Raw genomic sequence first — 115,343 nt, 5'->3', positions numbered from 1 at the left:
ACCTGTAAAGCATTTTTAACCTGAAGATAGTTTGAGGTATCGGTGTTGTAATCAACCTGGGCTGTTAATACATCTAATTTTGAACCTCTGCCCAGCTGAAGTTTCGTTTTAGCAATGTTAGTGCGCAATACTGAAACATCCATTGCACTATCGGCAGCAATTAACAGCTGCTGTTGCCTTACAATATCGTAGTAGGCGGTAACCACATCGGCAACCGTTGTTAATATGGCTAACCGTGAAGTAGCCTCACCCTGCTTTTGTAACTCCTTCAAGCGGTCGTAATTCGCAAACATGCTAAAGCCATCAAATACAGTCCAGTTTAAATCGGCCCCCAGATCGTTATTGGTACTCCTCGCCCCGGTAATGACCCTTTCTGCACCAGTTGCCGGCGACTGTCGCGTATTTTGAATACTTCCTCCGTTTGAATATGTTCCGGTCAAGGTTGGCAACATCCCGGCATTGCCGATATTAGCATTATTCTTAGCTATCAAAACTTCATTTTTGCTTATTTTGATATCGTAGTTATTTTGCAGCGCGATACTAATTGCGTCATGCAGGCTAAGTTTCTCTTGAGCAAAACCCGAAAGGGATAAGCTTAAAATGAAAAGAAACATGCTTAATCTTTTACCCATCTTATTCTTCATTGTGTAAAGCCTCCTGTTCAAAGCGGTGCGCATCTTTCAACTGTTTGTTAGGTTTGTAAGGTTTTGCCCAGTAAGAGTAAATGGCAGGAATGACAAATAAAGTTAGTACGAGGGAAAACATGGTTCCACCCACAATCACAGTTCCCATACTCATTCTGCTTTTTGCGGCTGCGCCTAGCGCAAGTGCGATGGGTAGCGCGCCAATGGCAATCGCCAAACTGGTCATCAATATCGGCCGCAAACGTGAAACAGCTGCTTCCCTAATGGCTTCAGGGATGGGAATTCCTTTCTCCTTAAGCTGGTTGGCAAATTCAACAATTAAAATCCCGTTTTTAGTTACCAGACCAATTAACATAATGGTACCAATCTGGCTGAAGATATTCCAGCTTTGACCACATAACCATAAAGATAAAAAGGCACCGGCTACAGCCATCGGCACAGTTAAAATGATGATGATCGGATCTTTAAAGCTTTCAAATTGCGCTGATAAAATCAGGTAAACCAATAGTAGTGCCAAGCCAAATGCAAACACTGTATTCGAAGAGCTTTCTTTAAAATCCCTTGATTCCCCGCTTAGATCGGTTGAGAAAGTTTCATCCAATACTTTTTTAGAAATGGCATCCATGGCATCAATCCCCTCACCGATACTTTTTCCTGGTGCCAGGCCTGCCGAAACCGTTGCAGCAATGAAACGGTTGTTCCGGTATAACTGAGGAGGACTGCTTTCTTCTTTTGCAGTAACCAGATTGTCGAGCTGAATCAGCTCCCCTTTATCATTACGCACATAAACAGAACTTAAATCAAGCGGATCTTTTCTATCGGTTCGGTCGAACTGACCAATTACCTGATATTGTTTTCCGTTCATGAAAAAATACGAAAACCGCTGTCCGCTCAGGCCAAGATTTAAAGTCTGCGCAATATCAGCTATCGATACACCCAGATTTTTTGCTTTATCCCGGTTGATGGTCAGGTTAATTTCAGGTTTGTTAAATTTCAGGTTTACATCCGATACGGTGAAGGTAGGATCTTTCGCTACCTCGTCCATAAACAGAGGAACCTTCTCCCTTAGTTTTTCGAAGTTCTGCGCCTGAATGATATAACTTATCGGCAAACCACCGCGCCTGCCTACTGAGATTGTAGGTTGCTGATTTACGATTACTTTTCCTTCGGTATATTTTTTTGTGGCTTTGGTAAGCATATCAGCAATATCCTTCTGCGTGCGTTCCCTGTCTTCCGGATTAATTAATCCCATTCTTACGAAACCGGAGTTGGTAGAGCCTGCGCCACCAAAACCAGGGGAGGTAATCGTGATATTCACATTTTTCTCAGGAACGGAATCGATCACCAGCTGGTTCAGTTTCATGATAAACTGATCCGTTGATGTGAAAGAAGCACCCTCTGGCAATGTCGCATTAATGTTAATGGCACTCCTGTCATCATAAGGAGCGGTTTCCTTTGGTAATATTTTCCAGAACAGGAATATCAGTCCTACACAAATCACAATGATGGGAATGGAAAGCCATCTTTTGTCTAAAAACTTATTGAGGTTGGATTCGTAAGCATCGTTCAGTTTTACGAAATAAGGTTCAGTCCAGTTGTAAAACCTGGAAGGCTTATGTCCGCCTGGTTTCATTAAATAGGCATTGAGCATAGGGGTTAAGGTGAGCGACACAAACGCAGAAATTAATACCGCTGCACCGATTACAATCCCAAATTCCCTGAATAAACGGCCAACAAATCCCTGAAGGAAAATTACGGGAAGGAATACTGCGGCCAGGGTAATGGATATGGAAATTACCGCGAAGAAAATCTCATTTGAACCTTTAATTGCGGCCTCAAAGGGCGACATACCTTCTTCAACTTTCTTAAATATATTTTCAGTAACCACGATACCATCATCTACTACCAGTCCGGTAGCCAGTACGATGGCCAGCAGGCTGAGTACGTTAATGGAAAAACCAAAAGCATACATGATAAAAAATGTAAATACCAATGACACCGGGATATCAATTAAAGGCCGGAATGCAATGGCCCAATCCCTGAAAAACAGGTAAATGATCAGAATTACCAGTACCAGTGATAAACCAATGGTTTCGGCTACCTCTGTAACCGATCGTTTAATAAATAAGGTATTATCTAAAGAAACATTTAGTTTAATGTCTTTAGGCATATCAGCCTTCAGCTTGTCAAAACGTTTGTAAAACTCTTTGCTGATGTCGAGGTAATTAGCTCCAGGTTGAGGAATAATGGCTACAGCAACCATGGGGCGGCCCGACTCCCTCAAAATTGTTTCTTCGTTCTCAGATCCCAGAACTGCATAGCCAACATCTTTCAGCTGTACCACCTGGTTGCTGTCGGATTTTAGAATCAGGTTATTAAATTCATCCTCATTGGTTAGTTTTCCCAGGGTTTTAACCGTTAGCTCAGTAGTTTGGCCAGTGATTTTACCAGATGGAAGTTCAACGTTTTCATTATCCAGTGCGGTAACAATATCCTGTGAAGTTAAACCGTAAGCACTTAGCTTATTGGGGTCCATCCAGATCCGCATCGAATATTTTCGCTGGCCCTGAATCTGTACACTACTCACCCCGGGGATAGTCTGGATCCGGTCGGCGATCACATTTTCAGCAAAATCACTCAGCTCAAGCGTATTTCTTTTATCGCTTTGGATGGTCATGGAAACGATAGGGTCGGAGTTTGCATCCGCTTTACTTACTGTCGGCAAGCCATCAATGTCTTTTGGAAGTGTTCTGGCGGCCTGCGAAACTTTATCTCTTACGTCGTTCGCAGCCTCCTCAATATTTTTATCCAGATTAAATTCGATTGTAATGTTGCTGGTACCCTGGTTACTGGATGAGGATATATTCCGGATTCCATCAATAGAATTGATTGATTTTTCCAGTGGTTCGGTAATCTGCGATTCGATAATGTCGGCATTTGCACCCGGATAGGATGTTCTTACGGAAACTACTGTCGGATCGATAGACGGATATTCGCGAACACCAAGAAAGGTATAACCGATAATCCCGAAAAGGACAATCAGCAGGTTCATTACAATCGCTAGAACCGGTCTTTTAATACTGGTGGTGGAAATACTCATCTTTAATTTTTAACTAAATTAACTTTTACCGGAGCATCCTTTTTTAAAGCCATAGAACCCGTGGTTAAAACGGTGTCGCCAACTTTTAATCCCGATGTGATTACGATATTTTCGTCAGTACGTGTTCCGGCTTCCACCTTTGCCTCCTGAGCTTTTCCATTCTTTTGAATATACACAATCTTGCCTTTTAACACAGGAATAATGGCCTGATTAGGAATTAAAATGGCATTCGGTAAAGTATTCAGCGCTAGTTTTATTTTGGCAAATGCACCAGGAAGAAGCTTATTGTCGGCATTGGGCGCCAGTGCTCTGATTTGTAAAGTTCTCGTTGCTGCATTAATTCCCGGTTCGATAGCATAAACCTTTCCGGTATTCTGTGCAGAGACACCATCGGTAGTAAAATTAATTGATGAACCCATTTTAATCTGACCAGCATATTTTTCCGGAACAGAGAAAGTAATCTTGATGGGGTTTGTACTTACCAGATTGGCAATTACTGTTGCAGGGGTTAAATATGTACCTGCAGAAATACTCCTTAAGCCAATTCTTCCTGAAAAGGGTGCCCTGATGGTTGTTTTCGCCAGCTGTGCCCTGATGAGCTGGGATTGCGCCTGAAGCGACTTGAGGTCGGCAAGTGAGGTATCATATTCTTCCTGACTTATCGCTCCTTTTTCCAAAAGTTGTTTTGCCCTGTTTTCATTTGTGCCTGATAGCTTCTGTTTAGTCAATGCTTCCTGAAGTTGCGCCTGGATGTCTCGATCGTTCACTTTTACCAGAACACTGCCTTTGGATACATTTGTTCCCTCAGTGAAAAAGATTCCGGTAACCAAACCTGAAACTTCGCTTTTTAATACCACAGATTCGTTGGCTTCGATCACGCCGGTTACTTCCAGGTCGGTGTCGAAAGAAGTAGTTTTTACCACCATTCCATCTACCACCATGGGTGCAGGACCACTTCCTTTTCCTTTATCGGCACCCTTACCTTGTCCGGATGAAGCAGCGCCCTTGCCTTCTAATTTTTTGTTCGCGTTAATTCTGTAGTATACTAAATAGGCGAGGCCTAAAGCCAAAACAGTATAAATGATATACCTTTTCTTCATGTTTATATTTGAGTTCTGCTTATCTGTGCATTAAAACTAAATTAACGCTACAGAATAGAGTGTAAAAATATCCAAATAGTTTAGTCCAAAATTTGTTGTATTTAAGATGTTACCATACGGGATGGTACATGAAGCTGCGTTGGGCCCTGAGCGAAACAACTATTTTACACCATAAGTATTAATTTTATGCTAAATCATCTTCAATAAATCTAAATTTGTGGCAAAGCACATTCAATATGTTTAATAAAAAATCAGTTTTAAGTTTAGTTTTACTACTAACGTGTATTATGGGAGCACAAGCACAGGTGAAAATTGGCTTCGAGGTTTCATTTAAGGAGCCGCAAGCGCATTACGCAGAAGTTCAGATGAATATTTCGGGCCTGGCCAAAGATTACGTTGATGTTAAGATGCCGGTTTGGACTCCCGGATCGTATTTAGTGCGTGAATTTGAGAAAAGTGTTGAAGAATTCAAGGCTACTGCCGGCGGAAAAATTGCCAGAGTAGAAAAAGTAAGGAAAAATACCTGGAGGATTTTCTCAGCAAAGGCATCAAATATTCAGATCAATTACCGGGTTTATGCATTCGAAATTTCAGTGCGTACCGCTTTTATTGATGAATCGCATGCCTTCTTATCGCCAACAGGTATTTTTATGCATCCTGACGGGATGATCAAATCACCCAGTACGGTTAAGATTATACCATTTAGTACCTGGAGTAAGGTTTCTACAGGTTTAGAGCCTGTTTCAGGTCAGGCTTTCACCTATAAAGCATCAGACTTTGATATTTTATACGATAGCCCTATAGAAGTTGGCAATCAGGATGTATTTGAGTTTACTGCTGCGGGTGTCCGTCATGAAGTGGCCATGTATGGTGGTGGAAATTACGATAAGGAAAAGCTAAAAGTAGATATGGCTAAAATTGTCGAAAAGCCCACTGCAGTATATGGTGAAAACCCAAATAAGCATTACGTTTTTATCGTGCATAACTTTCAACGTGGCGGGGGCGGTTTGGAGCATTTAAACTCTACAACCCTTGGCGCTTCCAGAAATGCCTATTCAACTGAAGCAGGTTACAAAGGCTTTTTGGCATTGGTAGCTCACGAATATCATCACCTGTGGAATGTAAAGCGCCTGCGTCCGGTAGCTTTGGGCCCTTTTGATTATGATAATGAGAATTACACAACCAATCTTTGGGTAGCGGAGGGTTTCACTTCTTACTATGAGAATAAATATATGCATAGGGCTGGTTTTAATGATGAAGCGACATTTGTAACTGATTTGGCGGGTGCAATAGGCACCGTGTTAAATACACCGGGTGCAAAATACCAGTCGGCTGCATCTTCCAGTTATGATGCGTGGATTATCGGCTATCGTCCGAATGAGAATTCAAAAAACAATTCTATCTCTTATTACAATAAAGGGGAGGTGATCGGGATTTTAATGGACCTGGAAATTATCAACGCTACCAAGGGTGCAAAAAGTCTGGATGATGTGATGAAGGCGATGTACTGGCAATGTAAAACCCTTAAACGTGGCTACACCGATGCTGAATTTAAAGCAATGGTTGAAAAGGTTTCAGGCATCAGTTTTACCAGTTTCTGGGCCAAGTATGTAAACGGTGTTGACGATGCTGAATATGTAAAATACTTTGGTTACGCCGGAGTAGATGTGACTACGGAAAATGCCACTCCAGGCAAACCCGTTACCGGAGCTGCGGGTCAGTTGAACAACAATGGCGCAATCACTGTAACGTCAATTACCCGGAATTCTGCGGCATGGGTTGCAGGCTTAAATGTGAACGATGAAATTGTGTCGGTAGATGACATAACGATAAGCGATGCACTTTCGACTGTAAAACTGAAAAGTCCGATGCTCTCTTTAGAAACCTTACCATTGGTTGGAAAGAAAAACATCGGCGACGTACTAAAGCTTAAAATTAAACGCGATGGTTTAGATAAAGAGATTTCGTTAAACCTGAAAGAAAATCCAAGTGTACGATTGAAAGCCACTATTAATCCCAATGCGACGCCAGCACAGAAAGCTGTTTTTGCAAAGTGGCTGGGGAAATAGGTATTCCATAAACAATAAATTCAAAACCGTCAGTTTACCTGGCGGTTTTTTTGTTTAACCTTCTGAATTGATCCAATTGAAGGAAACTGGATAAGATCAGAGGTGGGTTAGCACTATCGTGTGTTATCCGGCTAATTATTTAGTTTTACACCAGACAACTCCGGGACAACATTTAGGCAAGTTCGCCTAAACTTCGGGTAGGGTTCGTCTTTTGCTTTGGTCTCACCCGATGGCTGGCAGAACATTTCCCGAACTTGTCCAGAACTTTTCTGCATGTTGTCTGGGAGAATTCCCGAGGGCTTCCCGACCACTTCCCGACCGCTTCCCGAACACTTCCCGAAGCTCAGTCGAGCGTTTCCCGAACAAACAAGGGGTTTTCCCGAACACTTCCCGAAGAGCTCCCGAACAACGGCTCAACGAAACAAATTTCATATGGATTTGTTAGTTTCAGCCAATATCGGCTTTTATAATGCTTGCAAGGGCATTCCTAACCCTCAGAACAAAAAAAAACCGCTGCCTGGAAGGCAACGGTTCTAAAATATATTACTATTTCCTAAAAAGTATATCTGAAACCTAAGCCAAATCTTCCAGCATTAAAATCGCTGTCATTATCGCCAATATAAAGTCTTGGTCTCCAGTCAAGGGCTAACGCCAAAGGCGCTCCTGAAAATTTATAATCTAGACCTACCATTGGTACAAGATAGAAACTTGATCCTCCATCATATAGTTGAATTGATGGACCACCACCTAAATACCAGTCTAATCCTTTTGCTCCCGGAATAGCCGAATTGTATTGTAAGAACCCTTGAATAATGGTTGAGTTTCCACCGAACAATACATCACCCTGAATGGCTGCTTTCGGACTGAAGTGGTGTCTGATTGAAGGACCTACCAATGTAGCGCCATCGCCAAAGTCAATTCCTAATCCTAGCCCAGTTTTGTAATTCTGCGCTTTAACTGTTGTAGCTGTTAATGCAAATAACGCGATGCATCCAAAAATTGTAAATAACTTTTTCATAATTTAAATGTTTTTGTAAATATCATCAGCCTAACAACTTTAATGCCGTTTCTGTTTTTTGGGTAAAAAGTTAATGAGATGAAAAAACAATGCTTGCATAGTAATTTTGTTATTGGTAAGTTTATTGCTGTAACTAAAAGACCTGCAAAAATTTTGGGGTTGGTTACCCTTACATCATTTTTAAATTAAAAAACATCAGGATCAGTACATCTTAATGTTGGATTTTTTAACTTAACCAAATATTATATCATCATATGGCGGCAGAAATTACAAGGGTTTTCGATTTATTGAAACACAACCTGGAAAAACCGAAGCAAGCGTTTATTAACGGAAAAATTAATGGCAAATGGGTTAACTACAGTACAGCTGATTTTTGTGCGAGTGTAGATAATTTAAGTCGCGGATTAATAAATGCCGGAATAGGCAAGGGCGGCCGTGTGGCAGTGATGTCGCATAACCGGCCGGAGTGGAATATTGCAGATTTCGCTGCCAATCAGATTGGTGCCTATCAGATCCCGCTATATCCTACACTCGCTGAACATGATATCCAGTTTATACTCAAAGATGCTGAAATCGCCATCATCTTTGTCGCTGATGAGGATTTATATAAAAAGATTAAACCTTGTGTAGATGAAGTAAACCCGGCTATCAAAATTTACAGTTTTAATACCATAGAAAATGTAGATTGCTGGACGATACTTACCGAGAACGGAAAGCAAAGTAAAGATATCAATCTTGACGATCACCGGGCGAAGGTTACGCCGGAGGACATTTTAACAATCATTTATACCTCAGGCACTACAGGTACACCGAAAGGCGTAATGCTTACCCATCATAACCTGGTGGCTAACTTTATAAATTCTGCCGTGGTTATGCCCGAGGGTGTGAATAAAGGTTTAAGCTTCCTGCCGCTGTCGCATATTTTTGAACGCATGATTATTTATCTATACCTGTTTAACAGGATGGAGATTTACTATGCCGAAAGCATGGAAACTATCGTAGCCGATATACAACATGTGAAACCAAATGCATTTTCGACGGTCCCCCGGCTGCTGGAAAAAGTCTATGATAAGATAATGGAGAAAGGTAAGGCGCTTACCGGGATTAAAAAGGGTATCTTCTTCTGGTCGCTGGCCCTTGCAGAGAAATTTACGACTGATGCCGGTGCCTGGTATAACCTGAAGCTTGGAATTGCCAGGAAACTGGTCTTCAAGAAATGGCAGGAGGCCCTCGGTGGAGAAATTGTGGTGATTGTTTCTGGTGGTGCCGCTTTAAACCCGCGCCTGGCCAGAATTTTCTGGGCGGCCGGTATGCCCGTTTTTGAAGGTTACGGTTTGACTGAAACCTCGCCGGTGATTACGGTAAATCATTTTGGCGGAACCATGTTTGGTACCGTAGGTGAGGTGATTAAAGGAGTAGAGGTGAAGATTGCAACTGATGGTGAGGTATTGACACGAGGTCATCAGGTGATGAAAGGTTACTATAACCGGCCTGACCTCACTAAAGAAGCCGTAGATGCGGATGGCTGGTTTCATACAGGTGATATTGGTGAGTTGATTGACGGCCGCTTCCTGAAGATAACCGACCGCAAGAAAGAGATGTTTAAAACGGCGGGAGGTAAGTATGTGGCGCCGCAAATGCTGGAGAACAAATATAAGGAATCTATATTCATTGAGCAGATCATGGTTTTGGGTGAAAACCGGAAATTTCCATCAGCGCTGATTGTGCCGAATTTTGAAACACTGAAAACCTGGGCCGGGCGAAAGGGAATTAGTTTTACCAGCAATGAAGAGATAATTAAAGATGCGCAGGTGCAGGCGAAATATAATGAGGTAATAGAGGCGGCGAATGTAGATTTCGGTAAATGGGAACAGGTAAAAAGATTTGCCTTATTGCCTAAAGAGTGGAGTATTGACGACGGGGAGTTAACGCCTAAACTAAGTTTGAAACGAAAAATTATAACGGAGAAAAATAACGATATCATAGAAAAAATATATAAAGATGCAGAAAACTATAAAGCCCCTAACTGATTTTAAAATTACCTCGATACTGATTGCGATAACTATTGTTTTTGCTGCTTGTGCCGGCGGACAGCTTGGTAAGAATAATAGCGGAGAATATAAAAACGGAATGGTCGTTTCGGCCCATCCGGAAGCATCGGAAGTTGGGGTGGAAATTTTAAAAAAAGGAGGGAATGCGGTTGACGCAGCGGTAGCTGTTCAGTTTGCATTGGCTGTAGTGTATCCCAATGCCGGAAATATAGGAGGCGGCGGATTTATGGTTTTCCGCTCGGCATCTGGCGAAATTAATGCCCTGGATTTTAGGGAAAAAGCTGCTGCGGGCGCCAGCAGGGATATGTATCTGGATGCGTCTGGCAACCCGATTGTGGCGAAGAGTTTATATGGACATTTAGCCGCGGGGGTACCCGGATCGGTTGATGGCATGGTTGAGGCCCATCAGAAATATGGTAAACTGACATGGGCACAGGTATTGCAACCTGCAATTGAGCTTGCTCAAAACGGATTTAAAATCACTAAACGTCAGGCTACTGAATTAAACGGACTACATCGAAAGTTCATGGATTTTAACCCCAACGGTACGGCCTTTGTTAACCTGGAAAGTACCTGGAAAGAAAATGACTTACTGATTCAAAAAGAACTGGCCAATACCTTAAAGCTCATTCAGGAAAAAGGCAGGGCAGGATTTTATGAAGGTGCAGTAGCCGATTCGCTGGTTGCAGAAATGCAGCGCGGAAAAGGTTTGATTACCAGAGAAGATTTGAAGAATTATCACTCCGCCTGGAAAAAGCCCATTACAGGAAACTACAGAGGTTATAAAATCATTACCATGCCACCAACATCAAGTGGTGGTATTGCGCTGGTTCAGCTCCTTCAATCGGTAGAGCCCTATCCTTTGAAAAGATGGGGACATAATGCCGATTCTACGGTTCAGGTGATTGTGGAAGCTGAGCGGAGGGTATATGCCGACCGGGCAACGCATTTAGGGGATCCTGATTTTTATACGGTTCCACAATCAGGTTTGCTGGATGCTGCTTACAATAAAGGCCGGATGGCAAATTTTAACTGGAATGCAGCTACACCAAGCAGCATGATTTTGGCGGGAGAGGTTAAAGGCAAGGAACACGAAGAAACTACTCACTTTTCTATCGTTGATCATGATGGCAATGCCGTTTCAATTACTACCACACTGAACGGTTCTTATGGATCGCTTGTAGCGGTTAAGGGTGCCGGATTTTTACTGAACAATGAAATGGACGACTTTTCAGTGAAACCGGGTGCACCAAATATGTATGGTTTGGTTGGAGGAGAAGCCAATGCCATTGCGCCAAATAAAAGAATGTTAAGTTCAATGACGCCTACGATTATAGAGAAAGATGGAAAGCTTTTCATGGTTGTGGGTACGCCAGGTGGATCTACCATCATTACTTCCGTTTTCCAAACCATTATCAACGTAATTGATTTTGATATGGGGATGCAACCTGCTGTGGCAGCCAAAAAATTTCATCATCAATGGCTCCCGGATGAGGTGTATGTTGAAAAAGATGCAATCGACAGCGTCGCCGTTGAGAAGTTGAAGGCAAAAGGCTACAAAATCGTTCCTCGTGGAGCTATTGGAAGGGTAGATGCCATTCTAAAAACCAAGTGGGGTTATTATCAGGGTGGTGCTGATCCAAGGGGAGACGATAAAGCAGTTGGTTATTAGTTTTCGTTGGACAAATAAAAGCTTTCCACCGCTGTGGAAAAACTATTGATGGCCGAAAATATTTTTGGTATAACAATTGTATATTGTCGGTGACGCTTATTCAACGTTATACAAAAATTATGAAAGTAAGTTTATTCAAAGCACTGCCAGTTGCACTAGCTGGTTTGTTTATGGGATCGGCCGCTTTAGCGCAGGAAACACCTTCTGCCACTACGGCTGCAAAATTCAGAACCTGGTCTATCGGTGTTAATGCCGGAGTTCTAACACCTGTTTCACCGCTGGGTGGCAGAAACGATTTTAGCAATAACAAATACAATTTTGGTTATGGCTTGTATATCAAAAAACAATTTACTCCATACTTCTCACTTCGTTTAGATGGAGTAAGAGGTAAATTAAGTGGTGATAATACGGAAGCTTTCGGAAGCGGCGCAGCGAATAACTCAGCAGTGAGATCTTTTGAAACGCAATTAGAGTATTCAGCAACTTTGAACGCTGTAGTTAACATGTTTAATATCGACATGTTTAAGAAAGAGAATGCATTACAACTTTATGCATTGGCAGGTGCCGGTTTTGCGGGTTATCAGCCAACTATCACTACCGCTGGCGGAACAACTGCATTTGGTGGTGGCAAAACAATTAACGAATTGATTATTCCGGTAGGTTTAGGTGCAAAGTTCAAGCTAACAGATGCTGTGAATTTTGATTTGGGTTGGACATTCAACTATGTTGATGGTGATAATTTGGATGGTGTTTACAGAAACGGTAACGACAAATACAGCTATGCACATGCTGGTTTAGAGTTTGCTTTAGGCTCTGGAAAACAACTGGCTTTCCATAATCCGGTTGCTGCAACTTATGATGAAGCAGTAGCTGCAAAAAATACAGCGAATGCCTTGAAATCTGACCTGGATGCACAAAAAGCGGAAAATGCAAAATTGCGTTCAGAGATGGCTGATATCTTAAAAGATACAGATGGTGACGGTGTTGCTGATAAATTAGATAAATGCCCTGGAACGCCGGCTGGTACCGTTGTAGATGGTTCAGGTTGTCCTTTAAAAACTCCGGAAAAAGTGGTTGAAAGAATCATCACTGAAGAAGACCGTAAAGTAGTTAAAGATGCGATTTCTAATTTAGAGTTTGATTTAGGTAAAGCGACAATCCGTTCTAAATCATTCGCAACTTTAAACCGCGTTGCTGGTTTATTGATTCAGAAAAACTTTAGCCTGAAATTAGCTGGTCATACTGACATTACAGGTTCAAGAGAATTGAATTTACGTTTATCAAAAGAAAGAGCTGAATCAGTAAAGGCTTATCTGGTAACACAAGGTGCGAATGCATCACGTATCGAAGCTACTGGTTACGGACCTGATCAACCGATTGCAACCAATAAAACTGCAGCTGGTCGTCAACAAAACCGTCGTGTAGAGTTTACGCTTTACTAAGCATATCGAATTTAAATATAATACGAAAGCGCCCCGGTTATTAGCCGGGGCGCTTTTGCTTTTTAGTGAAATCTGAATAGTTTTGTTCAGGGTACTTTTACATTTTTATTGGTTCGAGGCAATAGACTTGATTACCTGTTTAATTTTGTTCAGGTCGTTCATCTCCACATCAGGTTTTCCAGGTGATAACATCTGATAGATGATCTGGTTATCTTTACTGTCATATATGCTGATTATTTTATCATTAGTGCGCCTGGTATAAATCAGGTATTTTAGATTGGATTGAGGTGCCAGTATCAAGCTGTCGAGCTGTTGACTGGTTACAAATTTTAGCTTGTAGTTATACTGTTCCAGTTTTTCATCTGAGGGGGAACTTGCCGGCTGCTGCGCAGAAAAAAGCTGACGGATGTATTCAGGAACATACAATGTTTCTTTGGTAAGCTCCGGAACACGGATTTTATTGTAAAACTGGAAATCAAGCGAGCGGCTTTGTCCATACAATAAGCCATCATTGATTTGTTTTAAATAGCCCGACAAGAATCCGGGCGACCAATTAAAGAATATAGACGAATTATAGAAATCTCCAACCAGATTTCTTTTCACCGATCTTGAAATTTCTTCCTTACCACCACTATGCTGTTGTGCATTGATGCCGGTATATAAATCTGGCGAAAGGGTCACATAGGCCAGGGTATAAATATTATTTTTTTTGGGCACATCAGACGGCGTAACCAAAGCCAGGGAGTAAATGATATTGCTGGTTAGAATCTCATCCGTTTTAGTGTTGAAAGTATCAAATGAAAAGAAGGAATACTGCTCAGCCGTTTGATATTTTGATAGCTCTTCGGGCTTAATAATTTTGTAAGGGGTTATGGTCCATACTTTTTTGATGGCCTCATCGAATTGCTGCAGATCCTGGTAGTTTTTATATTGGAGGGTAAAAAGCGTTGTAGTTTGCTGAAGCACCTGGAGTTTCTGACTGTTAAACAATTCTTTTCCGTAGTAGGTTACCTGGGCTTCGGCAACCTTACCAAATGCAAACACCAGGGCCAGGAGGAGCCATAGTTTTCTCATAATCATTGTGATTTGTGTGTGGCTCAATAATAATAATCTTTTAACAATTATTTTCTTTTTTTCTATTGCAATAACAAAATACATTCATTAGCTTTGTTATGCAAGCATAATAAATTAACAAAATGAAACAACAGCAAACATTAGATTATCACGTGAAGTTTGCATGGCAGAACATGTTTAATAAGTATAACCAGATGGCGGCCAGTTTTGGGATTACACAGGCTATCGGGTACATGTTGATTAACATTAATGATGAGGAAGGGACTGCTGTTTCTAACCTGGCGGGACTACTGGGGGTGAAAGCAACAAGTTTGTCGCGTATGCTGAATAACATGGAAGAGGCTGGACTGATTTACCGTGAGACGTCTGTTGGCGATAAACGCTCGGTAAAAGTGTTTCTTACTGATTTTGGTAAGGAGAAAAAACATTTGGCCAAAGGTGTTGTTCGAAAATTTAATGAGTATCTCGACGAGCATTTCTCTAAAAAAGAAAAGGAGACGTTCATTAATCTATTGATAAAACTAAATGATATAACTGTAGCATATACTGTTGATTAACATGAAAAGAAGCATAAACAAAGTTGCCGTTCTGGGCTCGGGGATTATGGGTTCGCGTATTGCATGCCATTTTGCCAATATTGGTGTAGAGGTTTTGCTTTTAGATATTGCACCAAAAGAGCTGACACCTGAAGAGCAGGCAAAAGGATTGACACTGGATAAACCAGTAGTAAAAAACAGGATTGTAGATACCGCGTTGCAAACTGCTGTAAAAACTAATCCTTCTCCGGTTTATTCTAAAAAAGTATTGAACAAGATTAAAACCGGAAACTTTGACGATGACATGTCGAAAATTGCCGGTTATGACTGGGTGATTGAAGTGGTGGTGGAAAATCTTGATATCAAAAAGAAGGTTTTTGAACAGGTAGAACAGTTCCGTAAACCCGGAACCCTGATTACTTCTAATACTTCTGGTATCCCTATTCATTTGATGGCGGAAGGCAGGAGTGACGACTTTAAGGCAAATTTCTGCGGAACGCACTTTTTTAACCCGCCACGTTACCTGAAGTTGCTGGAGATCATTCCAACACCACACACCAAGCCGGAAATTGTTGATTTCCTGATGCACTATGGTGATAAATTTCTAGGCAAAACAACGGTTTTGTGTAAAGATACGCCGGCATTTATTGCCAACCGGGTTGGGGTGTATTCAATTATGGCACTATTGCATCTGGTAGAAAAGCTTGACCTGACTGTAGAGGAGGTAGATAAGTTTACGGGACCGGCGTTGGGAAGGCCAAAATCGGCTACTTTTCGTACTTCGGATGTAGTTGGGCTGGATACCATGATTAAGGTAGCAAAAGGACTTTACGATAATTGCCCTGAGGATAAAGCACATGAGTTATTTAAACTTCCTGCCTACGTGCAAAAAATGGAAGAAAATAAATGGCTTGGTGATAAAACCAAACAGGGTTTCTATAAGAAAACAAAAACAGCCGAAGGGAAAACAGAGATCCTGGCGCTGGACCTGAAAACCCTTGAATATAAGCCACAGCAGAAGGTAAAATCTTCTACCCTGGAAATGACTAAGCCTGTTGAGAATCTGCGTGAGCGCATGAAGATTTTTGCCAAAGGAAAAGATAAAGCAGGTGAATTGTTCCGTCATTCCTCTTTCGGGTTGTTTGAATATGTTTCAGACCGGATTCCGGAGATTTCAGATGAGTTGTATCGCATTGATGATGCGATGCGGGCAGGTTTTGGCTGGGAGTTAGGACCATTTGAGCTTTGGGATGCGGTTGGTGTTAAAGAGGGAATTGAAGGAATGGAGCAGTACGGAAACAAGGCAGCTTCATGGATTCATGAAATGCTTCAGGCAGGCCATACCACATTTTACAAAGTGGAATCTGGCATTAAAAAATATTATGATATCCCAAGCAAATCCTATAAAGCGCTGCCGGGTACAGACGAGTTTATAATTTTAGATAACATCCGTGAAAACAAAACGCTGTGGAAAAACTCTGGCGTTTCGATTATCGATCTGGGTGATGGCATCTTGAATGTAGAATTCCATACTAAAATGAATACCATCGGTGGAGATGTGATCTCGGGTATCAATAAGGCAATTGATATGGCCGAGAAAGACTACCGCGGTTTGGTTATTGGTAACGATGGCGCAAATTTTTCTGCCGGTGCAAATGTAGGGATGATTTTCATGATGGCTGTAGAGCAGGAGTGGGACGAATTAAATATGGCCATCCGCATGTTTCAGAATACTTCTATGCGCATTCGTTATTCATCCATTCCGGTTGTGGTTGCGCCGCATAATTTAACACTTGGTGGTGGCTGCGAGTTCAGCTTACACGCTGACCATGTGCAGCTTTCTGCGGAAACTTACATGGGGCTAGTAGAATTTGGTGTGGGTGTTATTCCTGGTGGCGGCGGAACAAAAGAGTTTGCTTTACGGGCCTCTGATGAATACAAAGACGATCAGATTGTCCAAAATGCCCTGAAAGAACGCTTCCTGACAATCGGTATGGCAAAGGTGTCGACTTCGGGTTATGAAGCTTACGAACTGGGTTATCTGCAGAAAGATAAGTTCTCGATTTCGATGAACAGAAACAGGTTACTGGCGGATGCGAAAGCGAAAGCCATTGAGCTGGCAGAGGCAGGCTATACTAAACCTGTTCAGCGCACAGATATTAAAGTGCTGGGTAAACAGGGGCTGGGGATTGTGTACGCAGGGGCAAATAGCATGTATGCCGGACACTTCATTTCTGAACACGATAAGAAAATCTCAGAAAAACTGGGTTATGTAATGTGTGGCGGTGATTTATCCTACCCAACTGAAGTGAGTGAACAATATTTACTGGATCTGGAAAGGGAGGCATTTTTGTCACTGGCCGGAGAAAGAAAATCATTGGAAAGGATCCAGTCGATTATTACTAAAGGAAAACCGTTGAGGAATTAGAAGTTAGTACAAGGATACGACTATTAAGGTATGAGTATTGGGATTACTAACAGATTTAAACTAAAAAATGGCGATTTCAAGCTGAGCTTTGTCTTGATAATTGATACTCGCTACTAGATACAAAAACAATGGAAGCATATATTATAGCCGGATATCGTACAGCAGTGGGCAAAGCTCCACGTGGCGTATTTCGTTTTACAAGAGCTGATGATTTGGCTGCAGAAGTAATCAGAGCATTGGTTGCCTCTGTTCCAAATCTGGATAAGGAACAGATTGATGATGTAATTGTGGGTAATGCTACACCAGAAGCAGAGCAAGGTTTGAATATTGCCAGGATGATTTCGCTGATGGGCCTGGATACGGATAAAGTGCCTGGCGTTACGGTAAACCGTTATTGTGCCTCTGGTTTGGATACCATTGCTACCGCGGTTGCGAAAATTAAAGCGGGTATGGCCGATTGCATTATTGCCGGTGGAGTGGAAGTAATGAGTGGAATGCCCTTTGGTGGCTGGAAACTGGTACCCAATGCTGAGGTTGCCAAAAATAATCCCGACTGGTATTGGGGCATGGGATTAACGGCCGAGGCAGTTGCAAAAGAGTACAATGTAAGCCGTGAAGACCAGGATGCATTTTCTTTGAAATCTCATGAGAAAGCCATTCAGGCCATTAAAAACGGTCACCTTAAAGACGGGATTTTGCCTATCACCGTCAAAGAAAATTACCTGGACGAGAACCTGAAAAAGAAAACCCGTTCTTACGTGGTAGATACCGATGAGGGGCCCCGGGCAGATACGACACTGGAAAAGCTGGCTAAGCTTAAGCCTGTGTTCGATGCTGTCGGCAGTGTAACAGCCGGTAACTCTTCGCAAACCTCAGATGGTGCAGCATTTGTTTTGGTGGTTTCTGAAAAGAAAATGAAAGAACTGAACGCAGAGCCGATTGCACGATTAGTGAGTTACGGCGTTGCTGGCGTGCCACCGAGAATTATGGGCATTGGACCAATTGAGGCTATTCCAAAAGCATTAAAGCAAGCAGGTTTAAAACAAAGCGATATCGACCTGATCGAACTGAATGAGGCATTTGCTTCTCAATCTTTAGCGATCATCAGAACTCTGGATTTGAATCCTGATATCGTCAATGTAAACGGTGGGGCAATTGCATTGGGTCATCCACTGGGTTGTACAGGCGCAAAGCTTTCTGTGCAGATGTTAAATGAGTTGAAGAGGCAGGATAAAAAATATGGAATGGTTACCATGTGTGTAGGTACGGGACAGGGTGCAGCTGGAATATTTGAACTGCTATAGCTATACCGTACTGATTAAGTGTAAAAAAAAGCGACTTTCAATACTCGCTATTAGATATTATAAAAATGGAAACGACTGCAAAAAAAACAATTAAAGGCGGAGAATTCTTAATCAAGGAAACCGTATATCAGGATGTATTTATCCCTGAAGAATTTGATGAAGAGCAACAGATGATTGCACAGACTTGTCGCGATTTTCTGGAAGCTGAAGTGTATCCTAACTTAGATAAAATAGACAAGCAGGAAGATCCTGAATTGATGCCAACACTTTTGACAAAAGCGGGAGAGCTGGGAATTCTCGGTGTTTCTGTACCGGAGGAATACGGAGGTTTTGGGAAAAATTTCAATACCTCAATGCTTGTGGCTGATGTGATCGGTGCCGGGCATTCATTTGCGGTAGCGCTTTCAGCCCATACAGGAATTGGTACTTTGCCTATCCTGTATTACGGTAACGAAGAGCAAAAAGCAAAATACATCCCTAAATTGGGTTCAGGAGAATGGAAAGCTGCTTACTGCCTGACAGAACCAAACTCAGGATCGGATGCTAATTCCGGAAAGACAAAAGCAAAGTTGAGTGATGATGGTAAACATTATATCATCAACGGGCAGAAGATGTGGATTACCAATGGTGGTTTTGCAGATATCTTTATCGTATTCGCTAAAATAGACGACGATAAAAACCTAACAGCATTTATTGTAGAGAAAGATTTCGGTGGAATTACCATGAATCCTGAAGAGCATAAGATGGGTATTAAAGGTTCTTCTACCCGTCAGGTGTTTTTTAACGATTGTGAAGTGCCGGTTGAGAATATGCTGAGTGATCGGGAAAACGGTTTTAAGATTGCCGTAAACATCCTGAATATCGGCCGTATCAAACTATCTGCTGCAGCAATTGGTGCGTCGAAGGCCACTTTGAATACAGCCATTAACTACTCGAATGAACGCAGTCAGTTCGGCCGTCCGATTTCGAAGTATGGTGCCATCCGCTTTAAAATTGCGGAAATTGCTTCCAAGCTATATGCAGTTGATGCGGCAAACTATCGCGCGGGGCAAAATATTGATGATACCTATGATGCATTAGTTGAAGGAGGTATGGAGTCGGGCAAGGCGAGGCTGAAATCGGTGGAGCAGTTTGCAGTGGAGTGCGCTATTTTGAAAGTCTGGGGTTCTGAGGCTTTAGACTATACCGTTGATGAAGGAGTTCAGATTTATGGTGGTATGGGTTTTAGTGCTGATGCACCGATGGACAGGGCCTACCGCGATGCCCGGATCAACAGGATTTTTGAAGGCACGAATGAGATTAACCGTTTGCTTACCGTTGATATGATGTTGAAACGCGCCATGAAAGGTGAACTGGACTTAATGACTCCGGCAACTGCGGTTGCTGCGGAATTAATGAGTATTCCTGATTTTGGCGAGGAGGATACTACCTTATTTGCTGCCGAGAAAAAAGTGCTGGCTAACTTGAAGAAAGCGACTTTAATGGTGGCAGGGGCTGCGGTTCAAAAACTGATGATGACCTTAAGTAAGGAACAGGAGATTTTAATGAACATCGCCGATATGGCTGGTTATGTTTACGTACTCGAATCGGCTCTATTGAGAACAGAGAAACTGGTAGCAACAAAAGGAGAGGATGCAACAGCGGGTCAGCTGGATTTATTAAGGATTTATATGGTTGAGGCTGTGGATGGGGTTGCGAAAGCCGGTAAAGAAGCACTATGGGCTTTTGCTGAAGGTGATGAGCAACGCATGATGCTGGTTGGCTTGCGCCGCTTTACCAAAGTAGAGCCATTTAATGTTAAGGATGCCCGTCAACGTGTTGCACAACAGTTGATTGAGGCGAATAAATATGTTTTTTAGGTTTTTGTATTGAGGGTTTGTGGTTCAGGGATGGGTTTTATCAGCTCTTCCCTGAACCTTTTTTTGTTTATGGCATTAGGTGATTTTTTTAACATATAAAGCATTTAAGGCAAAATAGGGTTTGAATCTAAAATGTACTTACATTCCTGATATGGTTAAACCTCACCCGCTCGAATAAAAAATAGTGATTTAGCAGCATTGTAATGAAATTAATATTTTTAAAATCCTACTTTTGCGGCATGAATAAGTTTAAACTACTAACTGTTATCCTATTGTTTACAGCGACTTTTACAGCTTGTAAAAAAGATAAAGATACCGAAAAGCAGATTGCTGATTTTATTGCAGAAAATAATATCAATGCAACGAAAGATAATTCCGGATTGTATTACCAGATCATCAAACCTGGTAGCGGGACTTTTACTTATCCTGCAAATACCAGAATTACGATTAAATATGAAGGTAGATTACTGGATGGTAGTGTTTTCGATAACGGAGGCGGTAAAGAACAAACCTTCAATCTTGCTGATTTGATTCAAGGCTGGAGAATAGGCATACCCAAAATTCAAAAGGGAGGAGAAATCCGTTTAATTGTACCACCAAGCCTGGGTTATGGAAGCAGTTCTGCCGGACCAATTCCTGGAAACTCTGTACTTGATTTTACTATTCAGCTTTCGAATACACAATAAGCCAGAAGCGAAAGGTAAAAGTGTAGCGGTAGGGAACTTTAGGGAAGCCTTTATGATTCAGCTTTTTTGTTAAAATAGGTTAAAAATTGTAGCATCCGTATTAAAAGCTTATTTTTGCAGGTAATGTCTCTGCCAATTCAATACTCGATTTTACAATTACACTTACAGACGTACAATAATAAATGAACAATTTTACCAAACTTAGCCTCCTGACACTTATCGTGGCTTCAACAATATTCAGCTCCTGTAAAAAGGAGTATGATTCTATACAAACTGTTGATGATTCGGCTATAGCGGCTTATATATCCAAGAATAAACTGACTTCGATGGTACCTGATTCACTTAAAACAGGTTTCTACTATCAGGTTACCAATCCGACGACTGGTTCATTGTTTGCAAATAAAGATTCGATATTATATGATGTCACAATCAAATCGATGAGCAGCGGTACGCAATACTTACAGTCGCCAACCTACGCTAATTTAGGGACGTATGTAGGATATCTTAACAGCTTTTATCAGTCATCATTGCTTGCCCCTGGTCAAAATACCGCGAGCGCCTGGAATATACCAGCTTTCCGCACGGCAGCATTGAAATTGAAACCAGGTGGTTCTGCACGCATTTTATTGCCTTCTTATTTAGCATTTGGCAGAAACGGAGCGGGAAGCATTCCATCAAACGAAAATCTTGATATTACCTTAACGAGTTATGCTTACGCAAAACAATGGCAGTTTGATGATTATAAAATAACAAATTATTTGGCCACTAAAGGTTTAACGGCGACTAAGGATGTATCGAGGGTATATTACATTACTACGACTACAGGAACTGGAGTGGATCCTATTAGCGAATCAAGTTCACTAGTTGTTAAATATACCGGGAGATTTATTGACGGAACTGTTTTTGACTCTTCTACAGACGGTACATACACAACAACACTTACTGGAGTAATAACCGGCTGGGGAAAGATTATTCCAAAGTTCACTGCAGGAGCCAAATTCAGAATGTTTATTCCATCTGATTTAGGTTATGGTACATCAGGTAGCGGCAGTGTTCCGCCCAATGCTATACTTGATTTCGACGTCGAAATCGTAAGCGTTACGAACTAGATAAAGCTTCTTTAAAAACTTTCAGCACTCTTTCACGTGCAAATGTATGCTCAACCAATGGTTGGGCATATTTTTTTGTGCCATATTCCGGTACCCATTTTTTGATGTATTCAAATTTAGGATCAAAACGTTTGGTTTGCAGCTCTGGATTGAATACCCTGAAATATGGGGCGGCATCATTGCCTGATCCGGCAGCCCACTGCCAGCCACCTACATTACTGGCCATTTCGTAATCCAGCAACTTTTCTGCGAAATAGGCTTCACCCCAGCGCCAGTCGATCAACAGGTGCTTCGATAGGAAGCTAGCCACCACCATACGCACGCGGTTGTGCATCCAGCCGGTTTCGTTCAGCTGTCTCATTCCGGCATCAACTATTGGGTAGCCTGTATTGCCCGAACACCAGGCTTTGAACTCCTTTTCATTGTTGCGCCACTTGATTTTATCATACTGTTTTTTATATGAATCAAATGCCGCATAGGGGAAATGCCAAAGAATCATCATGTAAAATTCTCTCCAGGCCAGTTCCGAAAGCCATACATTCGATTTAGCATCCAGCGCATCTTTTACAGCCTTTCTGATACTTAATGTGCCAAAACGCAGGTGTAATCCGATGTGGGTTGTTGAATCTAAAGCAGGAAAATCACGCTCTTTGGCATAGTCATCTAATTTATCTTTGTAGCTCAGTTTGGGAAACCTTAGCCTGCTTTCTTCAAAACCCATTTCAGCTAAGGCCGGGATAGCCAGGTGTTTTGTTTTAAATAAGTTGCTGAAATATTTTTTAGTGGGATAGGGTTTGGTATAAAAATCATTCAATTTAGCATGCCACTGCTTGTAAAATGGGGTAAATACTGTATAGGGTGTTTTATCGGCTTTTAAGATTTCTCCTTTTTCAAAAATGACCTGGTCTTTGTAGGTTTTAAATTGAATTTTTTCACTGGTCAGAAATTCAGCCATGTTATCATCACGTTCACGGGCGTAAGGTTCATAATCGTGATTGGTGTAAACTTCTTTAACCTCGTAACCTTTCAGAATTTCAGGCCATACTTTCTCAGGTCTGCCGTATTTGACTAAGAGATCCGACCCGTGTTTTTGAAGATCTTCTCTTAAATCCTGAATCGTTTGATAAATGAAGGTTACCCGTGCATCGTTTTTGGGAAGTTTATCGAGAATATTTTTATCGAAAATAAAAACAGGCAAAACAGGATTTTCGCCTTTTAAAGCGCGGTATAAGGCGGCATTGTCTTCTAAACGTAAATCGCGGCGGAACCAAAAAATGGAAATGGTTTTCATAAGGAAAGGGTGATTTTTTTGAGCGGTTACCGATACAAATCGGCAAGTGCATCATTCAAATGGGTAAACTTAAATTTGAATCCGGCATCTAAAATTTTCTGCGCAGAGGTATTACTACTCATGAGTACGGCTTCGGCCCTTTGGCCCATTATTAATTCAATGGCTTTTTTCGGAACCTTTAAAGGCCAGAACGGTCGGTGAAGCTGTTTTGCAATTGCCCTGGTCAATGCTTCATTAGTTTGGGGGAATGGGGCACAGGCATTGTAGGCACCTTCCATTTTTAAATTGCTGATGGCTTCGATATACATGTCTACCATATCATCAATATGCAGCCATGGAGTCCATTGTTTCCCGGTTCCCAAAGATGAACCCACAAATAAACGCACTGATTGATCCAGCTGTGGTAAAGCACCGCCCTTGGTACTCAATACGATACCTGTACGTAATTTTACAATACGCAGGCCCAACTTTTTACCTTCATCAACGGCATTTTCCCATAGTTTGCAGCATTCTGCCAGAAAACCAAAGCCAGCCGGACTCTCTTCTGTTAGAATTTCTTCGCCGCAATCCCCGTAATAACCTACCGCCGATGCAGATATGAAGGATTTAATCTGGTGATTTGGATTAGATTTGAGGGTATTGAAAATCAATTGGGTGGATTTTACCCGGCTATCAATGATTTGCTGCTTTCGTTCATCGGTCCATTTTTTTTCTGCAACAGGTTCTCCTGCCAGGTGAATGATCGCCTCTACACCTTCGATACATGTCGAGTCTATTGTGCCTTTGTAGACATCCCAAATAAAATTATTTGGGTCGTTGCTTCGTTTTCGGGAAAGTGTATTAACCTCGTAACCTTGTTTGAGTAATTTCTTCTTCAGTTGAGTACCCACTAAGCCAGTCGCACCAGTAATCAGAATCTTTCTTGCCATGCTAATTAAACAGTAAAGATAGGTTTTTGTTGGCAACCGTGTGGCTTATACTTCATATCTTAGCATGAAGTATAAGCACTGAGGTTTCAGTAATATCGCCACTTCAAGCACCAATAGCTGGGTTATTTACTTTTTACAAACCTGTTATAATTTTGCTTTTTGGCGCTTTAACTGAGTAGCTGAGTTTAATGGTTTTGGTTTCATTTGGTGCAATTTTTAGCTGCCAGGTGAGCATGCCAGTTTCCCTGTTTACCGTTGCTCCACTGTTTTCCAGTAGTTCGGTTTCGATGTCGCTATCACTTGACAAGGGATATTGATCTTTCAAATTCAGCTCAATGCTTTCTTTTTTGGTATTTCTGATCTTGATTAAGTAGGTGAAAACCTGTTTTTTATTGGAGCCTATCAGTTTACTACTGCTAAAATCTTCCTGTTTTTCTCTGGTAACGATGATCTTTTTATCCTTTCCCATACTGAGATTTAAGGTGTCTGTGAGATTGGCCGGGTTGATATACGATTTACCGGTGTACGTGCCTTCGAATATGATGTTCGCATCGCCTGCCTGGAGGTTTAATTTTTCCCAGTTTACCACTTCAGCAAGAAGATACGCTTCCCGGGTTAATTTTGGAGCGGCATAATATTTATAGCTTGCAGGTACCTCGTACTCTTTAAAAGCTACGGTGTGTGGCTTATTGTCGCTATTCACATCATATGGTATGTCGATATCGAAAGTTACACCAAGTTGCGTTTCATTAACGCTGGTGTAATTATTAATGGTTGATGGGGCAGCTGGCTTTTCTCTTTTTGCCTTTTCGTAACCCGTTACAACCACTTCTTTCAGCATTTTGTCTTGAGCCATGGACGATATTCCCCTAATTTGTATTCCTGCCGCTTTACCTGCCAGCGCCTGTTGAACAGGATTGTATACAGAAACAAACCAGGGATTTAAATTTGGTGCAGTAATGTTGTAATTTGGATTTCCAGTTGATAGAGAGAGTTTCACTTTTTTCCAGTCTAAACCCGTATTCTGTGTAATCTCAGCTTTGTAAATCATCGCCAGGGGTTGAGTTGTACTGGACGATTTGATATCATAATTTGCCAACCAGCCTGCGTTGGGTGTAACATAGTTAATGCTGTATTGGGCATCAGTATTTTCCTTCGACATCACCTGGATCACCAATTGTCCAAGTTGTTGATTGGGGTTATTTCTAAATTCTGCCAGTTGCTGCTGCAACTGGTTTAATTTCTGACTTTGTTTATCTTCAGTTTGGGCCAATAGCGCTATGGCGTTGCGAACTTCAGTATTTTTTGCCCTGTAGTATTCGGCAAGTTTCATCAGTTCAGTTACATTGGTCCCAGTTGTTGTTCCGCCCGATTTCCGGTTCTCATCCAGCAATACCAGGGTTTGTTCTTCGATGGTTTTGGCATTACGGGTTTTAATGAGCAGGCTGTTTATCAGGTTTATGCTGTCGTTAAGTTTTTTAGTTTCCGGATTTGCTGCATCTGTATTCAGAAAATCGCGGTTAAACTGTACGGCCAGAATGGTAACGCCAGTGGATACGCCAACCTGGATAGAGCTTTCGTTTACACGGCCGGAGATATTATTAATGGCAATTTCTGAGGTACCAGCTGGTAAGGCAACCTTTCCTGTGTGAGAAAGCAGTGCGCCGTTGTTGTAAACCGTTACGCTTTCTAAAGTGGCCTTTGATTTAATTTGTTGCTGGGCGAGGAGGGTGAAAGGGAGAAATAATGCGATCAGGAGAAGTTTCATGTTATCAGTTTAATGGTTTTTTATAATCTATAATCAAAATGAGGATGATCAGTTATTGCTGATTCCATAACCCACATTGTTTTTGTTGCCTGTTTGTAAAGAATTTATCATGTTTATGATGCCGAAGAAAAATAAGGTAAATTTGTTCTTCGCGTTCTTGATACCCTTTTCCGAATAAAACATGTCCAAAAAAATTTTAGTCTGGTTTAGAAATGACCTTCGTTTGCATGACAATGAAATGCTTGTTGAGGCAATTGCTAAGTCGGATTCGATTTTACCTGTTTATATTTTAGATCCCCGCCAGTTTGTAGAAACGAAATATGGTACCCTAAAAACAGGCAGCATCAGAGCACAGTTTACCCTTGAAAGTGTTTTAGGGCTTCGTCATTCTCTGAAACAGATAGGCGGAAACTTGCTGATTGTTACCGGAAGTCCGGAAGATATCGTTCCACAGCTGGTGCAGGAATATGAAATTACTGAAGTATATCACCACAGGGAAGTAGCCCGGGAGGAAACACATGTATCCGCATTAGTGGAGAATGCATTGTGGAAACTGCGTATTAATCTGAAACATTTTATTGGCCATACGTTATATAACAAAGAAGATTTACCTTTCCCTATTAAAGATATACCTGATGCTTTTAATCAGTTTAAAAAGAAGATTGAGCGTGATTCGATTATAAAACCTTGTTTTGCTGCTCCCGATCGCATTAATGTTGCGGAGGTGATTGATTGGGGTACTTTACCTGAACTTGCGGACCTTAACCTTTTGCAGCAGGCACAGGATAAGCGTTCGGATCTTGAATTTTTAGGGGGTGAGGCTGAAGGGCTGGCGCATTTGCAAAAGGTAATTTTACTGATGCAGCAGGCGGCAACTTCCAAGAACCTTATTCTGGCATCTAAACTTTCTGCCTGGCTTGCGATGGGGTGCTTATCACCACGTAAGGTATATTGGGAAATTAAAAAGATGGAAGGGGTGCCTAACACCAAGGCGATGTTCAATCATATTTTACTCGGATTACTTTGGAGAGATTACTTCCGGTTCATGTTCAAAAAATACGGCAATACGTTCTTCAGTCCGAATGGTTTTGGCAGTCAGGGATTGGTGGACGTGGAAAATGAACAGGAGAATTTTAGTAAGTGGAAGAATGCACAAACCGGGTTTGCTGTGGTTGATGCAGTGATGACGGAGCTGAACACCACCGGGTTTATTTCAAATGTTGCCCGCCAAACGGCAGCTCTTTATCTGATCAATAATTTGGAAGTAAGCTGGGTTTTCGGTGCAGCATATTTTGAAGAAAAACTGATTGATTATAACCCTGCAAGTAACTGGGGCAATTGGGCAAATGTTGCTGGTGTGGGCAATGACCAGAAGTCGAAAAGCGTTTTTGATCTGGATAAGAATATCAAGAATCTGGATCCAAAAGGAAATTACGCCTTAACCTGGAGCTCATAGAAATGATTGAATTTTGAATGAGACAATGATTAAATCATTCCCTCACTCAGTCATTCTCTAATTCAATCGTTCTCTAATTCGCTCATCAATTCTTGGCTCGCATTTTGTTTTGTTTGTTTGCAAAGCTTTCTCCTGCATTCATTCAATTATTTGTACTGAATGTCAGAATGTTTCTAAATATATTTTTTTGTGCAATTAATCCAGTTTTTTACCATTTATATAAGGTAAAATTCTAATTTTGTAGGGCTTATAGTAAACAGTAAATAATGGATAGTTTATCTTATATTAACGGCGCAAACGCCGAATACATAGATTCTTTATATCAGTCGTATCAGCAAGATCCTGAATCAGTTGAGTTTGGTTGGCAAAAGTTTTTTGAGGGTTTCGATTTTGGAAGAAGTTCTGAAGCCCCGTCAGTAACAGCTGAGACTCCTGAACAATTTTTAAAAGAGGTTAATGTTCTCAACCTGATTGACGGCTATCGCAGCCGTGGTCACTTGTTTACACATACCAACCCTGTTCGAGAGCGGCGTAAACATTTGCCGACTTTAGATCTTGCAAACTTCGGATTATCGGATGCAGATCTGGAGACTGTTTTTAATTCCGGAGTAGAAATTGGTATCGGTGCAGCGAAGTTAAAAGATATTCTTGCTGTTTTACAACAAACATACGCCGGCTCTATCGGAGCAGAATATAAATTTTTACGTACACCGGAAGTGCTGAACTGGATTCAGCAGAAAATGGAGAGTACACGCAATACGCCAAGCTTTTCAATCGATGAGAAAAAACGTATCCTTAAGAAATTAAATGAAGCGGTAAGTTTTGAAAACTTCCTTGGAACAAAATTTTTAGGGCAGAAACGTTTTTCTTTAGAAGGTGCAGAAGCCTTGATTCCGGCTTTGGATTCGGTTATCGAAAAAGGTGCTGAGCTTGGAATTGAAGAATTTGTAATTGGTATGGCCCACCGCGGAAGATTAAACGTGCTGGCCAACATCATGCAAAAAACCTATAAGGATATATTTACTGAGTTTGAAGGTAAGAGTTACAATCCGGATACACCTTTTGGTGGTGATGTTAAATATCACCTGGGTTACTCTACAGATGTGAGTACCATTTCAGGTAAAAATGTTCACTTAAGTCTTTGTCCTAACCCTTCGCATTTAGAAACTGTTGATGGTGTGGTTGAAGGCATGAGCCGTTCTAAAATCGATTTTAAATACGGTGGCGACAACAGCCGTTTAGCGCCGATTTTGATTCATGGTGATGCATCTGTTGCAGGACAAGGTATTGTCTATGAAGTGATTCAAATGGCAGGACTTGAAGGTTATAAAACCGGTGGTACCATCCACCTGGTCATTAATAATCAGATTGGTTTTACCACAAATTATAAAGATGCGCGTACCAGTACTTACTGTACTGATATTGCTAAGGTAACTTTATCACCTGTATTTCACGTGAATGGTGACGATCCTGAAGCTTTGGTTTACGCCATTAATTTAGCAATGGAATACCGTCAGAAATACAAAAATGACGTATTCATCGATATCTTGTGCTACCGTCGTTTCGGTCACAATGAGTCTGATGAGCCAAAATTCACGCAGCCGTTGTTGTATAAAACGATTGAGAAACACCCTAATCCAAGGGAGATTTATATTGACCAGTTAACCAAAGAAGGTAAGCTGGAAGCAGGCCTGGCTAAAGAGATGGAAAAAGATTTCCGTGGCATTTTGCAGGAGCGCTTAAATGAAGCTAAAGAATTTGTAGCTGGTAACAGTGAAGTTAAGTTTGGAGGTGCATGGGCTGATTTACGTTTAGCCACCCCTCAGGATTTTGATACTTCACCTGTTACAGCCGTAAAAAAATCTACTTTACTGGAGATTGGTAAACGCATCACCACTTTACCTTCCAATAAAAAGTTCTTCAAAAAAATTGAGAAGTTATTTGCCGAGCGGACTAAAATGGTTAATGAAACCAATGTTTTCGACTGGGCTATGGGCGAGCAACTGGCTTATGGTACGTTATTATCAGAAGGTAAAAGGGTTCGTTTAAGTGGTCAGGATGTTGAACGTGGTACGTTTTCTCACCGCCATGCGGTATTAACCCTTGAGGATAGTGAGGAAGAATATGTACCATTAGCAAACATTTCAGACCAACAGGCTCCTTTTGATATTTACAACTCTCACTTATCAGAATACGGTGTACTAGGTTTTGAGTATGGGTATGCGATGGCTAATCCAAATGCGTTAACCATTTGGGAAGCACAGTTTGGTGATTTCTTCAACGGCGCTCAGATTGTAGTTGATCAGTATATCGCCAGTGCGGAAACGAAATGGCAACGTGAAAACGGTTTGGTGATGTTGTTGCCACACGGTTATGAAGGTCAGGGCCCTGAGCACTCTTCAGCACGTATTGAGCGTTTTATGGAATTGTGCGCAGACTACAATATGCAGGTTGTGAATTGTACAACTCCTGCAAACTTCTTCCACGTTTTACGTCGTCAGTTTAAACGCGATTTCCGTAAGCCACTGGTAGTTTTCTCTCCAAAAAGTTTATTGCGCCATCCGGCCTGCGTATCTCCTTTAGATGAATTTACAGAGGGCGGCTTTAAAGAGGTGATTGATGATGCAAATGTTAACGTTGCAGATGTTACCAGAGTAGTATTCTGTAGTGGTAAGATTTATTACGAATTGCTTGAAAAGCAACAGGCAGATCAGGTGAAACACGTTGCAATTGTACGTGTTGAACAGCTATATCCTACACCTGTTGATCAGATGGAAGGCATCACAGCGAAATACAACAATGCTACTGAAGTTTTCTGGGTACAGGAAGAGCCTGAGAATATGGGCGCTTGGCCGTATTTATTCCGTAAACTTTATAAAACAAGTTTAAAGGGTATTGATGTGATTTCGAGAAAAGAAAGTAGCAGTACAGCAACAGGTTTTGCGAAACAACATGCTAACCAGCAAGCTTATATTCTTGCAAAAGCCCTTGAGCTTCCGGTTAAAGCAGAAGAGGTTAAAGCAGAAACCAAGAAAGCGAGCAAGAAACTTGCAGCAGCCGACTAATAAAAACCAATAAAGAAATTAGAAGCTAATAAAGACATATATTAAACATTATGAGTTTAGAAATAAAAGTTCCACCAGTTGGTGAGTCGATAACGGAAGTTGTTTTATCACAATGGTTAAAACAGGATGGTGATGTTGTTGAAATGGATGAAGTTATTGCTGAATTAGAATCAGACAAGGCTACTTTCGAATTAACTGCTGAACAAGCCGGAACTTTAAGAACCATAGCTGCTGAAGGTGATACTTTAGCAATCGGCGCAGTAGTTTGTAAAATTGAAGATGGTGGCGCAGCACCTGCAAAAGCAGATGCTCCAAAAGCAGAAGAAAAAGCAGTTGTTGCTGAAGATAAAGCTTCTGCTCCTGTTGCCGAAAAATCTGGCGACAGTTATGCTACAGGCACTCCTTCGCCTGCGGCAGGAAAAATTCTTGCAGAAAAAGGTATTGACGCCGGTGCTGTAAAAGGTACAGGAGTTGATGGCCGCATTACCAAAGACGATGCTGTAAAAGCTGAAGCTAAAAAAGCAGACGCTCCTAAAGCTACCGCACCTGCGGCTCCGGCAGCGCCTGCAGGTCCTCGTTCTGAGCGCCGTGAAAAAATGTCGCCATTGCGTAAAACCGTTGCAAAACGTTTGGTTGCGGTTAAAAATGAAACGGCCATGTTAACTACTTTCAATGAAGTTAATATGAAACCTGTTATGGATCTACGTAGCAAATACAAAGACTCATTCAAAGATAAACATGGTGTGGGATTAGGTTTCATGAGTTTCTTCACTAAAGCGGTAACCGAAGCCTTAAAAGATTTCCCGGCTGTTAATGCACGTATCGAAGGAGAAGAAATTGTTTACAACAACTTTGCTGATGTATCTATTGCAGTATCTGCACCGAAAGGTCTGGTTGTTCCTGTGATTCGTAATGCAGAAAGCATGAGCCTGGCGGAGATTGAAAAATCAGTTCTGGCTTTGGCTTTAAAAGCACGTGATGGTAAATTAACCATCGAAGAAATGACAGGTGGAACCTTTACCATTACCAATGGTGGTGTATTTGGTTCAATGATGTCGACACCAATCATCAATGCACCTCAATCGGCTATTTTAGGCATGCACAATATTGTTGAGCGTCCGGTAGCAGAAAAAGGGGAAGTGGTGATTCGTCCGATGATGTATGTTGCATTATCTTATGATCACCGAATCATTGACGGACGTGAGTCTGTTGGATTCCTGGTTCGTGTTAAACAACTATTAGAAGATCCAGCCAGATTATTGTTAGGCGTTTAGGTCTTATTAAAATAATATTTGAAAGAAGTCAGGCATTAAAGTCTGACTTTTTTTTTGTGCCTGGAATTTAATTTTCATAGAAGGGTTCCAAAAAAGCGGCTACAAATAAGCCCGTCTCAAACAGAAACGGGCTTTGGTACTGTAATATGATTTTGGTTGGGGGTTACTCCTCAACAATTTCACTATTGATGCTTACTTCATCCTTTATATCTTCTTTAAAGTAGTTTTTCTGGAAAATGAGGATGAGTATCACGCCTGCCGAGATAGCGGCGTCGGCAAGGTTAAAAACCGGTCTGAAGAATACAAACTCATCACCGCCCCATATTGGAATCCAGCTCGGGAAGTGTCCTTCGGCAATGGGGAAGTAAAGCATATCTACCACGCGGCCGTGAAACCAGGTTTCGTAACCATATATCTTTCCGTAGAATACCGAATCAATGATGTTCCCTAATGCCCCTGCAAAAATTAAGGCAACGTTCAGGATTAACCCGCGATGATATTTGTGCTTAATGAGATAATGTAATCCGTAACCAATTCCACCAACTGCAATGATGCGAAATAAGGAAAGTGCCAGCTTTCCAAATTCCCCGCCAAACTCCATGCCGAAGGCCATACCATTATTTTCGGTGAAGTGAATGATAAACCATTTACCGATAATGTTAAACTCCTGACCAAGGTACATGTGGGTTTTGATCCACGTTTTTAATACCTGGTCGGCAAGTAAAACCAAAAAGATGACTAATAAAGGTTTTGTGTATCCTTTCATTAACTCTGCTTTAGTTTTGCTTCCATGCTTAAAGTAGCGTGAGGAACGGCACGTAAACGCTCTTTCTGGATTAACTTACCTGTTTCGCGGCAAATACCATAAGTTTTGTTTTCAATGCGTACCAATGCATTTTCAAGATTGTCGATAAATTTGCGCTGACGTGCAGCGAGTTGGTTAATCTGCTCTTTTTCCATTGTTGCAGAACCATCTTCCAATGTTTTGTACGCACCCGAAGTATCTTCAGTACCATTTGCGTTAGGGCTACTTAATGAAGCGGTTAAAGAGTTTAACTCTTCTTTTGCCATGCGCAATTTATCTTGAATTAATACTTTAAATTCCTGAAGTTCACTGTCTGAGTAGCGTGTTTTGTTACTATTTTCCATGCTTTTAATTTAGTTTTCTAATATATGGATTTATATTTTAGTTACTGAAATGCTTAACTCAACATCGTCGATAACGATTTTGTTTGCATTTATTACAGCATCTTTTAATTCTAGTTCATCTGCTAAAATTTCTGCGCAAATGTAGGCCTTGTTATGGTTAACTGCAGTAGCAACAAAGTTATCATTTTGTAAAGCCACCTTAATCCTATCCGTTACTTCAAAGTTTAATTCCTTACGGAGATTTTGTATCCTGTTAACGAGTTCACGGGAGATACCTTCCTGCTTCAGGCCTTCGGATATAGTCACATCCAGTGCAACGGTTAAGCTACCTAAATTTGTTACCTGCCATCCCGGAATATCTTCAGCAAAGACTTCAACATCGCCATCCAGGTCTATTACATAGTGAGCATCGTTGCTGCCTGATACGTTAATATGACCATCGTTTTCGAGGCGTTGGATATCATCCTGATTCAGGTTTTCCAAAGCTTCTTTAATCAGGCTCATATCCTTACCTACTTTTTTACCCAACGATTTAAAGTTTGGTTTTAACTTTTTCTTCACGATGCCATGCGTATCGGTGATGAACTCGATATGTTTAACATTTGTTTCTGAAAGGATATAATCGGCCACCTTCGAGATTTTTTGCTCGAAATCGCCATTCAGGGAAGGGATCAGGATTTTTTCTAAAGGCTGACGGACATTGATACCTGATTTTTTACGCAATGATAATACCATTGAAGAGATATCCTGTGCGTAAACCATGCGTTCGTTCAAGTCAGTGTCGATTAAGCTTTGGTCTGCTGCTGTCCATAAGGTAAGGTGAACAGACTGCTCGGCATTTTTATCGTTTACGCTTAAGTTTCTGTATAACCAATCGGCAAAGAATGGCGCTACCGGACTCATCAGCTGTGCCAGGGTTTCCAGACAGGTATAAAGTGTTTCGTAAGCAGCACGTTTATCGGAAGTCATTTCGCCTTTCCAGAAACGGCGGCGGCTTAACCTGATGTACCAGTTACTTAAGTGTTCATCAACAAATGCCTGAATTGCACGGGTGGCTTTAGTGGGCTCGTAACTGTTGTAGCTTTCGTCCACTTCGTTAATTAAGGTTTGCAGTAAGGATAATATCCAGCGGTCAAGCTCCGTTCTTTCTTCAACTTTGCTTAAGTTATTTTTGTCGATTTCAAACTTATCAATGTTGGCATATAGCGCGAAGAAGGCATAAGTATTGTAAAGTGTTCCGAAAAATTTACGGCGAACTTCTGCAATACCCTCAATGTCGAATTTTAAGTTATCCCATGGGTTTGCATTGGAGATCATGTACCAACGCGTTGCGTCGGCACCATATTCGTTAATGGTTTGGAACGGGTCTGCAGCATTGCCCAGACGTTTGGACATTTTCTGTCCGTTCTTGTCCAATACCAATCCATTAGATACTACGTTCTTGTAGGCTACTTTATCGAAAACAAGAGTAGAGATGGCGTGCAAAGTATAAAACCAACCACGGGTCTGGTCTACACCTTCAGCAATAAAATCTGCCGGGAAGTCTTGATTTGCATCAATCGTTTCCTTGTTTTCAAAAGGGTAGTGCCATTGTGCATATGGCATAGCACCCGAATCAAACCATACATCAATTAAATCGCTTTCACGGCTCATCGGTTTGCCCGATGGAGATACTAAAGTGATCTGATCGACAACATTTTTATGCAGGTCTATCAGCTCGTAATTTTCTTCAGACATGTTTCCAATTTCAAACCCTTTAAACGGATTTTCCTTCTGGAAGCCTGCTGCTATAGATGCTTCAATGGCATTATATAGTTCTTCGACAGAACCTATCAAAACTTCTTCTTTTTTATCTTCCGTTCTCCAGATTGGTAGTGGAATTCCCCAATACCTTGAACGTGATAAATTCCAGTCGTTGGCATTCTTTAGCCAATTGCCAAAACGACCCTCCCCAGTAGATTTGGGTTTCCAGTTGATGGTTTCATTAAGGTCGAACATTCTGTCTTTAACATCTGTTACTTTAATGAACCAGGAATCTAGCGGGTAATATAATAGTGGCTCATCAGTTCTCCAGCTGTGCGGATAACTGTGAACGTATTTTTCTACTTTGAAAGCTTTGTTCTCTTCTTTTAGTAAGATTGCAATTTCTACGTCAACCGATTTTTCAGGTGCTTCACCAGCAGTGTAGTATTCATTTTTTACATACTTGCCTGCAAACGGGCCAACATGTTTTGTGAATTTACCTTGTAAATCGACCAGAGGAACCAGGATGTCGTTGTCATCCAGTACCAGCATAGGCGGGATCTCTGGAACAGCCTCTTTGGATACCTTCGCATCATCTGCCCCAAAGGTTGGCGCAGTATGCACAATTCCGGTACCATCTTCTGTAGTCACGAAATCTCCTGAGATCACTCTGAAGGCGTTCTCAGGGTTGTTGAAAGGTAAAGCGTAGGTTAAAAGTTGTTCGTATCTGATTCCAACCAATTCCGTTCCTTTGCATTCGGCAAGGATTTGATAAGGTATTTTTTTATCTCCAGCTTTAAAATTTGTAAAATCTTCAGCTTCATTACTCTCAAAGAAAACTTTGCTGAATTGTTTACCAACCAGGTTTTTTGCCAGGATGACGTTTGTTGGAAGAAATGTATACTGATTAAAAGTTCTTACTAAAACATAGTCGATTTTAGGTCCGACAGTCAAAGCCGTGTTTGAGGGTAAAGTCCACGGTGTGGTAGTCCATGCCAATAAATACAGATCACCAAACCCCTTTAGAAAGGATGGGAGTGTATCTGCAAGCGCCTTAAACTGAGCAACGATTGTGGTATCGGTAACATCGCGATAAGCACCAGGCTGGTTTACTTCGTGTGAGCTTAAACCAGTTCCTGCTTTTGGCGAATAGGGCTGGATGGTATAACCTTTATAGATTAACCCTTTATCGTAAATCTGCTTCAAAAGCCACCAAACCGACTCCATGTATTTTGGTTTGTAGGTAATATACGGATCATCCATATCTACCCAATAGCCCATCTTTTCAGTCAGGTCGTTCCACACATCGGTGTACCGCATAACTGTTTTTTTGCAGGCTTCGTTATAGTCTTCAATAGAAATTGTTCTACCGATATCTTCTTTGGTTATGCCTAATTCTTTTTCCGTACCCAATTCAACAGGAAGGCCATGCGTATCCCAACCGGCTTTTCTCTTTACCTGGTAGCCTTTAATTGTTTTGTAGCGGCAAAAAATATCTTTAATAGCACGCGCCATTACGTGGTGAATACCTGGCATCCCATTTGCGGATGGCGGGCCCTCGTAAAAAGTAAACGGGTTAGATTTCGGACGGGATGAAATGCTTTTCTCAAAGATGTTTTCTTCTTTCCAAAAATCCAGTATTTCTTGCCCTATTTTGGCAAGGTCTAATTGTTTAAATTCGCTATACATCAATTCAGTACCTCAAAAAATTAAGGTTGCAAAGTTAAAGTATTTCGCTCAATATTGGTAGTTTTGATGTAAATACTTTGAGGTGAAATTATTTAATATAGGGCTTTTGCTCATGGTGATGGCAGTGGTTGTATTGCCTGTTGTTGCGTTGCTAAAACCTGCTAACGAGCATTTTGTGTTGTATTCATTTTATTTCTGCGGCCTGCTCGAACTAATTGGACTCGTCTTTGTTTTAGTACATATTGTCAAACTAAAAAATAAGGCCCATGATTAAGTTACTAAAGTTGCAAAAAGCAGTGCTGGTACTTGTTGCTGGAGTGCTCTCGTACATTTTATATCTGATATTAGATGCTAATCATGTTGATGTTGCGCGCTATCTTCAAATGCTTGCCGGGGTGCTGGTGATGGTGGGTGCGTTATGGTTTCTGTATCCTATTCTTTTTGCCAAGGTTGATGGTGAGGGAAAAGCCGAGATTATTACTGATCCGACTGTGGAAGTGCCTGAGGATGATGAAAAACCGGTTGTGCAATAGATACCCATATAAGGAAATTAAACATTAAGTTATTAGGGAATATCTTTCTTAAATGCCTTATATGGTATCAGTATTTTATATTTTTTAATGGTCAAATTCATTGGCATTTCTTGCCGACTCTTCATCTGAAATAACGGTTCTCGCCTTCTTTTTATCCAGCCACAAAACCAGTGCAGGCAACAATGTGAGGTTGAAAATCAGCGCGACAAATAATGTAATTGAAAGGAGTAAGCCTAACACTACTGTTCCTCCAAATGTTGACGCTGTGAATATGCCAAAGCCAAAGAACAGGATTAAGGCAATGTGCGTCATGCTTACACCCGTTTCGGTGATGGTGTCGGTAATCACCTTCGGGATACTGAAATTCGTTAGCGTGAGTTCTTGTTGATATCTGGTGAGAAAATATATGGTCTGGTCTGAGGCCAAACCAAATGCTATTGTGAAAATCAAAATGGTTGACGGTTTTAATGAAATCCCGAAATAACCCATAATTCCTGCTGTGATTATCAGAGGCACAATGTTCGGCAATAATGAGATGAACATAATGCCCAGACTTTTAAATTGTGCGAGTCTCAAAAGGGAGATCAGTACAATGGCCAGTCCGATGCTTTCAAACAGGTGTTCGAGCATATAATCAGTACCTTTTGAGAAGATAACGCTGGATCCGGTCAGTTCCACATTAAATTTGTCCGGAGGCAGTATACTATCGATGCGGGGTTTTAATTCTGCCATGATTGCATCCAGGCGTTTTGAACCAACATCTGCCATTTGAAAGCTCATTCTGGTGCTTTGATTGCCTTTGCTGATGAAATTGGTCAGCAGACTGGAATTTCCTTTTCCTCCATTTGCAATATAGGCCAAAATAAAGTTTTTCTCCATATTATCAGGTAAACGGAAAAAGCTTGTATCGTTATTGTAGAAAGCCTGAGTTGCATATTTTAATCCCATATTAACGGAAATAGAACGCGAAAATTCCGGGTATGCAGCAATCATTTTCTCCATTTTCTCCATCCGCTTCAGGTTAGTTAAGTTAAAAACGCCATTCTTTTTCTTGGTGTCAACACTTACTTCGAGCGGTAGTATCCCCTCGAAATTTTTCTCGAAGAATTTGAGGTCAGTCAGGATTTCGGAGTTTTTGGGTAAGTCGTCCACAACATAGCCGTTTACATTAAGCTTCATTACCCCAATAAAAGCGATAATTGAAATGATCAGCGTACCAACATAAATCAAACCGCTTTTTTGCTGAACCAGCTTATCTGTTTTAACCAGTAGTTTGTGTAGAAATCCTTCTTCAACGTGGGTTTGTGCTTTTAGTTTTGGAGCCGGCAAATAGCTGAAAATGATGGGGATTAGGCACAAACACATGAGCCAGGTAATCATTACATTGATTGACGCCACGCTTCCAAACTGCATCAAAAGCTCACTGCCAGTAAAATAAAGCACACCAAATCCTATTGCAGCTGTAATATTAGCGATTAATGTGGTTACCGCAATGCGTTCTATTGTTACGCTTAAGGCCCTTTGCTTATCACCATCTTTCCTGAGTTCATTCTGGTATTTGTTGAGTAAGAGAATGCTGTTAGGGATACCAATGATAACGATGAGTGGAGGGATTAACCCTGTTAAAATAGTAAGTTCAAAACCAAATAGCACCAGAGTTCCGATGCTCCAGATTACCCCCATGATCACCACCAGAATGGGGAAGAAAACGGCGTAAAACTTTCTGAAGAAGATTAAAAGAATAAATGCTGAAACCAATATGGATAAGCCAAGGAACAACACAAACTCATTACTTACCAGTTTGCTTACTGCCGTGCGTATATAAGGGAGACCTGAAATATGGACCTGAATTTTGGATTTTTCCTGAAACGCTCTTGCCTTCTCTTCGATTTGTTTTAGTATCGGGTTTCTGGCAGCCGAATTCAGGATCTTGGTATCAAAAGTGATGGCCATTAACGTGGCATTTTTTCTGTTGAAAACCAATCCCTCGAAAAATGGGGTATTGTATAAAGCATTCTTAATTGAATCCATTCCAGCATTCGTTTGCACCACGCCATTTGGAATGGGCTTTAAAATAAACTTCTGTTCAACTGTATCTTTTTCCAGCTGAAAAATTCTGCCGGTAGAGAGTACTTGTTTTATACCTTTGAGTTGTTGAATGTCGTTTGACAGTTTCACCCATTCATTGTAAACTTCTTTTTTAAAAATGTCAGGCGATTGGATTCCAATAACCATTACGCTTCCATCCTCGCCAAATGTTTTCTTGAAATTGTTGTATTTTACAAAAGCGCTGTCCGTAACAGGAAGGATTTTGCTTCCTGTGTAAGAGAGTTTTACGTTTTTAGCCTGGTAGGCCATGAAAATGGTGCCGAGTACGAAGAAAACGATAATGGCAATACGGTTCTGAAGAATAAACCTTGATAGCTTTACCCACATGTGTAATCTAGTTTTAAATGATAATGGCAAAACTAATCTTATTTATAAATGAGAATGTCTTTTTGCTCAAATAAATTTGCACAATTAACATACTTTTGAAAAAAATGTTTTAGGGATATGTTGCACAAGGTCAGGGGAATTGTTTTAAAAACAACCAGTTACAGTGAGAGCAGTGTGGTGGTACAGGTTTTGACAGATAAGTTTGGGATGCAATCGTATCTGATTAACGGTGTGAAAAAGCCACGGGCAAAGGTTAAGATGAACATGTTGCAGTCGTTGCATCTTTTGGATATGATTGTTTACCATAAGGCAAATACAAATATTCAGCGCATTTCAGAAGTCAGGCAAACACCGGTGTTCAAAACGATTCCTTATGATATTGTAAAGTCGAGCATTATTATTTTTTTAAACGAAGTACTCTACAAAAGTATCCGGCAGCAGTCTGCAGATGAAAGCTTATTTGATTATATATACAACTCGGTAGCCTGGTTTGACGAGAACGATGAATTGAATCCGAACTTCCATTTGTCCTTCCTGCTGAAGCTTACCCGTTTTTTAGGTTTTGCCCCTAATGAAAAAAGGAGAGGAGATCAGGTTTATTTTGATCTACAGGAAGGAGGTTTTGTTTCAAGGGTACCCATCCATTCAAATTATCTCCAGCTGGATGATGCTTTATGCTTTATTTCCCTTTTTGAAACCTCTTTGGAAAAAATTTCTGAAATAAAAATGAGTAATGTGCAGCGGAGGTTTTTGCTGGATAAAATATTGGTTTTCTATACCTTACATACGGCGTCCTTTGGTGAGGTTCAATCTCATAAAATACTGGAAGTGCTCCTGAGCTGAAAAAAAATAAAAAATATTTGCGAAACAAGATTATAGCGCTATATTTGCATTCCCAAACGGAAAGGGAAATTAGCTCAGCTGGTTCAGAGCACCTCGTTTACACCGAGGGGGTCGGGGGTTCGAACCCCTCATTTCCCACATTACTTTCAAGGATTTGAAAGATTTTTATAAAGACCTTTTAATACAAAAAAGGGAAATTAGCTCAGCTGGTTCAGAGCACCTCGTTTACACCGAGGGGGTCGGGGGTTCGAACCCCTCATTTCCCACACTAAGCCTTTCAGGAAACTGAGAGGCTTTTTTGTTAAAAAATATTTTACACCTATATCTAAATTTTAAACGCGAAATTGTCCCGGTATTATTTGAGTTAAAATGGTCAGTAAGATTATTCGCTTCATCTTCTTTGGGAACTACTTCGTGGGTATACTGGCGGTTGCACTAACTTTAGAAGCTACAATCCAGTTGCGTCTGCCGTTCAATTCAGTCAACTATTTTCTGTTATTGTTTCTTGCGCCAACCATTTACTATACCTATGCTTACAGTAAGGTTTCTACCCAACCCTCTGCAACAAACCCAAGAACACAGTGGTATTATGAACATCAGAAACTGATCGGTTTTAGTCAGCTCATTTTATCCGTATTGTGTGCAATACTGGCGGTAAGCCTATTTTATGCTAATTTTTACCACATCTTAAATTTGCCACTGCTTTATTGGGTAGCCATTGGAGTTATACTTATTGCAGCTATACTTTACTATGGTTTACTGCCACGCTCTTTTCTGAATATTAACCTCCGGAATACAGGCTGGTTTAAGGCCTTTGTAATCGGCTTTGTGTGGGCTTGTTGTGCCAATGTATTGCCCCTCATTATGCTGAAAATCGAGACGGGTATTAATTATCACGACTCGGTTTTGTGGACATGGTTGTTTATTAAAAATTGGATGTTCTGTACTGTTAACGCCATTATTTTTGACATCAAAGATTATCCAACCGATGCCAATAAGCACCTGCGGACCTTTGTTGTGCGTTATGGATTACGTAAAACCATATTTAATATATTAATTCCTTTACTCATTATTGGCCTGGTTTCTCTGGGGATTTTTGCCAGTTATAAAGGTTTTGGAATTCCGCAGGTATTGTGTAACGTACTACCATTTGTAGCAACCATTTATATCGCGTATTCCATGCACAAACGCCAGAATATCCTTTACTATCTGATGGTTATTGATGGCTTAATATTATTTAAAGCAGTCTGTGGTATCATTGGAATGCAGTTTGTTCAATGATTTGTTTTCAACCTGCAACAACACATGATATTCATTAACTTAGATAGAACATCATATTCCTGACCATTAAAACTTCAAGTTTTGTTAAATGATTATAGTAAGATAGCTTCCCGATACGATTTTTTGAGTCGTTTGGTATTTTCCCGGTCACAAGTCAATGCACAGATCAGTCAGTTGAAACAAATTCCAAAAAATTCAACAGTGCTTATTGCCGGGGGAGGGACTGGCTGGATCCTGGAGGAAATAGCGAAGATACACCCTTCGGGACTGCACATCACCTATGTTGAGATCTCAACAACAATGCTCGCACTTTCTAAAAAAAGAAATTGTCGTGTAAATAACGTCGATTTTATCCACTCGGCAATAGAAGTATACATTGCAGATCATTTTTTCGATGTGATTATTACCCCATTTCTATTTGATAACTTTTCTTTGCAACGAGCGGAGATTGTTTTTAATAAACTACATCAGCAACTAATAAATGGTGGTTTCTGGTTTATGGTCGATTTCAGTCTGCAACAAAAGCAAGGTATCTGGTGGAAAAAAATTTTCCTTAAGCTGATGTATACTTTTTTTAACATCATTAGTCATGTTGAGGCTAAAAGGCTGATTGATATGTCGGGTTATTTTCTAAGAGCCAATTACACTACTGTTGAAGATCAATTTTATTACGGGAAGTTTATCAGGGCCACCATTTATCAAAAATGACAATTATATAATGCAACTATATTGCATTTGTTTAATTAGTTTATGATTTTTACATCAAAAAAAATGATATGGATTTTGATGTAATAATAATCGGTGGAAGTTATGCTGGTTTATCAGCTGCGCTAGCGCTTGGACGGGCAAGAAGGAATGTGCTCGTGATTGATGCCGGAAAACCCTGTAACAGACAAACGCCACACGCTCATAATTTTTTAACACACGATGGGGAGTCGCCAGCAAATATATCAGCGAAAGCTAAAGCCGACGTTTTAAAATATCCAACGATTAGATTTCTTGAAGGAATGGTCAGCTCAACTAAGAAAGAGCAGAATCATTTTTCCGTTCAATTGGAAAGTGGGAGGAGTTTCCAGGCGCGCAAACTGCTTATTGCTACAGGTTTAAAGGATGTTCTATCCGATATTGAAGGTTTTGCAGATTGCTGGGCCATATCTGTTATCCATTGTCCATATTGCCATGGATATGAATTTAAAGATGAGAAAATTGGACTGTTCATGAATGGGGACCATGCTTTTGAAATGGCACGTACACTATGGAACTGGAATAAAGACCTTACACTGCTCACCAATGGAATATCTAAGTTAACGGTTGAGCAGACAGAAAGATTAAAGTCCAGGTCAATCCCTATAATTGAAGACGAGATTGTAGCTTTTGAGCACGAAAACGGTATGTTGAAAAGTATAGTCTTCAGGGGTAATAAGAGATTGCCCTTAAAGGCGGTTTACGCCAGAGGGGAAATTATGCAGCATCTTAATTTCGAAACCCAGTTAGGACTGTCGATAACAAACTTGAATACAATTAAGGTAGATGAGCAACAAAGGACTAATGTTGACGGTATTTATGCGGCAGGAGATTGCACCACGCTCATGAGAACGCTGTCTGCAGCGGCAGCATCAGGTACGCTTGCCGGAGTCATGATCAATAAGGAATTGACTGGAGAAGATTTTTGATCGATCACAGTAATTAGAATACTATTGCCGCTGCAATTGTTGCGATAAACATCGTTGCCATTACTATTCTATCGGCCGTTATCCACTGCTCTTTGGTTAAAGGAGTTACTGTTTTCTTTGTCGTTGTTTCCGCCTTCGGTCTTACCAGTCTGATTGCAGATATATCCAATTTAATAATCATATGAAAAGTTTTTATAGGTTACTTTTCACAAAACAAATCCTAAGCCAAAGCACTTAGGATTTGTTCAAATGTTGATAACTTGTATTTTTTTGTTAATTATTTGATATTTATACGGTTATAAACCACATCGCTTAATCGTAACAAGTTTTAAAGCTGTATGTTTATTCGAACAATCTGCTGTCCTATCGTTTTATTTATGAGTACATTAGCCCGGCGTTTCCTCTTGTGCAACACGGTTTAATTTACTGTTTTTTCTGCCGTATCCAAAATAAATGGCTAAACCAATAATCAGCCATACTGCTAACCTTAACCAGGTTTCCCAAGGTAGAAAAGCCATCATGGCAATACATGTTAAAATACCGAGAATAGGTATGAGTGGTACAAAGGGAACTTTAAACGGACGTTCTGCTTCCGGATTGGTTGTTCTCAGAATTAAAATTCCGGCACAAACCATCAAAAAGGCAAGTAGTGTGCCGATGCTCGTCATTTCTCCTACAACATTCATCGGAACAAATGCTGCAAATAGGCCTATGAAAATGCAAAGGATTATGTTTGATTTCCATGGTGTTTTAAACTTGCTGTGCACATCGGAAAACATTTTTGGCAGTAACCCATCCTTACTAATGGAGTAAAACATTCTTGACTGCGCCATCAAGTCAATCAGAATAACCGAAGTGTAGCCGATGAGAATAGCGAGGATGATTGCCTGGCTCAGCCAGCCGTAGGGCGTTTTCTCTATTGCAATCGCAACAGGCGCGCCACTGTTTGCAAATTCTTTATAGTTTGCTAAACCCGTCATCACATGGCCAAACAAGCCAAATAAAACTGTGCAAACTAAAAGGGATCCAATAATGCCGATGGGTAAATCCCGGGCTGGGTTTTTTGTCTCCTGAGCTGAAGCGGCTACCGCATCAAAACCTATAAACACGAAAAATACCAGTCCGGCACCACGTAGAACACCACTCCAGCCGAACTGACCGAACGTACCAGTATTTTCAGGGATATAAGGATGGTAATTTGCAGGGTTAATGTATTTCCAGCCTAACGCGATAAATACCAGTACTACGCCAACCTTTAGGAAAACAATGATGCCATTTACAATGGCCGATCCTTTGGTTCCGCGAATCAATATTGCTGTCATTAATACCACAACTAAAGCCGCGGGAATGTTAATCATACCGTGAACAACTGATCCATCAGCAAGTTTCCCTGTTTCAAAAGGAGATAAAGTAAGTTGTGGAGGTAGGTAAATTCCGAGGCTTCCCAGAAATTTTGTTAAATATTGCGACCAGCTAATGGCTACCGTTGCGCAGCCAACTGAATATTCCAAAACTAAATCCCATCCGATGATCCAGGCAAATAGCTCACCCATTGTGGCGTAAGAATAGGTATAGGCACTTCCTGCAACCGGGATCATGGATGCAAATTCTGCATAACATAATGCTGCAAAACCACAACCGAGGGCAGCAATTACAAATGAAAGCGTTACCGCCGGGCCAGAATGGTCTGCTGCCGCTAAACCAGTAATGGAGAACAACCCTGCACCAAGCGTTAAACCAACCCCTATTAAAATGAGGTTTACCGGACCTAGTGTTCTTTTAAGTGTCCCTTCGCCACTTTGATTTGCCTCTGCAACAATGCTAGCTATAGATTTTTTCATGAAAATAAGTTATGACGATGCAAAATTATCAAAATATATTAAATCTATCGTATTTATATGGTGGGGTTGTGTGGTGGTCTAACAAATAATCCTGATCCCGAAGGCGGTCGTCATCAAAGCATTTACACCCTGATTGTATAGTGTGATGCCAAAGGCCAAGTTAGGTAAATTCATCAATTCCTGGCTTTTTTTAAGGCTATTAAAGACCATCTAAATTTTATATATAAAATTAATTGCCTGTATAATAGTTAGTTATTCGTTATTATTCATTTGATACAGTACTATGTATTGCATAGTACATTATAAAACATATATCTTTGTATTATGATAGCAGAAAATACGCAAACGCAAATGCGGAAGGGAATTCTGGAATACTGTGTTTTATCAATCATTTCGAGAGGAGAAATTTATGCCTCAGATATTATTGCCGAATTACGTGCGGCAAAATTATTAATCGTTGAGGGTACACTATATCCATTATTAACCAGGCTTAAGAACAATGGTTTGTTAAGCTATAACTGGGTAGAATCTACCTCAGGCCCACCACGCAAATATTATGTCTTAACAGAAGAAGGCAGAGAAATATTATCAAAATTAGATCAAACCTGGCAGGAACTGGCTTATGCTGTGGGTGTATCTCAAACCGGAGCCAGCTCATAATCAGTAAACGAAATGGAAAAGACCATCATCATAAATATAGGAAACACCATCATTCATATTGAGGAAAGTGCCTACGAACTCTTAAAAGCCTACTTAAATGAGGTAAAGCAATATTTTGCCAATCATGCCGACGATCTCGAAATCGTAACCGACATTGAGAACAGGATTGCCGAATTACTAACAGAACAACTGGAAGCCCAGAAGAAACAGGTAGTTGACTCCGCAGATGTGAATTCTGTTATTGCTCAAATGGGAAAAGTCAGAGATTTTGATGCTACCGAAGATGCTGAGGAAGAGCCTGTTCAGGAAAGCAATTACCAGCATCAGTACACCGAAAAGAAATTGTACCGTGACATGGATGATCGTGTAGTGGCAGGTGTTAGTTCAGGCATTGCACATTATATCAATACTGAAGCACGATGGATCAGACTGGCCATGCTGTTGCTTACTTTTCTGGGCGGAACCGGGATATTACTTTATGTAATTCTATGGATCATTATGCCTAAGGCAAAGTCGCGGGTTGAGAGAATGGAGATGAAAGGAGAGACGGCTAACCTCGAAGGGTTTCAACGAAACCTGGATGAAGAATTGGAAGCGATTAAACGCGGGATGTCTTATGCAGGAAACCACACCGGTTCTATCTTTGCCAGAATAGGAATTTTTATCGGTGAGTTTTTCGAGTGGCTGGGCCGGTTCATATCCGGAACCGGAAAGGTAATTTTCAAGGTTATTGCAGGATTCATCATCCTCTTCGGAATACTCTTTTTGCTTGGTTTAATTATTGGTGTTGCTGCTTTTCAAGGTTTCCTGGATTCCAGCATCTACGAATATTTTCCCTTCTCCATCATCGATGAGAGCAATAGAGGTGTAATTCTGTTTTCGGCATTCATCGTAATGTTTATCCCGATACTGGCTCTTGTTCTCTTTTCAATCAGGGTTGCTTTTAATAAACAGGCCATTAACAAAACACTTTCTTTTGCATTACTGATTGTGTGGCTGGCCGGAGTAGCCACCGCTTGTTATCATGCAGCGAGAATTTCTTCTGAGTTTAAGCAACATGCAGAATTAACCGAAACTGTTGATCTGAAAATTACGCCTACTTACGTAATTGATATCGATAAAAGTAAGTATTTCAGTCATGAAGATAGTGTTTCCTACCACATTACCAGTGGTAACCGCAACCAAATCGTAACTGATGATTTTGAAAACGGCCCTTTTGTATCGCCTAACAACATCAGAATTAACATTGAAAAAAGCGAAACGGGTACAGCGCGATTAATTAAAAAATACGAATCGCAGGGGAAAAACTTTCCAACAGCACTTCAGAACGCACAAAACATAAACTATACCTATGATTTAAAAGATTCGCTTTTTGTATTCAACCCACGATTTGAACTGAGAAAGGGTGCCAACTGGAGAAATCAGGAAGTAACCTTAATCTTCGAAATTCCGGTTGGCACAAAGCTTATTTTAAAAGAAGATGCTTACAGGTATATTAATAACTATTGGGCCTGGAGTTGTAATGATCACGAAGATGACCACAATAATTACAGCGTTTGGATCATGACCGAAGAAGGTTTGAAATGTAAGTATGATTTAGACCACCCTGAAGAGAATACAGAAAACCAATAACATGTTTTAAATATCGTCCCGATTCGCAGATTATCGAACCGGGACGATTGCCACCCATTAGTTTAAACCACACCTACCAGACCATGAAAAAATTGCTAATGCTTATGGCATGCCTGATGGCATGTGGGGTTTCCTTTGCCCAAAAATTACATCACCTATCGGGGAAAATTATCGATGAAAAGTCCGCCGGCGTGCCATTTGCAGTAGTAAGTCTGCATAAAATCCCTGATACCAGTCTGGTGAAGCGCATATCTTCCAATATCGATGGTCGTTTCGAATTTACTCAGTTAAAAGAGGGTGATTACATGATCTCAGTTTCAATAGTTGGCTTTAAACGAAAAACTACCAATCCGTTTTTGCTGGGTGAAGATATAGAGTTACCCGCCATTGCGATCGAAAGCTTAACGAAGCAGTTAAATGAAGTAAATGTTTCCGGAAAGAAACCATTTATCGAGCACCAGATCGATAAAACAGTTTTAAATGTCGAAAACAGCATCACCGCGTCAGGGGGAACAGCATTGGAGGTTTTGGAAAAGGCTCCAGGCGTGCAGATCGACCGTCAAAGTGATCAGATCAAGCTGAATAACAAATCCGGGGTATTAGTGATGATTGATGGTAAGACAAACTTCCTATCGGGCGCCGATGTAACTGCCCTGCTCAGTAACATGAGTGCAGAACAGATTTCTACGATTGAACTCATTACCAATCCATCTTCAAAATATGATGCAGCAGGAAACGCAGGAATCATTAATATTAAGCTTAAAAGGAATAAAGCCTATGGGACTAATGGCACGGCTTCACTTAATACCGGGCAAGCCTTCATGCCCAATTCACCTAAAGACTTATACCGGGTTGGAATTAACGTTAACCTCAATCATCGTGAGGGAAAATGGAATATTTTTGGGAATGGTGCTATAGCTACAAAATCGACATTTAATAACACCTATCTGGACCGGACAACATCGGCCAATGGTGTTGCCAGTCTGCTTACCCAGAATTTTGATCGTAAAAATAAAGGAACTGGTTTTCAAGGCAAATTAGGCGCTGATTATTACGCATCAGAAAAAACGGTATTTGGCGTGATGGTTGATGCCAATACATTGAGTACCAAGCTTACTAATTTCAGTAATACCAATATTAGTGCCGTTCAGAACGGGATAGCTAACCTGAGTACGATTCTTCAGGATGCCAATTCAACTTCGCCGGTAAGTAACATCACCGCAAACTTTAATATCAAGCATGATTTTGATAAAAAGGGTAAAAGTTTAACCTTCGACGTGGATTATTCCGATTTCGGAAACAAGAAAGATGAGTACTTTTTGGCCAGTTATTTAAACAGTGGAGGGGCTTTGACCAATCAAACTAATTTAAGGAATAATACAGATGCACAGATCAATGTTTACGCTGCTAAAACAGATTTAACATTGCCCTTATCAAAAACAGTTAAAGTTGAAACCGGGTTGAAAAGCAGCTATGTTGTTACGAATAACGATTTTCTTTCGGAGCAACTGATTAATGGCACCTGGCAGAATGATATTGGCAAGTCGAATAAATTTATTTACAAAGAAAATATCAATGCTGCTTATGTAAATTTTGGTAAAGAATGGAAGGTTTGGCAAGTACAACTCGGTTTAAGAGCAGAGCATACTCACTCGAACGGCAACTCGATCACAGAAAACAAGGAAGTCGACCGCAGTTATCTCTCGCTTTTCCCAACTGCTTTTGTGAACCAGAAAATCACTGAAAACCATAATATCCGTTATTCGTATAGCCGAAGAGTCGATCGTCCGAATTATCAGCAGTTGAACCCTTTTGTTTTCTATCTGGATCCGCTGGCTGTAGATCAGGGTAATCCTTATCTTAAACCGCAATTTACCAACAATTACGAAATCAGTTATAGTTATAAAGAGAATTCACTGTCGCTCAATTATTCCGATACGCGCGACATGATCACACAGGTTAGTCAGCAGGACGATGCCACTCGTGTTATCAGTGTAATCCGCCAGAATCTTGGTCGTTTTCAAAACTATTCCGCTGCAATCAGTGTGCCGGTTAAAATTGCTAAATGGTGGAATTTCCAGAATAATTTCAGTGTTTATTACAGTAAATTCAACGATCCGAATCTCGAAGGTGCAGCTTACAGTGCAGGCAAGGTCGCTTTTAATGTGTATAGCTCAAGTTCTTTTACTTTGCCTAAGGATTTTTCTTTTGAAATAAATTTTTGGTTGAATAGTCCGCGGATATCTGGTGTAGAAAGAACAACCGTTACCCAGTACGCTGTCAACGCGGGGATGCAGAAAACCCTGGTAGATAAAAAGCTTAAACTAAGATTGAGTATGGATGATATTTTCTTAACCAATTACTGGGCAGGAAGCCTGGTATACCAGAATGTGAACATGAATGTCGTCAATCATTATACCAGCAGACGTGCCAACCTCAGTATCAGCTATAACTTTGGAAACCAGAATGTAAAATCAGCCAGATCCCGAAGTACAGCTACCGATGATATCAAAAACAGGGCAGGGGGAAATTAAGTCCTCAGGTTTGTTTTTCAGTTGGAAACTTAACTCATTTAAACCATTATTATGAAAGCTCAAAACCTTAGTGAACATATTGCAGTGATCTAAAAATAATGATTAAAACTGCATGTCTAACTTCCAGTTGCCGGCAAGTTTTTCAGCCTCTTTTTTAGTTAAATGGATTACTGCTCCATGCTTTGGCGATGAGAAATTTGTAGACTTCATTACTCCTTCGTTAAAACGACCCAGATTTTTGAAGTTAACAAAATCAGCTGTTTCGCTGAAGCCAAAATTGTGAGGGTTAATCCGGTAAATGTCGTAAATCAGCAACCATTTTTGCTGACCGATAATTTTATACACCGTAGGTGCTTCGCAGCCTTTGTCCTCCGGATCGTACCATTTATCGTCATATTGGTAACCCGAATTGATTGTACTGGAAACGGCCTGTTTCACCCCTGAAGTTCCATCATGAGGAACATAAAACATATGGTATTTATCGCCAACTTTGGTAATGTCGGCATCGATGTAGGAGACATCTTTCGGATAGCTGAACAGCAGTTTAGGAGGAGTATCCAAACCTGTAAAATCCTTATTCATGTAAGAATAGTACACTTTATCTTTTCCGTTGCCAAAACGCATGGTGAAGTAAATCATCATTTTTTTCTGAGCTTCATCATAAATAAGCTCAGGCGCCCATGCGCAGCCAATATCAGCAAGTTCAGGAAAGGCCTGGTCTACTCTTAGAACCTGATGAGTCCAATGAATGAGGTCTTTTGACTTCATTAAAACCAAGCCACGGTTGTTTCCCCAGCCGTATTTCTTTCCATCACGTTCCCATTCGGTACTTCTGTAGCCTTGCTTTTGAGCATATATGTGAAGGTCGGTTAGAGCCAGATAAAACATGCCATCCGGTCCGCGGCAGATGTAGGGATCGCGTATGCCCTTTTGCTCGGCAATGGTATCTCCGGCAATAATAGGCTTCGCCTGGTTAATATCGGTAAAACTATAACCGTCTTTACTTAGTGCCATGTAAAGGCCATGCGTATCGTCCTTGAAATAGACCATCAGATAGGCTGACATATCTTTTTCTGTAGGAATCTTTTGCTTTTTCTGTGCCTTTGCCATGGCGAAAAAGAAAATCATCAAGGAGGAGATAAATATTAATTTATACTGAAACTTCATTTGGTTCTATATTGGTTAGAAATTGAAGTCCAAAATAACCAATAATCGTCAATTCAACGATTATTGGTTAGGAATATTTTATGTTAACCTTTACAGACGGGAACTTTAATGCAGGCTATTGTTTTAACAAGGAATCTATTTCCCCGTTAAATTCCTTTACAAATTCGGTATAGTACTTTCCGGTAGCCGGGCCACTGTATCCGGTATGGATCTGAGCAACCTCACCTTTTTTATTAATGATAATGGTAGTTGGAAATGATAAAAAGTTCTTTAAGGCGGGCAATGATTCTGCAACAAGTTGTTTATCTGGTTTCCCCGCGATAACCTGATCATATTCAATTCCAAACTTTTCACGAAACCGGCTTAAAGCTGTACGGACATATGCCGAATCGAGTTGTCTTTCATAGTGAATGCCTATAATTTCGACACCACGTTTACGGTTTTCTTTATACCAGGGTGCCAGGAAAGTTGCCTCGTCAACGCAGTTGGGGCACCAGGTGCCTGTTATGGTCAAAATCACAACTTTATTCTTGAACTTTTCATCATTAAGCGATATTTTTTTTCCATTCACATCAGGCAAAGAGAAATTAAGGGTTTTGTAACCATCTTTCAAAAATGTAAGTTTGGTTGCATCCGGTAAAGCAGCATTTTCATTTTTTAACCCGTCAAAGGGTACGTTGCCACGTGCCGTAACAATCTCCCCATTGATGCTCCCCTCCTTTGTGAAGGTACCTTTGTAAAATGAGGGTCCCGATCCGATAAAGCTGGATAAATAAAATTTGTCGCCATCCACAACACCCTCCAGGTAACGCGAATCGCCAGTGATGCGTAGAAATGTCCCCGTAATTTTATTGCCTTGCTGCTTAAACAGGCCGACAACTTTTTCCGGATCGCCGTTTGGCGATTTAAATGTCACATCGTAAGTTCCGGAAAAATCACCCGAGGCAGGTTTTCCATCTGTTTTAAACCGATAGTTTTCACCCTTCCTGGCCACTAAAACCGTCGGTTTCCCTGTATGATCTTGTTTTCTCAACACTCCGCTCAACGAATCACCTTTCAGTTTGAACGCAAATTCGTTATCAAACTGGTTTAATTTAACAAAAACAGAATCTCCGGTCTGTGTTACAACACCTCCTTCGAAATGCTCGTCGGCATTTAAAAATACGAGATGTGCAGGACCGCCATTTTTTGAACTGATCTCAAAATTAAAAGGTACCTCTACATCAGGTTTAATCTTAAAAACGCCCCTCCATTTGCCTGGTAATGAAAAAGTATTTGATTTTACACTTTTAGCATCCTTTTTTATACTGGTTTGTGCCTTTATAAGACTTGCTGAGGATAAAAGAGATAAGGATAGAAATGCAACAGTTTTAATATTCATAATCGTGGTTGAATCTAAGGATTCAGTGCAAAGGTAACGATCTCAAGAGCTAAGAAGAAATTTTTTAAATAAATTCTAGGGATTTTATAGTCTATTCAATTATTGTACTATCTTTGCGCCAGTTATTTTAAAATACTTATCAAGAAAGGTGGAGGGAATGGCCCTGTGAAACCTTAGCAACCCGCCGTAGCTGGAAAAGGTGCTAATTCCATCCCAAAGTTTTTGGGGTAGTTAAGTCAGTTGATTGCAAATATGTATGATAATATATTGTAGCACTTCTGATTTAAGGAAGTGCTTTTTCATTTGGCAGTATTGCAATGTTGAGCGGTATTAAATCACAATAAAAAAGAAACGATGAAAAAAACTAACGAGCAGGCACCCTATCAAATTACCCACTTTGAAAAATACCTAAAGCTATCGCGAATGTGTAGCAGCGGTTGCTGAGACGCTAAAAAAGAAACGTAATCAGCGTTTCCTGTCTCAAATTAAATGTCATTTATTATTGTGTTAAAATTCGCCAAAAGCGAAGTGGAATTGCTTTGCCCGGATTTTGACAATTTTTAAACTAATCATTAATCATATCTTATTTATGTTCAAGAAAATTAAGCTGTCTGCAATACTTTTTTTGCTACTGCTTTCACAGATCTCCCGTGCACAAAATATCACGGTTTCGGGTATTGTAAAAAGTGCATCAGGTGAAACATTGCCTGGGGTATCAGTTGTGGTAAAAGGAACCAAAGAAGCGGCTACGACCAATAACAACGGATCATTTACCATTTCTGCAAATCCGAAAAGTATATTATTAATCTCTTACATTGGATTTGATACCAAAGAGGTTGAAGTCACAGAAAACACAAAAAATTTAGCAATTATGTTAACTGAAAGCAGTAACGCGCTGGATGAGGTAGTGGTCACTGCCCTGGGTATTTCGCGTGAAAAAAAATCTCTGGGTTATGCGGTTCAGGAGCTGAAGGGGCAGAGCCTTACTGAGGCGAGGGAAAATAACCTGGTAAATGCGCTGGCGGGAAAAGTAGCAGGCGTCAGGATCACCAACAGCCAGGGCGATATGGGTTCTTCCAGAGTAGTTATCCGTGGGGAAACTTCCATCTCCGGAAATAACCAGCCATTGTTTGTAGTTGATGGCATTCCGGTGGATAATTCACAGTTAAGCGGTGCCGGCGCGAGGGATTATGCCAATACCATTTCTGATATCAATTCAAATGATATTGAGTCGATCAGTGTGTTAAAGGGGCCTAATGCTGCGGCATTATATGGCTCGCGGGCTGCGGCAGGAGTCATTATCATCAAAACAAAAACCGGAAAATCGAAAAAAGGACTGGGTGTTACCTTCAATTCAAATGCAGTAATCGAAACCTTATTAACCTTACCTAAGTATCAGGATGTTTTCGGACAAGGGTCAGAGGGTAGGTTCAGTTATGTTGATGGTAAAGGTGCAGGGATTAATGATGGAGTAGATGAGAGTTGGGGACCCAGAATGGATGGCCGGCTGATTCCTCAGTTTTTCTCTAAGGGGGTAGCCGTACCCTTCGAAGCGCATCCAGACAATGTTCGCGATTTCTTTGAAACCGGTTATTCGCTTTCAAATGGTATTGCTGTAGAAGATGCAAGTGAGAAATTTAACTATCGCCTGTCTTACAATAACCTGAAGCAGGTTGGTGTAATCCCGAATTCAGGACAAGGCAAAAACTCACTTACGTTAAATACTACCCTAAATATCACACCGAAACTTAGCCTTACCGGAAATGTAAACTACAATATGTTGAATGCAGATAATTTGCCTGGAACCGGAGGCTCACGATCAACCAGTACCATGTTGCAGTTTACCTGGTTCGGCAGGCAGGTTGATATCAACCGCCTGAAAAATTACCTGGATGAAAATGGAAATACATTCAACTGGAACAACAGCTATTATAGTAATCCGTATTGGGTTGCCTATGAAAATACCGTATCACAGCGTAGAAATAGAATTATCGGAAGTGTAGGCTTAAAATATGCCATTATAGATGGTTTGAATTTTAACTTCCGGTCAGGAACAGATTATTATAACGATCGCCGTAAAGTCAAAATCGCTTACGGTACAAATGGTACACCTTTCGGATCTTATACAGAAAGTGCATACACGGTTAGTGAAAGCAATACGGATGCTACCCTTAGTTATGATAAAAAACTTAATGATGATTTCAGCATTGAAACCCTCGTAGGTACCAATATCCGGTCGAGATTTACCGAACAGAATGATCAGAGTGCACCCAGGCTGGCGGTAGCTGGTTTATACACCCTTTCCAATTCTCGTGATCCGCTTACTTCTTCAAACAGTTATACAGATTTTAAAACCTATGGCATTTACGGATCTGCCCAGATTGCATTCAGAAATTACCTGTTTGTAAATGCAACTGCAAGAAATGACTGGTCGTCTACGCTTCCGACACAAAACAGGTCTTACTTTTATCCTTCATTCAACGGAAGTTTATTGCTAACTGAAGCTTTTGATATTAAAAGTGACTTATTAGACTACGCCAAAATCCGCGGGGGATGGTCTAAAGTGGGTAAAGATGCTTCGCCTTATCAGTTAATCAATACTTATTCCTTTAACGCGCCTTTTGGTACCAGTCCCCAGCTTGTACCATCAGCAACGGATTTAAATCCAAATTTAAAGCCAGAAACGACTTCATCATCAGAACTTGGCTTAGAAGCGGTATTATTCAACAAACGTCTGCGCTTTGATTTAGGGGTATACAATAGTAACAGTTTCAACCAGATTTTAAGCGTAGATGTAAGTGCGAGTACTGGCTTCAGATCTAAATTACTTAATGCAGGGAAGATCAATAACAAAGGGATTGAAGTGCAGTTGGGGGTAACGCCAGTGAAGAAAGCTTTTACCTGGGATATTGATGTAAATTACGCTGCGAACAGAAGTAAGGTCATTGAACTTGATCAAAGCGGATTGTTGCAAACCTATGTTGTGGCAACAAACTCTGCTCAGGTTATTGCTGCCGTAGGTCAGCCGTATGGTGCACTGTTTGGTAATGCTTTCCTGAGAGATGGAAATGGGAATATTGTAGTAAATGCCACGGGCGCACCGCAAACCGATCCAACTAAAAAGGTTCTAGGTAAGTACACTCCAGACTGGATCGGGGGAATTTCGAATACCTTCAGCTATAAGGGCTTTAGTTTGGGCGTATTAATTGATGCCAGTTTTGGTGGATCAATTTATAACGGTACCTATGCAACCGGAACTTACACTGGTGTACTTGCTTCTACTTTGCCAGGTAGGGCAGCAGAATTTGGCGGGATTTCATATTACTATCCCGGCAACCTCAAAGCCAATGGAACCGTTAGGCTGGCAGTAGGGACTGCTGCACCTGCAGGTGTAACGGTTTACGATGATGGAATCATCTTCGATGGTGTTACTGCTGACGGAAAGAAAAATGAAAAAATACTTCCGGCCCAAAATTATTACAAATCATTTAGAACCATTGATGAAGCCAATATTTTCGACGCATCATACGTCAAGCTTCGTGAAATTAAACTTACTTATAACCTGCCTGCGAAATGGCTTCGTCCATTGAGCCTGCAAGGTGTATCTGTCGCTTTAGTTGGAAGAAACCTGGCTATACTGCACCGAAATGTAACGGATATAGATCCGGAGGTGGCATTTAATACGGGTAACGGACAAGGTTTGGAAAGTTTATCTAACCCAACAACCCGTACTTACGGTATCAACCTGAACATTAAATTTTAATTACCCTGTCATGAAAAAGAATATCCTATATATACTGGCTTTAACAGCAATTTCATTTTCTTCGTGCAATAAAGAGCTCGATGATGTGAATACAAACCCCAATGCCACAGAAAACGCTCAACCCGATTACCTGCTTACCGGAGCAATAAAAAATGGCGCTGACGCTTATTGGGGAACAACAAATAACATGAATTCCAGTCTGCTGTTTGTGCAACAGTGGGCCAAGGTGCAGTACACGGAAGAAGATCGCTTCATTTATTCTAACAGCAGCTTCACCTCCCTGTGGTCAACATTGTATGCAACAACCATCACCAGTTTAAATAAAATCATAGAAATAGGAAATACAACGGGTAATTCCAATTACAGGGGTGTAGCCTTGACTTTAAGATCCTGGTCATTTCTCTTGCTTACTGATGCTTACGGAGATATCCCATACACCCAGGCCGGTAAACTTAGTCAGTTTATCACCCCTGCATACGACAAGCAAAAAGACGTTTACTACGGTTTGCTTGATGATTTGAAATCAGCAAAAAATGCCCTTGATGCTTCAGGCAAGAGCATTGCCGGCGATATTATATACAGCGGCGACATCAATAAATGGAAAAAGCTTGCCAATTCATTGCGATTGAGGATAGCATTGCGTATTGTCGACAAAGAGCCGGCAAAAGCAAAACAAGTTCTTGACGAAATAAAAGCTGATGGCGATTTGTTTATTGCCGACAACAGTGAAATTGCACAGCTGATATACTCCATTTCGCCTCAGCAAAATCCGGTGAGTGCACAGTTCGATACCAGAGATGATTATAGAATCAGTAAAACGATAGTGGATAAGCTTTTCAGTCTCAACGATCCGCGTTTGCCTGTTTATGCCAGCAAAACACAAACTGCAACACCCGAAGAATACATCGGTTTGCCTAATGGCCTGACCAATTCGGAAGCCAGTAACCTGGGTTTTGCCAAAACATCAAAACCAGGTACTTATTTTCTCGCACCTCAATCTCCGGCTGTATTTTTTAGCTATGCTGAGTTGCTGTTCGATAGGGCAGAGGCTGCTGCAAGAGGATTGACCACAGAGAATGCTGCTGATTTATACAAACAGGCAGTGATCGCCTCACTCAAACAGTTCGGTATCAGTGATGCTGCAGCTACAGCTTATGCCGGCCAAAGTGCTGTTCAGTACGATGCAAGCAATTACAAGAAGTCGATCGGTGAACAAAAATGGCTTGCACTTTTCGGGCAGGGTTTAGAAGCCTGGGCAGAAAGACGCAGATTGGATTATCCCCAGTTAACGGCATCGGTTAATACGGTGTTAAACGGACAAATTCCAGTGCGTTTTATCTATCCCGGTACCGAACAATCCTTAAACGGGCAAAGCTATAAAAGTGCCGTGGCCAATCAGGGTGCAGATTTATTGACTACTAAGTTGTGGTTTGATCAATACTAACTTTATTTTAAACAGGGCGGTTTGAGGAACATGTCCGCCCTGTTTAAATTTAAAACGGAGCTTGTAATAAATTCGTTTGGTTGAGGGTAAAAATGGAGATAATGGTAACTTGCAGGCCATTTATCAATTTTAATACGAGCCATGAAGAAATCAGTTCTTACCCTTATCATATTTCAGTTTTTGGTGCTGAGCACTTTTGCACAAAAGAAAGCACCTTTTTGGGATGATGTACAAGTGATCAAGAAATATGATCAGATGTATAAAGCACCCGCTCATCCGGTATTGTTTGTCGGAAGCTCATCGATTAGAAAATGGGATGATCTCACGCAGACTTTCGCCAAATACAATGCCTTAAACAGGGGAATCGGTGGTGCAGTCATTAATGATATCACCTACTACTTAAACGATGTGGTATTTCCATATCAACCGAAACAAATTGTGCTGTATGTAGGCGAAAACGACCTTCCAAATGATACAGTTACTCCCGATACCGTCTTAAACCGAACAGTCCGGTTATATCAGGCCATCCGGGCCAAATTACCAGCTACTCCAATCGTATACATTTCTATTAAACCCAGCCCCAGCAGGGAAAAATTTAAGGCAAAGGCAGAAGCTTCAAATGCCCTTCTCCAGAAGTTTTTCGCCCAGGAAACCAATACCACTTTTGTAAACATTTATCCGTTAATGTTATCTAAAACCGGCGAAATGAGAAGAGAATTATTCCTTGATGATATGTTACACATGAATGCACAAGGATATGCTATCTGGAAAAAGGCAATAGAGAAATACCTGATGAAGTAAAGCCATACGTATTGTGCAGACCGTAATGCAATTATGCATTTGTTCTCCTGCCCGATATTTATCTGCTAAACTCAGATAAAGCTAAGCTTGTTTTTGTACATTTGGCTTCCATCTTCAAAATAAGATAGATAAGTATGCCCATCAGATACAGCTTAGCCATAATTTTCCTTTTTGCCCTCAACATTTCTGTTTTTGCCCAAAACAAATTTACCCTCAGTGGAACCATTCGTGATGCCAGCTCCGGGGAAACCCTCATTGGTGCAACTGTGCGCCTAACAGGGTCATCCTCAGCTGCAACCCTTACCAATGCATATGGCTACTTTGCCCTTACTCAAGCCGAAGGAACCTACACCCTTACCATTAGCTATACCGGTTACGCAAACCAGGTTAAAACGATTGTACTGACCAAAAACCTGAAGATAAATGAAGAGCTAAAAGCAGCCAATGATTTAGCTGAAGTAACCGTTAGTGGCAATAACCGCAGAAACGAAAATGTAAAGAGTGCACAAATGGGACTGGAGAAAATCGACATGCAGTCTTTGAATAGCATTCCGGTGTTATTGGGTGAAAAAGATGTGCTCAAAACCATTCAGTTGCTTCCAGGTGTTAAATCCGGAGGAGAAGGCAATACCGGATTCTATGTACGCGGCGGTGCAGCAGATCAGAATCTTATTTTGCTGGATGAAGCGGTAGTTTATAATTCTTCTCACCTTTTGGGCTTCTTTTCAACTTTCAATGCAGATGCCATCAAGGATGTAAGTTTATATAAAGGCGGAATGCCTGCTCAATATGGCGGCCGTTTGTCTTCCGTTTTAGATGTTAAAATGGACGATGGAAACAATAAGGAATTTAAGTTTCAGGGTGGAATAGGCTTAATTGCATCACGTTTAAAAGCCGAAGGACCGATTGTAAAAGACAAAGGTTCTTTTATGGTGAGTTTCAGGCGTACCTATATCGATCTTTTCCTGCGGGCTTCGCCCGATTCTTCCATCAACGGAAGTACATTGAATTTTTACGACATCAATGCGAAAGCAAATTATAAAATCGACGACAAGAACACGATTTATATTTCAGGCTATTTTGGGAAAGATAACATCGGCGTAAAAGATCTCTTTGAGAATAACTGGGGAAATGTAACCACTACTTTCAGGTTAAACCATATTTTCAATAGTCGATTGTTTTCTAATACTTCTTTAATTTACAACAACTACAACTATACCGTTCAGCTGCTAAATGATGCAACTAACTTTAAAGCAACTTCTCTGGTACGCGATTTCAATTTAAAAGAAGACTTTCAATACTTCAGCAACAAACACACATTGAGGTTCGGCCTCAATGTTACGCAGCATCGCATATCGCCCATTGATATTACAACTACTCAGGAATCGCAGGTTAATCCGCTTACGCAGGAGAAACGGTATGGACTGGAATCTGCAGCGTATGTTTCTGATGAATGGGCGGTTACAGAAAAGCTAAACCTGCTCTATGGAATTCGCCTGGCAGCCTTTTCCCTTATGGGACCAGGTAATTTTAGTACATATGATGCATCAGGCAATGTTATATCCACTCGAAATATCGCCAGCGGTAAGTTCTACAAAAATTACCTTAATCTTGAACCGCGTTTTTCGGTAAGTTATTTATTCAACGAGCAAAATTCAGTTAAGGCATCTTATAACCGGAATACACAAAATATCCATATTTTGACCAATGCAACATCGAGTTCACCAACCGATCAGTATGTGCTAAGCAGCAATAATATTAAGCCAGAAATTGCAGACCAGGTAGCCCTGGGTTATTTCAAAAACCTGGAAGAGAACAATTATGAGTTTTCCGGAGAGATTTACTATAAGTGGCTGCAAAATCAGATCGATTATAAAAACGCAGCCCAGTTGTTAGCCAACAGTAACGTAGAGTCTGAATTGCTTTATGGCGTTGGAAGAGCATATGGCTTGGAATTGTTTTTTAAAAAGAAAACCGGCAAGCTCAATGGCTGGATTGGTTATACACTATCCAGAACAGAACGCAAGTTTGCCGAGCTAAACAATGGGAATTATTTTCCGTCGAGGCAAGATCGTACGCATGATGTTTCAGTAGTTGGTATCTACAACATGAATAAAAGATGGACTTTTTCTTCGAGTTTCATTTACAGTACCGGCAACGCAGTTACTTTTCCGGCAGGAAAGTACACCATCAGCGGTCAAACGATGTATTATTATACCCAGCGTAATGCGGGCAGAATGCCTTATACCATGCGTCTGGATCTAAGCGCAACTTTAGAAGGTAAAAATAAAGGGAAATATCAATCGAGCTGGACATTTGGCGTTTATAATGCCCTTGCACGGAAAAACCCTTATTCGATTGAGTTTATTAATGATCCGGCCAACCCGTCTAAAACTGTCGCCGAACAAACATCATTGTTTGGAATGATCCCCTCGGTAACCTGGAATTTTAAATTTTAAGCCATGAAACAACTTATATTTATCTTATGCATCGTAGTCTGCTTTTCTTCATGTAAGAAAATCATCAGCATTGATACCGAAAATGCACCGCCACAGATTGTAATTGAAGCTAAAATTAACGACAGGCTTATTGACCAGCAAATCAGGATCACTAAAACAGTAGGCTATACTGATGCAAGTATTTATCCAACAGTATCAGGGGCAACGGTAAGCGTTTCAGATAGCCGGGGAAACAACTACGTATTCAGAGAAACCGCTGCAGGTGTATATACCAACAGGATGCGGGGTGTTTATGGTGTCACTTACACCATGAATGTTGTTGCTGAAGGTAAAACCTATACGGCAAGCTCGAAAATGCCAAACTTAGTCAGGATGGACTCGATTGGTATTATCAGCAATACTTTTTTTGGAAATGAACGAAAAACAACTGCCGCATATCTGGCAGATCCGGCTAATGAAACCAATTTCTACCGCTTTACACTCAATAGAAACGGCATTAATTCCAATCGTATATATGTGAGCAACGACAGGCTTACCAATGGCAATAAATTGCGGATTCAGTTGTATTTTAATGCAGAGGATGATGAAGATGAAGACCTGCTAAGTGGCGATAAAGTGGCCGTAGAAATGGAAGGCATTGATTCCAATGTATTTGATTATTGGTATGCACTGAGTTCACAATCGGGCAGGGGGCCGAATCAGGGCACAACACCGGCCAATCCAACTTCGAATATATCAAACGATGCATTGGGCTATTTCAGTGTCAATACCTATCAGAAAATTACGGCCACAGTAAAATAGTCATATCAAAGAAATAAGGCGATAAATTGATGGTCTTAAAAAACAGAATTCAGGCTTTCCGGTTAATAAATCATGAATGTATTTATAAGTGGCAATATCGCGTCAGATGCACTGCAGGCACTGGAAGAAAATAACATCTCTTTTACACAATGGAAAGAGGAACGGCAAATTAGTGCTGAAGAACTGATAGAGGCCTGTAAAGATCAGGATGCGCTCATCAGTGTTGGTCCCAATAAAATCAATGCTGCGTTTTTAAATGCCTGCAAGCACCTGAAAGTAATTGCACTACATTCCGTAGGCTTCGATCAGGTGGATGTTGCGGAAGCTAAAAAGCTAGGTATAAAAATCGGGAATACTCCCGGGGTGCTCAGTGCCGCCACCGCAGATACCGCTTTTCTGTTGATGCTGGCCGTATCCCGCAAAGCCTTTTATCTCCACAAAAAAATCATCAACGGCGAATGGAAAAACTATGAGCCGACACCTGAGCTTGGAATAGAAGTGACCGGTAAAACTCTTGGTGTTTTTGGTATGGGGAAAATTGGTATTGAGCTGGCCAAAAAATGTGCTGCTGCCTATGGGATGAAAGTGATTTACCATAACAGATCAAGAAATGAAGCTGCTGAGCAGGAATTAAATGCCACCTATGTTTCTTTTGAAGAGTTACTGGCACAAAGCGATGTACTGTCTGTTCATACAGCGTTAACCAGCGAAACAAAAGGTAAGTTTACCATCGATGTTTTCAAACAAATGAAGCCCAATGCTATTTTTATCAATACCGCGCGGGGAGGCATTCACAATGAGGATGATTTGATACAGGCTTTAAAAGATAAACTGATTTGGGGGGCTGGTTTAGACGTAACGAATCCTGAACCTATGGAACATAATAATCCTCTGCTGAGTATGGAAAGCGTTGCTGTTCTCCCGCACATTGGCTCCGCTACAGAAGAAACACGTGCAGCAATGTCGAGGTTAATTGGTGAAAATATTATTGCAGGGTTAAAGGGGGAAGATTTACCCTATCCCGTTGATTAATATCCATTCCTGAATTTCTTGTTGATATTAAAACAAAAAAGCTGACCAGTTCCAACCGGTCAGCTTTTTTGCTTTCTATATTTTCCTCTTATTTCACTGTGTATCTGAAGATCGATCTTCCCAGATTGCCATTTGCATCAATACCTTCAACCGTAACTTTATATTGTCCGCGGCCATCTGCATTGTAGAATTCAAATGAGGCATTTCCGGCAGCATCTGTTACCACTTTAGGATTCCAATAAATTGTAGTACGCAGATCGTTGCGGTTCATGCTCGCAGGTGCTTCGTACTTTGGAGAGTAGAATTGTTTTTCCTTATCATAACCTTGTGGAGAGAAAGTCAGTTCATAATATTTGGGCAACATATCCATCAATTGTGCTTTGGATATTTTCTGTCCCTTAGGTGCTTTTTTCTGGTTAAATACCAGTACACCGTTCACGTTATTAGCTCTGTTTACCAGGCCAAGTTCATCTCTTAAAAAGATTTCTACCGATTCAAGCTGGTTAACGTCGATTGTATTGATCTGGTTCACATCAACATTCATCCCGTTAATGAAAATACCCATTGGCGTTCTGTTTCCCGAATTATAATCCCTGCTTACGTAAAAGTTACCGTCAGCATAGGTTACCCCGGCAAGCATTCCCTGCAAACAATTAATCAGCATCCCGCATCCTTTTAACCTGTCGCCCGTAATTTCGTGGTCAGCCATCTGACTTAAGCCTGTTAAAGCCGGATAGTCCTTGTGGCTAACCTTTGGAATAATAGCCGCTTTAACGGTAATGTCTTTCAGGGTATGTAAATAGGCATACTGACGTTTGCTATTGTCCAGGTAAGTCGTTAGTGCGCTATCAATATTCAAAACTTCTTCCGCAGCACTGAAATTTCTGGTCAAACTTGGTACCGGCGATCCGTTCATCTGCAAGGTCATGTTTTTATAGAGCGGATTGTACTTTGCCGTAATGGTAACCTTTGATGAATCGTTGAAAACCAAATTTTTAAACCTGAAATTACCCACTGGATCTGTAGTCCCTTCAAGGTTAAAGCGTTTGTCAGGAATGCTTAATAATAGCGCTCCTTTCCTCACCGGAATACCGTTGTTCATCCTTAAAATCCCCGAAAGTTCTATACCCTGCTCTGGTAAGAACTGGATCTTTGGAAGCTGGTTGGCAATGATATCTGAATATTTAAAGCTTCTATATCCCTGCGTCAGTAACAATACATCCAGGTCTGCATTTTTCTTCGCATCAGGTGCATTAAAGTAATAGCTCGCTTTTTCTATGTAGCCCTTCACATCGCTGCTTAATAATAATCCAGTCAGGATGGTACTGGTAGCATCTTCACTAGAGGGTACTTTGGTTTCATCCACTACTGATACCGAGAAACTTCCCTCCACAGGCGCACCGTCTTTTTTTGCGGCCATGTTTATCTTAACTTTCTTTTTTATACCATAAGTAGTTACCGGGCTGGAAACAGCCACAGCCATGTTGTTTTTGTGTTGAACAAAAACCAGACGCTCGCTTAGTGGTTTACCCGACTCATTAAAAAGGGTGAGCTGGGCGATTCCGGTAGGGAATTTTGATTTCAGAACAGTGGTATTGTACTCTTTATTAGATAGTGCAGTTTGTGCACCATAACAAATCACGCCTTTGCTTTGTGCAATGATGTAGAATTTTTTCCCCTGATTGTCATTAAAAAAAGGATCGTTGGACAGAATCTTAATCGCAATGTTATCTGCAGAAGTGTTATCGATATTAAGCGTTATTCCGGCAGTGGTTACAGCAGGTAGGTTGTAGCTTTCACTAGTTCCATCTGCATAATTCACAGTGGCTTTGTAAGTTTTTCCGGCTTCGGCCAACAGGTTAAAACTGCCCATGCCCAGGTGCTGCGCTGAAAAAACAGCAACCTGCTTACCATCGCTATCGGTTACAACCCCTTTGGATGCAATTCCCAAACCATCACTTTTTACCGCCTTGAAGGCGACCTTGGTTGTTAAGCCCGCTATCAGGTTGCCACCCTCAGGGAAAAACTGGAAGTCTTTACTTAAAATTGCATTCCTCAGAGAGAAACTACTGTTGGCAACGTCTTTATCGGTCGTGTTAATCGCGGTAACCAGTTGTCCGTTTTTTAATTGATACTCGGCTTTCTGCGCATTACTCATGGCGATGGTCAGATAGCCATTGGCATCTGTTGTACCCCTGCCTTTAGCGATAACCGTATAGGTTGTTACCACCTGCCAGCTTACGTTTCTGTTTGCATACGGCTTGTTGTTCGCGTCTTTAAACTGCACCCGGGCATCTATTTTTTCCAGTTTATCTGTAGAAGTATTTTTATAGGAAATATGTGTTTTCACCTCCTTGTCTATCGCTTCCCCAACATAAAATGTTTTACTGAAAAAAGCAGGCTCATCACTGTTCAGCATCCACATGGTATAGGCCCTGATGTGGTAATTTCCCTGTTTGTAGTTAATCTGATCTAAGGGGAAACTGCCGTAAGCAAAGCCACCCGCGATTGGAAGTTTTAGTGTTTGAATAAGTGAATCGCTTTGGTTGATGACATCAACATAAATGATTTTACTTAGCGTAGAAAGGAAATTCTGATTTTCAGTTACATAAGCCTTAAACCAAACGGTATCTGCAACAGCGTAGTAAGGTTTGTCAAAATGCAGGTAGATTTTTTCCGCCGGATAATCATTTAAAACTTTGTTTGTTTTGGTGATAATGGTATTGATTCCAATAGTATCGGTTTGGGCAAACAAAGAAAAGTGGAGTGAAAATAAAATTGAAAATATAAACGCTATTCTAAAAATCTTCATGTATTGGAAATTTATTACTAAGAGTGTAAATATATCCAATTAAACATACAGCACCTAAAGCGAATTGATGTTTAACATTTTTTTACATATTGCTGCTGATCAAGCGTGGAGCAGAAAGGTTTGTAACAAAACAGGCTGCCAAATGGCAGCCTGCAATGCTTACTTAAAAATACATTTATGTTATTTATACTCGATAACAAACTCGTTTAATGGCGTGCGAACCTTTTTAAGGTTAACCAACCAGTCTCCGGCCTCATCTCTGTTGCCTAATGGCAATAGGGTTACGCTTTTCAATCCTTTTTCATTAAGCCCTAAAAGCTCATCTACCGCAGGGCCGTTAAAACTTCCATTGGAGTGGAATCTACCTTCAATAAAGCCGCTTCAGCTATTGCAATCCCAAAAGCAATATAAGCCTGACGGGCAGCATGATTGAAGTTTTCTTCTGCAGATCTGGATAAGATCATTCCTTTCAACTGTGTTTTGTAAGCATCAGTAGCATCTAAAGGTAAACCACGTTCCGTATTCATTCTGTTAAATACAGCATCAATGCCTTCTTCAGTATAGTTTTCCTGAGCAGCAAAAACCAGTAGGTGCGAAGAATCAATTACCTGAGCCTGACCGTATGCAATAGGGGCAATTTTTTCTTTTAATTCCTGGTTAGTCACTACGATTACTTTGAATGGCTGCAGGCCTGAAGAGGTTGGTGCAAGCAGGGCAGCCTGGATAATCTGATCAACTTTTTCCTGCTCTACAGGCTGACCATTCATTTTTTTAACGGCGTAACGCCATTTTAGGGCATCTAATAAACTCATAATATATTAATTTATTTTTATCAATTTAATGAAACAAATATCAAGATAAAGATCATACAGATTGTTGATGTATGGTAAGAAAGCAAGCTGCTATCCAAAAGAATACCGGCTTAGATTTGGCGTTTAAGGTTTTAATTTAATATCACTCCGGACAGGGAAATGATCTGATAACCTGGCTTCGGTGATTTTGTAATTTAACACTTCAATATCTTTTGAAGTGGCGATGTAATCAATCTGGAAATTAGGGAATTTGCCATTGTAGGTTTTGCCAAAGCCTGATCCCTTTTTAATAAAACTGTTATTAAGACTGTCAGTGATCTGTGTTACTACATAAGAAGCGGGGGTATCATTGAAATCACCGGCAATTAAATAGGGTAATTTACAAGAAGCCATTTCCTTTTTCATCATGTCTACCTGGCTACTTCGTTTCAAAAATGCACTTTTAAGCATCCTCAAAATGCGTTTTGACGGTTGCAGTTCAGTATCCATTTTTTTTACTTTATCCAGGTACTCATAATCCTGTTTTTCGAAGGATATAGACTGGAAGTGAACATTGTAAATTCTTAACGCTTTCCCTTTAACATTTAAGTCCGCATAAATGCACATGTTGCCGGGATATCCTTCATTGAAATGAATTTCTCCCTTATCCTTTATCGGGTAGCGGGAAAATATGGCGAGTCCGATCGCTTCGTAATCATTTTTGTTTGTTGGGACAAAATAGTAGTATTTGGCGTTCAGCAAGGCTTTTAAACTGTCAATGGTATCGAAATTACCTTTATATCGGGTATAAAACTCCTGGAAGCAAACCACATCGGGATTCTGGTCTTTAACTACCTGAAGCATCTTCTCCTTAACCTGTTCATCGTTATCGCCTCCGTAAAGCTTAAAGTTATGAACGTTGTAGGTCATCATCCTCACACTGTTCTCTGGTTTCTCAGCACCTCCCTCATCTCCTCCAATGGCAAACGTAGCTTTTAGCGTTTTAAAGCCTATGGCAATTACCACAATGGTTACCAGCGCGAATATCCATTTTTTGCTGATCAGCCACCAGGCAATAAAGATGATATTAATGACTAAAACAAAAGGGTAAGCCAATCCGAAAAAAGCGATAATCGCATGTTTTCTGGGGTCCATACTTCCTGCAAGTGTGCCCAGTAGCAAAAATATTGCTACCACTACAGCAACAGGCAATATCAATTTATCCAGGAAACTATACTTTTTAGTCTTCGCCATTAATCCTTACTCGCTTTAAATAACTTTTCTTTTTCTGATGCAGTTAATTTATCGTACCCGGAAGTTGATATTTTGTCTAAAATTGAATCTATTTCCTGTTGAGAAACCCCTTTAAAGTCTTGTTTTTTTACCGGAGGCTTTTCATTCTTCACCACCCTTAATTTAGGTTTTTTTTCGAATATTTTACTCCAGTCGCGACCACTTTGCAAACTTTTGATAAACAGGAAACCCAGTAGTGCGCCACCGATATGGGCCAGGCTGCCACCTGCATTTATGGAGCCTACTGCCAGGAAATCGAGAAAAAAATAAACCAGTGCAATCCATTTAATTTTTACCTCACCCAGAAAAAGCAGCATGAGGCTGTAGTTGGGAACCAGGGTTGCTGCTGCAAAAATGATGGCGTTTACTGCAGCCGAAGCCCCAACAATGCTCACCATAGCTAATCCGCCCGAATACACAGGGAAAATATTCAAAACTGCTACAGCAAAAAGTCCCCCGAATATACCACCGGCAAGGTAAACGAAATGAAACTGCCGGCTGTTCAGGAAATTCATAAAAATACTGCCGAACCAGAATAAACCCAACATGTTGAACAAAACATGTAAAATCCCGTCATGGAAAAACATATAAGTGAGCACCGTGTAGAAACGCTCAGGCAGGCGCGATATACTGGCTGGCAAACCTATGTACTGGTTAATAAATTGATCCATGCTAAAGCCCGACTGGCCTAAGAATATGAATACGCCAATAACGGACGTGATTAAAAAAATAATCACATTGATTCCGATATAAAAAAACAGTGGATTTCCAGATTGGAAAATCTTAAATTTTAAGTCTCTAACTGTATTATTCATAAAGCGTATAAAATGTATCGTTTTTATCTTTCCAGATTTTTACCAGAATAAAACCTATTAAAGCACCTCCAAGGTGGGCATAGTGTGCAACTGAATCGCCGGCAATACTTGCTACCCCCAATGATAGTTCGATTAATATATATACGGGTATAATGTATTTTGCTTTAACTGGTATAGGGATGAACATAATTAAAAGTTCTGCATTCGGATACAACATGCCAAAGGCTACAAGCAATCCGAAAATAGCTCCCGATGCACCAAGCATCCCACCAAAATATATACCGAAAAGCGTTTTAACCTGCGCCGGAGAGGCGTCTGTAGCGTTATAAAGATCACTTAAATTTAGTTTACCGCTGGCAGTAATACTTCCGACTATTTGATGAACTTCAAAAGCCTGAACTGCCCACTGTAAAAACAAAGCCCCTAATCCGGTGATGAAGTAAAAGATTAAAAATTTCTTCGGGCCCCAACGTTGCTCCAGGATACTTCCGAAGCTATACAATGCGAACATATTGAAAAATATGTGTGCCAGGCCTCCATGCATAAACATGTAACTAATCGGCTGCCAGATTTCAAACTTGGGTGAATCGAAATAGTAAACAGCCAGCAAGTCGTCTAAGTGCAGTTGTGGAAGCAGGTAAGTAGCTGCGAAAAACAGTATGTTAATGATTAGCAGGTTTTTGACAACCGGGGATATATATATGTTATTCATTGCTTTTTATTTCTCAAACTTTTTATCCAGCTCTGTTAAAGTAATGGTTTGAATAATTGGTTTTCCACTCACGCTAAAATTAGGTGTTTTACAGGCAAAAAGCTCATCAATCAAGGTATTCATTTCTTCCTGGCCTAAAGCCGTTCCTGCTTTTATTGCACTGTTTTTTGCTAGTGTTCTGGCTAAACTGTCACGTTTAGTTAACTTCAATTCTTGCTGAGAGTTTTTAAAACCTTCAATTAATTGTTCAAGGAGCTGTGTTTCATTAATATTACTGCTGCCCAAATCTACCGGAACACCCTCTACAACCAACGTGTTTTTCCCGAATTCCCTTATATCAAAACCTAAACTTTTAATGTCATCCAGCAAACTTTTCGCCAGCTCGAAGTCATTGGCGTTTAGTGTGATCGTTTGTGGAAACAAGCTTTGTTGTGAAGCCCCTTTCCGGTCATCTAAATGTACGAGAAAACGTTCGTAAAGGATGCGTTCATGTGCCATTTGCTGATCAATAACCACCAAACCCGATTTAATCTGGGAAACAATGTATCGGTTATGCAACTGCATATACTGCTTCTGTTTTGTCTCCAGCATTGGTTCTTCCTGATAAAAGGAAGTTTGCTCTACTATGGGCTGATCAACTACTTCGTATAGCGAACCCCAGTTTTTAGTACTGGGCTTTGCATCATAATTTCTTGGTGAAGACGCGTAACCTGAAGTAGAGGTAACGTCGCTTGCAAAAGGATTGAAATCCGGATTGAAATTGATGCTTGGTGGTACAATATCCTCAACAGCTTTTTGAGTAATCATATTGCTGAAACCAGTTTCCTGATCAAAATCTAATGTAGGAGCAATGTTATATCTTCCTATGGAACGTTTCACTGCCGATTTCAGAATCGCATAGATTGATTTCTCATCAAGGTACTTGATTTCTGTTTTGGTAGGATGAACATTGACATCGATTTTAGAAGGATCAATCTCAATAAATAACACATATAATGGAAAACTATCATCAGGCAACAGATCTTCAAAGGCAGAGCTCACTGCATGATTTAAATAAGAATCTTTGATAAAACGATTATTCACAAAGAAAAACTGTTCTCCGCGTGTTTTCTTGGCAAAAGCAGGTTTGCCAATGTAACCTTTAAGGTTAATAATGGTAGTTTCTTCTTCAACAGGCACTAAACGCTCATTGTAATTGTTCCCAAAAAGGTGAACCACACGTTGCTTCAGGTTTCCTTTTGGAAGATTAAAAATTTCTGTTCCGTCATGATGCAAACTGAAGAAAATAGCGGGATGTGCCAATGCTACACGTTGAAATTCATCAATGATGTGGCGCATTTCAACAGGATTACTCTTTAAAAAATTACGTCGTGCAGGAGTATTGTAAAACAGATTTTTTATCGCAATTTGGGTTCCTGCAGGGGTAGCCACGGGTTCCTGTGCTGTTACTTCAGAACCTTCGACCGAGATACAGGTGCCGATTTCATCTTCATGTCTGCGGGTTTTCATTTCCACCTGGGCAATAGCCGCAATTGAGGCCATAGCTTCGCCGCGGAAGCCCATTGTGCGGATTGCAAATAAGTCTTCAGCCTTTCTCACCTTTGATGTGGCATGGCGCTCAAAACACATCCTGGCATCCGTAACACTCATTCCGCACCCATTATCGACGATCTGAATCAATGCTTTACCAGCATCTTTTATCACTAGTTGAATTTTGTCGGCGCCCGCATCAATGGAGTTTTCGAGCAACTCCTTTACCGCAGAGGCAGGTCGTTGAACAACTTCTCCGGCAGCAATTTGATTGGCAACAGCATCAGGCAATAAGTGGATTATATCAGTCATGTATTAAGACAAAGTGAATTCGCTAAATTATGGAAAATAAGCGTAAGGATTCGGATTTGTTTAAAACTCAACATGTAAATGACGCCATTTTTCTATCTTTAAAAGATGAAAACATCCCTGTGTGCTTTGATGGTGGCCATGCTGCTTTTTTCCTGCAAAAAACGGCAGGACGTAGATACCATTGTTTTTAATGGAAAGGTGTATACTGTTAATACCGGCTTTGAAACAGTGGAAGCATTCGCTGTAAAAGATGGTAAAATTGTCGAACTCGGATCTACTGAAGATATTAAAAGCAAATATACCGCTAAACAAGAAGTTGACGTTTCCGGCAAAACGGTGTATCCTGGTTTTATTGATGCACATGCCCATTTTTATGGATACGGACAAAGTTTGCAGGCTGCAGATTTACGTGATACGAAATCATGGGAAGAGATTTTGCAGCGTTTATCGGCTTTTGCTAAAACTCACCCGGATGGTTGGATGATCGGAAACGGTTGGGATCAGAACGATTGGGCAGATAAAGCTTTTCCAACAAATGAAAAACTCACTTCACTCTTTCCTAACCGCCCTGTATTTCTTAACCGCATTGATGGTCATGCGGCTATTGCGAACCAAAAAGCGCTTGACGATGCAGGTATTAGAGGAAAGCAAGAGCTAACAGGGGGAGACATGCTTAGTATAAATGGAAAACTTACAGGTGTGCTGATTGATAATGCAGTAACGTTAGTCGAAAATAAAATCCCCTCGCCAGATGCAAAGCTTGCAGAAAAGATATTTACCGACGCCCAAAGAAACTGTTTCGCAGCAGGCCTGACCACAATTGATGATTGTGGCTTAAGTTATCTCGCCGTAGAATTTATTGAGAAACTGCAGAAGGAAAATAAACTCAAAATGCGTTTATATGTGATGCTCTCCGATCAGGAGGATAATTACAAATATCTTTTCGCCAGGGGAGCTGTGAAAACTGATCGTTTAAATGTGAGGGCCTTTAAAGTTTATGCCGATGGTGCCTTAGGATCCCGGGGTGCTTGCCTCTTACACCAATACAATGATATGCCAGGGAAAACCGGTTTTTTATTGAGTAATCCAAAACACTATGAAGATGTTGCCAGGAAAATTGCGGCTAACAACTTTCAGATGTGTACGCATGCCATTGGTGACTCTGCAAACAGAACCATCCTTAAAATCTATAACAACATTCTCAAAGGAAAGAATGATAAAAGGTGGAGAATTGAGCACGCTCAGGTGGTAAACCCAAACGATTTTGATCTGTTCGGTCAAGCGAGTGTTATACCTTCAGTGCAGCCTACTCATGCAACTTCTGATATGTATTGGGCTGGCCAGCGCCTGGGGGCTGAACGCCTCAAAAGCGCCTATGCGTATAAACAACTATTAAAGCAAAACGGATGGATTCCATTTGGTACAGATTTTCCGGTAGAAAACATTAATCCATTATTAACGTTTTATGCTGCAACGGTAAGAGAAGACGCAAAAGGTTTTCCGAAAGGAGGCTTTCAAATGGAAAATGCCCTGACCCCTGAAGAGGCATTGCGTGGGATGACCATTTGGGCAGCAAAGGCCAATTTCGAGGAAAACGAAAAAGGAAGTTTGGAAAAGGGCAAGTTTGCAGATTTTGTGATTCTCGACCGCGATATTTTAAAATCATCACCACAGCATATTTTAAAAACCAAAGTATTAAAAACCTATCTAAACGGAGAAAAAGTATATGAAGCGAAATAGATTGTTTATTCTGGCTGCGGCGAGTTTCTTTAATGTTTTATGTTTAATGGCATGCGCCCAGGAGCATACAACAAACGAAAAGAAACTTTCTGTTGCAAATTCAATTACCCAAAGTACAGTTGTATTAAATAATCAGGACTCCATTATACCGCTGAAGTCGCTCGATAAAAAAAACATAGCATCCGTGAGTCTTGGTTTTTCTTACAGCCTGGTATTTGATAGCCTGGCCAATAAATACGACAAGGTCTCTTCATTTTCTGCCAGTTCTTATAAGGATAGTGTCAACCTGAATGATCTGGAAGATGATTTAAAATATTTCAACACGATTTTAATTTCCATTGATGACCAGCATGCCAGTCAGGCAAAATATGTCAACTTCATCAACAGCATTAGCAAAACAAAAAAAGTAATACTGGCTGTATTTGGAAACGGGATTGCCTTAAGGGCATTCGACGCACTGCAAAGCCCGATTGTATGGACGGCCCAAAACAGCATCGATGCCGCGGCAATCGTTCCGCAGTATATTTTCGGGGGAATTGCTGCGGGCAATAAACTTACCACTGCTTTTTCTCCCCGTTACACCATTGGATCAGGCTTTGTTACAGTGAAAACAAGGCTTAAATATACCGTTCCGGAAGATGCTGGTTTAAACTCAAACAACCTGGCGGAAATTGATAACATTGCCGCAGAGGCCATAAGGCAGAAGGCCACCCCAGGTCTGGTGGTATTGGTAGCCAAAGACGGAAAGGTGATTTTTAATAAGGCGTATGGCACACATACCTACGATACCAATATCCCTGATAAGGTAACCGATATTTTCGACCTGGCATCGGTAACCAAAGTTACTGCTACAACTCCTTCTGTAATGCGTTTGTTTGAAGAAGGGAAGTTAAAGCTCGATACCAATATTGGCGCCTATATTCCTAAAGCACGAACTTCGCCCATGAACAATATTCAGGTGCGCGAGGTGATGTTGCACCAGGCAGGTTTTATCCCTTACATTCCTTTTCATGATTACGTAAAAACCGGCGATTACAGCAGAGATTCGTCAGCTGCTTTCCCGACCAAAGTAGCCGATAATTATTACATCAAGAAGGGTTTCTTTAAAGATTTTATGTGGCCAAAAATGCTTAATTCGCCTATAAAAACCCGGGGTAAATATGTTTATAGCGATATCAGCATGTATGTAATGAAAGATATTGTGGAGCACATTAGTGAGGAACCGCTGAATCAGTATACTTATGACAATTTCTATAAGCCCCTTGGGATGCAAACTGCCGGCTTCTTACCCAGAAACCGCTTCAAGCCCGAGCAGATTATCCCTACGGAACAGGATACCTATTTCAGAAAAACCCTTTTAGTGGGATATGTTCACGATCAGGGCGCGGCGTTAGCCGGAGGTGTTTCAGGGCATGCAGGTTTATTTGCCAGTGCAAATGACCTCGCAATAATATACCAGATGTTGCTTAACCGTGGAAGTTATGGTGGAAAGGAATACTTTAAGCCGCAAACTGTTGATATGTTCACTTCAAAACAGTCCAACGTTAGCCGACGTGGTTTGGGCTTTGACCGGTGGGATCCGGATACAAGCAAACATTATCCTTCAAACTTAGCTTCCCCTCAAACTTACGGACATACAGGCTACACCGGTACCTGTGTTTGGGTTGACCCTTCACGTGGGCTGGTCTACGTATTTTTATCAAACAGGGTGAATCCAACTGTTACAGATAAACTATCTAATTTGAAAATTAGAGGAAGGATACAGGATGTGGTAAATAAAGCAATCGATGGATCCGTTAAGTAGCATTGATGTGATTTTGCTTATATCCTTCTCTTATTTCGTGCACTATTTTAATACCTGTCAGTAACCCTTCCATAACCTATTCTTAACCCTGGGGGTTACCAAAGGGTTAAGGATAGGTTACCAATGGGTTAACAATAGGTAAGGAAAGGGTTAACAATAGGTACAGAAAAGGTAAGCGAGGTGTTAACATGGTACGAACAAAAGGTTAACTTTCATTTGCAAAAAGAGCCTACATCTTCAATCCAATCTCTCTAAGTCGCTCATCCAGATATTCACCTGCAGTCATATCGCTATATGCTTTCGGGTGTTCGGCATCGATAGTAGAAGGTAAGCTGGTTAAATCCATATTGCTGCGGGGATGAAGGAAAAACGGAACCGAAAAACGCGAAGTTTTCATCAGTTCGCGTGGAGGATTCACCACCCTGTGTGTAGTCGATTTTAACTTATTGTTAGTTAAGCGTTGCAGCATATCACCAACATTAACTACAATATCCGTATGGTGTGCCTTAATCGGCAACCACTCATTACTTCTGGTCAAAACCTCCAAACCATCGGCACTGGCACCAATGAGCAAGGTAATCAGGTTAATATCCTCATGGGCACCTGCGCGTACAGCGTCATCAGCAATTAATTCAGGGTTTTCAATAGGGAAGTAGTGGATCCCTCTTAAAATCGAGTTTCCATTGTGAACATGCTTATCGAAATAATCTACAGGAAGCTCCAGATAGGTTGCAATAGCCCTTAATAAGTGAGTTCCGTTTTCCTGTAACTTTCTATAAATCTCACCTGTTATCGGATTAAATTCAGGTAACTCTTCCAGGACTTCATTATCAGGATATTCATTTTTAACAGGGTCACCATCGCTAACTTCCTGGCCAATCTGCCAGAATTCTTTTAAATCCGGTGTTTTAGCACCCTTTGCAGTTTCTTTACCTGCACTCGTATAGCCACGCTGACCTGCCAGTTCAGGTTTCTCATATTTTCTTTTGATTTCAACAGGCAGCGAGAAAGCGGCTTTAATATTTTCGTAAAGCTTATCAATTAATTCCTGACTTAAACCATGATTGGTAATTGTTACGAAACCCGAATCGTTGAAGGCGCGGCCTAATTCATCAGAAAATTTTTTGCGTTCTTCTTCAGTACCGTTGATGTACGAGCCTAAATCCAAACAAGGAATATACGGTGTAGACATGTTTCTGTTTTTTATGTTCTTACGAATTTAGAAAAAGAATTGTTAATAAGTGTGATTCCAGGTGTAGAATTACGTTTAAATTGCTGATATTTATTTGTTTAAGTTATTAACATCGGCGACTAAATATTACCTGATTTACGATTGTCATGCGAAATCCATTATTAAATCGCATGAAACTTTAGCGCCTTAAATTTCGTAGTATATAATGAAGCTATAGCGGTAAACTGCTTTCTTTTTATTAACGTAAATACACAACATGAAAAAACTAATTTTGATATTATTGTCCGTTTTATCACTAAGCCAGGCGAATGCTCAGGGTAAAAAAACGGAGAAAGCAACATTTGGTATGGGATGTTTCTGGTGTACTGAAGCGATCTTTCAGCGATTGAAAGGGGTGACTTCGGTAAAATCGGGATACGAAGGCGGTACATTAAGTAATCCAACCTATGAAGAGGTTTGTACTGGAGCTACCGGTCATGCAGAAGTTCTCGAAATTAACTATAACCCATCGGTGATTTCTTACGAAGATTTGCTGGAGGTATTCTGGAAAAGCCACGACCCTACCACTTTGAACAGGCAGGGGGCAGATTCAGGAACCCAATACCGCTCAGTTATTTTTTATCACAATGCAGAGCAAAAAGCACTGGCAGAGAAATATAAGGCAGAGTTAAATAAAACCAATGCCTTTGGAAAAAAGGTAGTAACTGCAATAGAAGCAGCAAAGCCCTTTTACGTTGCTGAAAATTACCATCAGGACTACTACCTTAAAAACGGTAGTGAACCCTATTGCCGGTTAGTAATTCTTCCCAAAATGCAAAAGCTGGAAAAGGTTTTTAAAGCCAAACTGAAAAATTAAAAAGAAGATCCTGCGCATCAAGCGTGGGATTTTTTATTTAATAGCTAACCATCTTAACGGTTTTGCAATTTTTGGTCTGTTCTTTGTTAAAATCATAGAATAGATTTGACTATTTTTTCATTTCTTATCAATTTTTTTATAGTTTTAAGCACCTAAAAAAGAAGCGTCTTTGCGACGCCTTTTTAAGGGATGTAACTCCTTTAATTCAAATGACTAAAAAGAAAAAGACAGTTGGTAAAACTGACGCAGATGTAATTCTAATTGGCGCTGGTATTATGAGCGCAACACTTGGAGTTTTGTTAAAGCAATTAGAACCCGGTTTAAGTATCGAAATTTACGAACGTCTGGACGTAGCAGCAGCTGAAAGTTCTGATGCATGGAATAATGCTGGTACAGGGCACTCTGCTTTTTGTGAATTGAATTACACGCCGGAGAAAAAGGATGGCTCTGTCGAAATAAAAAAAGCTGTTCAAATCGCTGAAAATTTCGAAGTATCCAAACAGTTCTGGGCTTACCTGGTAGAGAAAGGTTTGGTTTCACTTCCTGAGAACTTTATTCGTAAAATTCCACACATGAGTTTTGTATGGGGTAAAAAGAATGTCGACTACCTAAAAAAACGCTATGATGCACTTACAAGTTGCGACCTTTTTAGCGAAATGCAATATACTGAAGATGTAGATACGGTTAAATCCTGGGCGCCTCTTATTATCGATGGACGTAAAAAAGGCGAAAAACTGGCTGCAACTAAAATGGATCTAGGTACAGATGTAAACTTCGGCACGTTAACGCGTGATATGTTTAACAATCTGAAAGATCAAAGTGATGTTAACCTTTATTTTAATCACGAAATACGTGACTTAAAGAAAAATAAAGATGGCAACTGGATTGTAAAAGTTAAAGACTTAGCTACTAATGAAAAACGTAAACGCGTAGCCAAATTTGTTTTCATTGGCGCGGGCGGTGGCTCTCTTCCTTTGTTAGAGAAATCAGATATACCGGAAGGCAAAGGCTTCGGGGGATTTCCTGTAAGTGGACAATGGTTAAAATGCACCAACGAGGAGATTATTAAACAGCATCATGCCAAGGTTTATGGTAAAGCCGCAGTAGGTGCTCCGCCTATGTCGGTGCCACATCTAGATACCAGAATGATCAACGGGAAGCAGGCGTTACTGTTTGGTCCTTACGCAGGGTTTTCAACTAAATTCCTGAAAAACGGATCGTTTCTCGATTTGCCTAAATCTATAAAGTTTAATAATATTCGTCCGATGATTTCGGCGGGTTTGCATAACCTTGATCTGACCAAATACCTTATTGATCAGGTAAGACAATCACCTGAAGATCGTTTAGAAGCACTTAAGGAATATCTGCCAACTGCAGAATTAAAAGACTGGGAGCTGGAATATGCAGGGCAGCGCGTTCAGGTGATCAAAAAAGATGAGAAGAAAGGTGGTGTACTGGAATTTGGAACAGAGGTGGTGAGTGCTGCCGATGGTTCAATTGCCGCATTATTAGGTGCCTCTCCAGGTGCATCCACTGCCGTTTCTATTATGCTGGAGCTGCTTGAGAGGTGTTTTAAAGAAGATCTGGCTACGGATGAGTGGCAGGCTAAAATTAAAGACATGATTCCAACCTACGGTAAGGAACTGGCTAAAGACGCTGCGCTTTGTAAACAAACTAGAGAAAGAACTACAGCGGTACTAAAGATTGGTTAAGTAGGATAAGCTGGAAGTATCCAATGCTGATCACCACAAATCGAGATATCAACAACAAAAAAGCCGAATCGATGATTCGGCTTTTTTTATTATGCTGCGATTACCTCGGCAACCTCTTCTGCTGAAATGTCGCTGTGTGAAGCTTCCAGAACGCAATCACCGTTTTTGATTAGTAAAATCTGCGGCGATTGATGTGTTACCTGAAACAGACTTGCAACTTCGTTGGAAATGTCACGATAACTGATCAAATCAAGGAAATAGAGCTTTGTGTCTTCAGGAATAACATCCCAGCTAAATTCGAAATTTCTTTTCGCCATCATACTGATGGAGCAGCGTGTACTATGTTTGAAAATAAGATTATAGCCACTGTCGGCTTTTATCTCATTCAGTTGATCTAATGAGGTTAAATTTACCCAGGTCATGATATGAATTTTTTTACAGGTTTAACAAATGCAAAAGAATAAAGTTCTGCGAATGACCTGCAAATGAAAAAGCAAGAATAGTTAGATTAGTTTCTTCTGCGTTTGCCTTCAGGATATGATCCATAAGCAGGGCAAAGCTTGTTTGAACAAGATTCTAAAATGGTTATGGTGCTGAACACCGCCAATAATAATATGGCTACTTTTTTCATCTGATGAAGTATATTTTAATAAGCTAAGATACAAATAGTATTATGAAAAGCAATTTTAAATATTAGCTGAAAAATCGGCCATTTTGATAGCAGTAATTGCTGCCTCATCACCTTTGTTGCCATGTTTTCCTCCTGCACGATCTTGTGCCTGTTCCAGGTTATTGGTTGTCAATACGCCAAATATTACAGGTTTGCTGTACTTGATCCCCACATTTGTAGTGCCTTGAGCCACAGCATCACAAATAAAATCAAAATGTTTGGTATCCCCCTGAATTACACAACCCAAACAAATAACCGCATCTATGTCGCTTCTTTTGCTCAGTAAAATTTCCGCACCTCCGGTTAATTCGAAACTTCCAGGTACAGGTAAAGAGGTAATGTTCTCTTCTTTTACGCCATTTTCCAGGAGTGTTTTCAAGGCACCGTTGTATAATGCGCCTGTAATTTCAGCATTCCACTCGGCAACAATAATTCCAATTTTATAGTTAGCACCACTTGGAACTGTAGTATGCGAGAAGTCGGATAGATTTTTTAATTGTGTTGACATGGGGCAAAGATAAGTCTAAGTGTTGAATCTTTGAAATAGAAATGTTTACAGCTTGCAACATTTATTGTAGTCGCTTTTAAAACCAAGCCCCCTAACGCATGATTTTGCAGCTGGAAACAATATTCACGGCTCAAATCAATTGTAAATTCTGGTAAGTTGCCCCTATAGGAATAATCTTTTCGCTAATCCAGATCTGATTCCGGTCGAATTTGCTGATCTTTTTTTTTGGAACAATAAATGCCCTGTGGCACCTAATAAAATCGCTTTTCGGAAGCAGTTCCGCTAAATCGTTAATGGTAATGCGCGAGCTAATCAGTTTGCTGTCGGTTTGTATTTGGGTATAATTTCCAGAGGCTTCCACATATTGTATATCACTTAATTCAACCCGAATTTGTTCATAACCATCTTTTACAAATATATAGCCTAATGAGGTTTCCTGCCGCTGATTTCGCAGATCAAATAACTCCTGGGCTTTATTGCAGGCCTTTAAAAAACGGGAAAGTGAAAAAGGTTTTAACAAATAATCAACAGCATCGAGTTCAAAACTTTGCACGGCGTGTTCAGTGTACGCCGTAGTAAAAATAACCATCGGTGCATTGGTTAAACTCTTCAGAAATTCTATACCACTGATATCCGGCATTTTAATATCAAGAAATATCAGGTCTGCTTTATTTTGTTGTAGATAGGTTGTCGCCAGAAAAGCATCTGTGAAAACCTGCTTCAAATCAATGAACGGAACTTTTGAAGCATGCGATTGAATGATTTCAAGGGCAATCGGTTCGTCATCTATAGCAATAGCGGTCATGATAGTTGTATCGTCAGTAATAAAATTCAATCTTTTGCGCTGCGGCTTAGCAAAATACTAATCCAGCTGCAATGTCAAATGTACAAAAAACTCACTGGCGCTTTCACGGATAATCAGTTCATGTTTTCCAATATAAAGCATCGCTAAACGTTTTTTTACATTTTCAAGTCCAATGCCACTTTTCAGCTTTTCCGGATCATTATCCGCTTTAATATATATGCTGTTGCTTACGTCAAAATATAAAGTGCTTTCTTTGGTTTGAAGGCTTATCTTAATATATGAAGGTTGCTGTAAACTGATCCCGTGCTTAAAGGCATTCTCCACAAAGGGGATTAAAAGCATCGGAGTGATCTGCAAATTGCCAAACTGCTCTTCAATATGTGTTTCAATCCTGATGTCTGCCGAGCGGGAGGTTCTTAGCTTTTGCAAATCAATGTAGTTGCTCAGGTATTCTACTTCACGTGTCAAAGAGATTTTATCAAGGGTATTCTCATGTAACATGAAACGCATCATATCTCCCAGCTTCTGTATTCCTTCTCCGGTACGGTCGGCATTTTCCTGTAATGCAGTGCCATATAATGTATTTAGGGCGTTAAACAGAAAGTGCGGATTGATCTGCGATTGCAGGAAACTCAGGCTCGCATCCGATTTGCCAAGCTCCGTTTTCAAAGTGTTTAATTCAGCATCGTTAGAGATTCTCTTTTTATATAAATACCAGCACAGTGGCGCGCTTAGAAGTAATTGCGTTGGAATATTAAACAGAAAAACAATCAGGGCACCTTCTACACGGCCGTTGAATACTAAAAGTCCAATCAGCGATACAGGAACAGAAAGCAGTAAACTTGCCAGCAATATACTGAAGAGGTATTTACGGAATTTTTTGCCGCTTAAAGCTAGTTTTGGAATCAGGTAGTAAAGCGAGTAGATGCCTATTCCTATGGCGCTGAAAATCACCAGCGTCCATATGGTACACACTTCATAAGGGGCGTCGGTTATTAACAATAGTAACATTCCAATTAACCAGAAGGCCAGGCCGGAGGCAATATCCGCCTTAACTTTGTTTTGCTTGCTGCCAAGCTCATCATCTGAATTAATCAGGCTGATAATAAGCGATTTGATCAGGATGTAAACCGTAATGATAATGACAATAAGAAAGGAATTATAGAAACTTTTGAAGAAGATATGGTTATAGGCTTGTTGCAGTGAATCGTAACTCACCAGTTCGTAGGCTAAACTATAGGTGCGGCTAATGCCAATGATCATGGTAGTAGCCCAGATCAGTACAAGAATAGAAAGGTAATGCCATATAGGTTTCTCTTTCTTTATTACCGAAGGGATGATATAAAAATTTAGCAGTAGAAAGTTGAGGTACAAAACGGTTATGATGATCACCTCAGGTATAAAGTAGTTTGTAAAGCTCGAATAAGAAATGTGCTCATCGTAAAAACGCACCCAGTTTTCGTTATGATGCTGATCAACAGTGTTGGATATTAACCTGATGAAAAGACATAGATAAATGATGCCCGATATCCAAAACTCTGCTTTGTTTAAATCTTTAAGTTTCATACTGAAATATTTGATGATACAATGTTAGTAAGCCAGGCGCACTATATCTATAAAATGTGACGGATGACTAAAAAAAAGTGACAGATGATTTAAATTGTAAAGAACATCCCCGGTTTATTAACTTTGCAACCATTCATTCACCCACAAATCCAATCATTACAGGCATGATCGTATACGGAATCCCTAATTGCAATACAGTAAAAAAATCACTCGACTGGCTAAAATCACACCAGATAGAATTTGAATTTCATGATTTTAAAAAGAAAGGCATCACTGCAGAAAAGCTTAAGGAGTGGTTCAAGGTTTTTGGATGGGAAACAGTTCTAAACAAAAAGGGACTTACCTGGAAAAAGTTATCTAAAGAAGAGCAGGCTGCGCTTGATAATGAGGATAAGGTAATTGTATACCTGATTGACAATACCAGTGCGATAAAACGTCCGGTTATTGAGAAAGATGGTCACGCCATTTTAATTTCTTTTGACGAAAACCAATACGCTAAAACACTTGTCTAGACCAGTTGTTGTATTGTTAAAGTTTGTTAAAAGCAAACGTTGGATGTTTAACTAAGTTACTTTTGAATATGTATAAGCTGATCGTTTTTATTTTACTGGCATTGCCATTTGGCGCCCTTGCGCAATCCGTTACTACCGGAACAGTTTTCGACTATTCAAAAAAAACACTTTCCCTGCCCGGTGTTACCATTCGTAACTTAAACAGTAAAAAAACATCTTCTACCAATAAGGAAGGGAAATATACGATTGCAGCAAACGTTGGTGATTTAATAGAGTTTTCTGCTGTCGGTTATCACACTGATACATTATACCTCACCAATCTTTTAAACAGAACTATTTATTTACCAGTTAAATCTACTAACCTTGCCGACGTAAACGTAGAGGCCGTTCGCATGAACAGTCAGATTACTGATGCTAAAGATCCGCTTGCAGAAAAATATACTTTGTTAAGTACCGGAGGGAACCTGAACCGTAAAAGAATGACGGATAAGGTAGGGGGCTTGAACCTGAATTTAGGCTATGGAAAATATAAAAGAGAACAGCGTAAAGAAGCAGATTTGCAGGAAAAGGAAATGTACCAGCAGGAGATTGATGAAAACTTCAGTGAGAAAGCCATTACCGATTTGACTAAGTTACAGGGGACAGAACTTAAAAACTTCATGATTCTTTACCGTCCCTCGGTAGAGGCTGTAAAAGCAGACCGCCCATATCGTTATGCTTTCCATATTTCAAGAGCATTTGTTGCGTGGCAAAAGCTAACACCTGAGCAAAGAAAGCTTCAGGATTTGCCAAAGCTAAAAACCAACTAATCATCACACACTTCTTAAAACAGGTAACAATATAACCACATTTCTTTACTGAATGTGGTTTTTTTTATATTTACAGCCTGTAAACCTTATTATTATCATGAAAATTACTAACCTCATAGGTCTGTGTTTGTCGTGTTGTGTATTTGCTTTTTCGGCAAATGCTCAACAAGCCGCACAACCTGTAACAACTCCAACAAATTATAATCCCTCAGAAGCGTTCGATCCATTGTTTTATACTCAGAATGGCAATGAGTTTCGTTCTGCTATTGGTGCTCCTGGGCCTAAATACTGGCAAAACAGGGTAGACTATAATATAACCGCTAACCTGGACGACACCAAAAGTCTGGTGACAGGTACGGTAACCATTACCTATAAAAACAATAGTCCTGATAAATTGCCATACTTATGGCTGCAACTTGATCAGAATACTTTTAAGGAAGATTCGCGGGGTAAAACGATTACACCTGCCCGTAGCCGATACGGTGCGCAAGGCGAAAAGTTTGATGGCGGATACAAAATCGGTACAATCAGTGTTGCACAGAAAGCTGCAGCAGTAAAATTTACCTCATTAATTGAAGATACACGCATGCAAATCCGCCTGGATCAGCCCCTTGCGGCTAATGGCGATGTTGTAACTATCAAACTGGACTATTCTTATACCGTTCCAAAAGAGGGATCGGACAGAACAGGACACTTAACGACCAAAAACGGAGAAATCTTCGCTATCGCACAATGGTTTCCGCGGATGTGTGTTTATGATGATGTTATAGGTTGGAACACTTTGCCATATTGGGGCGGAGGAGAGTTTTATTGCGAATATGGCGATATCAATTTTGCCATCACCGCTCCGGCGAGTCATATTGTGATGGGCTCCGGCGAATTATTGAATCCACAGGAGGTTTTCACTGCCACGCAACTGCAGCGCTGGAATGCTGCAAAAGCAAGCGATGCCACTGTGCATATCAGAACAGAAAGCGAAGTAACTGATCCGTCTTCCCGACCTTCAAAAGATAAACTGACCTGGAAATTTAAAATATTAAATGCCCGTGATGCAGCCTGGGCTTCATCAAAATCCTTTGTTCTGGATGCGGCACGTATCAATTTGCCAAGTGGTAAAAAATCGCTTGCAGTGTCGGCCCAACCAATAGAAAGTAATGGTGCTGATGGTTATGGCCGTGGCGTAGAATATGTAAAATCAACGATCGAACATTATTCCACCAAATGGTTCGAGTATCCATATCCTATGGCAGTGAATGTGGCCACAAATATTGGAGGGATGGAATATCCGGGTATCGTATTTTGTGGATGGAAAGCAAAGAATGGCAGTGCATGGGGAGTTATCGATCATGAGTTTGGCCATACCTGGTTCCCGATGATTGTTGGATCTAATGAAAGAAAATACGGCTGGATGGATGAAGGTTTTAATACTTTCATTAACGGTATATCATCTAAAAACTTCAATAAAGGGGAATATGCTGAACGTCCTGCTGATATGAACCGAATCGGTAAATCAGTAATTGGTAACCCGGTTTACGAAAATATTATGCAAATGCCTGATGGAATGATTGAGAGGAATATTGGTGTTAATCTTTACAGCAAACCAGGATGGGGTCTGGATCTTCTAAGAGACCAGATTTTGGGTGAAGATCGTTTCGATTATGCATTCCGCCAGTATATTAAAAACTGGGCATTTAAACACCCAACCCCTTTCGACTTTTTCCGCTCTATGGAAAACGGTGCCGGAGAGGATTTAGCATGGTTCTGGAGAAGCTGGTTCTTAAACAGCTGGAAAATGGATCAGGCAATTTCTAAAGTTGATGTGGTTAAAAACAATGATGCCATCAATGGTTACAACATCACTGTGGCCAATCTGGAGAAAATGCCAATGCCAATTATCCTTCAGGTAAAAACCAAAAGTGGTAAAACAGATATCATTAAAATACCTGTAGATGTTTGGATGAAAAATACCACCTGGTTGGTGCGCTATCCAACAACAGAAGAAGTGGTTTCAGTTACTTTAGACCCGAATAAGGTTTTGCCTGACTCAAATCCGGATAACAATACCTGGACAGCAGGAAACTAGAAACAAGAATGTTAATTTAGCCGCAGATGATCAGATTTAATCAAAGTCTGGCAATCTGCGGTTTTTTATTGTTTGTAAATCAACTTCCAACCAGTTTAATTTAACTTTGCACCATGGCCGAGCAGCAGAAAAACAATCCACTTCACGGAATTACACTGGAAAAGATCGTTACCGATTTACATGTTCATTATGGATGGGAAAAACTGGGAAGCCTGATCCGGATAGATTGTTTCAACAGTAACCCGACTATAAAATCAAGTCTTAAATTTTTACGCAGAATGCCCTGGGCCAGAAAAAAGGTAGAGGATTTGTTCTTAGATACTTTTCATTCGTAAATTTCCAGTTAGATTAATACTTCAGAAAACCACTAAATTCAGTTCGGTCTATCCGGTAGATTCGTAGTATCGTAGTAGTACCGTCGCAGGTAACTCGTTTGGGTTTTCCCTGCACTTTCCTTGCACATTCCTTGCATCATGTTTGGGTAAATGCATGGAAAACCCATTAGAAACGCATTTAAACCCCCTTTTTATTGGTAAAACCCCCTTAAACCCGCCGCGAGAGGACTTTTTTAAAATGGCATAACTGCAAAAAGTCATCCTGGAGCCATGAATATGGAAAATTGCTGCACATGATTTATCTTAAAACGACCTGCTCCAAAATTTTTCTCCTAACCCCTTGATTTATAAAAAGAATTGTTCTACTTTTGCAGTCCGTTTTATAGGCTATCTGAAAGGAAGCCGGGGGAGCGGTAAATTTTTAATAAAAAACATAAAAAAGCACAATGCCAACTATTCAACAATTAGTTAGAAAAGGTAGAGTAGCACTGGAGTTCAAGAGTAAGTCTCCAGCGTTGGACAGCTGTCCACAGCGAAGAGGTGTATGTACACGTGTGTACACCACTACCCCTAAAAAACCAAACTCAGCAATGCGTAAAGTAGCCCGTGTTCGTTTAACGAACGGTAAAGAGGTGAATGCTTACATTCCTGGAGAAGGTCACAACTTACAAGAACACTCAATCGTTTTGATTCGTGGTGGTCGTGTTAAAGATTTACCAGGTGTACGTTACCACATCATCCGTGGTGCATTAGATACATCAGGCGTTGCTGGTCGTAACCAACGTCGTTCGAAATATGGTACTAAACGTCCTAAACCAGGTCAAGTTGCTGCTGCACCTGCAAAAGGAAAGAAAAAATAATCGGGAGGAAATAAGAAATGAGAAAGTCAAAACCAAAAAAGAGAATTATTCTTCCTGATCCTAAATTTAACGATGTTCAGGTAACCCGTTTTGTAAACAATATGATGTACGATGGAAAAAAATCTATCGCTTACGCAATTTTTTATGATGCTGTTGAAATCGCTGAGAAAAAAGCTGGTGAAAACGGATTAGAAATCTTCAAACGTGCTTTAACTAACATTATGCCAGCTGTAGAGGTTAAATCTCGCCGTGTTGGTGGTGCTAACTTCCAGGTTCCAACTGAGGTTAGACCAGAGCGTAAAACAGCTCTAGGTATGAAATGGTTAATTTTATACGCTCGTCGTCGTGGTGAAAAAACCATGAAAGAGAAATTAGCTGGTGAAATTGTAGCTGCTGCTAAAGGTGAAGGTGCTGCTGTTAAGAAGAAAGAAGATACGCACAAAATGGCTGAGGCTAATAAAGCGTTCTCTCACTTCAGATTCTAGTCTTAGGATTAACAGATTAGTAAGATTACACAGATTTAATTAGAAGATTATACTGATTAGATAAATTACACCGATTTGTTTTTACATAATCGGTGTAATCATTTAAGATCAGAAAAATCAAAAAAATAACATGGCAAGAGATTTAAAATTTACAAGAAATATCGGAATCGCTGCTCACATTGATGCAGGTAAAACTACAACAACTGAGCGTATCCTTTATTATGCTGGTGTAAGTCATAAAATTGGTGAAGTGCACGAAGGTGCAGCAACAATGGACTGGATGGCACAAGAGCAAGAGCGTGGTATCACGATCACTTCTGCTGCAACTACGGTTGAGTGGAAATACAGAGGTCAGGCTTACCACATGAACATCATCGACACACCAGGACACGTTGATTTTACCGTAGAGGTAAACCGTTCTTTGCGTGTATTAGATGGTTTAGTGTTCTTGTTTTCTGCAGTTGATGGTGTAGAGCCTCAATCTGAAACCAACTGGCGTTTGGCTAACAACTATAATGTTGCCCGTATCGGTTTCGTTAATAAAATGGATCGTTCCGGAGCAGACTTCTTAAAAGTTGTTAAACAAGTTAAAGATATGTTAGGTAGCAATGCAGTTCCTTTGCAATTACCTATCGGTTCTGAAGATGCATTTAAAGGTGTAGTTGATTTAATCAACAACCGTGGTATCGTTTGGAATGAGCACGATAAAGGTATGACCTTTACCGAAGTGCCAATCCCTGAAGATATGTTAGATGAGGTTGCTGAGTGGAGAGAAAAATTACTAGAATCAGTTGCTGATTATGATGAGTCTTTAATGGAGAAATTCTTTGAAGATCCAAACTCAATTACTGAGCGTGAAATTTTAGATGCTTTACGTGCAGCCGTTTTAGATGCTAAAATCGTTCCTATGGTATGTGGTTCATCTTTCAAAAACAAAGGTGTTCAAACCATGTTGGATTATGTGATGGAATTATTGCCTTCGCCTCTTGATTCAGAAGGCGTAACAGGTACAAATCCAGATACAGGTGCTGAAGTGTTATTAAAACCAAGTATCAATGAGCCATTTGCGGCATTAGCATTTAAAATTGCAACTGACCCATTTGTAGGCCGTTTATGTTTTATCCGTGTTTACTCGGGTAACTTAGAAGCTGGTTCTTACGTTTATAACACACGTTCAGAAAGTAAAGAGCGTATTTCACGTATTTTCCAGATGCATGCTAATAAGCAAAATCCTGTGCCTAATGTGGCTGCTGGTGATATTGCTGCGGTAGTAGGATTTAAAGATATCAAAACTGGTGATACTCTTTGTGAAGAGAAAAACCCAATCGTTCTTGAGTCTATGAACTTCCCTGAGCCGGTTATCGGTTTGGCTATTGAGCCTAAAACTCAAGCTGATGTTGATAAATTAGGTATGGGATTATCTAAATTAGCTGAAGAAGATCCTACGTTCAGAGTGCAAACAGATCAGGAAACTGGTCAAACTGTAATCTCTGGTATGGGTGAGCTTCACTTAGATATCCTGATCGACCGTTTAAAACGTGAGTTTAAAGTTGAAGTTAACCAGGGTGCACCACAAGTGGCTTATAAAGAAGCAATTTTCGGTACAACTGAACACCGTGAGGTCTATAAAAAACAATCTGGTGGTCGTGGTAAATTCGCTGATATCAAAGTTGTGGTTTCTCCAATTGATGCCGATTTTGAAAAAGGCGGTTTGCAATTCGTAAACGAAATTGTAGGTGGTTCAATTCCTCGTGAATTCATCCCTTCAGTTGAGAAAGGTTTTGCATCTGCAATGTCTAACGGTGTACTAGCTGGTTATCCACTTCCTGATATGAAAGTACGTTTGATTGATGGTTCATTCCACGCAGTCGATTCAGATGCTTTATCATTCGAGCTTGCAGGCCGTATGGCATACCGTGAAGCTTTACCTAAATGTAAACCTGCATTGATGGAGCCAATTATGAAAATCGAAATCTTAACCCCTGAAGAAAACATGGGTGATGTTATCGGTGACATGAACCGCCGTCGTGGTCAGTTACAAGGTATGGATACACGTAACGGATCTCAGGTAATCAAAGCATTGGTTCCACTTTCAGAAATGTTCGGTTATGTAACTCAGTTACGTACCATTACTTCAGGTCGTGCAACTTCTACAATGGAATTTGATCACTACGAGCCAGCGCCTAAAAACGTTCAGGACGAAGTAATTGCTAAATCAAAAGGTAGAATTAAGTCCGAAGACTAATTAAGGTATAAGGTAAAAGGCGTGAGGTTAAAGGTTTTAAACCCCAAGCCTTACACCTTAAACCATCAACCTTTTTAAAGATAAATCCGGTTCCTGTTGTTAATAGCTCTAACAGGGAATCACAATTAAAAATAAGATGAGCCAAAGAATCAGAATTAAATTAAAATCTTACGATTACAACCTGGTAGATAAATCTGCTGAGAAAATCGTAAAAACTGTTAAGCCTACGGGTGCAGTTGTAAGTGGACCAATTCCACTTCCTACAGAGAAAAAAATCTTTACTGTATTGCGTTCTCCACACGTAAACAAAAAAGCCAGAGAGCAGTTTCAATTGTGCGCTTACAAACGCCTATTGGATATCTATAGCTCTAACTCTAAAACAGTTGATGCTTTAATGAAACTTGAATTACCTAGCGGTGTTGAAGTTGAAATCAAAGTGTAACTTGATTTAAATGAATTGAAAAGTCCCGGTGAAAGCCGGGACTTTTTTTGTGCCTGAATTTTAGAAACAAAAAACCTTTTCCGGCGTTTGATTGGTATGACAGATAACGAAAATTTACCAGTGAAAGGACAGGATTTTGCCGATAATGAGAAGGAAGAAAACAAAAAACCTTCATCACATGGGGAGGTAGCAAACCAGAAAGAAAGCGATTTCTCGGAACTTGAAGAAAGCAGAATGGAGAATCCACCTCGTAAAAGAGATGATAATGGCTCAAGCAAGGAAAATGTAGATAGTACCAATGGCGTGGATCAGGAGAAAGGAATCTAGTTAGAAATGTATTATTTCTCCCTTATTTTTGCTATTCCTTTGGTATCCTTCCGAATAATATTAGAAACATTTTTAATCAATTTGCTGTTTAGTAAACAGATAGCACTGAAAAAATACTGATATGAATAAGGATAATGTTAATGAGCAACATACAAATGATGGAATAGAATGGGATAATGGAGAGGCTACTTATGGACATAAGTTACCTGAAGTTAAGCGCAAAGATGAGCCTGAAACCGATCCATCAGAAAAAGCTGAGGAGAATGTTAATCAACACCTAAAAAATAAAAACCTCAGTCAGGATGAAGATATTGCCAATCGAAGCAGAGATGAAAATCGTGGTATTGGGGGTAAAAGTCTTTAATATATTAAACAGGTAATGTCGGTAATCAACATTACCTGTTTAACGAGTAATGAATTTCCGGTAGATGGAAATGGATCAGAATTCCACAACCTGTTTTTTAAGTGAGTAGCGAATGCCCTCAAATCGTTTAGTTATGATGAACTGTGGTTAATTTTTTGTCGCGTATTCTGATTTGATCACAAAAATCGAAAAATAAATTGCAAATCACTCAACTCGTGCCGATATATTTATTGATTTATGTCAAATGATCATGTCTGTCAGGACAGTTTTCTTATTCATTACAAATCATGCGCGCGGGTATTATTGGAGGTCAGATTGAAGAACCTTATATTGGCTTATCTACTTAAATTCCCGTATCAAGCGCATGATTTTCATCTTGCTCATTTATTTTAGTTGTCGGATTTTTAAAATCATCACTTGAACTTCCAGTGTGACTTTCGGCACTTTCAACAGTCGGATGTTGGTCTTCACTATTGTATGCGTCATCGCTTAATGAGTCTTTTCCCTGGGTTCCAGAGTTGTCATAACCATCCCGTGCAGCTTTATTACCTTCAATGAGCTGACTTGGATCTTTACCAAAAGAGTTCACTTCATCAGAATCATTTCCGGTTTCATAAGCCTTTTGAACATCAGATTTTGCCTCATCCCTTTTTCCGTTGTTTACATAGCCCTCTAAATGCTCATCTTTATTATATACACTCGTTTTCATAGTAGCTTTTTTTATTTATAACAGTATAGTTATGAAATGGTTTCTGATTAATATCGGGTTCAGTACCAAAATACCTCATGGTATCCATAAATAATTGTCCTGCATTTTTATCGCTTTTGCTTAACTTGGCAGCAGATTTAATACAGTGATATACAAATGGAGTGGAAATATTTGCTTTCAAATAAGAGGTTTGGTCAGGAAAGTTGGACAGGTGACCGCGACAGGGCAAGGTCTGATTTTCAACGAGATTACGACCGCCTGATTTTTTCTTCTCCCTTCAGGCGTTTGCAAAATAAAACCCAGGTGTTCCCATTGCCGGGAAGTGTATTTGTGCACAACCGGTTAACACATAGTCTGGAAGTGGCAAGTGTTGCACGTTCTATGGCAAATATTTTTTTAAACACAGTCGAAGAAAAAGACCCTGCGCTCATTCAATCAGTTCCTTTAATAAGTGAAGTTGGCAATATTGTGGCAGCAGCGGCATTGGCCCATGATTTGGGCAACCCTGCGTTCGGACACTCGGGTGAAGCCGCTATTTCACGTTATTTTACTGATGGTGATGGAAAAGCGTACCAGCACGATATGACAGAATCGCAATGGCACGACCTGATTAATTTTGAAGGGAATGCAAATGCAATCCGGATACTGACTCACCCTCTCAAAGGCAAAGGAAATGATGCTTATGCCCTCACATACTCTACATTAGCCTCGATAGCGAAATATCCCTGCGCATCAATTGCTGGTAAGCAAAAGGGTATTTTACATCGTAAAAAATATGGCTTTTTTCAGTCGGAAGAAGAGACGTTTAAGAAAATAGCTGAAGAGCTTCATATCGATAGGGAAGAGCATGAATATTTGATCTATAAACGACATCCCTTAGTTTATTTAGTAGAGGCTGCTGATGATATTTGCTACAGCATTATAGACCTTGAAGATGCACATCGCTTAAAAATTTTATCTTTTGAAGAAGTTAAAAATTATCTTCTGCCTTTTGCTAATTCAAATACAATTGAAGACAGGTTAAAAAATGATTATGAAGATGATGATGCAAAGGTTGGTTTACTTAGGGCCAAAGCAATAAACACCCTCACTAACATTTGTGCTGGTATTTTTTATAGGGAACAAAAAAGTTTATTAAAAGGTGATCTGAACAACAGCCTTACGGATCTAATTCCCGAACCCTACCTTGCAGCCTGGAAGGCCATAGAGAAAGTGTCGATCGAGCGTATTTATAATTTTTCTTCAGTGATTCAGAAAGAAGTGGCAGGTTATAAAATTATGGCAGGTTTGCTCGAAGAATTTGTCCCGGCACTGATTCATAATAATACGCATTATTATAAAAAGTTAGTCAAACTCATTCCTAAACAGTATCATACTGACTTGCGTGATATCTATGCAAGGACTCAAAGTGTGTTGGATTTCGTATCGGGTATGACAGACCTTTACGCCGTGGATTTATATAGAAATATTAAAGGAATATCATTTCCATCGGAGACTTAAGAAGGATCTTTATCGCTTGGATTGTTTATAATTATTCTATTGATAAATGTCACTTTGTGTAAAATTAATGAAATGAATTGTTTTGCATGTTTCTGATTTTAAACTAATTAATTTGTAATAGTATAATAAATTAGCGCTTTCGTGTAAAAGGAATGTGCAGGGATATACTAATTATTAGATTTGGGAGTTGTGGCTTGCCAGGATGAATCAGGCTGCAGCACTTTAGATCTTATCCCTATTCATGAAAAAACTTTTACTTATTACTTTGCTAAGTATGGGCTTGGCAATGTTCGTTCGGGCCCAGGCTCCTCAACAATTCAATTATCAGGGTGCTGCCAGAAATGCCAGCGGCACTCCCTTAGTCAATAAAAATATTGCTGTCCGTTTAAGCATTCTTGATGCCTCGGCGACCGGAACTGTCCAATATGTCGAGGTGAGAACGGTTACCACAAATACAGTCGGACTTTATGCTATTGCTATTGGTGGCGCTGGCGCTTCTTCAGTTACAGGCACTATAGCAGGAGTTACATGGGGAACAGGCCTAAAATATATTAAAGTTGAAGTTGATCCTGACAACGGAACCAACTTCACTATAGCCGGAACCGCTCAGTTATTGAGTGTACCCTATGCGCTGTACGCAGCGAACGGCCCAACAGGGCAAAAGGGCGATACTGGTGCAACTGGCCCAGTTGGTCCGCAAGGTGTTGCTGGTGTTGCCGGCGCGACAGGAGCTACAGGTCCGCAAGGTTTAAAAGGCGATACTGGTGCAACCGGCCCGGTTGGTCCGCAAGGTGTTGCTGGTGTTGCCGGCGCGACAGGAGCTACAGGTCCGCAAGGTTTAAAAGGCGATACTGGTGCAACCGGCCCGGTTGGTCCACAAGGTGTTGCAGGGATTGCCGGCGCTACAGGAGCTACAGGAGCTACAGGTCCGCAAGGTTTGAAAGGAGACATTGGTGCAACTGGCCCGGTTGGTCCACAAGGTGTTGCCGGGATTGCCGGCGCTACAGGTGCAACCGGGGCACAGGGGCCGCAGGGTGATATAGGCGCAACAGGACCTCAGGGTATACCAGGTACAGCAGGTGCGAAGGGTGACAAAGGTGAAAAGGGAGATACAGGTCCGGTTGGACCATCGACTGGTGTAGCTGGTGGCGATTTAACAGGTAACTATCCAAATCCAACTATTGCCAGCTTACAGGGCATCACTCTATCGGCTGCTGCTCCATCAGCCAATCAGGTTCTTTTATATAACGGAACCACATGGCGACCGGTAACCTTGGATGTGGCTCAGCTGGCAGGTGCAAAATCGCTGTCATCTACAGACTTAAGTATTAGTGGAAACGGTTCAACTGCTTTACTGAAAGATGTTGTTGTAGATATTAATTCAGGTGCAGTAACCACAGTCAAACTTGCGGATAATGCTGTTATTACTTCAAAACTTGCAGATGCCGCAGTTACTTCGATAAAAATTGGTAACAAGGAAATAAAAAATGTGAATATAGCTGATGCAGCAGTAAACACACTACAAATTGCTGATGCTGCTGTAAGTACACCTAAGTTAGTGGATGCATCAGTTACGCTGGCTAAATTAACAACAAATGGTGTAGGCGATGCAAATAAAGTATATATCACAAACGCGACTACAGGAAAACCAGAGCTGATTAGCAGAACATTGTTCGCTAATGCAAATGCCTGGGCTTTAGGGGGTAATACAGGAAACGTTGACCAGACAAACAATTTTTTGGGTAATACCGACGACGTGGCAATTAACTTCATGGTGAACGGTCAAAAATCCGGCAGATTAGGTAACTCTTCTGAAAACAATATTTCCTACGGCTACAAAACGTTTACTTCAAATATTTCAGGATTTTACAATAGCGCATTCGGACGGGAAGCCCTGTCGTTAAATATATCGGGCTACGAGAACAGCGCGTTTGGATACATGGTTTTACAAAGGAGTTTCAGTGGAATTAACAATAGTGGTTTCGGTTCGCAGGCATTGTTAATCAATACTGTTGGCTCCAATAATTCCGCTTTTGGTACCCATGCTTTAATGGCAAATGGTACCGGTGTGGCTAACACTGCAATTGGTAGTATAGCGCTGGAAGCAAGCAATGGCGATAATAATACCGCGTTAGGATATGCTGCCGGTTCAAAAAACAGCGGTAGTGGAAATGTATTTATTGGCAGCAATGCGGGAAACACGCTCACCGCTGCAAACAATACATTGGTGATTGCCAATTCAAATACCACCTATCCGCTAATACAAGGAACTTTTACAACAAACGGCGGTGCAATTGTGATTAATGGCTCTTCAGCTGCAAGCGCCACATCATATGCTCCCGCCAATACAAGTTCATTAAATATTAATGGCTCTGTTTCAGCGAGTATTTTAACGTATACTACTGCAGGTACATTAACCCTCGATGACAGTCATTACACTGTTCGGGTAAAAAATACAGCAGCTGCTGTTAATATTAATCTTCCTGCTGCCGCAACGTGCAAAGGGCGTATTTACATTATCGTAAAGGCTTTGTCATCGGGAAACATCACGTTTAACAATCCGGTTACTCTAAATGATGATACGAATATCACAACCTTAAACGGCAATAAAACCATAACGATTCAAAGTGATGGGACTTCGTGGATTTCTATAAACTAACGATATGAGAAACATCGGTTATTTGTTTATTATTCCGTTTGTATGGGGATGCCTCGCTACAGAAGTGAAGGCGCAAAGCCTACCATATACAATAAATGCCGCTAATGGTTCTGCTAAAATCAGCAATCAGTTTTACGATTTCAGCGTTGGGGAAATGGTATTGGTGCAAACCTTTCAAACTGGTTCCGTTAGCTTAACACAGGGATTTCTTCAACCTTTCCTGGTTATCGAAACCGCTGCCAACATAGCAATAATGAACAATATTCTAACGCCCAATGGTGATGGTAAAAACGATTATTTTGTGGTGAAGGGAATTGAAAACTATCCTTCAGCCAGGCTCAGTATTTTTGATAGGGGTGGGCGCTTACTTTATGTAACTACCGGTTACCAGAACAATTGGGATGGATATGTAAATGGAAACCCGCTAGCTGAAGATACCTACTATTACCTTCTTGATTTAGGTGCGGGCGGCACCATCAAAGGTTTTATATCAATTTTATATAAAAAATAACAACGTGAAAAAGATCAGTATATTTTTAGGTGGGATGTTGTTATTGTTTTCACCATCAGCAATTGCTCAACTTAATCCGATGGGCAGTATCTATTACCAGAATCAGTTTTTGGCGAATCCTGCAATGGCAGGCTTAGAAAATAACCTTAACCTAAATGCAGCCTTAAAAGCCCAATGGGTTGGAATGGATGGAGCACCCAGGATGCAATACCTTACAGCGGATTATGGCTTGCCTAACAATAAGGTTGGTTTAGGCGCATTAATCTATAATGAAACAGCCGGAGTAATTAACAGATTTCGCGCCACGGTTAGTTATGCTTATCACTTGCCTCTTGGCGCTCAGTCCAGCTACCTCGACTTTGGTTTATCTGCCGGGGTAATGAACGAAAATGTAAACATCAGTAAAGCGCAAGGCGACCTCAGTGACGATGTACTTAATAGTTTTAACGATCGCAGGCTTTATTTGGATGGCGACTTCGGTATGGCTTATCGAAATACCAATTTAACCCTTCAGGGAGCCTTACCAAACCTTAAACGTTTGTTTAAAAGAGATGTGATCAGAAATGTAGTAGACCGGTCGATATATTTTTTCGCGGCCGGATATAAATTTACTACCGATAAAGTATTGAGTTCAGTAGAACCTAAGTTGGTTTATCGCGGTGTACAAAACTACAATGGAATTTTTGATGCTGGTGTTAATTTCCAGTTTCTGGAAGATAAAATCATGTTCAATGGGGTTTATCATAGCACCAACAGCTTTACCGGCGGTTTTGGGATAAACTACCAAAAACAATTTTCATTGTTACTGCAGTATACCACCAATACATCCAAAATGCAAAACTATAGTAACGGGGAGTTTGAGGTAGGGTTAAAGTATAGTTTCAAAACGCAGTAGCATTATCATACAAAAAAGCTTGTCGTATGCCTGTTTGATATTGGGGCTTTTCGACAAGCTTTTTAAAATTAATGCCTTAACAATTTTTATCTTCCACGGGCATCATCCCATTTATTGCGCTCATCCTGAAGCTCACGCGCCAGTTTCATTTCTTTGTCTTTAGCTTTTACTTTATGGGCCTGAAACTCGTCAGCAACTTCCTGGTAAAGCTGAGTCCGGTAAGTAGCTTCCTTCCTGAATTTTCCTGACTGAATGATTACAACCGCAAGGCCAATGGCTAATAATATGATCAATGCCCAAACTATGGTGTTATAGGTACCTTTATTAAATGAAATGCCCAGAAAACTAATTTCGTTTACGGATGCATTCGCGCTGGCCAGTGAATTTTCTTTTCCGGAAACTTCGCCTTTTAAACTGGCGATGTTATCTGTCTGGGTTTTAATTTCTTTTCTGGCTACCTGAAGTTCTCTGCGTTCTTTTCTCAAAGTATCATTCACACTTTTCCATAAAGATGATAATCGGGTAGGATTGATGAGCCTTGCGCCATATAAACTTTTCGATTTTCTTAACATGAATTCATACTGTCCATTTAGAGAAGGGTCAGTGTTTTTCGATGTGTCTTGCTTAGCTTGTCCAAACGCAACGTTTAAAATCAGCATAGCCCCTAAAAACAAAAGGGTAGGTTTAAGTTTCTGCATAGTTTAAATATAGGTGTTAAATTGTAAAACTACATTTTTATCCAATCCTCAACTAATCTAATTTGGTAAATCCATTATCAAATTGATAAAAATGATTTCATATAATCTATAGATTAACACTTTTATATAACTTTTATTATAAATTAATTCACGATAGATTACATTTGCCTCATGCAAATAGGAATTATCGGTTTAGGCGACATGGGCAAGTTGTATGCCCTTTCGTTCGTAAATGCTGGCTATAGTGTATGTGGGGCAGACATGCCATTGCGTTTTAGTGATCTGAAAAATGAACTGGAACCAAAAGGTATTGAAGTATTAATCGATGGACATGAGGTTGCGAGAAAATCAGACTTTATCATCTATTGTGTTGAGGCTGAAAAAATTGATGAAGTGGTGGCCAATTTCGCCCGTTCAACGAAGTTTGGTGCCATTGTTTCCGGGCAAACTTCTGTTAAACATCCTGAAATTGCTGCATTTGAAAAACATCTTCCACAGGATACACAGATCGTTACTTGTCATTCATTGCATGGTCCGGCTTTCAGTCCCGAGGGACAAACTTTGGTAGTGGTACGCCACAGGGCAACCGATGATGTGTACATTAGGGCGTTAGAAGTTTACAAGTCTCTCAAATCAAATATTATTGAAATGGATGATTATAGGGAGCATGATAAGATTGTAGCCGATACACAGGCCGTTACGCACATGGGGTTCGAGAGTATGGGATCAGCCTGGAAGAATGCTGGGTTTTTTCCCTGGGATAATCCTGCTTACGCCGGGGGAATAGATAATGTAAAAATTCTAACTACATTAAGGATTTTTAGTTATAAATCGCATATCTATGCCGGTCTCGCCATTTTAAATCCTTATGCACAGAAGCAGGTGAAGTATTATGCGCAGGCAGAATCAGAGTTATTCAAGCTGATGATTTGTGAAAATGAAACTGCGTTCCGCGAGAAGATATATGCTGCAAGGGATTTTGTTTTTCACGAAAGTCGCCAGCTGCTATTACTTGATGATAACATCATGAAAGAATTTAGCCTGTCTGACGCCAATCATAAGCTCAAACCAAATTCTCATCTCAGTTTATTGAGCATGGTTTATGCATGGTATAAAATGGGGGTTAACCCATATGATAACCTGATTTGTCAAACTCCGCCTTTTAAATTGAGATTAGGCATTGCAGAATATCTTTTTAAAAATGAATCTATGCTTGAAGAGTCGATAATCACTGCACTTTATGATAAATCTATCAGAGGGGATGATTTGGAATTTCATACAGCGGTTCATGAGTGGGCATCGATTATAGGTTATGGAGATTTGAATGGTTACAAGGCTCATTTCGAAGCAGCAAAGTCTTTCTTTGCCAATCGTTTAAATGACGGAAGGGATTTAAGTGCCGAAATGATCAAAAGGTTAGGGAAATAGATAAGCCTCATATACGTACGTGATTTTATTCAGATAATCGTTCGTTTACCCCAAACACGTATCTTATATTTGCCCGTATGTCGGTGTTGCTGTTTACCCTTATCGTTTTGTTAGGCTCTCTGCTAGCCGGTTTAGTGGGTTCTCTTACCGGTTTGGGAGGCGGGGTTATTATTATTCCCTTACTTACCCTTGTTTTGGGTGTCGATATACACTACGCAATAGGAGCATCAATTGTCTCGGTAATCGCTACCTCATCCGGATCGGCAGCAGCATATGTTAAAGAGGGAATTACGAATATCAGAATAGGGATGTTTCTTGAAATTGCAACTACTGTTGGCGCAGTTTGCGGTGCAATTGTAGCAGTTTATCTGAATGCAAGCTACATCGCCATCATTTTTGGTTGCATACTTATCTTCTCGGCAATTATGGCCCTCAGGAAAAAAACAGATCACAGTACACTGGACAGAAGCGACAGGTGGGCAAATTTCTTCAATCTCAATGGAACTTATCCGGATAAAGGGATTATGCATGAATATGCGGTAAAACATATACCTGCCGGCTTTTCGATGATGTTACTTGCGGGAACACTATCCGGGTTATTGGGGATTGGGAGCGGAGCATTAAAGGTTATTGCAATGGATAATATCATGCGCCTCCCTTTCAAGGTATCTACCACAACCAGCAATTTTATGATGGGCGTAACAGCAGCTGCCAGTGCAGTCGTATATCTGCACAGAGGACAAATTGATCCGGGTATTGCCATGCCTGTTTGTATCGGTGTACTAACCGGGGCCACTTTGGGCTCAAAGCTGTTGCTAAAAGTTAAGACCGGTAAACTTAAAATTGTTTTTGCGGTGGTGGTTACCTTTCTTGCTCTGCAAATGATTTATAAAGGAATTAGCGGATTATAATTGATGAGGCACAATAAAAATTCAGGTGATAAAGATATTCAGGTCATTTTAGGTATCATGCTTCGTGCCGGAGTAGTGATATCCATGACCATTGTGCTGGTTGGAGGTTTTATTTTTCTATTTCACAAGAAAGGCTCAGTTACCGATTATAGGGTATTTAAGCCTGAGCTTGCGAAGTTTTCTTCTATTATTAAAATAGTTAAAGGAATTCCTTCCCTGGAGGGGGATGCCATCATTCAGTTTGGTATATTGATGCTGATTTTCACACCGATAGCTCGAATTATCTTTGCCATTATTAGCTTTTTTATAGAGAAAGACTACCTGTATGTGCTTATCGGGTTTATCATTTTAACCATCATAACCATAAGTTTAGGTGGTGGATTGGCACATTAATCTGTTAATTAATCTTAAACTCCATCATATCAGCAATTTATTTGAAAAAATATTTCGCTAACTATTTGAAAATTAATAATTCTTGTCTATCTTTGCCGTCCCTTTCGGGGGATTGAACAACCACCTTGAACGAAGCCCTACTGCTTCGATGGGTGTTAAAAAGAAAAGATAAAATGTCAGGAATTATTGGAAAAAAAGTAGGAATGACCAGTATTTTCGATGCAGAAGGAAGAAACATTCCTTGTACTGTAATCGAAGCTGGGCCTTGTGTAGTTACACAGGTAAAAACCGAAGAAAAAGACGGTTATTCATCTATCCAGTTAGGATACGATGAGGCTAAAGAGAAAAACACAACTCAACCGTTAAAAGGCCATTTCGCTAAAGCGAACACAACTCCAAAACGCAAACTGGTAGAATTTGATTCATTTACAGCTTCACTTAATTTAGGTGATGTAGTAACTGTTGATGCATTCGCAGAAGGTGATTTTGTTGATGTTGTAGGTACCTCTAAAGGTAAAGGTTTTCAAGGTGTTGTGAAACGCCACGGATTTAGTGGTGTTGGTATGCAGACTCACGGTCAGCACAACCGTTTACGTGCGCCAGGTTCACTGGGTGCGTCATCATTCCCTTCACGTGTATTCAAAGGAATGCGCATGGCTGGAAGAACAGGTGGAGACAGAGTAAAAATTCAGAATTTACAAATTTTGAAAGTTTATGCTGATCAAAACTTATTAGTAGTTAGTGGTTCCGTTCCAGGAGCTAAAGGTTCTTACGTAATCTTAGACAAGTAATCAAATGGAAGTTAAAGTATTAAACATTTCAGGTAAAGAAACAGGTGCCAAGGTGCAACTTCCTGAATCGGTATTTGGTATCGAGCCTAACGACCACGCGATTTATTTAGATGTAAAACAGTATTTGGCTAATCAACGTCAGGGTACTCACAAATCTAAACAACGTAATGAGATTGCTGGTTCTACCCGTAAACTATACAAACAAAAAGGTACAGGTGGTGCACGTGCCGGAAGCATTAAATCTCCGTTGTTTAACGGTGGTGGTCGTGTTTTTGGTCCTCAGCCACGTGATTATAGCTTTAAATTGAACAAGAAATTAAAATCATTAGCACGTAAATCTGCTCTAGCTTATAAAGCAAAAGATAACAGTGTGGTGGTTTTAGAAGATTTCAACTTCGATACTGCTAAAACTAAAAACTATACAAGTTTATTGGCTGCGTTAAACGTAGGTACTCAAAAAACTTTGTTGGTTTTACCTGCACAAAATAATAATATCTATTTATCAAGCAGAAACGTTCAGAAAACCAAAGTAATCTCGGCAGCAGATTTAAATACTTATGATGTATTAAATGCTGGTGTACTTGTGTTAACTGCAGATTCTGTTAAAACTTTGGAGGAGGCATTTGCCAAGTAATATGGAAATTTTAAAAAAACCAATATTAACCGAAAAAGCTTCAGCTTTAACTGAGAAATCTAACCGTTTCACATTCGCTGTTAATCACAAGGCTAACAAAATCCAGATTAAAGCGGCTATTGAGAAATTGTACGGTGTAACCATTGTTGCAGTTAACACAATGGTTGTTGATGGAAAAGCGAAATCTCGTTACACTAAAGCAGGTTTTGTTTCAGGCCGTAGCCCGAAATTCAAAAAAGCAATCGTAACGTTAAAAGACGGCGAAACAATAGATTATTACGCAACTCTTTAATTTAATAATTAATTATAACTATGGGCTTAAGAAAATTTAAACCAGTTACTCCAGGTACCCGCTTCAGAGTTGGTGCTAGTTTTACGGAGATTACAGCAACCAAGCCCGAAAAATCATTGGTTGTATCATCAAAAAAGTCTGGTGGACGTAACAATACAGGTAAAATGACTATGCGCTACATGGGTGGTGGTCATAAAAAATCGTATCGTTTAATCGACTTCAAACGCGATAAATTCGATATTCCTGCAACAGTAGCTACTGTTGAATACGATCCAAACCGTACTGCCCGCATCGCATTATTACACTATGCTGATGGCGAGAAGCGTTATATCATTGCTCCAGAAGGTTTGCAAGTTGGTTCGGTAATTCTATCGGGCGATAAAGCTGCACCTGAAGTAGGTAACACTTTAAAATTATCGAACATTCCATTAGGTTCAATTATCCACAACGTGGAGATTCACCCTGGAAAAGGAGCACAATTGGCTCGTAGTGCAGGTGCTTATGCACAATTAGCTGCCCGCGATGGTAAATATGCTACTTTGAAAATGCCTTCAGGCGAAACCCGTTTAATCCTGACTACTTGTCTTGCTACTATCGGTGCTGTATCTAACTCAGATCACGCTAACGAAGTATTAGGTAAAGCAGGTCGTAAACGTTGGTTGGGCCGTCGTCCGAGAACCAGACCGGTAGCGATGAACCCAGTAGATCACCCAATGGGTGGTGGTGAAGGTAGATCATCAGGTGGTCACCCACGTTCAAGAAATGGTGTTTTAGCTAAAGGCTTTAAAACCAGAGAACTTAAAAAATATTCTAATCGTTACATCATAGAGAGAAGGAAGAAATAATGGCTCGTTCGATAAAAAAAGGACCTTATATTGACCATAACGTAGAGAAAAAAGTAAACTCTATGAATGATTCAGGCAAAAAGTCTGTAATCAAAACTTGGTCTCGCAGATCAATGATATCACCAGATTTTGTGAATCATACATTTGCAGTACACAATGGAAATAAGTTCATCCCTGTGTACGTTACAGAAAACATGGTTGGTCACAAGTTGGGAGAATTTGCTCCAACCAGAACATTCAGAGGACACGCTGAAAAGAAAAAATAATTAGACAATGGAAGCAATAGCAAAATTAAACAATTGTCCAACCTCACCGCGTAAGATGCGTTTGGTTGTAGATCTTATCAGAGGTGAACGTGTAGAAAAAGCATTAAGTGTTTTAAAGTTTACCAACAAAGAAGCAGCGATAAGGGTTGAGAAATTATTATTATCTGCAATTAACAACTGGGAAGCAAAAAATGGCAAAACTTCTGATGGAAGCGAGTTATTTGTTAAAACAATTATGGTAGATGGTGGTCGTCAACTTAAACGTTTACGTCCGGCACCTCAAGGTCGTGGATATAGAATTCGTAAGCGTTCTAACCACGTTACGCTGATTGTAGATAGTAAAATAACAGAAACAACTCAAAACTAATTAGGAAATGGGACAAAAAGCAAATCCAATAGGTGCCAGGTTAGGAATTATCAAAGGATGGGATTCTAACTGGTTCGGTGGCAACAACTACTCCGATAAATTAGTTGAAGATGAGAAAATAAGAAAATACCTTTCTGCCCGTATCGCTAAAGGTGGTGTTGCTAAAGTTGTTATCGAGCGTACGTTAAAACGTATCACCGTAACAATTCACACAGCACGTCCAGGTATCGTAATCGGTAAAGCAGGTGCTGAGGTAGATAAAATCAAAGAAGAGTTAAAGAAACTGACTAAAAAGGAAATTCAAATTAACATCTTTGAAATTAAACGCCCTGAACTTGATGCACAATTAGTTGCAGAAGGTGTTGCTAAACAATTAGAAGCAAGGATCTCATTCCGTAGAGCAATGAAATCTTCTATCGCATCAACCATGCGTATGGGTGCTGAAGGTATCAAAATCATGACTTCTGGTCGTTTAGGTGGTGCTGAAATGGCACGTACTGAGCAGTACAAAGAAGGAAGAGTGCCTTTGCATACATTCCGTGCTGATATCGACTATGCTTTAGCTGAAGCTTTAACCACTTATGGTAAAATCGGCGTTAAAGTATGGATCTGTAAAGGTGAGGTTTATGGAAAACGTGATTTGTCTCCAAACATTGGTTCAACAAACAACGGTCCAAAAGGCGCATCAGATAAACCAGCATTCGGTGGAAGAGATAACCGCGGTGGCGGAAGAGATAACCGTGGCGGTGGTAACGACAGACGTGGTGGAAACCAAGGTGGCGGTCGTGGTCCTGGCCAGGGTGGTCCAAACAGAGGTGGTGGCGCAGGCGCTAACAGAGGTCCTCGTAAATAATTGATTTATTAACATCGTTTAACGATTAGAACAAAATAAAATGTTACAGCCAAAAAGAACGAAGTTCAGGAAGATGCAAAAAGGCAGAATGAAAGGTTTAGCTTCTCGTGGAGCTGAATTAGCATTCGGATCTTTCGGTATCAAATCTTTAGAAGCTACTTGGATTACAAGTCGCCAGATAGAGGCTGCCCGTATCGCCGTAACACGTTTCATGAAACGTGAAGGTCAGGTATGGATCAGAATTTTCCCGGACAAACCGGTAACTAAAAAACCTGCTGAGGTACGTATGGGTAAAGGTAAAGGTGCTCCTGAATACTGGGTAGCAGTTGTTAGACCTGGACGTGTAATTTTCGAAGCTGAAGGTGTGCCTTTAGAAGTTGCTAAAGAAGCATTACGTTTAGCAGCTCAGAAATTACCAATCCAAACCAAATTCGTAGTACGTAGGGATTACGTAGAAGCATAGTAAAGTGTTGAGGTGAATGTTGTAAATACTTGTTTATTATAACCGCTACACTCAACGTAAAAGAAAAGAAAAATGAAAAATTCAGAAATCACAGGGCTTTCAAAAGAAGAATTAGTAGCTAAGATTGCGGAAGAAACAGAGAACTTGTCAAAATTAAAGTTCGCTCACACTATTTCAGCTATCGAAAATCCTTCGCGCATTGCAAAAGTAAGGAAAGACATAGCCCGTTTAAACACGCAGTTGACTCAAGTGAAAAACACTGAAGTAGCTACTGAAACTAAATAATTTGATAGTCGACATGGAAAGACAATTAAGAAAAACAAGAACTGGGTTAGTGGTAAGCAACAAGATGGATAAATCTGTTGTGGTGAGCGTTGAGCGTAAAGTAAAACACCCAATTTATGGTAAGTTCGTGAAGAAAACTACCAAATTTATGGCTCACGACGAGAAAAATGAGTGTGGTATCGGTGATACGGTATTGATTATGGAAACTCGTCCTTTGAGTAAAAACAAGAACTGGAGATTGGTACAAATTTTAGAAAGAGCTAAATAAGATGGTACAACAGGAATCAAGATTAAACGTTGCTGATAACAGCGGCGCAAAAGAAGTATTGGTAATTCGCGTGCTAGGTGGAACCGGCAAACGTTATGCTTCAATTGGAGATAAAGTAGTTGTTACCGTGAAAAGCGCTTTACCGTCAGGTAACATTAAAAAAGGTACAGTTTCTAAAGCAGTTGTTGTAAGAACAAAAAAAGAAATCCGTCGTAAAGATGGTTCTTATATCCGTTTTGACGATAATGCTGCTGTATTATTGAACGCACAGGATGAGCCAAGAGGTACACGTATCTTTGGCCCGGTTGCGAGAGAACTACGTGAAAAACAATTCATGAAAATTGTATCATTAGCACCGGAGGTATTATAAAATGGGAAACAAAGTAAATACACCAAAACTTAAAATCCGCACTGGAGATTTAGTTAAAGTAATTGCTGGCGATTCAAAAGGTCAACAAGGAAAAGTACTTTCAGTACAAATAGATAAAAACAGAGCCATTGTAGAAGGCATTAACTTAGTATCTAAACATACTAAACCAAATGCTGCAAATCCGAACGGTGGTATTATTAAAAAAGAGGCTGCTCTTCACATTTCTAACCTGATGTTGGTTGATCCAAAATCTGGTAAAGCTACACGCGTTGGTCGTAAACTAAACGCTGATGGTAAAATAGTTAGAGTGGCTAAAATTTCAGGGGAGGAAATTAAATAATGGCTACTACACCAAGATTAAAAAGCAAATACAAAGAAGAAGTTGTAAATGCATTGAAAGAAAAATTTCAGTACAAAACTGTAATGCAGGTTCCAAAGTTGGAGAAAATCTGTATCAATCAGGGTGTTGGTCGTTTTTCTGTTACTGACAAAAAGATTATGGATACCACTATCGTTGAGTTGACTACCATCACTGGTCAGCAAGCGGTTCCGGCACAGTCTAAAAAAGATATCTCAAACTTTAAATTACGTAAAGGTATGCCTGTAGGTGTACGTGTAACATTACGTGATAATAACATGTATGAGTTCTTAGATCGTTTAATTTCAGTAGCTTTGCCACGTATTCGTGATTTCAAAGGTATCAATGATAAAGGATTTGACGGAAAAGGTAACTACACTTTAGGTGTTACTGAGCAAATCATTTTCCCTGAGATTAATATCGATAAAATCAATAAAATTTTAGGGATGGATATAACTTTCGTAACTTCGGCAAAATCTGATGTTGAGGCGCTTGAGTTATTGAAACAATTCGGCTTACCATTTAAAAATCAAAAAACTGCAGAATAATGGCAAAAGAAGGTGTAAAAGCACGCGAAGTTAAGCGCCAAAAATTGGTGGCTAGATACGCTGAAAAACGTGCAGCTTTAAAGGCTGCAGGAGATTTCGAGGGTTTAGATAAATTACCTAAAAACTCATCTCCGGTACGTTTGCACAACCGTTGTAAATTAACTGGTCGTCCACGTGGTTATATGCGTACCTTTGGTATTTCAAGGGTAACATTCCGCCAAATGGCACTAGACGGTAAAATTCCAGGTGTTAAAAAAGCATCTTGGTAATATAAAGTAACTAGTACAGAGTATCAAGTATCAAGACCAATTGGTTTCCTGATACTTGATACTTATGTCTATGTACGCTAGAAAAGAATTTTAACCGATAGCAGGTCCCACAGCTGGGTAGCAGAAGGAAACCACTATCAAAAACAATAAATAATGAATACAGATCCAATAGCAGATTATTTAACAAGAGTAAGGAATGCCATTAAGGCCAACCACCGTGTTGTAGAAATTCCTGCATCAAACCTTAAAAAAGAAATTACAAAAGTTCTTTTCGATAAAGGTTACATCGCGAACTACAAGTTTGAAGATAACACAGTTCAGGGCACTATTAAAATCGCTTTGAAATATAATCCGATTACTAAAGTTCCTGCTATTCGTACTTTAGTGCGAGTAAGTAAACCAGGTTTGAGAAACTATGCTGGTGTTGAAAATATGCCAAGAGTATTAAACGGTTTAGGTATCGCAATCTTATCTACTTCTAAAGGTGTAATGACTGATAAAGAAGCAGCCAAATTAAATATTGGTGGTGAGGTATTGTGTCACGTTTATTAATATTTAGGAGAACAGCACAATGTCAAGAATAGGAAAAGCCCCAATTACAATCCCAGCAGGTGTTACAATTACCGTATCAAATGATAACGTAGTAACTGTAAAAGGTCCTAAAGGAGAATTAACTCAAACAGTAGATTCAGATATCACTGTTAGACAGGAAGATGGAATTTTGTCAGTTCAACGTCCATCAGAACAAAAGAAACACAAAGCCTTACACGGTTTATATCGTTCATTGCTTAACAATATGGTTGTTGGTGTTACAGAAGGTTACAAATTAACTCAGGAATTAGTAGGTGTAGGTTACCGTGCTACAAACACAGGTAATACATTAGATTTAGTTTTGGGTTATTCTCACCACTATGTATTTCAATTACCAGCGGAAATCACCGTTACTACTCAATCAGAAAAAGGTCAGACTCCTAAAATTATTTTAGAAAGTATCGACAAACAATTGATTGGTCAGGTAGCAGCGAAAATCCGTTCATTACGTGCACCAGAGCCTTACAAAGGTAAAGGTATCAAGTTTGTAGGTGAAGTGTTAAGAAGAAAAGCAGGTAAATCAGCATCTAAAAAATAGTAATCATGGCAGGTAAAAAATTATCAAGAAGAGATCGTATTAAAAAAGGGATCAGAAAAAGACTTACCGGTTCGGAAGAGCGTCCAAGGTTATCTGTATTTAGAAGCAATAAAGGAATTTATGCGCAGGTAATTAACGATGTAACCGGTCAAACAATAGTTTCAGCATCATCATTATCTAAAGATTTTGCAGGTACTGGAAGCAAAAGCGACCAATCAATTGCAGTAGGTAAATTAGTTGCCGAAAAAGCAATTGCAGCTGGTGTTAAACAAGTTGTTTTCGATAGAAATGGCTATTTATACCACGGTCGTGTAAAATCGTTGGCAGAGGGTGCCCGCGAAGCTGGTTTAGTATTTTAATCTGAAGAAAAAGTAAGATGTCAACTATTAATATAAAAAGAGTAAAAACCACCGATATCGAATTAAAGGATCGTTTGGTTAGTATACAACGTGTTGCCAAAGTAACCAAAGGTGGTCGTACTTTCAGCTTCTCAGCAATTGTTGTTGTGGGTGATGAGAACGGTGTTGTTGGTTTCGGTTTAGGTAAGGCGAAAGAGGTAACTGAAGCAATCGCTAAAGGTGTGGATGATGCCAAAAAGAATTTGGTTAAAGTTCCAATCTTAAATGGTACCGTTCCTCACGAACAAATTGGTAAGTTCTCAGGTGGTTTTGTATTAATCAAACCAGCTGCAGTAGGTACCGGAGTAATTGCTGGTGGTGCGATGCGTGCTGTATTAGAAAGTGCTGGCGTTCATAACGTATTGGCAAAATCTAAAGGCTCATCAAACCCGCACAACGTGGTAAAAGCAACTGTTGATGCATTAACTAAAATGCGTGATGCTTATACAGTAGCTCAAACTCGTGGTATTGATTTAAACAAAGTTTTTAACGGATAATATCATGGCTAAGATCAAAATAACACAAGTAAAAAGCGTTATCGACAGAAGCGAGCGCCAAAAAAGAACCGTTCAGGCTTTGGGTTTATCTAAAATGAACCAAAGTGTTGAGGTTGAAGCTACACCACAGATTATCGGTATGGTTCGCAAAGTGAATCATTTGGTAGCTATCGAAGCAATTTAATAAAAATTTAAAGCTAGTTCGGGATAAACCTGTACTAGCTTTATATATGTTTAATCGTTGTACCTGTTTAGTGAAAGCGAAGGGCAACACAAATTCAAAAAAATGAATTTAAATACTTTAAAACCTGCAAAAGGTTCTACAAAAAACAGCAAAAGAATTGGTCGTGGTACAGGTTCTGGTCGTGGTGGTACTTCAACCCGTGGTCACAAAGGTGCGGGTTCTCGTTCTGGTCACTCAACCAAAATCGGTTTTGAAGGTGGTCAAATGCCTTTACAACGTCGTGTGCCTAAAGTTGGTTTCAAACCGATTAACCGTACTGAATACGTAGGTGTAAATTTAGATGTACTTCAGGAATTAGCTGAGAAACATAACTTAGCAACTATCGATTTCGCAGCGTTACAAGCACATGGTTTAGCTTCGAAAAACGACCTGGTTAAAATTTTAGGTCGTGGTGAAGTTAAAGCAAAATTAGACGTTACTGCACATGCATTTTCTGCAACCGCACAAAAAGCTATCGAAGCTGCAGGTGGTTCCATTGTAAAATTGTAATTATTAAATGAAGAAGCTATTTACTACTTTAAGTAATATCTGGAAAATTCAAGAATTAAAAGAGCGTATTTTATTTACGCTCTTAATTCTTTTGGTATACCGTTTTGTATCTCACGTGGTTTTACCAGGTGTAGATCCGACTGCTTTAGGCGCTAACGAAAAATCAGGACTATTAGGCTTACTGGATATGTTTGCCGGTGGTTCATTCTCTCGTGTGTCTATCCTAGCATTAGGCGTAATGCCTTATATCTCTGCATCTATTGTGGTGCAACTATTGGGTATTGCTGTTCCTTCTTTTCAAAAAATGCAGAAAGAGGGCGAAAGTGGTAGAAAGAAAATGAACCAGATTACCCGTTACCTAACGGTAGCGATCACAATCGTTCAATCTGTAGGTTACGTTAAAACGCAAGTTCCGGCAGAGGCAATTTTGTTACCAAACACATTATTTTTAGTTTTATCTACGTTTGTATTAACGGCAGGTACCTTATTTGTGATGTGGTTAGGTGAAAAGATTACCGATAAAGGTATTGGAAACGGTACTTCACTAATCATTATGGTTGGTATTATCGCCCGTTTACCAGTTGCTATTTCTCAGGAGTTTAGCGCCCGTGTTGGTTCTGCCAGTGAAGGTGGAGGTCCGGTAGCGCTAGTGCTGGAAATCGTTGCATTATTTGCAGTTGTAATGTTTACCATTTTAATTGTTCAGGGTGTACGTAAAGTACCTGTGCAGTATGCAAAGAAAATTGTTGGTAACCGTCAGTTCGGTGGTGTTCGTCAGTATATCCCTTTAAAGGTAAATGCTGCCGGTGTTATGCCGATCATCTTCGCACAGGCCTTGATGTTTATCCCTGGTGCTTTAATGCAATTTGTTCCTTCATTGCAAGGTTCATGGTTAATTCAGTTTAGTAATACAACTTCGTTGGCCTATAGCTTAACGTTTGCATTTTTAATTATCGCGTTTACTTTCTTTTATACTGCAATTACAGTAAATCCAACTCAAATGAGTGATGATATGAAAAAGAACGGCGGTTTTATTCCAGGCGTTAAACCGGGTTTTGCAACATCAAGTTTTATTGATGATGTAATCTCTAAAATTACCTTTCCAGGAGCAGTTTTTTTAGCAATTATTGCTATTTTACCTTCTTTGGCAGTTAAATTTGGTATTAAACAAGAATTTGCACATTTCTTTGGTGGTACTTCATTGTTGATTTTGGTTGGTGTGGTATTAGATACTTTACAGCAAATTGAAAGTTATCTTTTAATGCGTCACTACGATGGCTTAATGAAGACTGGTAGAGTTACTGGCAGAACCGGCGTTCCTGCTGCAAGCAGCAATGCTGCACTATAGTGGCAATAATTGAATGTTGGATGATAAATCGGGCGATAGAAGCCATTAGATAGCTACTCTCTCTCAATTGACGCATTCAAAACTTAAATGATGTCCAAAATTTATTATAAGTCTCTTGAAGAGATTGAATTAATAAGAGAAAGTTCCATGCTTGTTTCAAAAACTTTAGCTGAAGTGGCAAAAGTAATAAAGGCAGGCATGACTACTTTAACTCTGGACAAGCTGGCTTACGAATTCATTAATGATCATGGGGCGATCCCTGCATTTCTAAATTACAATGGTTTTCCAAACTCTCTTTGCATATCCCCGAATGAACAAGTTGTTCATGGGTTTCCAAGTGGTTATGTGATACAAGATGGTGATTTGGTTTCTGTTGATTGTGGTGTAGTTAAGAATAACTATTTCGGTGATTCTGCATATACATTTGCTATCGGGGAAATTGATGCTGAAAAACAAAAGCTTTTAGAAGTAACAAGGCGCTGTCTTGATCTGGGAATAGAAAAAGCTGTTGCTGGCATGCGTGTTGGAGATATCGGTTTTGCCGTTCAACAATTTGCTGAGCTTAACGGTTTTTCTGTTGTAAGAGAGCTTGTTGGGCATGGTGTAGGTATTAACCTTCATGAGAAACCCGAGGTTCCCAATTATGGCAAACGTGGCGCTGGACCAAAACTTGAAGAAGGAATGGTTATCGCGATAGAGCCCATGATTAATGCAGGGGTTGCAGGTGTTAAGTTCCATAAAGATGGGTGGACGGTAACTACGAATGATAATAAACCATCAGCACATTTTGAACACACTGTTGCTGTTAAAAAGGGTAAAGCAGAGGTTTTATCAACCTTTTCTATCATAGAAGAAGTTTTACAACAAAATAAATAAATAATTAAAAATTTTTATTTAATTTTGCAACCCTGTTTAGAAGCAGCTAATTAAGTAACAATCAATAAAATATGGCTAAACAAGCCTCAATTGAACAAGACGGAGTAATAAGGGAAGCATTATCAAATGCGATGTTCCGGGTAGAACTTGAGAACGGACACGAGATTATTGCCCACATTTCAGGAAAGATGCGGATGCACTACATCAAAATTCTTCCTGGTGACAAAGTAAAACTAGAGATGTCTCCTTATGATTTAACAAAGGGACGCATCACTTATAGATACAAATAAAATGAAAGTTAGATCATCAATTAAAAAACGTAGCGCTGATTGTAAGATTATTCGCCGTAAAGGTAAACTTTACGTTATCAACAAGAAAAATCCTAAGTATAAGCAACGTCAGGGGTAATTAAAAAATATTGTAATGTACCGTACAACGGTGGCCCGCCGTTCGGAATTACTTAAAAAAATAAAGAAATATGGCAAGGATTTCAGGTATTGATTTACCAAGAAACAAAAGAGGAGAGATTGGTTTAACTTATATCTATGGTATTGGTAGAACTACTGCACAACGTATTTTAACTACTGCAGGTATCGATCTAAACAAAAAAGTACAGGACTGGTCTGATGATGAGTTATCAGCGATCCGTACAATGATCAATGATGAAATTAAAGTAGAAGGTGCTTTAAGATCAGAGGTTCAGTTAAACATCAAGCGTTTAATGGATATTGGTTGTTACCGTGGTTTACGTCACAGAAAAGGTTTACCTTCTCGTGGTCAGCGTACTAAAAATAACTCACGTACTCGTAAGGGTAAGAGAAAAACAGTTGCTAACAAGAAAAAAGCTACTAAGTAATAATTGATAGATATGAGATGTGAGATTCAAGATGTGGGAACCATGTCTTTATCATCTGCTCAAATCTGGAATAAAAGAGAAAAAGTAGGATACTGAGTATCGGGATAGAGAAAGTCTCATATCTCAAGTCTCATATCTAAAATCTAAAAGATAAAATGGCTAAGAGTAAAAAAGTAACAAAAAAACGTATCGTTGTAATTGAGCCTGTCGGTCAGGCGCATATCAATGCTACTTTCAACAACATCATCGTTACATTAACCAATAACAACGGACAGACTATTTCATGGTCGTCTGCTGGTAAAATGGGCTTTAAAGGTTCTAAAAAGAACACGCCGTATGCAGCTGGTCAAGCAGCTTCAGATTGCGGTAAAGTTGCGTTTGACTTAGGTTTACGTAAAGTTGAGGTTTTTGTAAAAGGTCCTGGTTCAGGTCGTGAATCTGCAATCAGAACTTTGCAAGTAGCAGGTATCGAAGTAACATCTATCAAAGATATTACGCCGCTTCCTCACAACGGATGTCGTCCTCCTAAAAAGAGAAGAGTTTAATTAATTTTAAAGCTAAGAATCTCCAGCTACAGGTTGGATGATACTTTAAAAACAGAAAAAAATGGCAAGATATACAGGCCCCAAATCAAAAATTGCCCGTAAATTCAGAGAACCAATCTTCGGTCCTGATAAGGTATTAGACAGAAAAAATTATCCTCCTGGACAACACGGTGTGTCTAAAAGAAGAGGAAAACAATCTGAGTATGCAATCCAGTTAATGGAGAAACAAAAAGTAAAATATACTTATGGTGTATTAGAAAAGCAGTTCAGTAACTTGTTTAAAAAAGCTTCTTCACGTGCTGGTATCACAGGTGATAACTTACTTCAATTGTTAGAAGCACGTTTAGATAACACAGTTTACCGTTTAGGTATTGCAACAACCCGTTCTGGTGCACGCCAGTTAGTTAGCCATAAACACGTTACTGTGAATGGTGAAGTTGTAAATATCCCTTCATACCAGTTAAAAGCAGGTGATGTTGTGGCGGTTCGTGAAAAATCTAAATCTTTAGAATCAATTAGTAACTCTGTTGCAGGCAGAACAATCAATAAGTTTGCCTGGTTAGAATGGAATGCTAGCGAGTTAACTGGTAAGTTCTTAACTTATCCTCAGCGCGACGAGATTCCTGAAAACATTAAGGAAAACTTAATCATCGAGTTATACTCGAAGTAATAAATAAGATAGTTAATTACCTCGAAAGGGTAATTAACTTTTTTCTTGTTACTATATATTCAATAACGAATTTAAAAAAATATAAATGGCAATTTTAGCATTTCAGAAACCAGACAAAGTGATCATGCAGAAATCAACTGATTTCGATGGCACATTTGAATTTCGTCCTTTAGAGCCCGGTTTCGGTGTAACAATTGGTAATGCCTTAAGAAGAATTTTACTTTCTTCATTAGAAGGTTATGCTATTACTACTATTCGTTTTTCAGGCGTTTCTCATGAATTTTCTACCATAAAAGGTGTTGTGGAAGATTTAACTGATATCATTTTGAACTTAAAACAAGTGCGTTTTAAGAAAACTGGTGATTCTGGTGATGCTGAGAAAGTTTTCATCATTGTAAACGGTCAGGATCAGTTTAAAGCCGGTGATATTACTAAATTCTCTAACAACTTTACAGTTTTAAACCCTGAGCATGTTATTTGCAATATGGATAAATCTGTTACTTTGGAAGTTGAATTAACGATCAATAAAGGTCGTGGTTATGTTCCTGCTGAAGAAAATAAAGTTGCTGATGCTGTGGTAGGTGTAATCGCTATCGATTCGATCTACACACCAATGAAAAACGTGAAATATACCATTGAAAATTTCCGTGTTGAACAAAAGACGGATTATGAGAAATTGGTATTAGACATTTCAACTGATGGTTCTATCCACCCAGAGGAAGCGTTAAAAGAGGCAGCTAAGATTCTTATCCAGCACTTTATGCTATTCTCGGATGAAAATTTAGTATTAGAGTCGCAGGCAAAAGAAGAAACTAAAGAAGTTGACGAGGAAATTTTACACATGCGTAAAATCCTTAAAACTGAATTAGTGGATATGGATCTTTCAGTTAGGGCATTAAACTGCTTAAAAGCTGCTGACATCCGTACTTTAGCTGATTTAGTTTCTTATGATGTGGCTGATATGTTAAAATTCAGAAACTTCGGTAAAAAATCTTTAACAGAGATTCAGGAATTAGTAAAATCAAAAGGTTTGTCATTTGGTATGAACCTGTCTAAATTTAAGTTAGACGAAGAATAAACGTTGGGCGCCTAGCGCCAAACGTTAAATAAATAATTTTTAACAGTGTATAATTCCCTCTGAGACAGAGACGGTATGCACTTAATCAAAGAACAATGAGACACGGTAAAAAAGTTAATCACTTAGGCAGAACCGACAGCCACAGAAAAGCAATGTTAGCTAACATGGCTACTTCACTTATTAAAGCAAAAAGAATCGTTACTACTTTAGCTAAAGCGAAAGCTTTACGTAGTTATGTGGAGCCAATTATCACTAAATCTAAAAGTGATACTACCCACTCACGTCGTATTGTATTTTCTTATCTACAAGATAAAGAGGTGGTAACAATTTTGTTTCGTGAAATTGCTGAAAAGGTTGCAAATCGTCCAGGTGGTTACACTCGTATCATTAAATTAAACAACCGTTTAGGTGATAACGCTGAGATGGCTTTAATTGAATTGGTAGATTATAACGAAGTTTACGGTAAAGAATCGGAAGCTAAAGAAGAGAAGAAAACTACTCGTCGTGGAAGAAGCAAAACTGCTGCTCCTAAAGCTGAAGCTACCGAAGAAGCTGCAACTGAAGCACCTGCTACTGAAGAAGC

107 protein-coding genes, 2 tRNA genes and 1 riboswitch (2 of these 110 cut by a window edge) are annotated in these 115,343 nt (G+C 40.1%); of the genes, 79 read left to right on the top strand and 30 right to left on the bottom strand.

Annotated elements, in window-relative coordinates:
- The 3 genes in view from AB669_RS08500 to AB669_RS08490 are tightly spaced (at most 2 nt apart) and all read right to left on the bottom strand, a layout consistent with a single transcriptional unit that may run on beyond the window.
- Positions 1-644: the 5' portion of a TolC family protein gene (locus AB669_RS08500; RefSeq protein WP_231582649.1), read on the bottom strand. 679 nt of this gene lie to the left of the window's left edge; only the first 644 of its 1,323 coding nucleotides appear in the window; its start codon is at positions 642-644; the stop codon falls past the left edge of the window.
- A complete protein-coding gene (locus AB669_RS08495) occupies positions 634-3,744 on the bottom strand; it encodes an efflux RND transporter permease subunit (RefSeq protein ID WP_047798843.1) in 3,111 nt (1,036 codons plus the stop codon). Before AB669_RS08495 ends, AB669_RS08500 begins: the two co-directional genes overlap by 11 nt.
- A gap of 2 nt (positions 3,745-3,746) precedes the next feature.
- The gene (locus AB669_RS08490; RefSeq protein ID WP_047798842.1) at positions 3,747-4,844 is read right to left on the bottom strand and encodes an efflux RND transporter periplasmic adaptor subunit; all 1,098 of its coding nucleotides are present in this window, start codon (positions 4,842-4,844) and stop codon (positions 3,747-3,749) included.
- A gap of 287 nt (positions 4,845-5,131) precedes the next feature.
- On the opposite strand from AB669_RS08490, the gene AB669_RS08485 reads away from it, so the two are divergent.
- A complete protein-coding gene (locus AB669_RS08485) occupies positions 5,132-6,913 on the top strand; it encodes a M61 family metallopeptidase (protein WP_231582648.1) in 1,782 nt (593 codons plus the stop codon).
- A 222-nt stretch (positions 6,914-7,135) separates the two neighbouring features.
- On the opposite strand, the gene AB669_RS22120 is transcribed toward AB669_RS08485, so the two are convergent.
- Together AB669_RS22120 and AB669_RS08480 are read right to left on the bottom strand one after the other, a co-directional pair.
- Positions 7,136-7,345 carry a hypothetical protein gene (locus tag AB669_RS22120; protein WP_156166705.1) on the bottom strand — a complete coding sequence of 70 codons (210 nt, stop codon included), beginning with the start codon at positions 7,343-7,345 and terminating at the stop codon, positions 7,136-7,138.
- A 121-nt stretch (positions 7,346-7,466) separates the two neighbouring features.
- Entirely contained in the window at positions 7,467-7,931 is a 465-nt protein-coding gene (locus AB669_RS08480) for a hypothetical protein (RefSeq protein ID WP_047798840.1), read from the bottom strand.
- A 254-nt stretch (positions 7,932-8,185) separates the two neighbouring features.
- Here AB669_RS08480 and AB669_RS08475 point away from each other — a divergent pair, with 254 nt between their 5' ends.
- The 3 genes from AB669_RS08475 to AB669_RS08465 all read left to right on the top strand — a co-directional run bounded on the left by AB669_RS08475 (position 8,186) and on the right by AB669_RS08465 (position 13,096).
- Positions 8,186-9,961 carry a long-chain fatty acid--CoA ligase gene (locus AB669_RS08475; RefSeq protein ID WP_047798839.1) on the top strand — a complete coding sequence of 592 codons (1,776 nt, stop codon included), beginning with the start codon at positions 8,186-8,188 and terminating at the stop codon, positions 9,959-9,961.
- Entirely contained in the window at positions 9,933-11,654 is a 1,722-nt protein-coding gene (gene ggt, locus AB669_RS08470) for a gamma-glutamyltransferase (RefSeq protein ID WP_047798838.1), read from the top strand. Before AB669_RS08475 ends, ggt begins: the two co-directional genes overlap by 29 nt.
- A 119-nt stretch (positions 11,655-11,773) precedes the next feature.
- Entirely contained in the window at positions 11,774-13,096 is a 1,323-nt protein-coding gene (locus tag AB669_RS08465; protein ID WP_047798837.1) for an OmpA family protein, read from the top strand.
- Between the two features lie 105 nt (positions 13,097-13,201).
- Here the strand turns inward: AB669_RS08465 and AB669_RS08460 are convergent, their stop codons facing one another.
- Entirely contained in the window at positions 13,202-14,170 is a 969-nt protein-coding gene (locus AB669_RS08460; protein ID WP_156166704.1) for a hypothetical protein, read from the bottom strand.
- A 122-nt stretch (positions 14,171-14,292) separates the two neighbouring features.
- On the opposite strand from AB669_RS08460, the gene AB669_RS08455 reads away from it, so the two are divergent.
- The 6 genes from AB669_RS08455 to AB669_RS21505 all read left to right on the top strand — a co-directional run bounded on the left by AB669_RS08455 (position 14,293) and on the right by AB669_RS21505 (position 22,092).
- On the top strand, positions 14,293-14,727 hold the full coding sequence (locus tag AB669_RS08455; RefSeq protein WP_047798835.1) for a MarR family winged helix-turn-helix transcriptional regulator: 435 nt from the start codon (positions 14,293-14,295) through the stop codon (positions 14,725-14,727).
- Between the two features lies 1 nt (position 14,728).
- Positions 14,729-17,134 (top strand): 3-hydroxyacyl-CoA dehydrogenase/enoyl-CoA hydratase family protein, encoded by a 2,406-nt coding sequence (locus AB669_RS08450; RefSeq protein ID WP_047798834.1) that lies wholly within the window; start codon positions 14,729-14,731, stop codon positions 17,132-17,134.
- A gap of 128 nt (positions 17,135-17,262) precedes the next feature.
- On the top strand, positions 17,263-18,438 hold the full coding sequence (locus tag AB669_RS08445; RefSeq protein ID WP_047798833.1) for an acetyl-CoA C-acyltransferase: 1,176 nt from the start codon (positions 17,263-17,265) through the stop codon (positions 18,436-18,438).
- 65 nt (positions 18,439-18,503) lie between these two features.
- The gene (locus tag AB669_RS08440; RefSeq protein ID WP_047798832.1) at positions 18,504-20,297 is read left to right on the top strand and encodes an acyl-CoA dehydrogenase family protein; all 1,794 of its coding nucleotides are present in this window, start codon (positions 18,504-18,506) and stop codon (positions 20,295-20,297) included.
- Positions 20,298-20,536: 239 nt separating this feature from the next.
- The gene (locus AB669_RS08435; RefSeq protein ID WP_047798831.1) at positions 20,537-20,983 is read left to right on the top strand and encodes an FKBP-type peptidyl-prolyl cis-trans isomerase; all 447 of its coding nucleotides are present in this window, start codon (positions 20,537-20,539) and stop codon (positions 20,981-20,983) included.
- Positions 20,984-21,165: 182 nt separating this feature from the next.
- Positions 21,166-22,092: an FKBP-type peptidyl-prolyl cis-trans isomerase gene (locus tag AB669_RS21505; protein ID WP_053058335.1), complete on the top strand. Its 927-nt coding sequence runs from the start codon at positions 21,166-21,168 to the stop codon at positions 22,090-22,092.
- Here the strand turns inward: AB669_RS21505 and AB669_RS08425 are convergent.
- The 3 genes from AB669_RS08425 to AB669_RS08415 form a co-directional block, all read right to left on the bottom strand.
- Positions 22,082-23,383 (bottom strand): deoxyribodipyrimidine photo-lyase, encoded by a 1,302-nt coding sequence (locus AB669_RS08425; protein ID WP_047798830.1) that lies wholly within the window; start codon positions 23,381-23,383, stop codon positions 22,082-22,084. The genes AB669_RS21505 and AB669_RS08425 overlap by 11 nt on opposite strands.
- 26 nt (positions 23,384-23,409) lie before the next feature.
- A complete protein-coding gene (locus AB669_RS08420; protein WP_047798829.1) occupies positions 23,410-24,312 on the bottom strand; it encodes a TIGR01777 family oxidoreductase in 903 nt (300 codons plus the stop codon).
- Between the two features lie 133 nt (positions 24,313-24,445).
- Positions 24,446-26,080 (bottom strand): DUF4139 domain-containing protein, encoded by a 1,635-nt coding sequence (locus AB669_RS08415; protein WP_047798828.1) that lies wholly within the window; start codon positions 26,078-26,080, stop codon positions 24,446-24,448.
- 181 nt (positions 26,081-26,261) lie between these two features.
- Between AB669_RS08415 and AB669_RS08410 the strand changes: the two genes are divergently transcribed.
- From AB669_RS08410 to odhB, 3 genes are all read left to right on the top strand, one after another.
- Complete coding sequence (locus AB669_RS08410) at positions 26,262-27,536, top strand: DASH family cryptochrome (protein ID WP_047798827.1); 1,275 nt, start codon at positions 26,262-26,264, stop codon at positions 27,534-27,536.
- A 266-nt stretch (positions 27,537-27,802) separates the two neighbouring features.
- Positions 27,803-30,601 carry a 2-oxoglutarate dehydrogenase E1 component gene (locus tag AB669_RS08405; RefSeq protein ID WP_047798826.1) on the top strand — a complete coding sequence of 933 codons (2,799 nt, stop codon included), beginning with the start codon at positions 27,803-27,805 and terminating at the stop codon, positions 30,599-30,601.
- 50 nt (positions 30,602-30,651) lie between these two features.
- Positions 30,652-31,875, top strand: a complete 1,224-nt coding sequence (gene odhB / locus AB669_RS08400; protein ID WP_047798825.1) for a 2-oxoglutarate dehydrogenase complex dihydrolipoyllysine-residue succinyltransferase — start codon at positions 30,652-30,654, stop codon at positions 31,873-31,875.
- 163 nt (positions 31,876-32,038) lie between these two features.
- On the opposite strand, the gene AB669_RS08395 is transcribed toward odhB, so the two are convergent.
- From AB669_RS08395 to ileS, 3 genes are read right to left on the bottom strand one after another with little or no spacing between them, the layout of a single operon-like run.
- Positions 32,039-32,641 (bottom strand): lipoprotein signal peptidase, encoded by a 603-nt coding sequence (locus AB669_RS08395; RefSeq protein WP_047798824.1) that lies wholly within the window; start codon positions 32,639-32,641, stop codon positions 32,039-32,041.
- Complete coding sequence (locus tag AB669_RS08390; RefSeq protein WP_047798823.1) at positions 32,641-33,024, bottom strand: TraR/DksA C4-type zinc finger protein; 384 nt, start codon at positions 33,022-33,024, stop codon at positions 32,641-32,643. The genes AB669_RS08395 and AB669_RS08390 overlap by 1 nt, the downstream gene beginning before the upstream one ends.
- Positions 33,025-33,054: 30 nt before the next feature.
- Positions 33,055-36,456, bottom strand: coding sequence for an isoleucine--tRNA ligase (gene ileS, locus AB669_RS08385; protein WP_047798822.1), 3,402 nt, complete (start codon positions 36,454-36,456; stop codon positions 33,055-33,057).
- Between the two features lie 266 nt (positions 36,457-36,722).
- On the opposite strand from ileS, the gene AB669_RS08380 reads away from it, so the two are divergent.
- Entirely contained in the window at positions 36,723-36,989 is a 267-nt protein-coding gene (locus AB669_RS08380; protein WP_047798821.1) for a hypothetical protein, read from the top strand.
- Between the two features lie 84 nt (positions 36,990-37,073).
- On the opposite strand, the gene AB669_RS08375 is transcribed toward AB669_RS08380, so the two are convergent.
- Positions 37,074-39,425 (bottom strand): RND family transporter, encoded by a 2,352-nt coding sequence (locus tag AB669_RS08375; RefSeq protein WP_047798820.1) that lies wholly within the window; start codon positions 39,423-39,425, stop codon positions 37,074-37,076.
- Between the two features lie 117 nt (positions 39,426-39,542).
- Here AB669_RS08375 and recO point away from each other — a divergent pair, with 117 nt between their 5' ends.
- The 6 genes from recO (at position 39,543) to AB669_RS08345 (ending at position 43,222) form a co-directional block, all read left to right on the top strand.
- Positions 39,543-40,268 carry a DNA repair protein RecO gene (gene recO, locus AB669_RS08370; protein ID WP_047798819.1) on the top strand — a complete coding sequence of 242 codons (726 nt, stop codon included), beginning with the start codon at positions 39,543-39,545 and terminating at the stop codon, positions 40,266-40,268.
- Positions 40,269-40,331: 63 nt separating this feature from the next.
- A tRNA-Val gene (locus AB669_RS08365) sits at positions 40,332-40,406 on the top strand.
- A gap of 53 nt (positions 40,407-40,459) precedes the next feature.
- Positions 40,460-40,534, top strand: a tRNA-Val gene (locus AB669_RS08360).
- A gap of 103 nt (positions 40,535-40,637) precedes the next feature.
- Positions 40,638-41,549 (top strand): hypothetical protein, encoded by a 912-nt coding sequence (locus AB669_RS08355; protein WP_047798818.1) that lies wholly within the window; start codon positions 40,638-40,640, stop codon positions 41,547-41,549.
- Between the two features lie 81 nt (positions 41,550-41,630).
- On the top strand, positions 41,631-42,257 hold the full coding sequence (locus AB669_RS08350) for a class I SAM-dependent methyltransferase (RefSeq protein WP_047798817.1): 627 nt from the start codon (positions 41,631-41,633) through the stop codon (positions 42,255-42,257).
- 68 nt (positions 42,258-42,325) lie between these two features.
- Positions 42,326-43,222, top strand: coding sequence for an NAD(P)/FAD-dependent oxidoreductase (locus AB669_RS08345; RefSeq protein ID WP_047798816.1), 897 nt, complete (start codon positions 42,326-42,328; stop codon positions 43,220-43,222).
- Between the two features lie 13 nt (positions 43,223-43,235).
- On the opposite strand, the gene AB669_RS22115 is transcribed toward AB669_RS08345, so the two are convergent.
- Together AB669_RS22115 and AB669_RS08340 are read right to left on the bottom strand one after the other, a co-directional pair.
- The gene (locus AB669_RS22115) at positions 43,236-43,403 is read right to left on the bottom strand and encodes a hypothetical protein (RefSeq protein ID WP_156166703.1); all 168 of its coding nucleotides are present in this window, start codon (positions 43,401-43,403) and stop codon (positions 43,236-43,238) included.
- 205 nt (positions 43,404-43,608) lie between these two features.
- On the bottom strand, positions 43,609-45,063 hold the full coding sequence (locus tag AB669_RS08340) for an amino acid permease (protein WP_047798815.1): 1,455 nt from the start codon (positions 45,061-45,063) through the stop codon (positions 43,609-43,611).
- Between the two features lie 324 nt (positions 45,064-45,387).
- On the opposite strand from AB669_RS08340, the gene AB669_RS08335 reads away from it, so the two are divergent.
- The 3 genes from AB669_RS08335 (at position 45,388) to AB669_RS08325 (ending at position 49,889) form a co-directional block, all read left to right on the top strand.
- Entirely contained in the window at positions 45,388-45,723 is a 336-nt protein-coding gene (locus tag AB669_RS08335; RefSeq protein ID WP_047798814.1) for a PadR family transcriptional regulator, read from the top strand.
- Between the two features lie 12 nt (positions 45,724-45,735).
- Positions 45,736-47,355 carry a PspC domain-containing protein gene (locus AB669_RS08330; RefSeq protein ID WP_047798813.1) on the top strand — a complete coding sequence of 540 codons (1,620 nt, stop codon included), beginning with the start codon at positions 45,736-45,738 and terminating at the stop codon, positions 47,353-47,355.
- Between the two features lie 83 nt (positions 47,356-47,438).
- Positions 47,439-49,889, top strand: coding sequence for an outer membrane beta-barrel family protein (locus AB669_RS08325; protein WP_047798812.1), 2,451 nt, complete (start codon positions 47,439-47,441; stop codon positions 49,887-49,889).
- Positions 49,890-49,991: 102 nt separating this feature from the next.
- Here AB669_RS08325 and AB669_RS08320 read toward each other — a convergent pair whose 3' ends face one another.
- Both AB669_RS08320 and AB669_RS08315 read right to left on the bottom strand, forming a co-directional pair.
- Positions 49,992-51,056, bottom strand: coding sequence for a glycoside hydrolase family 43 protein (locus AB669_RS08320; RefSeq protein ID WP_047798811.1), 1,065 nt, complete (start codon positions 51,054-51,056; stop codon positions 49,992-49,994).
- Between the two features lie 115 nt (positions 51,057-51,171).
- Positions 51,172-52,437 carry a redoxin domain-containing protein gene (locus AB669_RS08315; RefSeq protein ID WP_082120619.1) on the bottom strand — a complete coding sequence of 422 codons (1,266 nt, stop codon included), beginning with the start codon at positions 52,435-52,437 and terminating at the stop codon, positions 51,172-51,174.
- A 133-nt stretch (positions 52,438-52,570) separates the two neighbouring features.
- A riboswitch (SAM riboswitch) is annotated at positions 52,571-52,675 on the top strand.
- A 351-nt stretch (positions 52,676-53,026) separates the two neighbouring features.
- Here AB669_RS08315 and AB669_RS08310 point away from each other — a divergent pair.
- From AB669_RS08310 to AB669_RS08285, 6 genes are all read left to right on the top strand, one after another.
- Positions 53,027-56,200, top strand: a complete 3,174-nt coding sequence (locus AB669_RS08310) for a SusC/RagA family TonB-linked outer membrane protein (protein WP_047798810.1) — start codon at positions 53,027-53,029, stop codon at positions 56,198-56,200.
- Between the two features lie 10 nt (positions 56,201-56,210).
- Entirely contained in the window at positions 56,211-57,644 is a 1,434-nt protein-coding gene (locus tag AB669_RS08305; protein WP_047798809.1) for a SusD/RagB family nutrient-binding outer membrane lipoprotein, read from the top strand.
- A gap of 141 nt (positions 57,645-57,785) precedes the next feature.
- A complete protein-coding gene (locus tag AB669_RS08300) occupies positions 57,786-58,445 on the top strand; it encodes a GDSL-type esterase/lipase family protein (protein WP_047798808.1) in 660 nt (219 codons plus the stop codon).
- A 134-nt stretch (positions 58,446-58,579) separates the two neighbouring features.
- Positions 58,580-60,904, top strand: coding sequence for a TonB-dependent receptor (locus AB669_RS08295; RefSeq protein WP_047798807.1), 2,325 nt, complete (start codon positions 58,580-58,582; stop codon positions 60,902-60,904).
- 3 nt (positions 60,905-60,907) lie between these two features.
- Entirely contained in the window at positions 60,908-61,705 is a 798-nt protein-coding gene (locus AB669_RS08290) for a DUF4249 domain-containing protein (RefSeq protein ID WP_047798806.1), read from the top strand.
- 72 nt (positions 61,706-61,777) lie between these two features.
- Positions 61,778-62,737 carry a D-glycerate dehydrogenase gene (locus AB669_RS08285; RefSeq protein ID WP_047798805.1) on the top strand — a complete coding sequence of 320 codons (960 nt, stop codon included), beginning with the start codon at positions 61,778-61,780 and terminating at the stop codon, positions 62,735-62,737.
- Between the two features lie 88 nt (positions 62,738-62,825).
- On the opposite strand, the gene AB669_RS08280 is transcribed toward AB669_RS08285, so the two are convergent.
- The 6 genes from AB669_RS08280 to mutL form a co-directional block, all read right to left on the bottom strand.
- Complete coding sequence (locus tag AB669_RS08280; RefSeq protein ID WP_047798804.1) at positions 62,826-65,549, bottom strand: hypothetical protein; 2,724 nt, start codon at positions 65,547-65,549, stop codon at positions 62,826-62,828.
- Positions 65,550-65,872: 323 nt separating this feature from the next.
- Entirely contained in the window at positions 65,873-66,361 is a 489-nt protein-coding gene (locus tag AB669_RS08275) for a nitroreductase family protein (RefSeq protein WP_369799745.1), read from the bottom strand.
- Positions 66,362-66,484: 123 nt separating this feature from the next.
- Complete coding sequence (locus AB669_RS08270; RefSeq protein ID WP_047798803.1) at positions 66,485-67,594, bottom strand: endonuclease/exonuclease/phosphatase family protein; 1,110 nt, start codon at positions 67,592-67,594, stop codon at positions 66,485-66,487.
- Entirely contained in the window at positions 67,594-68,448 is an 855-nt protein-coding gene (locus AB669_RS08265) for a rhomboid family intramembrane serine protease (RefSeq protein WP_047798802.1), read from the bottom strand. Before AB669_RS08265 ends, AB669_RS08270 begins: the two co-directional genes overlap by 1 nt.
- Positions 68,441-69,160 carry a rhomboid family intramembrane serine protease gene (locus tag AB669_RS08260; protein ID WP_053058334.1) on the bottom strand — a complete coding sequence of 240 codons (720 nt, stop codon included), beginning with the start codon at positions 69,158-69,160 and terminating at the stop codon, positions 68,441-68,443. Before AB669_RS08260 ends, AB669_RS08265 begins: the two co-directional genes overlap by 8 nt.
- A 6-nt stretch (positions 69,161-69,166) precedes the next feature.
- On the bottom strand, positions 69,167-71,002 hold the full coding sequence (mutL, locus tag AB669_RS08255; RefSeq protein WP_047798801.1) for a DNA mismatch repair endonuclease MutL: 1,836 nt from the start codon (positions 71,000-71,002) through the stop codon (positions 69,167-69,169).
- A gap of 105 nt (positions 71,003-71,107) precedes the next feature.
- Between mutL and AB669_RS08250 the strand changes: the two genes are divergently transcribed.
- Both AB669_RS08250 and AB669_RS08245 read left to right on the top strand, forming a co-directional pair.
- Positions 71,108-72,742 carry an amidohydrolase gene (locus tag AB669_RS08250; protein WP_047798800.1) on the top strand — a complete coding sequence of 545 codons (1,635 nt, stop codon included), beginning with the start codon at positions 71,108-71,110 and terminating at the stop codon, positions 72,740-72,742.
- Positions 72,729-74,546, top strand: coding sequence for a serine hydrolase (locus AB669_RS08245; protein ID WP_047798799.1), 1,818 nt, complete (start codon positions 72,729-72,731; stop codon positions 74,544-74,546). The genes AB669_RS08250 and AB669_RS08245 overlap by 14 nt, the downstream gene beginning before the upstream one ends.
- 229 nt (positions 74,547-74,775) lie before the next feature.
- Here the strand turns inward: AB669_RS08245 and AB669_RS08240 are convergent, their stop codons facing one another.
- Positions 74,776-75,738, bottom strand: coding sequence for an isopenicillin N synthase family oxygenase (locus tag AB669_RS08240; protein ID WP_047798798.1), 963 nt, complete (start codon positions 75,736-75,738; stop codon positions 74,776-74,778).
- 256 nt (positions 75,739-75,994) lie between these two features.
- Here AB669_RS08240 and msrA point away from each other — a divergent pair, with 256 nt between their 5' ends.
- Complete coding sequence (gene msrA / locus AB669_RS08235; protein ID WP_047798797.1) at positions 75,995-76,594, top strand: peptide-methionine (S)-S-oxide reductase MsrA; 600 nt, start codon at positions 75,995-75,997, stop codon at positions 76,592-76,594.
- 209 nt (positions 76,595-76,803) lie between these two features.
- Positions 76,804-78,306: a malate:quinone oxidoreductase gene (locus AB669_RS08230; RefSeq protein WP_047798796.1), complete on the top strand. Its 1,503-nt coding sequence runs from the start codon at positions 76,804-76,806 to the stop codon at positions 78,304-78,306.
- An 89-nt stretch (positions 78,307-78,395) separates the two neighbouring features.
- On the opposite strand, the gene ytxJ is transcribed toward AB669_RS08230, so the two are convergent.
- The 4 genes from ytxJ to AB669_RS08210 form a co-directional block, all read right to left on the bottom strand.
- A complete protein-coding gene (gene ytxJ / locus AB669_RS08225; protein WP_047798795.1) occupies positions 78,396-78,728 on the bottom strand; it encodes a bacillithiol system redox-active protein YtxJ in 333 nt (110 codons plus the stop codon).
- A 264-nt stretch (positions 78,729-78,992) separates the two neighbouring features.
- Positions 78,993-79,484, bottom strand: coding sequence for a 6,7-dimethyl-8-ribityllumazine synthase (gene ribH / locus AB669_RS08220; protein WP_047798794.1), 492 nt, complete (start codon positions 79,482-79,484; stop codon positions 78,993-78,995).
- Between the two features lie 130 nt (positions 79,485-79,614).
- Positions 79,615-80,319 carry a LytTR family DNA-binding domain-containing protein gene (locus tag AB669_RS08215; protein WP_231582647.1) on the bottom strand — a complete coding sequence of 235 codons (705 nt, stop codon included), beginning with the start codon at positions 80,317-80,319 and terminating at the stop codon, positions 79,615-79,617.
- 27 nt (positions 80,320-80,346) lie between these two features.
- Positions 80,347-81,855 (bottom strand): sensor histidine kinase, encoded by a 1,509-nt coding sequence (locus AB669_RS08210; RefSeq protein WP_047798792.1) that lies wholly within the window; start codon positions 81,853-81,855, stop codon positions 80,347-80,349.
- Positions 81,856-82,019: 164 nt separating this feature from the next.
- Here AB669_RS08210 and AB669_RS08205 point away from each other — a divergent pair, with 164 nt between their 5' ends.
- The 10 genes from AB669_RS08205 (at position 82,020) to AB669_RS08160 (ending at position 90,317) form a co-directional block, all read left to right on the top strand.
- The gene (locus AB669_RS08205) at positions 82,020-82,367 is read left to right on the top strand and encodes a Spx/MgsR family RNA polymerase-binding regulatory protein (RefSeq protein WP_047798791.1); all 348 of its coding nucleotides are present in this window, start codon (positions 82,020-82,022) and stop codon (positions 82,365-82,367) included.
- A gap of 68 nt (positions 82,368-82,435) precedes the next feature.
- Positions 82,436-83,176 (top strand): carboxypeptidase-like regulatory domain-containing protein, encoded by a 741-nt coding sequence (locus AB669_RS08200; protein WP_047798790.1) that lies wholly within the window; start codon positions 82,436-82,438, stop codon positions 83,174-83,176.
- Positions 83,177-83,273: 97 nt separating this feature from the next.
- The gene (locus tag AB669_RS08195; RefSeq protein WP_047799070.1) at positions 83,274-85,259 is read left to right on the top strand and encodes a M1 family metallopeptidase; all 1,986 of its coding nucleotides are present in this window, start codon (positions 83,274-83,276) and stop codon (positions 85,257-85,259) included.
- Between the two features lie 113 nt (positions 85,260-85,372).
- Positions 85,373-85,594 carry a VF530 family DNA-binding protein gene (locus AB669_RS08190; protein WP_047798789.1) on the top strand — a complete coding sequence of 74 codons (222 nt, stop codon included), beginning with the start codon at positions 85,373-85,375 and terminating at the stop codon, positions 85,592-85,594.
- A gap of 446 nt (positions 85,595-86,040) precedes the next feature.
- Complete coding sequence (rpsL, locus tag AB669_RS08185) at positions 86,041-86,454, top strand: 30S ribosomal protein S12 (protein WP_012780770.1); 414 nt, start codon at positions 86,041-86,043, stop codon at positions 86,452-86,454.
- Between the two features lie 17 nt (positions 86,455-86,471).
- The gene (gene rpsG / locus AB669_RS08180; RefSeq protein ID WP_047798788.1) at positions 86,472-86,939 is read left to right on the top strand and encodes a 30S ribosomal protein S7; all 468 of its coding nucleotides are present in this window, start codon (positions 86,472-86,474) and stop codon (positions 86,937-86,939) included.
- A gap of 130 nt (positions 86,940-87,069) precedes the next feature.
- On the top strand, positions 87,070-89,184 hold the full coding sequence (fusA, locus tag AB669_RS08175) for an elongation factor G (RefSeq protein WP_047798787.1): 2,115 nt from the start codon (positions 87,070-87,072) through the stop codon (positions 89,182-89,184).
- Between the two features lie 136 nt (positions 89,185-89,320).
- Entirely contained in the window at positions 89,321-89,626 is a 306-nt protein-coding gene (gene rpsJ, locus AB669_RS08170) for a 30S ribosomal protein S10 (RefSeq protein ID WP_008244591.1), read from the top strand.
- 96 nt (positions 89,627-89,722) lie between these two features.
- Entirely contained in the window at positions 89,723-89,953 is a 231-nt protein-coding gene (locus AB669_RS08165) for a hypothetical protein (RefSeq protein WP_047798786.1), read from the top strand.
- 121 nt (positions 89,954-90,074) lie between these two features.
- Complete coding sequence (locus AB669_RS08160) at positions 90,075-90,317, top strand: hypothetical protein (RefSeq protein ID WP_047798785.1); 243 nt, start codon at positions 90,075-90,077, stop codon at positions 90,315-90,317.
- A 343-nt stretch (positions 90,318-90,660) separates the two neighbouring features.
- On the opposite strand, the gene AB669_RS08155 is transcribed toward AB669_RS08160, so the two are convergent.
- The gene (locus tag AB669_RS08155; RefSeq protein ID WP_047798784.1) at positions 90,661-91,026 is read right to left on the bottom strand and encodes a hypothetical protein; all 366 of its coding nucleotides are present in this window, start codon (positions 91,024-91,026) and stop codon (positions 90,661-90,663) included.
- Positions 91,027-91,182: 156 nt separating this feature from the next.
- Between AB669_RS08155 and dgt the strand changes: the two genes are divergently transcribed.
- The 4 genes from dgt to AB669_RS08130 all read left to right on the top strand — a co-directional run bounded on the left by dgt (position 91,183) and on the right by AB669_RS08130 (position 96,591).
- Positions 91,183-92,526, top strand: a complete 1,344-nt coding sequence (gene dgt / locus AB669_RS08145; RefSeq protein ID WP_047798782.1) for a dGTP triphosphohydrolase — start codon at positions 91,183-91,185, stop codon at positions 92,524-92,526.
- A gap of 241 nt (positions 92,527-92,767) precedes the next feature.
- Positions 92,768-95,185, top strand: coding sequence for a collagen-like protein (locus tag AB669_RS22505; protein WP_082120618.1), 2,418 nt, complete (start codon positions 92,768-92,770; stop codon positions 95,183-95,185).
- Positions 95,186-95,189: 4 nt separating this feature from the next.
- Entirely contained in the window at positions 95,190-95,696 is a 507-nt protein-coding gene (locus AB669_RS08135) for a gliding motility-associated C-terminal domain-containing protein (protein WP_047798781.1), read from the top strand.
- A gap of 4 nt (positions 95,697-95,700) precedes the next feature.
- Entirely contained in the window at positions 95,701-96,591 is an 891-nt protein-coding gene (locus AB669_RS08130; RefSeq protein ID WP_231582646.1) for a PorP/SprF family type IX secretion system membrane protein, read from the top strand.
- 86 nt (positions 96,592-96,677) lie between these two features.
- On the opposite strand, the gene AB669_RS08125 is transcribed toward AB669_RS08130, so the two are convergent.
- Positions 96,678-97,289: a hypothetical protein gene (locus AB669_RS08125; RefSeq protein WP_047798779.1), complete on the bottom strand. Its 612-nt coding sequence runs from the start codon at positions 97,287-97,289 to the stop codon at positions 96,678-96,680.
- A gap of 171 nt (positions 97,290-97,460) precedes the next feature.
- Between AB669_RS08125 and AB669_RS08120 the strand changes: the two genes are divergently transcribed.
- The 32 genes from AB669_RS08120 to rplQ form a co-directional block, all read left to right on the top strand.
- The gene (locus AB669_RS08120; RefSeq protein WP_047798778.1) at positions 97,461-98,717 is read left to right on the top strand and encodes a prephenate dehydrogenase; all 1,257 of its coding nucleotides are present in this window, start codon (positions 97,461-97,463) and stop codon (positions 98,715-98,717) included.
- Between the two features lie 77 nt (positions 98,718-98,794).
- Positions 98,795-99,628, top strand: coding sequence for a sulfite exporter TauE/SafE family protein (locus tag AB669_RS08115; RefSeq protein ID WP_047798777.1), 834 nt, complete (start codon positions 98,795-98,797; stop codon positions 99,626-99,628).
- Positions 99,629-99,631: 3 nt separating this feature from the next.
- The gene (locus AB669_RS08110; protein WP_047798776.1) at positions 99,632-100,021 is read left to right on the top strand and encodes a DUF1634 domain-containing protein; all 390 of its coding nucleotides are present in this window, start codon (positions 99,632-99,634) and stop codon (positions 100,019-100,021) included.
- Between the two features lie 173 nt (positions 100,022-100,194).
- Complete coding sequence (gene rplC / locus AB669_RS08105) at positions 100,195-100,812, top strand: 50S ribosomal protein L3 (RefSeq protein ID WP_047799068.1); 618 nt, start codon at positions 100,195-100,197, stop codon at positions 100,810-100,812.
- A gap of 4 nt (positions 100,813-100,816) precedes the next feature.
- Entirely contained in the window at positions 100,817-101,446 is a 630-nt protein-coding gene (gene rplD / locus AB669_RS08100; RefSeq protein ID WP_010599909.1) for a 50S ribosomal protein L4, read from the top strand.
- 1 nt (position 101,447) lies between these two features.
- Positions 101,448-101,738 carry a 50S ribosomal protein L23 gene (gene rplW / locus AB669_RS08095; RefSeq protein WP_047798775.1) on the top strand — a complete coding sequence of 97 codons (291 nt, stop codon included), beginning with the start codon at positions 101,448-101,450 and terminating at the stop codon, positions 101,736-101,738.
- Positions 101,739-101,758: 20 nt separating this feature from the next.
- Positions 101,759-102,583 (top strand): 50S ribosomal protein L2, encoded by an 825-nt coding sequence (rplB, locus tag AB669_RS08090; protein WP_047798774.1) that lies wholly within the window; start codon positions 101,759-101,761, stop codon positions 102,581-102,583.
- Positions 102,583-102,849, top strand: a complete 267-nt coding sequence (gene rpsS, locus AB669_RS08085) for a 30S ribosomal protein S19 (RefSeq protein WP_010599906.1) — start codon at positions 102,583-102,585, stop codon at positions 102,847-102,849. Before rplB ends, rpsS begins: the two co-directional genes overlap by 1 nt.
- Positions 102,850-102,856: 7 nt before the next feature.
- Positions 102,857-103,216, top strand: coding sequence for a 50S ribosomal protein L22 (gene rplV, locus AB669_RS08080; protein WP_047798773.1), 360 nt, complete (start codon positions 102,857-102,859; stop codon positions 103,214-103,216).
- Between the two features lie 7 nt (positions 103,217-103,223).
- Positions 103,224-104,069: a 30S ribosomal protein S3 gene (gene rpsC / locus AB669_RS08075; RefSeq protein WP_047798772.1), complete on the top strand. Its 846-nt coding sequence runs from the start codon at positions 103,224-103,226 to the stop codon at positions 104,067-104,069.
- A 40-nt stretch (positions 104,070-104,109) separates the two neighbouring features.
- Positions 104,110-104,532, top strand: a complete 423-nt coding sequence (gene rplP / locus AB669_RS08070) for a 50S ribosomal protein L16 (protein ID WP_010599903.1) — start codon at positions 104,110-104,112, stop codon at positions 104,530-104,532.
- A gap of 72 nt (positions 104,533-104,604) precedes the next feature.
- On the top strand, positions 104,605-104,817 hold the full coding sequence (gene rpmC, locus AB669_RS08065; protein WP_047798771.1) for a 50S ribosomal protein L29: 213 nt from the start codon (positions 104,605-104,607) through the stop codon (positions 104,815-104,817).
- 13 nt (positions 104,818-104,830) lie between these two features.
- Positions 104,831-105,085, top strand: coding sequence for a 30S ribosomal protein S17 (gene rpsQ, locus AB669_RS08060; RefSeq protein WP_010599901.1), 255 nt, complete (start codon positions 104,831-104,833; stop codon positions 105,083-105,085).
- A gap of 1 nt (position 105,086) precedes the next feature.
- The gene (gene rplN / locus AB669_RS08055; protein ID WP_010599900.1) at positions 105,087-105,455 is read left to right on the top strand and encodes a 50S ribosomal protein L14; all 369 of its coding nucleotides are present in this window, start codon (positions 105,087-105,089) and stop codon (positions 105,453-105,455) included.
- A 1-nt stretch (position 105,456) separates the two neighbouring features.
- Positions 105,457-105,795 (top strand): 50S ribosomal protein L24, encoded by a 339-nt coding sequence (gene rplX / locus AB669_RS08050; RefSeq protein ID WP_047798770.1) that lies wholly within the window; start codon positions 105,457-105,459, stop codon positions 105,793-105,795.
- Positions 105,795-106,361, top strand: a complete 567-nt coding sequence (gene rplE, locus AB669_RS08045) for a 50S ribosomal protein L5 (protein WP_047798769.1) — start codon at positions 105,795-105,797, stop codon at positions 106,359-106,361. The genes rplX and rplE overlap by 1 nt, the downstream gene beginning before the upstream one ends.
- Complete coding sequence (gene rpsN / locus AB669_RS08040; RefSeq protein ID WP_010599897.1) at positions 106,361-106,630, top strand: 30S ribosomal protein S14; 270 nt, start codon at positions 106,361-106,363, stop codon at positions 106,628-106,630. The genes rplE and rpsN overlap by 1 nt, the downstream gene beginning before the upstream one ends.
- A 150-nt stretch (positions 106,631-106,780) precedes the next feature.
- Positions 106,781-107,182, top strand: coding sequence for a 30S ribosomal protein S8 (gene rpsH / locus AB669_RS08035; RefSeq protein WP_231582658.1), 402 nt, complete (start codon positions 106,781-106,783; stop codon positions 107,180-107,182).
- A 19-nt stretch (positions 107,183-107,201) separates the two neighbouring features.
- Positions 107,202-107,759 (top strand): 50S ribosomal protein L6, encoded by a 558-nt coding sequence (gene rplF / locus AB669_RS08030; protein ID WP_047798767.1) that lies wholly within the window; start codon positions 107,202-107,204, stop codon positions 107,757-107,759.
- 5 nt (positions 107,760-107,764) lie between these two features.
- Positions 107,765-108,118: a 50S ribosomal protein L18 gene (gene rplR, locus AB669_RS08025; RefSeq protein WP_047798766.1), complete on the top strand. Its 354-nt coding sequence runs from the start codon at positions 107,765-107,767 to the stop codon at positions 108,116-108,118.
- A gap of 17 nt (positions 108,119-108,135) precedes the next feature.
- Positions 108,136-108,654, top strand: a complete 519-nt coding sequence (rpsE, locus tag AB669_RS08020; RefSeq protein WP_010599893.1) for a 30S ribosomal protein S5 — start codon at positions 108,136-108,138, stop codon at positions 108,652-108,654.
- A 4-nt stretch (positions 108,655-108,658) separates the two neighbouring features.
- Positions 108,659-108,838 carry a 50S ribosomal protein L30 gene (gene rpmD, locus AB669_RS08015; RefSeq protein WP_010599892.1) on the top strand — a complete coding sequence of 60 codons (180 nt, stop codon included), beginning with the start codon at positions 108,659-108,661 and terminating at the stop codon, positions 108,836-108,838.
- Positions 108,839-108,940: 102 nt separating this feature from the next.
- Positions 108,941-109,387, top strand: a complete 447-nt coding sequence (gene rplO / locus AB669_RS08010; RefSeq protein ID WP_047799067.1) for a 50S ribosomal protein L15 — start codon at positions 108,941-108,943, stop codon at positions 109,385-109,387.
- 7 nt (positions 109,388-109,394) lie between these two features.
- The gene (gene secY, locus AB669_RS08005; RefSeq protein ID WP_047798765.1) at positions 109,395-110,735 is read left to right on the top strand and encodes a preprotein translocase subunit SecY; all 1,341 of its coding nucleotides are present in this window, start codon (positions 109,395-109,397) and stop codon (positions 110,733-110,735) included.
- Positions 110,736-110,825: 90 nt separating this feature from the next.
- A complete protein-coding gene (gene map / locus AB669_RS08000; RefSeq protein ID WP_047798764.1) occupies positions 110,826-111,611 on the top strand; it encodes a type I methionyl aminopeptidase in 786 nt (261 codons plus the stop codon).
- A gap of 71 nt (positions 111,612-111,682) precedes the next feature.
- Positions 111,683-111,901, top strand: a complete 219-nt coding sequence (gene infA, locus AB669_RS07995) for a translation initiation factor IF-1 (protein ID WP_010599888.1) — start codon at positions 111,683-111,685, stop codon at positions 111,899-111,901.
- A gap of 1 nt (position 111,902) precedes the next feature.
- Positions 111,903-112,019: a 50S ribosomal protein L36 gene (gene rpmJ / locus AB669_RS21785; protein WP_010599887.1), complete on the top strand. Its 117-nt coding sequence runs from the start codon at positions 111,903-111,905 to the stop codon at positions 112,017-112,019.
- A 70-nt stretch (positions 112,020-112,089) separates the two neighbouring features.
- On the top strand, positions 112,090-112,467 hold the full coding sequence (rpsM, locus tag AB669_RS07990; RefSeq protein ID WP_010599886.1) for a 30S ribosomal protein S13: 378 nt from the start codon (positions 112,090-112,092) through the stop codon (positions 112,465-112,467).
- Between the two features lie 155 nt (positions 112,468-112,622).
- Positions 112,623-113,012 (top strand): 30S ribosomal protein S11, encoded by a 390-nt coding sequence (gene rpsK, locus AB669_RS07985; RefSeq protein WP_010599885.1) that lies wholly within the window; start codon positions 112,623-112,625, stop codon positions 113,010-113,012.
- A 61-nt stretch (positions 113,013-113,073) separates the two neighbouring features.
- Positions 113,074-113,682 (top strand): 30S ribosomal protein S4, encoded by a 609-nt coding sequence (gene rpsD, locus AB669_RS07980; RefSeq protein ID WP_010599884.1) that lies wholly within the window; start codon positions 113,074-113,076, stop codon positions 113,680-113,682.
- A gap of 85 nt (positions 113,683-113,767) precedes the next feature.
- Positions 113,768-114,760: a DNA-directed RNA polymerase subunit alpha gene (locus AB669_RS07975; RefSeq protein WP_047798763.1), complete on the top strand. Its 993-nt coding sequence runs from the start codon at positions 113,768-113,770 to the stop codon at positions 114,758-114,760.
- 95 nt (positions 114,761-114,855) lie between these two features.
- Positions 114,856-115,343, top strand: the 5' portion of a protein-coding gene (rplQ, locus tag AB669_RS07970) for a 50S ribosomal protein L17 (RefSeq protein WP_047798762.1). Its footprint extends 13 nt past the window's final position; 488 of the gene's 501 nt are visible here — the first part of the coding sequence; it begins with the start codon at positions 114,856-114,858; its stop codon lies off the right edge, out of view.

The sequence above is a fragment of the Pedobacter sp. BMA genome (genome assembly GCF_001027745.1).
Lineage (GTDB): Bacteria > Bacteroidota > Bacteroidia > Sphingobacteriales > Sphingobacteriaceae > Pedobacter.
This window is presented reverse-complemented; position numbering and strand designations above follow the sequence as displayed.

Coding starts and splice junctions, on each gene's coding strand:
- AB669_RS08250 (WP_047798800.1), top strand. CDS start 71,108: ATGAAAACATCCCTGTGTGCTTTGATGGTGGCCATGCTGCTTTTTTCC.
- AB669_RS08165 (WP_047798786.1), top strand. CDS start 89,723: ATGACAGATAACGAAAATTTACCAGTGAAAGGACAGGATTTTGCCGAT.
- rpmJ (WP_010599887.1), top strand. CDS start 111,903: ATGAAAGTTAGATCATCAATTAAAAAACGTAGCGCTGATTGTAAGATT.
- AB669_RS08490 (WP_047798842.1), bottom strand. CDS start 4,844: ATGAAGAAAAGGTATATCATTTATACTGTTTTGGCTTTAGGCCTCGCC.
- AB669_RS08460 (WP_156166704.1), bottom strand. CDS start 14,170: ATGAGAAAACTATGGCTCCTCCTGGCCCTGGTGTTTGCATTTGGTAAG.
- AB669_RS08115 (WP_047798777.1), top strand. CDS start 98,795: ATGTCGGTGTTGCTGTTTACCCTTATCGTTTTGTTAGGCTCTCTGCTA.
- AB669_RS08275 (WP_369799745.1), bottom strand. CDS start 66,361: ATGAGTTTATTAGATGCCCTAAAATGGCGTTACGCCGTTAAAAAAATG.
- AB669_RS08480 (WP_047798840.1), bottom strand. CDS start 7,931: ATGAAAAAGTTATTTACAATTTTTGGATGCATCGCGTTATTTGCATTA.
- rplR (WP_047798766.1), top strand. CDS start 107,765: ATGGCAGGTAAAAAATTATCAAGAAGAGATCGTATTAAAAAAGGGATC.
- AB669_RS08340 (WP_047798815.1), bottom strand. CDS start 45,063: ATGAAAAAATCTATAGCTAGCATTGTTGCAGAGGCAAATCAAAGTGGC.
- AB669_RS08440 (WP_047798832.1), top strand. CDS start 18,504: ATGGAAACGACTGCAAAAAAAACAATTAAAGGCGGAGAATTCTTAATC.
- AB669_RS08435 (WP_047798831.1), top strand. CDS start 20,537: ATGAATAAGTTTAAACTACTAACTGTTATCCTATTGTTTACAGCGACT.
- AB669_RS08450 (WP_047798834.1), top strand. CDS start 14,729: ATGAAAAGAAGCATAAACAAAGTTGCCGTTCTGGGCTCGGGGATTATG.
- rplX (WP_047798770.1), top strand. CDS start 105,457: ATGGGAAACAAAGTAAATACACCAAAACTTAAAATCCGCACTGGAGAT.
- dgt (WP_047798782.1), top strand. CDS start 91,183: ATGGAGTGGAAATATTTGCTTTCAAATAAGAGGTTTGGTCAGGAAAGT.
- AB669_RS08280 (WP_047798804.1), bottom strand. CDS start 65,549: ATGAAGATTTTTAGAATAGCGTTTATATTTTCAATTTTATTTTCACTC.
- AB669_RS08465 (WP_047798837.1), top strand. CDS start 11,774: ATGAAAGTAAGTTTATTCAAAGCACTGCCAGTTGCACTAGCTGGTTTG.
- secY (WP_047798765.1), top strand. CDS start 109,395: ATGAAGAAGCTATTTACTACTTTAAGTAATATCTGGAAAATTCAAGAA.
- AB669_RS08240 (WP_047798798.1), bottom strand. CDS start 75,738: ATGTCTACACCGTATATTCCTTGTTTGGATTTAGGCTCGTACATCAAC.
- rplW (WP_047798775.1), top strand. CDS start 101,448: ATGGAAATTTTAAAAAAACCAATATTAACCGAAAAAGCTTCAGCTTTA.
- AB669_RS08120 (WP_047798778.1), top strand. CDS start 97,461: ATGCAAATAGGAATTATCGGTTTAGGCGACATGGGCAAGTTGTATGCC.
- rpmD (WP_010599892.1), top strand. CDS start 108,659: ATGGCTAAGATCAAAATAACACAAGTAAAAAGCGTTATCGACAGAAGC.
- fusA (WP_047798787.1), top strand. CDS start 87,070: ATGGCAAGAGATTTAAAATTTACAAGAAATATCGGAATCGCTGCTCAC.
- ggt (WP_047798838.1), top strand. CDS start 9,933: ATGCAGAAAACTATAAAGCCCCTAACTGATTTTAAAATTACCTCGATA.
- AB669_RS08265 (WP_047798802.1), bottom strand. CDS start 68,448: ATGAATAATACAGTTAGAGACTTAAAATTTAAGATTTTCCAATCTGGA.
- AB669_RS08335 (WP_047798814.1), top strand. CDS start 45,388: ATGATAGCAGAAAATACGCAAACGCAAATGCGGAAGGGAATTCTGGAA.
- rpmC (WP_047798771.1), top strand. CDS start 104,605: ATGAAAAATTCAGAAATCACAGGGCTTTCAAAAGAAGAATTAGTAGCT.
- rplD (WP_010599909.1), top strand. CDS start 100,817: ATGGAAGTTAAAGTATTAAACATTTCAGGTAAAGAAACAGGTGCCAAG.
- rplV (WP_047798773.1), top strand. CDS start 102,857: ATGGAAGCAATAGCAAAATTAAACAATTGTCCAACCTCACCGCGTAAG.
- AB669_RS08445 (WP_047798833.1), top strand. CDS start 17,263: ATGGAAGCATATATTATAGCCGGATATCGTACAGCAGTGGGCAAAGCT.
- AB669_RS08420 (WP_047798829.1), bottom strand. CDS start 24,312: ATGGCAAGAAAGATTCTGATTACTGGTGCGACTGGCTTAGTGGGTACT.
- AB669_RS08475 (WP_047798839.1), top strand. CDS start 8,186: ATGGCGGCAGAAATTACAAGGGTTTTCGATTTATTGAAACACAACCTG.
- rpsC (WP_047798772.1), top strand. CDS start 103,224: ATGGGACAAAAAGCAAATCCAATAGGTGCCAGGTTAGGAATTATCAAA.
- mutL (WP_047798801.1), bottom strand. CDS start 71,002: ATGACTGATATAATCCACTTATTGCCTGATGCTGTTGCCAATCAAATT.
- AB669_RS08270 (WP_047798803.1), bottom strand. CDS start 67,594: ATGGCGAAGACTAAAAAGTATAGTTTCCTGGATAAATTGATATTGCCT.
- AB669_RS08330 (WP_047798813.1), top strand. CDS start 45,736: ATGGAAAAGACCATCATCATAAATATAGGAAACACCATCATTCATATT.
- AB669_RS08195 (WP_047799070.1), top strand. CDS start 83,274: ATGAAAATTACTAACCTCATAGGTCTGTGTTTGTCGTGTTGTGTATTT.
- AB669_RS08320 (WP_047798811.1), bottom strand. CDS start 51,056: ATGAAGTTTCAGTATAAATTAATATTTATCTCCTCCTTGATGATTTTC.
- rpsL (WP_012780770.1), top strand. CDS start 86,041: ATGCCAACTATTCAACAATTAGTTAGAAAAGGTAGAGTAGCACTGGAG.
- AB669_RS08375 (WP_047798820.1), bottom strand. CDS start 39,425: ATGTGGGTAAAGCTATCAAGGTTTATTCTTCAGAACCGTATTGCCATT.
- AB669_RS08200 (WP_047798790.1), top strand. CDS start 82,436: ATGTATAAGCTGATCGTTTTTATTTTACTGGCATTGCCATTTGGCGCC.
- ribH (WP_047798794.1), bottom strand. CDS start 79,484: ATGTCAACACAATTAAAAAATCTATCCGACTTCTCGCATACTACAGTT.
- rplE (WP_047798769.1), top strand. CDS start 105,795: ATGGCTACTACACCAAGATTAAAAAGCAAATACAAAGAAGAAGTTGTA.
- AB669_RS08190 (WP_047798789.1), top strand. CDS start 85,373: ATGGCCGAGCAGCAGAAAAACAATCCACTTCACGGAATTACACTGGAA.
- AB669_RS08135 (WP_047798781.1), top strand. CDS start 95,190: ATGAGAAACATCGGTTATTTGTTTATTATTCCGTTTGTATGGGGATGC.
- AB669_RS08110 (WP_047798776.1), top strand. CDS start 99,632: ATGAGGCACAATAAAAATTCAGGTGATAAAGATATTCAGGTCATTTTA.
- rplO (WP_047799067.1), top strand. CDS start 108,941: ATGAATTTAAATACTTTAAAACCTGCAAAAGGTTCTACAAAAAACAGC.
- rpsG (WP_047798788.1), top strand. CDS start 86,472: ATGAGAAAGTCAAAACCAAAAAAGAGAATTATTCTTCCTGATCCTAAA.
- AB669_RS08455 (WP_047798835.1), top strand. CDS start 14,293: ATGAAACAACAGCAAACATTAGATTATCACGTGAAGTTTGCATGGCAG.
- AB669_RS08355 (WP_047798818.1), top strand. CDS start 40,638: ATGGTCAGTAAGATTATTCGCTTCATCTTCTTTGGGAACTACTTCGTG.
- AB669_RS08390 (WP_047798823.1), bottom strand. CDS start 33,024: ATGGAAAATAGTAACAAAACACGCTACTCAGACAGTGAACTTCAGGAA.
- AB669_RS08325 (WP_047798812.1), top strand. CDS start 47,439: ATGAAAAAATTGCTAATGCTTATGGCATGCCTGATGGCATGTGGGGTT.
- AB669_RS08395 (WP_047798824.1), bottom strand. CDS start 32,641: ATGAAAGGATACACAAAACCTTTATTAGTCATCTTTTTGGTTTTACTT.
- AB669_RS22505 (WP_082120618.1), top strand. CDS start 92,768: ATGAAAAAACTTTTACTTATTACTTTGCTAAGTATGGGCTTGGCAATG.
- AB669_RS08425 (WP_047798830.1), bottom strand. CDS start 23,383: ATGAAAACCATTTCCATTTTTTGGTTCCGCCGCGATTTACGTTTAGAA.
- AB669_RS08410 (WP_047798827.1), top strand. CDS start 26,262: ATGTCCAAAAAAATTTTAGTCTGGTTTAGAAATGACCTTCGTTTGCAT.
- AB669_RS08125 (WP_047798779.1), bottom strand. CDS start 97,289: ATGCAGAAACTTAAACCTACCCTTTTGTTTTTAGGGGCTATGCTGATT.
- AB669_RS08290 (WP_047798806.1), top strand. CDS start 60,908: ATGAAACAACTTATATTTATCTTATGCATCGTAGTCTGCTTTTCTTCA.
- AB669_RS08310 (WP_047798810.1), top strand. CDS start 53,027: ATGTTCAAGAAAATTAAGCTGTCTGCAATACTTTTTTTGCTACTGCTT.
- rpsK (WP_010599885.1), top strand. CDS start 112,623: ATGGCTAAGAGTAAAAAAGTAACAAAAAAACGTATCGTTGTAATTGAG.
- AB669_RS08245 (WP_047798799.1), top strand. CDS start 72,729: ATGAAGCGAAATAGATTGTTTATTCTGGCTGCGGCGAGTTTCTTTAAT.
- AB669_RS08260 (WP_053058334.1), bottom strand. CDS start 69,160: ATGAATAACATATATATATCCCCGGTTGTCAAAAACCTGCTAATCATT.
- AB669_RS08305 (WP_047798809.1), top strand. CDS start 56,211: ATGAAAAAGAATATCCTATATATACTGGCTTTAACAGCAATTTCATTT.
- AB669_RS08160 (WP_047798785.1), top strand. CDS start 90,075: ATGAATAAGGATAATGTTAATGAGCAACATACAAATGATGGAATAGAA.
- AB669_RS08285 (WP_047798805.1), top strand. CDS start 61,778: ATGAATGTATTTATAAGTGGCAATATCGCGTCAGATGCACTGCAGGCA.
- AB669_RS21505 (WP_053058335.1), top strand. CDS start 21,166: ATGAACAATTTTACCAAACTTAGCCTCCTGACACTTATCGTGGCTTCA.
- AB669_RS08210 (WP_047798792.1), bottom strand. CDS start 81,855: ATGAAACTTAAAGATTTAAACAAAGCAGAGTTTTGGATATCGGGCATC.
- rplP (WP_010599903.1), top strand. CDS start 104,110: ATGTTACAGCCAAAAAGAACGAAGTTCAGGAAGATGCAAAAAGGCAGA.
- AB669_RS08315 (WP_082120619.1), bottom strand. CDS start 52,437: ATGAATATTAAAACTGTTGCATTTCTATCCTTATCTCTTTTATCCTCA.
- rpsQ (WP_010599901.1), top strand. CDS start 104,831: ATGGAAAGACAATTAAGAAAAACAAGAACTGGGTTAGTGGTAAGCAAC.
- AB669_RS22115 (WP_156166703.1), bottom strand. CDS start 43,403: ATGATTATTAAATTGGATATATCTGCAATCAGACTGGTAAGACCGAAG.
- odhB (WP_047798825.1), top strand. CDS start 30,652: ATGAGTTTAGAAATAAAAGTTCCACCAGTTGGTGAGTCGATAACGGAA.
- rpsS (WP_010599906.1), top strand. CDS start 102,583: ATGGCTCGTTCGATAAAAAAAGGACCTTATATTGACCATAACGTAGAG.
- ytxJ (WP_047798795.1), bottom strand. CDS start 78,728: ATGACCTGGGTAAATTTAACCTCATTAGATCAACTGAATGAGATAAAA.
- infA (WP_010599888.1), top strand. CDS start 111,683: ATGGCTAAACAAGCCTCAATTGAACAAGACGGAGTAATAAGGGAAGCA.
- rpsJ (WP_008244591.1), top strand. CDS start 89,321: ATGAGCCAAAGAATCAGAATTAAATTAAAATCTTACGATTACAACCTG.
- AB669_RS08415 (WP_047798828.1), bottom strand. CDS start 26,080: ATGAAACTTCTCCTGATCGCATTATTTCTCCCTTTCACCCTCCTCGCC.
- AB669_RS08230 (WP_047798796.1), top strand. CDS start 76,804: ATGACTAAAAAGAAAAAGACAGTTGGTAAAACTGACGCAGATGTAATT.
- map (WP_047798764.1), top strand. CDS start 110,826: ATGTCCAAAATTTATTATAAGTCTCTTGAAGAGATTGAATTAATAAGA.
- msrA (WP_047798797.1), top strand. CDS start 75,995: ATGAAAAAACTAATTTTGATATTATTGTCCGTTTTATCACTAAGCCAG.
- AB669_RS07975 (WP_047798763.1), top strand. CDS start 113,768: ATGGCAATTTTAGCATTTCAGAAACCAGACAAAGTGATCATGCAGAAA.
- rpsE (WP_010599893.1), top strand. CDS start 108,136: ATGTCAACTATTAATATAAAAAGAGTAAAAACCACCGATATCGAATTA.
- recO (WP_047798819.1), top strand. CDS start 39,543: ATGTTGCACAAGGTCAGGGGAATTGTTTTAAAAACAACCAGTTACAGT.
- AB669_RS08380 (WP_047798821.1), top strand. CDS start 36,723: ATGATTAAGTTACTAAAGTTGCAAAAAGCAGTGCTGGTACTTGTTGCT.
- AB669_RS08345 (WP_047798816.1), top strand. CDS start 42,326: ATGGATTTTGATGTAATAATAATCGGTGGAAGTTATGCTGGTTTATCA.
- AB669_RS08300 (WP_047798808.1), top strand. CDS start 57,786: ATGAAGAAATCAGTTCTTACCCTTATCATATTTCAGTTTTTGGTGCTG.
- AB669_RS22120 (WP_156166705.1), bottom strand. CDS start 7,345: ATGAAATTTGTTTCGTTGAGCCGTTGTTCGGGAGCTCTTCGGGAAGTG.
- rpsD (WP_010599884.1), top strand. CDS start 113,074: ATGGCAAGATATACAGGCCCCAAATCAAAAATTGCCCGTAAATTCAGA.
- rpsN (WP_010599897.1), top strand. CDS start 106,361: ATGGCAAAAGAAGGTGTAAAAGCACGCGAAGTTAAGCGCCAAAAATTG.
- rpsM (WP_010599886.1), top strand. CDS start 112,090: ATGGCAAGGATTTCAGGTATTGATTTACCAAGAAACAAAAGAGGAGAG.
- AB669_RS08495 (WP_047798843.1), bottom strand. CDS start 3,744: ATGAGTATTTCCACCACCAGTATTAAAAGACCGGTTCTAGCGATTGTA.
- rplF (WP_047798767.1), top strand. CDS start 107,202: ATGTCAAGAATAGGAAAAGCCCCAATTACAATCCCAGCAGGTGTTACA.
- AB669_RS08295 (WP_047798807.1), top strand. CDS start 58,580: ATGCCCATCAGATACAGCTTAGCCATAATTTTCCTTTTTGCCCTCAAC.
- ileS (WP_047798822.1), bottom strand. CDS start 36,456: ATGTATAGCGAATTTAAACAATTAGACCTTGCCAAAATAGGGCAAGAA.
- rplC (WP_047799068.1), top strand. CDS start 100,195: ATGTCAGGAATTATTGGAAAAAAAGTAGGAATGACCAGTATTTTCGAT.
- AB669_RS08155 (WP_047798784.1), bottom strand. CDS start 91,026: ATGAAAACGAGTGTATATAATAAAGATGAGCATTTAGAGGGCTATGTA.
- AB669_RS08205 (WP_047798791.1), top strand. CDS start 82,020: ATGATCGTATACGGAATCCCTAATTGCAATACAGTAAAAAAATCACTC.
- AB669_RS08485 (WP_231582648.1), top strand. CDS start 5,132: ATGGGAGCACAAGCACAGGTGAAAATTGGCTTCGAGGTTTCATTTAAG.
- rplB (WP_047798774.1), top strand. CDS start 101,759: ATGGGCTTAAGAAAATTTAAACCAGTTACTCCAGGTACCCGCTTCAGA.
- rplN (WP_010599900.1), top strand. CDS start 105,087: ATGGTACAACAGGAATCAAGATTAAACGTTGCTGATAACAGCGGCGCA.
- AB669_RS08405 (WP_047798826.1), top strand. CDS start 27,803: ATGGATAGTTTATCTTATATTAACGGCGCAAACGCCGAATACATAGAT.